Source organism: Actinomycetospora endophytica, from assembly GCF_021026375.1.
In the GTDB taxonomy this organism is placed as follows: Bacteria; Actinomycetota; Actinomycetes; order Mycobacteriales; family Pseudonocardiaceae; genus Actinomycetospora; species Actinomycetospora endophytica.
In genome coordinates, this window is record NZ_JAJNDB010000004.1 from 343,453 (window position 1) to 455,566 (window position 112,114).

General features: G+C 72.8%; 110 protein-coding genes and 1 pseudogene (2 of these 111 running past the window's edge). 55 read left to right on the forward strand and 56 right to left on the reverse strand.

What is annotated here, in order from left to right:
- The 5 genes from LQ327_RS19790 to LQ327_RS19810 all read left to right on the forward strand — a co-directional run.
- Positions 1-768, forward strand: the 3' portion of a protein-coding gene (locus tag LQ327_RS19790; protein ID WP_230736869.1) for a 2-keto-4-pentenoate hydratase. Its footprint begins 81 nt before the window's first position; the window shows 768 of its 849 coding nt (coding positions 82-849); the start codon falls outside the window, past its left edge; the stop codon is at positions 766-768.
- Entirely contained in the window at positions 765-1,532 is a 768-nt protein-coding gene (locus LQ327_RS19795) for a 2-keto-4-pentenoate hydratase (protein ID WP_230736871.1), read from the forward strand. Before LQ327_RS19790 ends, LQ327_RS19795 begins: the two co-directional genes overlap by 4 nt.
- A 70-nt stretch (positions 1,533-1,602) precedes the next feature.
- Complete coding sequence (gene thmT / locus LQ327_RS19800) at positions 1,603-1,806, forward strand: 2-hydroxymuconate tautomerase (protein WP_230736873.1); 204 nt, start codon at positions 1,603-1,605, stop codon at positions 1,804-1,806.
- Between the two features lie 4 nt (positions 1,807-1,810).
- On the forward strand, positions 1,811-2,167 hold the full coding sequence (locus LQ327_RS19805) for a Rieske (2Fe-2S) protein (protein ID WP_230736875.1): 357 nt from the start codon (positions 1,811-1,813) through the stop codon (positions 2,165-2,167).
- Between the two features lie 75 nt (positions 2,168-2,242).
- Positions 2,243-3,412: a cytochrome P450 gene (locus LQ327_RS19810; RefSeq protein WP_230736877.1), complete on the forward strand. Its 1,170-nt coding sequence runs from the start codon at positions 2,243-2,245 to the stop codon at positions 3,410-3,412.
- Here the strand turns inward: LQ327_RS19810 and LQ327_RS19815 are convergent.
- From LQ327_RS19815 to LQ327_RS19845, 7 genes are all read right to left on the reverse strand, one after another.
- Positions 3,375-3,818, reverse strand: coding sequence for a universal stress protein (locus LQ327_RS19815; RefSeq protein WP_230736879.1), 444 nt, complete (start codon positions 3,816-3,818; stop codon positions 3,375-3,377). The two genes, LQ327_RS19810 and LQ327_RS19815, sit on opposite strands and share 38 nt — an antisense overlap.
- Positions 3,819-3,869: 51 nt before the next feature.
- Complete coding sequence (locus LQ327_RS19820; protein WP_230736881.1) at positions 3,870-4,109, reverse strand: hypothetical protein; 240 nt, start codon at positions 4,107-4,109, stop codon at positions 3,870-3,872.
- Positions 4,106-5,452 carry a Rieske 2Fe-2S domain-containing protein gene (locus LQ327_RS19825; RefSeq protein ID WP_230736883.1) on the reverse strand — a complete coding sequence of 449 codons (1,347 nt, stop codon included), beginning with the start codon at positions 5,450-5,452 and terminating at the stop codon, positions 4,106-4,108. Before LQ327_RS19825 ends, LQ327_RS19820 begins: the two co-directional genes overlap by 4 nt.
- An 89-nt stretch (positions 5,453-5,541) precedes the next feature.
- Positions 5,542-6,498 (reverse strand): cytochrome c oxidase assembly protein, encoded by a 957-nt coding sequence (locus LQ327_RS19830; protein WP_230736885.1) that lies wholly within the window; start codon positions 6,496-6,498, stop codon positions 5,542-5,544.
- Between the two features lie 61 nt (positions 6,499-6,559).
- On the reverse strand, positions 6,560-7,762 hold the full coding sequence (locus tag LQ327_RS19835) for a L,D-transpeptidase (protein ID WP_230736887.1): 1,203 nt from the start codon (positions 7,760-7,762) through the stop codon (positions 6,560-6,562).
- 213 nt (positions 7,763-7,975) lie between these two features.
- Positions 7,976-9,109 carry a PEP/pyruvate-binding domain-containing protein gene (locus LQ327_RS19840; RefSeq protein ID WP_230736889.1) on the reverse strand — a complete coding sequence of 378 codons (1,134 nt, stop codon included), beginning with the start codon at positions 9,107-9,109 and terminating at the stop codon, positions 7,976-7,978.
- A complete protein-coding gene (locus LQ327_RS19845) occupies positions 9,106-10,890 on the reverse strand; it encodes a PEP-utilizing enzyme (protein WP_230736891.1) in 1,785 nt (594 codons plus the stop codon). Before LQ327_RS19845 ends, LQ327_RS19840 begins: the two co-directional genes overlap by 4 nt.
- A 143-nt stretch (positions 10,891-11,033) precedes the next feature.
- Between LQ327_RS19845 and LQ327_RS19850 the strand changes: the two genes are divergently transcribed.
- Positions 11,034-11,750, forward strand: coding sequence for an HAD-IA family hydrolase (locus LQ327_RS19850; protein WP_230736893.1), 717 nt, complete (start codon positions 11,034-11,036; stop codon positions 11,748-11,750).
- Positions 11,747-12,502: an SDR family NAD(P)-dependent oxidoreductase gene (locus LQ327_RS19855; protein ID WP_230736895.1), complete on the forward strand. Its 756-nt coding sequence runs from the start codon at positions 11,747-11,749 to the stop codon at positions 12,500-12,502. Before LQ327_RS19850 ends, LQ327_RS19855 begins: the two co-directional genes overlap by 4 nt.
- 37 nt (positions 12,503-12,539) lie before the next feature.
- Here the strand turns inward: LQ327_RS19855 and LQ327_RS19860 are convergent, their stop codons facing one another.
- From LQ327_RS19860 to LQ327_RS19870, 3 genes are all read right to left on the reverse strand, one after another.
- Positions 12,540-13,454: a serine protein kinase RIO gene (locus tag LQ327_RS19860; RefSeq protein WP_230736897.1), complete on the reverse strand. Its 915-nt coding sequence runs from the start codon at positions 13,452-13,454 to the stop codon at positions 12,540-12,542.
- A gap of 184 nt (positions 13,455-13,638) precedes the next feature.
- The gene (locus LQ327_RS19865; RefSeq protein WP_230736899.1) at positions 13,639-14,163 is read right to left on the reverse strand and encodes an SRPBCC family protein; all 525 of its coding nucleotides are present in this window, start codon (positions 14,161-14,163) and stop codon (positions 13,639-13,641) included.
- Positions 14,160-14,477, reverse strand: coding sequence for an ArsR/SmtB family transcription factor (locus tag LQ327_RS19870; protein WP_230736901.1), 318 nt, complete (start codon positions 14,475-14,477; stop codon positions 14,160-14,162). The genes LQ327_RS19865 and LQ327_RS19870 overlap by 4 nt, the downstream gene beginning before the upstream one ends.
- A 196-nt stretch (positions 14,478-14,673) precedes the next feature.
- Between LQ327_RS19870 and LQ327_RS19875 the strand changes: the two genes are divergently transcribed.
- Positions 14,674-15,552: a DUF1003 domain-containing protein gene (locus LQ327_RS19875; RefSeq protein ID WP_230736903.1), complete on the forward strand. Its 879-nt coding sequence runs from the start codon at positions 14,674-14,676 to the stop codon at positions 15,550-15,552.
- Between the two features lie 127 nt (positions 15,553-15,679).
- Entirely contained in the window at positions 15,680-16,453 is a 774-nt protein-coding gene (locus tag LQ327_RS19880; protein WP_230736906.1) for an SDR family oxidoreductase, read from the forward strand.
- Between the two features lie 9 nt (positions 16,454-16,462).
- On the opposite strand, the gene LQ327_RS19885 is transcribed toward LQ327_RS19880, so the two are convergent.
- Genes LQ327_RS19885 through LQ327_RS19900 form a run of 4 tightly spaced genes read right to left on the reverse strand, consistent with a single transcriptional unit; the run spans position 16,463 to position 20,288 of the window.
- Positions 16,463-16,879, reverse strand: coding sequence for a tautomerase family protein (locus LQ327_RS19885; RefSeq protein ID WP_230736908.1), 417 nt, complete (start codon positions 16,877-16,879; stop codon positions 16,463-16,465).
- Positions 16,880-18,325 carry an aldehyde dehydrogenase gene (locus LQ327_RS19890; RefSeq protein WP_230736910.1) on the reverse strand — a complete coding sequence of 482 codons (1,446 nt, stop codon included), beginning with the start codon at positions 18,323-18,325 and terminating at the stop codon, positions 16,880-16,882. It abuts the gene before it with no gap.
- Positions 18,325-19,359, reverse strand: coding sequence for a 4-hydroxy-2-oxovalerate aldolase (gene dmpG / locus LQ327_RS19895; RefSeq protein ID WP_230736912.1), 1,035 nt, complete (start codon positions 19,357-19,359; stop codon positions 18,325-18,327). Before dmpG ends, LQ327_RS19890 begins: the two co-directional genes overlap by 1 nt.
- The gene (locus tag LQ327_RS19900) at positions 19,356-20,288 is read right to left on the reverse strand and encodes an acetaldehyde dehydrogenase (acetylating) (RefSeq protein ID WP_230736914.1); all 933 of its coding nucleotides are present in this window, start codon (positions 20,286-20,288) and stop codon (positions 19,356-19,358) included. Before LQ327_RS19900 ends, dmpG begins: the two co-directional genes overlap by 4 nt.
- A 197-nt stretch (positions 20,289-20,485) precedes the next feature.
- Between LQ327_RS19900 and LQ327_RS19905 the strand changes: the two genes are divergently transcribed.
- From LQ327_RS19905 to LQ327_RS19920, 4 genes are all read left to right on the forward strand, one after another.
- Complete coding sequence (locus tag LQ327_RS19905) at positions 20,486-21,301, forward strand: enoyl-CoA hydratase (RefSeq protein ID WP_230736916.1); 816 nt, start codon at positions 20,486-20,488, stop codon at positions 21,299-21,301.
- Positions 21,302-21,345: 44 nt separating this feature from the next.
- Positions 21,346-21,747, forward strand: a complete 402-nt coding sequence (locus LQ327_RS19910) for a VOC family protein (protein ID WP_230736918.1) — start codon at positions 21,346-21,348, stop codon at positions 21,745-21,747.
- A gap of 246 nt (positions 21,748-21,993) precedes the next feature.
- Positions 21,994-22,671, forward strand: a complete 678-nt coding sequence (locus tag LQ327_RS19915; protein WP_230736920.1) for a winged helix-turn-helix transcriptional regulator — start codon at positions 21,994-21,996, stop codon at positions 22,669-22,671.
- A gap of 43 nt (positions 22,672-22,714) precedes the next feature.
- Positions 22,715-23,536, forward strand: a complete 822-nt coding sequence (locus LQ327_RS19920; protein WP_230736921.1) for an enoyl-CoA hydratase/isomerase family protein — start codon at positions 22,715-22,717, stop codon at positions 23,534-23,536.
- Here LQ327_RS19920 and LQ327_RS19925 read toward each other — a convergent pair whose 3' ends face one another.
- Positions 23,537-24,388 (reverse strand): helix-turn-helix transcriptional regulator, encoded by an 852-nt coding sequence (locus LQ327_RS19925; RefSeq protein WP_230736923.1) that lies wholly within the window; start codon positions 24,386-24,388, stop codon positions 23,537-23,539.
- A gap of 263 nt (positions 24,389-24,651) precedes the next feature.
- On the reverse strand, positions 24,652-26,307 hold the full coding sequence (locus LQ327_RS19930; protein ID WP_230736925.1) for a class I adenylate-forming enzyme family protein: 1,656 nt from the start codon (positions 26,305-26,307) through the stop codon (positions 24,652-24,654).
- 451 nt (positions 26,308-26,758) lie between these two features.
- Here LQ327_RS19930 and LQ327_RS19935 point away from each other — a divergent pair, with 451 nt between their 5' ends.
- Together LQ327_RS19935 and LQ327_RS19940 are read left to right on the forward strand one after the other, a co-directional pair.
- A complete protein-coding gene (locus LQ327_RS19935) occupies positions 26,759-27,256 on the forward strand; it encodes a L,D-transpeptidase (RefSeq protein ID WP_230736927.1) in 498 nt (165 codons plus the stop codon).
- Positions 27,257-27,277: 21 nt separating this feature from the next.
- Positions 27,278-28,342 (forward strand): PIN domain-containing protein, encoded by a 1,065-nt coding sequence (locus LQ327_RS19940; protein ID WP_230736929.1) that lies wholly within the window; start codon positions 27,278-27,280, stop codon positions 28,340-28,342.
- Positions 28,343-28,360: 18 nt separating this feature from the next.
- Here the strand turns inward: LQ327_RS19940 and LQ327_RS19945 are convergent, their stop codons facing one another.
- Together LQ327_RS19945 and LQ327_RS19950 are read right to left on the reverse strand one after the other, a co-directional pair.
- Positions 28,361-29,860: a DICT sensory domain-containing protein gene (locus tag LQ327_RS19945; RefSeq protein ID WP_230736931.1), complete on the reverse strand. Its 1,500-nt coding sequence runs from the start codon at positions 29,858-29,860 to the stop codon at positions 28,361-28,363.
- Between the two features lie 133 nt (positions 29,861-29,993).
- Positions 29,994-30,749, reverse strand: a complete 756-nt coding sequence (locus LQ327_RS19950; RefSeq protein WP_230736933.1) for a class I SAM-dependent methyltransferase — start codon at positions 30,747-30,749, stop codon at positions 29,994-29,996.
- Between the two features lie 65 nt (positions 30,750-30,814).
- Between LQ327_RS19950 and LQ327_RS19955 the strand changes: the two genes are divergently transcribed.
- Entirely contained in the window at positions 30,815-31,141 is a 327-nt protein-coding gene (locus LQ327_RS19955) for a GNAT family N-acetyltransferase (RefSeq protein ID WP_230736935.1), read from the forward strand.
- 85 nt (positions 31,142-31,226) lie between these two features.
- Positions 31,227-32,627: an MFS transporter gene (locus tag LQ327_RS19960; protein ID WP_230736937.1), complete on the forward strand. Its 1,401-nt coding sequence runs from the start codon at positions 31,227-31,229 to the stop codon at positions 32,625-32,627.
- Here LQ327_RS19960 and LQ327_RS19965 read toward each other — a convergent pair.
- Positions 32,620-34,251: an LCP family protein gene (locus LQ327_RS19965; protein WP_230736939.1), complete on the reverse strand. Its 1,632-nt coding sequence runs from the start codon at positions 34,249-34,251 to the stop codon at positions 32,620-32,622. The two genes, LQ327_RS19960 and LQ327_RS19965, sit on opposite strands and share 8 nt — an antisense overlap.
- The gene (locus tag LQ327_RS19970) at positions 34,251-34,865 is read right to left on the reverse strand and encodes a DUF6542 domain-containing protein (protein ID WP_230736942.1); all 615 of its coding nucleotides are present in this window, start codon (positions 34,863-34,865) and stop codon (positions 34,251-34,253) included. Before LQ327_RS19970 ends, LQ327_RS19965 begins: the two co-directional genes overlap by 1 nt.
- Positions 34,866-35,088: 223 nt before the next feature.
- Here LQ327_RS19970 and LQ327_RS19975 point away from each other — a divergent pair, with 223 nt between their 5' ends.
- Entirely contained in the window at positions 35,089-35,553 is a 465-nt protein-coding gene (locus LQ327_RS19975; protein ID WP_230736944.1) for a hypothetical protein, read from the forward strand.
- Positions 35,554-35,832: 279 nt separating this feature from the next.
- On the forward strand, positions 35,833-36,801 hold the full coding sequence (locus tag LQ327_RS19980; RefSeq protein ID WP_230736946.1) for a S1 family peptidase: 969 nt from the start codon (positions 35,833-35,835) through the stop codon (positions 36,799-36,801).
- Here the strand turns inward: LQ327_RS19980 and LQ327_RS19985 are convergent.
- From LQ327_RS19985 to LQ327_RS19995, 3 genes are read right to left on the reverse strand one after another with little or no spacing between them, the layout of a single operon-like run.
- Positions 36,788-37,546 carry a nucleoside phosphorylase gene (locus tag LQ327_RS19985; protein WP_230736948.1) on the reverse strand — a complete coding sequence of 253 codons (759 nt, stop codon included), beginning with the start codon at positions 37,544-37,546 and terminating at the stop codon, positions 36,788-36,790. The genes LQ327_RS19980 and LQ327_RS19985 overlap by 14 nt on opposite strands.
- Before the next feature lie 32 nt (positions 37,547-37,578).
- Complete coding sequence (gene xylB, locus LQ327_RS19990) at positions 37,579-38,976, reverse strand: xylulokinase (RefSeq protein ID WP_230736950.1); 1,398 nt, start codon at positions 38,974-38,976, stop codon at positions 37,579-37,581.
- Positions 38,977-39,036: 60 nt separating this feature from the next.
- Positions 39,037-40,044 (reverse strand): LacI family DNA-binding transcriptional regulator, encoded by a 1,008-nt coding sequence (locus LQ327_RS19995; RefSeq protein ID WP_230736951.1) that lies wholly within the window; start codon positions 40,042-40,044, stop codon positions 39,037-39,039.
- Between the two features lie 340 nt (positions 40,045-40,384).
- Here LQ327_RS19995 and LQ327_RS20000 point away from each other — a divergent pair, with 340 nt between their 5' ends.
- The 4 genes from LQ327_RS20000 to LQ327_RS20015 are packed head-to-tail and all read left to right on the forward strand — an operon-like array spanning position 40,385 to position 44,603.
- Positions 40,385-41,680: an ABC transporter substrate-binding protein gene (locus LQ327_RS20000; RefSeq protein WP_230737509.1), complete on the forward strand. Its 1,296-nt coding sequence runs from the start codon at positions 40,385-40,387 to the stop codon at positions 41,678-41,680.
- The gene (locus tag LQ327_RS20005) at positions 41,677-42,624 is read left to right on the forward strand and encodes a carbohydrate ABC transporter permease (RefSeq protein WP_230736954.1); all 948 of its coding nucleotides are present in this window, start codon (positions 41,677-41,679) and stop codon (positions 42,622-42,624) included. Before LQ327_RS20000 ends, LQ327_RS20005 begins: the two co-directional genes overlap by 4 nt.
- Entirely contained in the window at positions 42,624-43,502 is an 879-nt protein-coding gene (locus LQ327_RS20010) for a carbohydrate ABC transporter permease (RefSeq protein ID WP_230736956.1), read from the forward strand. Before LQ327_RS20005 ends, LQ327_RS20010 begins: the two co-directional genes overlap by 1 nt.
- Before the next feature lie 12 nt (positions 43,503-43,514).
- Positions 43,515-44,603 carry an ABC transporter ATP-binding protein gene (locus LQ327_RS20015; RefSeq protein ID WP_230736958.1) on the forward strand — a complete coding sequence of 363 codons (1,089 nt, stop codon included), beginning with the start codon at positions 43,515-43,517 and terminating at the stop codon, positions 44,601-44,603.
- 64 nt (positions 44,604-44,667) lie between these two features.
- On the opposite strand, the gene LQ327_RS20020 is transcribed toward LQ327_RS20015, so the two are convergent.
- From LQ327_RS20020 to LQ327_RS20040, 5 genes are all read right to left on the reverse strand, one after another.
- A complete protein-coding gene (locus tag LQ327_RS20020; protein ID WP_230736960.1) occupies positions 44,668-45,390 on the reverse strand; it encodes a hypothetical protein in 723 nt (240 codons plus the stop codon).
- Positions 45,391-45,395: 5 nt separating this feature from the next.
- A complete protein-coding gene (locus LQ327_RS20025) occupies positions 45,396-45,896 on the reverse strand; it encodes a helix-turn-helix domain-containing protein (protein WP_230736962.1) in 501 nt (166 codons plus the stop codon).
- A 201-nt stretch (positions 45,897-46,097) separates the two neighbouring features.
- A complete protein-coding gene (locus tag LQ327_RS20030) occupies positions 46,098-47,618 on the reverse strand; it encodes a mannitol dehydrogenase family protein (RefSeq protein ID WP_230736964.1) in 1,521 nt (506 codons plus the stop codon).
- Positions 47,619-47,660: 42 nt separating this feature from the next.
- On the reverse strand, positions 47,661-48,401 hold the full coding sequence (locus LQ327_RS20035) for an SDR family oxidoreductase (protein WP_230736966.1): 741 nt from the start codon (positions 48,399-48,401) through the stop codon (positions 47,661-47,663).
- Positions 48,402-48,437: 36 nt separating this feature from the next.
- Positions 48,438-49,379, reverse strand: coding sequence for an AraC family transcriptional regulator (locus tag LQ327_RS20040; protein WP_230736969.1), 942 nt, complete (start codon positions 49,377-49,379; stop codon positions 48,438-48,440).
- A gap of 82 nt (positions 49,380-49,461) precedes the next feature.
- Between LQ327_RS20040 and LQ327_RS20045 the strand changes: the two genes are divergently transcribed.
- The 3 genes from LQ327_RS20045 (at position 49,462) to LQ327_RS20055 (ending at position 52,189) form a co-directional block, all read left to right on the forward strand.
- Entirely contained in the window at positions 49,462-49,923 is a 462-nt protein-coding gene (locus LQ327_RS20045; RefSeq protein WP_230736971.1) for an anthrone oxygenase family protein, read from the forward strand.
- Between the two features lie 109 nt (positions 49,924-50,032).
- Positions 50,033-51,058: a bile acid:sodium symporter family protein gene (locus tag LQ327_RS20050; RefSeq protein ID WP_230736973.1), complete on the forward strand. Its 1,026-nt coding sequence runs from the start codon at positions 50,033-50,035 to the stop codon at positions 51,056-51,058.
- Between the two features lie 90 nt (positions 51,059-51,148).
- Positions 51,149-52,189: a CHAD domain-containing protein gene (locus tag LQ327_RS20055; RefSeq protein ID WP_230736975.1), complete on the forward strand. Its 1,041-nt coding sequence runs from the start codon at positions 51,149-51,151 to the stop codon at positions 52,187-52,189.
- Between the two features lie 70 nt (positions 52,190-52,259).
- Here LQ327_RS20055 and LQ327_RS20060 read toward each other — a convergent pair whose 3' ends face one another.
- The 3 genes and pseudogenes from LQ327_RS20060 to LQ327_RS20070 all read right to left on the reverse strand — a co-directional run.
- Positions 52,260-53,162 (reverse strand): heparin lyase I family protein, encoded by a 903-nt coding sequence (locus tag LQ327_RS20060; protein ID WP_230736977.1) that lies wholly within the window; start codon positions 53,160-53,162, stop codon positions 52,260-52,262.
- Between the two features lie 352 nt (positions 53,163-53,514).
- Positions 53,515-55,275 carry a pyruvate dehydrogenase gene (locus LQ327_RS20065; RefSeq protein WP_230736978.1) on the reverse strand — a complete coding sequence of 587 codons (1,761 nt, stop codon included), beginning with the start codon at positions 55,273-55,275 and terminating at the stop codon, positions 53,515-53,517.
- A 96-nt stretch (positions 55,276-55,371) separates the two neighbouring features.
- A pseudogene (locus LQ327_RS20070) lies at positions 55,372-55,956 on the reverse strand (polyphosphate kinase 2 family protein); the annotation flags it as partial.
- 146 nt (positions 55,957-56,102) lie between these two features.
- Here LQ327_RS20070 and LQ327_RS20075 point away from each other — a divergent pair.
- Positions 56,103-56,552 (forward strand): PaaI family thioesterase, encoded by a 450-nt coding sequence (locus LQ327_RS20075; RefSeq protein WP_230736980.1) that lies wholly within the window; start codon positions 56,103-56,105, stop codon positions 56,550-56,552.
- Here LQ327_RS20075 and LQ327_RS20080 read toward each other — a convergent pair.
- The 3 genes from LQ327_RS20080 to LQ327_RS20090 all read right to left on the reverse strand — a co-directional run bounded on the left by LQ327_RS20080 (position 56,527) and on the right by LQ327_RS20090 (position 59,758).
- Positions 56,527-57,174: a rhomboid-like protein gene (locus tag LQ327_RS20080; RefSeq protein WP_230736982.1), complete on the reverse strand. Its 648-nt coding sequence runs from the start codon at positions 57,172-57,174 to the stop codon at positions 56,527-56,529. The two genes, LQ327_RS20075 and LQ327_RS20080, sit on opposite strands and share 26 nt — an antisense overlap.
- Positions 57,175-57,208: 34 nt before the next feature.
- Positions 57,209-58,540, reverse strand: a complete 1,332-nt coding sequence (locus LQ327_RS20085; RefSeq protein ID WP_230736984.1) for a ferredoxin reductase family protein — start codon at positions 58,538-58,540, stop codon at positions 57,209-57,211.
- 171 nt (positions 58,541-58,711) lie between these two features.
- A complete protein-coding gene (locus LQ327_RS20090) occupies positions 58,712-59,758 on the reverse strand; it encodes an esterase-like activity of phytase family protein (RefSeq protein WP_230736986.1) in 1,047 nt (348 codons plus the stop codon).
- 145 nt (positions 59,759-59,903) lie between these two features.
- Here LQ327_RS20090 and LQ327_RS20095 point away from each other — a divergent pair, with 145 nt between their 5' ends.
- A complete protein-coding gene (locus tag LQ327_RS20095) occupies positions 59,904-60,128 on the forward strand; it encodes a hypothetical protein (RefSeq protein WP_230736988.1) in 225 nt (74 codons plus the stop codon).
- A 51-nt stretch (positions 60,129-60,179) separates the two neighbouring features.
- Here the strand turns inward: LQ327_RS20095 and LQ327_RS20100 are convergent, their stop codons facing one another.
- From LQ327_RS20100 to LQ327_RS20120, 5 genes are all read right to left on the reverse strand, one after another.
- Positions 60,180-61,079 (reverse strand): sigma-70 family RNA polymerase sigma factor, encoded by a 900-nt coding sequence (locus LQ327_RS20100; protein WP_230736990.1) that lies wholly within the window; start codon positions 61,077-61,079, stop codon positions 60,180-60,182.
- Complete coding sequence (locus tag LQ327_RS20105) at positions 61,076-62,221, reverse strand: NAD(P)/FAD-dependent oxidoreductase (protein ID WP_230736992.1); 1,146 nt, start codon at positions 62,219-62,221, stop codon at positions 61,076-61,078. Before LQ327_RS20105 ends, LQ327_RS20100 begins: the two co-directional genes overlap by 4 nt.
- An 89-nt stretch (positions 62,222-62,310) precedes the next feature.
- Positions 62,311-62,871, reverse strand: coding sequence for a TetR/AcrR family transcriptional regulator (locus tag LQ327_RS34875; RefSeq protein ID WP_308286348.1), 561 nt, complete (start codon positions 62,869-62,871; stop codon positions 62,311-62,313).
- Complete coding sequence (locus tag LQ327_RS20115) at positions 62,868-63,263, reverse strand: hypothetical protein (protein ID WP_230736994.1); 396 nt, start codon at positions 63,261-63,263, stop codon at positions 62,868-62,870. Before LQ327_RS20115 ends, LQ327_RS34875 begins: the two co-directional genes overlap by 4 nt.
- A gap of 168 nt (positions 63,264-63,431) precedes the next feature.
- Positions 63,432-64,244, reverse strand: a complete 813-nt coding sequence (locus tag LQ327_RS20120) for a hypothetical protein (protein ID WP_230736996.1) — start codon at positions 64,242-64,244, stop codon at positions 63,432-63,434.
- Positions 64,245-64,398: 154 nt separating this feature from the next.
- On the opposite strand from LQ327_RS20120, the gene ppsA reads away from it, so the two are divergent.
- Positions 64,399-66,795 carry a phosphoenolpyruvate synthase gene (ppsA, locus tag LQ327_RS20125; protein WP_230736999.1) on the forward strand — a complete coding sequence of 799 codons (2,397 nt, stop codon included), beginning with the start codon at positions 64,399-64,401 and terminating at the stop codon, positions 66,793-66,795.
- On the opposite strand, the gene LQ327_RS20130 is transcribed toward ppsA, so the two are convergent.
- Positions 66,737-67,276: a GNAT family N-acetyltransferase gene (locus tag LQ327_RS20130; RefSeq protein ID WP_230737001.1), complete on the reverse strand. Its 540-nt coding sequence runs from the start codon at positions 67,274-67,276 to the stop codon at positions 66,737-66,739. The genes ppsA and LQ327_RS20130 overlap by 59 nt on opposite strands.
- Before the next feature lie 199 nt (positions 67,277-67,475).
- Complete coding sequence (locus LQ327_RS20135; RefSeq protein ID WP_230737003.1) at positions 67,476-67,850, reverse strand: cupin domain-containing protein; 375 nt, start codon at positions 67,848-67,850, stop codon at positions 67,476-67,478.
- A 70-nt stretch (positions 67,851-67,920) separates the two neighbouring features.
- On the opposite strand from LQ327_RS20135, the gene LQ327_RS20140 reads away from it, so the two are divergent.
- From LQ327_RS20140 to LQ327_RS20150, 3 genes are all read left to right on the forward strand, one after another.
- Entirely contained in the window at positions 67,921-68,388 is a 468-nt protein-coding gene (locus tag LQ327_RS20140) for a MarR family winged helix-turn-helix transcriptional regulator (RefSeq protein ID WP_443611917.1), read from the forward strand.
- 120 nt (positions 68,389-68,508) lie between these two features.
- On the forward strand, positions 68,509-69,987 hold the full coding sequence (locus LQ327_RS20145; RefSeq protein ID WP_230737005.1) for an aldehyde dehydrogenase: 1,479 nt from the start codon (positions 68,509-68,511) through the stop codon (positions 69,985-69,987).
- A 66-nt stretch (positions 69,988-70,053) separates the two neighbouring features.
- Positions 70,054-70,299 carry a hypothetical protein gene (locus tag LQ327_RS20150; protein WP_230737007.1) on the forward strand — a complete coding sequence of 82 codons (246 nt, stop codon included), beginning with the start codon at positions 70,054-70,056 and terminating at the stop codon, positions 70,297-70,299.
- A gap of 3 nt (positions 70,300-70,302) precedes the next feature.
- Here LQ327_RS20150 and LQ327_RS20155 read toward each other — a convergent pair whose 3' ends face one another.
- On the reverse strand, positions 70,303-71,862 hold the full coding sequence (locus LQ327_RS20155) for an acyl-CoA synthetase (protein WP_230737009.1): 1,560 nt from the start codon (positions 71,860-71,862) through the stop codon (positions 70,303-70,305).
- A gap of 142 nt (positions 71,863-72,004) precedes the next feature.
- On the opposite strand from LQ327_RS20155, the gene LQ327_RS20160 reads away from it, so the two are divergent.
- Positions 72,005-72,724, forward strand: a complete 720-nt coding sequence (locus LQ327_RS20160; RefSeq protein ID WP_230737010.1) for a GntR family transcriptional regulator — start codon at positions 72,005-72,007, stop codon at positions 72,722-72,724.
- Here the strand turns inward: LQ327_RS20160 and LQ327_RS20165 are convergent.
- On the reverse strand, positions 72,705-73,775 hold the full coding sequence (locus LQ327_RS20165; RefSeq protein WP_230737012.1) for a hypothetical protein: 1,071 nt from the start codon (positions 73,773-73,775) through the stop codon (positions 72,705-72,707). The two genes, LQ327_RS20160 and LQ327_RS20165, sit on opposite strands and share 20 nt — an antisense overlap.
- Positions 73,776-73,920: 145 nt before the next feature.
- Between LQ327_RS20165 and LQ327_RS20170 the strand changes: the two genes are divergently transcribed.
- From LQ327_RS20170 to LQ327_RS20180, 3 genes are read left to right on the forward strand one after another with little or no spacing between them, the layout of a single operon-like run.
- Complete coding sequence (locus tag LQ327_RS20170) at positions 73,921-74,349, forward strand: hypothetical protein (RefSeq protein WP_230737014.1); 429 nt, start codon at positions 73,921-73,923, stop codon at positions 74,347-74,349.
- A 25-nt stretch (positions 74,350-74,374) separates the two neighbouring features.
- Complete coding sequence (locus LQ327_RS20175; RefSeq protein ID WP_230737016.1) at positions 74,375-74,926, forward strand: sigma-70 family RNA polymerase sigma factor; 552 nt, start codon at positions 74,375-74,377, stop codon at positions 74,924-74,926.
- Complete coding sequence (locus LQ327_RS20180) at positions 74,923-75,603, forward strand: anti-sigma factor family protein (RefSeq protein WP_230737018.1); 681 nt, start codon at positions 74,923-74,925, stop codon at positions 75,601-75,603. Before LQ327_RS20175 ends, LQ327_RS20180 begins: the two co-directional genes overlap by 4 nt.
- Before the next feature lie 172 nt (positions 75,604-75,775).
- On the opposite strand, the gene LQ327_RS20185 is transcribed toward LQ327_RS20180, so the two are convergent.
- Both LQ327_RS20185 and LQ327_RS20190 read right to left on the reverse strand, forming a co-directional pair.
- Positions 75,776-75,970, reverse strand: coding sequence for a hypothetical protein (locus tag LQ327_RS20185; protein WP_230737020.1), 195 nt, complete (start codon positions 75,968-75,970; stop codon positions 75,776-75,778).
- An 843-nt stretch (positions 75,971-76,813) separates the two neighbouring features.
- Complete coding sequence (locus LQ327_RS20190) at positions 76,814-77,035, reverse strand: hypothetical protein (protein WP_230737023.1); 222 nt, start codon at positions 77,033-77,035, stop codon at positions 76,814-76,816.
- Between the two features lie 374 nt (positions 77,036-77,409).
- Here LQ327_RS20190 and LQ327_RS20195 point away from each other — a divergent pair, with 374 nt between their 5' ends.
- On the forward strand, positions 77,410-78,390 hold the full coding sequence (locus LQ327_RS20195) for a PIN domain-containing protein (protein WP_230737025.1): 981 nt from the start codon (positions 77,410-77,412) through the stop codon (positions 78,388-78,390).
- A gap of 631 nt (positions 78,391-79,021) precedes the next feature.
- Here LQ327_RS20195 and LQ327_RS20200 read toward each other — a convergent pair.
- The 5 genes from LQ327_RS20200 to LQ327_RS20220 form a co-directional block, all read right to left on the reverse strand.
- On the reverse strand, positions 79,022-80,002 hold the full coding sequence (locus LQ327_RS20200; RefSeq protein WP_230737027.1) for a phage major capsid protein: 981 nt from the start codon (positions 80,000-80,002) through the stop codon (positions 79,022-79,024).
- A 961-nt stretch (positions 80,003-80,963) separates the two neighbouring features.
- Positions 80,964-82,274: an AAA family ATPase gene (locus LQ327_RS20205; protein WP_230737526.1), complete on the reverse strand. Its 1,311-nt coding sequence runs from the start codon at positions 82,272-82,274 to the stop codon at positions 80,964-80,966.
- A 609-nt stretch (positions 82,275-82,883) separates the two neighbouring features.
- Positions 82,884-83,213, reverse strand: a complete 330-nt coding sequence (locus LQ327_RS20210) for a helix-turn-helix domain-containing protein (RefSeq protein WP_230737028.1) — start codon at positions 83,211-83,213, stop codon at positions 82,884-82,886.
- 239 nt (positions 83,214-83,452) lie between these two features.
- On the reverse strand, positions 83,453-84,973 hold the full coding sequence (locus LQ327_RS20215) for a recombinase family protein (RefSeq protein ID WP_230737030.1): 1,521 nt from the start codon (positions 84,971-84,973) through the stop codon (positions 83,453-83,455).
- A gap of 63 nt (positions 84,974-85,036) precedes the next feature.
- Entirely contained in the window at positions 85,037-86,281 is a 1,245-nt protein-coding gene (locus tag LQ327_RS20220) for an LLM class flavin-dependent oxidoreductase (protein WP_230737033.1), read from the reverse strand.
- Between the two features lie 358 nt (positions 86,282-86,639).
- On the opposite strand from LQ327_RS20220, the gene LQ327_RS20225 reads away from it, so the two are divergent.
- The 4 genes from LQ327_RS20225 (at position 86,640) to LQ327_RS20240 (ending at position 91,724) form a co-directional block, all read left to right on the forward strand.
- Entirely contained in the window at positions 86,640-87,056 is a 417-nt protein-coding gene (locus tag LQ327_RS20225; RefSeq protein ID WP_230737035.1) for a PEP-utilizing enzyme, read from the forward strand.
- A 45-nt stretch (positions 87,057-87,101) separates the two neighbouring features.
- The gene (locus tag LQ327_RS20230) at positions 87,102-88,535 is read left to right on the forward strand and encodes a hypothetical protein (RefSeq protein ID WP_230737037.1); all 1,434 of its coding nucleotides are present in this window, start codon (positions 87,102-87,104) and stop codon (positions 88,533-88,535) included.
- A 79-nt stretch (positions 88,536-88,614) separates the two neighbouring features.
- Positions 88,615-89,235: a hypothetical protein gene (locus LQ327_RS20235; protein ID WP_230737038.1), complete on the forward strand. Its 621-nt coding sequence runs from the start codon at positions 88,615-88,617 to the stop codon at positions 89,233-89,235.
- Positions 89,232-91,724: a pyruvate, phosphate dikinase gene (locus LQ327_RS20240; protein ID WP_230737040.1), complete on the forward strand. Its 2,493-nt coding sequence runs from the start codon at positions 89,232-89,234 to the stop codon at positions 91,722-91,724. Before LQ327_RS20235 ends, LQ327_RS20240 begins: the two co-directional genes overlap by 4 nt.
- Positions 91,725-92,010: 286 nt before the next feature.
- Here the strand turns inward: LQ327_RS20240 and LQ327_RS20245 are convergent, their stop codons facing one another.
- Genes LQ327_RS20245 through LQ327_RS20255 form a run of 3 tightly spaced genes read right to left on the reverse strand, consistent with a single transcriptional unit; the run spans position 92,011 to position 94,716 of the window.
- Positions 92,011-92,739, reverse strand: a complete 729-nt coding sequence (locus tag LQ327_RS20245; RefSeq protein WP_230737043.1) for a tyrosine-protein phosphatase — start codon at positions 92,737-92,739, stop codon at positions 92,011-92,013.
- The gene (locus tag LQ327_RS20250; RefSeq protein ID WP_230737045.1) at positions 92,732-93,739 is read right to left on the reverse strand and encodes an HAD family hydrolase; all 1,008 of its coding nucleotides are present in this window, start codon (positions 93,737-93,739) and stop codon (positions 92,732-92,734) included. The genes LQ327_RS20245 and LQ327_RS20250 overlap by 8 nt, the downstream gene beginning before the upstream one ends.
- Positions 93,736-94,716 (reverse strand): DUF7064 domain-containing protein, encoded by a 981-nt coding sequence (locus LQ327_RS20255; RefSeq protein ID WP_230737046.1) that lies wholly within the window; start codon positions 94,714-94,716, stop codon positions 93,736-93,738. Before LQ327_RS20255 ends, LQ327_RS20250 begins: the two co-directional genes overlap by 4 nt.
- Before the next feature lie 185 nt (positions 94,717-94,901).
- Here LQ327_RS20255 and LQ327_RS20260 point away from each other — a divergent pair, with 185 nt between their 5' ends.
- The 8 genes from LQ327_RS20260 to LQ327_RS20295 are packed head-to-tail and all read left to right on the forward strand — an operon-like array spanning position 94,902 to position 102,917.
- Positions 94,902-95,189, forward strand: a complete 288-nt coding sequence (locus tag LQ327_RS20260) for a EutN/CcmL family microcompartment protein (RefSeq protein ID WP_230737048.1) — start codon at positions 94,902-94,904, stop codon at positions 95,187-95,189.
- Between the two features lie 28 nt (positions 95,190-95,217).
- Entirely contained in the window at positions 95,218-95,559 is a 342-nt protein-coding gene (locus LQ327_RS20265; RefSeq protein WP_443611918.1) for a BMC domain-containing protein, read from the forward strand.
- 3 nt (positions 95,560-95,562) lie between these two features.
- Entirely contained in the window at positions 95,563-96,975 is a 1,413-nt protein-coding gene (locus tag LQ327_RS20270; protein ID WP_230737050.1) for an aldehyde dehydrogenase family protein, read from the forward strand.
- Between the two features lie 5 nt (positions 96,976-96,980).
- Positions 96,981-97,823 carry an ethanolamine utilization protein EutJ gene (eutJ, locus tag LQ327_RS20275; RefSeq protein WP_230737053.1) on the forward strand — a complete coding sequence of 281 codons (843 nt, stop codon included), beginning with the start codon at positions 96,981-96,983 and terminating at the stop codon, positions 97,821-97,823.
- Entirely contained in the window at positions 97,820-98,446 is a 627-nt protein-coding gene (locus tag LQ327_RS20280) for a hypothetical protein (protein ID WP_230737055.1), read from the forward strand. The genes eutJ and LQ327_RS20280 overlap by 4 nt, the downstream gene beginning before the upstream one ends.
- Positions 98,443-99,762 (forward strand): malate dehydrogenase, encoded by a 1,320-nt coding sequence (locus LQ327_RS20285; protein ID WP_230737058.1) that lies wholly within the window; start codon positions 98,443-98,445, stop codon positions 99,760-99,762. The genes LQ327_RS20280 and LQ327_RS20285 overlap by 4 nt, the downstream gene beginning before the upstream one ends.
- Position 99,763: 1 nt before the next feature.
- Positions 99,764-100,795: an alcohol dehydrogenase catalytic domain-containing protein gene (locus tag LQ327_RS34880; RefSeq protein WP_230737060.1), complete on the forward strand. Its 1,032-nt coding sequence runs from the start codon at positions 99,764-99,766 to the stop codon at positions 100,793-100,795.
- 25 nt (positions 100,796-100,820) lie between these two features.
- Positions 100,821-102,917: a helix-turn-helix domain-containing protein gene (locus tag LQ327_RS20295; protein WP_230737062.1), complete on the forward strand. Its 2,097-nt coding sequence runs from the start codon at positions 100,821-100,823 to the stop codon at positions 102,915-102,917.
- Positions 102,918-102,987: 70 nt separating this feature from the next.
- On the opposite strand, the gene LQ327_RS20300 is transcribed toward LQ327_RS20295, so the two are convergent.
- Positions 102,988-103,287 (reverse strand): BMC domain-containing protein, encoded by a 300-nt coding sequence (locus LQ327_RS20300; RefSeq protein ID WP_230737064.1) that lies wholly within the window; start codon positions 103,285-103,287, stop codon positions 102,988-102,990.
- Between the two features lie 262 nt (positions 103,288-103,549).
- Here LQ327_RS20300 and folP point away from each other — a divergent pair, with 262 nt between their 5' ends.
- Together folP and LQ327_RS20310 are read left to right on the forward strand one after the other, a co-directional pair.
- Positions 103,550-104,407, forward strand: a complete 858-nt coding sequence (gene folP / locus LQ327_RS20305) for a dihydropteroate synthase (protein ID WP_230737530.1) — start codon at positions 103,550-103,552, stop codon at positions 104,405-104,407.
- Complete coding sequence (locus LQ327_RS20310; protein WP_230737066.1) at positions 104,407-105,159, forward strand: pyrimidine reductase family protein; 753 nt, start codon at positions 104,407-104,409, stop codon at positions 105,157-105,159. Before folP ends, LQ327_RS20310 begins: the two co-directional genes overlap by 1 nt.
- On the opposite strand, the gene LQ327_RS20315 is transcribed toward LQ327_RS20310, so the two are convergent.
- Positions 105,135-105,581, reverse strand: a complete 447-nt coding sequence (locus LQ327_RS20315) for a TIGR03618 family F420-dependent PPOX class oxidoreductase (RefSeq protein ID WP_230737069.1) — start codon at positions 105,579-105,581, stop codon at positions 105,135-105,137. The two genes, LQ327_RS20310 and LQ327_RS20315, sit on opposite strands and share 25 nt — an antisense overlap.
- A gap of 130 nt (positions 105,582-105,711) precedes the next feature.
- On the opposite strand from LQ327_RS20315, the gene LQ327_RS20320 reads away from it, so the two are divergent.
- From LQ327_RS20320 to LQ327_RS20335, 4 genes are all read left to right on the forward strand, one after another.
- Positions 105,712-107,193 carry an AAA-type ATPase lid domain-containing protein gene (locus tag LQ327_RS20320; RefSeq protein WP_230737071.1) on the forward strand — a complete coding sequence of 494 codons (1,482 nt, stop codon included), beginning with the start codon at positions 105,712-105,714 and terminating at the stop codon, positions 107,191-107,193.
- 93 nt (positions 107,194-107,286) lie between these two features.
- The gene (locus tag LQ327_RS20325) at positions 107,287-107,727 is read left to right on the forward strand and encodes a hypothetical protein (RefSeq protein ID WP_230737073.1); all 441 of its coding nucleotides are present in this window, start codon (positions 107,287-107,289) and stop codon (positions 107,725-107,727) included.
- Complete coding sequence (locus tag LQ327_RS20330; RefSeq protein WP_230737075.1) at positions 107,724-109,289, forward strand: GMC family oxidoreductase; 1,566 nt, start codon at positions 107,724-107,726, stop codon at positions 109,287-109,289. Before LQ327_RS20325 ends, LQ327_RS20330 begins: the two co-directional genes overlap by 4 nt.
- Positions 109,290-109,303: 14 nt before the next feature.
- Complete coding sequence (locus tag LQ327_RS20335; RefSeq protein ID WP_230737077.1) at positions 109,304-109,858, forward strand: YbhB/YbcL family Raf kinase inhibitor-like protein; 555 nt, start codon at positions 109,304-109,306, stop codon at positions 109,856-109,858.
- 15 nt (positions 109,859-109,873) lie between these two features.
- Here the strand turns inward: LQ327_RS20335 and LQ327_RS20340 are convergent, their stop codons facing one another.
- Positions 109,874-112,114, reverse strand: partial view of a helix-turn-helix transcriptional regulator gene (locus LQ327_RS20340; protein WP_230737080.1) — the 3' portion only. It continues 501 nt past the right edge of the window; 2,241 of the gene's 2,742 nt are visible here — the last part of the coding sequence; its start codon lies beyond the right edge, outside the window; it ends in the stop codon at positions 109,874-109,876.

The window sequence follows — 112,114 nt, forward strand, 5'->3', positions numbered from 1 at the left end:
CCCTTCACCGACGCCGACCCCTCGCTGGGCATGGCGGAGGGCTACGCGATCCAGCGCGAGCTGCTGCCGCTGCTGCTGGCGGACGGGGACCGCGTCGTCGGGTACAAGGTCGGGCTGACGTCGACCGCGATGCAGCGGATGGTCGGGGTCGACTCGCCCGATCACGGGCCGGTGCTCGCCTCGACGGTCTACCGCGACGGCGACTCGCTGCCCCTCGACCGCTTCATCGCGCCCAAGGTCGAGGCGGAGATCGTCTTCGTGATGGGGGAGCGGCTGCTCGGGCCCGGGATCGGACCGACGGACGCGGCACGCGCGGTCGCCGGGGCGGCCGCGTCGATGGAGATCGTCGACTCCCGGATCGCGGACTGGCGGATCAAGCTCGCGGACACGGTGGCCGACCTGGCGTCGAACGGCGCGGTGGCGGTCTCGTCGCGCGTGGTGCCGCTGGCGGGACTGGACACGCGGCTGGTCGGGATGACCCTGACGCGCAACGGCGAGCTGATCGACACCGGGGCGGGCGCGGCGGCGCTGGGCGATCCGCTCGCGGTCGTGGCGTGGCTCGCGAACGTGCTCGGCGAGCACGGGGTGGCGCTCGAACCGGGGCACCTGGTGATGACGGGCGCCCTGCACGCGGCGGTGCCGATGGCCGCGGGCGAGGTGTACCGGGCGGAGTTCGATCGGCTCGGGCCGGTGTCGATCCGCGTGACGGCGGGAGACGCAGCGAAGCGGAGCTCGACCACGACGACCGGTGCGGAGGTGGCGGCGTGAGTGCGGATGTCCAACAGTTGGCGGCGCGGCTGTCGAAGGCCGTGGCGGAACGGACGGCGATCGAGCCGCTGACCGACGAGGTCCCCGACCTGGATCTCGAGACCGGCTACGCCGTGCAGCGGGTGTTGCGCGAGCAGGCCGGCCCGATCGCGGGCTGGAAGCTCGGGGTCACCTCCCGGGCGAAACAGGCGCAGGTCGGGGTGTCCGCGCCGGTCTGCGGGTTCCTGCCGGCCGCCGGGGCGCTCGATCTCGGCGAGCCGCTGTCGGTGTCGTCGCTGATCCAGCCGCGGGCCGAGCCGGAGATCGTGTTCGTGCTCGGTCGCGACCTCTCGGGGGCGCACTGCACGGCGGTCGACGTGCTCTCGGCGACGTCGGGTCTGGCGGTCGGCATAGAGGTGCTCGACTCCCGGTTCCGCGACTACCGCTTCACGATGGCCGACGTCGTCGCGGACAACACCTCGGCGGCGCGCTACCTCGTCGGGAGCCCGGTACCGCCGGCCGGGATCGACGTCCGGCTGGTGGGCGTGGTGCTGGAGAAGAACGGCGAGGTGATCGCGACGGCTTCCGGGGCGGCCTCGCTCGGACACCCGGCGGCGGCGGTGGCGTGGCTGGTGCGCCGGTTGGCGGCGTCCGGGGAGGGGCTGCGTGCCGGGGAGGTCGTGCTCTCCGGCGGCCTGACCGCGGCGACCCCGGTGACGCCCGGTGATGTGGTGACCGTGTCGATCGACCGGCTCGGCACGGTGGAGATGGCTGTTTCGAGCTGACGCTCTCGTGCGTGCGTTTCCGTGTCAGAACACGGAAACGCACGCACGGGGCCCGACGGAGGAGGGCCGAATGCCCCTGGTCCAGATCACGCTCGCCCGCGGGCGGACCCCCGAGCAACTCGCCGCGCTCGGGGAGAAGGTGACCGCGGCGGTGTCCGAGGCGGTGGGTGCCCCGGCGGGCAACGTCCGCGTCGTCGTCACCGAGTGCGAGCCCGAGCACTGGTTCGTCGGCGGGGAGTCGTTGGCGGAGCTCCGGTCGTCCGGCCGGCGGTGAGGACGTGCTCGTCGACCTCGGCGACCCGGCCGGGCGGTCCGCCTGGACGGTGACCGCCGACGACGGCCGCGCGTTCGCCGTCTTCGTGCTCGACGACGGGTCGGTGCGGGTGAGCGACGCGGCCTGCCCGCACAACGGCGGCCCGCTGGTCGAGGGGCAGGTCCGCGGGGTCGACGTCCGCTGCCCGTGGCACTGGTACCGCTTCGACCTCGACTCCGGCGCCTGCCGGACCACGACGATGTTCGCGCTCACGGTGTACCCGGTGCTCGAGGTCGACGGGCGGCCGCACGCGGACGTCGGGGACGCGCCGCCCACGCTGTCGTGGTCCGAGCGGCTGCGGGCGCACGCGAGAGACGCGTAGGCCGCCCAGGGAAGTGGGAGCGGGCTTTCGTTTTCGGTGCTACGGTCGGTGACGCCGCCACCTTGAGGAGTCACCGTGACCGTCGACGCCAAGGACCTCCCGCTCCACGTGCAGCGGGACCACTTCGATCCGCCCGCGGCCGTCAGCGCCCTCCGCGACCAGCCCGGCCTCGAGCGGGTCACCGACGCCCTCGGGCAGCCCGCCTGGCTCGTGACCCGCTACGACGAGGCCCGCGAGGTCCTCGGCGACGCGACCCGCTTCTCCAACGAGCGGGTGCCCGCCGTCCGCATCCCCGGCACCGACCCTGCCGTCTTCCGCGCCGGCAACCTGCTCATGAACGACCCGCCCGAGCACACCCGACTGCGGCGCCTGCTCACCGGCGAGTTCACCGTCAAGCGGATCCGGCGCCTGCAGCCGCGGATCTCGGCGTTCGTCGACGCCCAGCTCGACGCCATGGCCCAGGCCGGCCCGCCCGCCGACCTCGTCACCGACTTCGCGCTGCCCGTCCCGAGCCTCGTCATCTGCGAGCTGCTCGGCGTGCCCTACGAGGACCGCGACGACTTCCAGACCCGCGCGGGCAAGCAGATCGACCTCACCCTGTCGCTGGAGGAGCGCGGCCGGGTCGCCGCCGAGTCCCGGGCCTACATGGGCGAGCTGGTCGACCGCGCGTTCGCCGCCCCAGGGGACGACATGCTCGGGATGCTGGTCCGCGAGCACGGCGACGACCTCACCCGCAACGAGCTCATCGGGATCGCCTCGCTGCTGCTCATCGCCGGGCACGAGACCACCGCGAACATGCTCGCCCTGGGCACGCTCGCGCTGCTGCGCCACCCCGAGCAGGCCGCCCTGGTGCGCGACGACCCGACCGCCACCGCGCCCGCCGTCGAAGAGCTCATGCGGTACCTGTCGATCGTGCACGCGAGCGTGCCGCGCGTCGCGATCGCCGACACCGAGGTCGCGGGGACGCCGATCGCGGCGGGGGAGATGGTGCTCGTCTCGCTGGCGGCCGCCGACCGGGACCGTGCGCTCGTCGAGGACCCCGACCAGCTCGACATCGGCCGCGCGGGCGCCCCGCACGTGGCGTTCGGGCACGGCGTGCACCACTGCCTCGGCGCGCCGCTCGCGCGCATGGAGATGGCGACGGCGTTCCCCGCGCTGCTCCAGCGGTTCCCGACGCTGGCCACCCCGGTCGACCTCGACAGCGCACCTAGGGGACGACCGTCACCGGCCACTTCCCCGCCTTGATCAACCGTCCCGCGAGCGACCCGACGAACCGGTGCCCGGCCTTCATCGAGGCCCCGACGACGACGGCGTCCGCGCGCAGGTCGTCCGCGGCGCGCACGATCTCCAGGTACGGGTCGCCGTGCACCATCATCAGCCGCGCCTCCATCTCGAGCAGGCGCAGGTACTCCTTGGCCTGCTCGTGGAGGTCGGCGGCGAGGTCGTGCGCGGACTCCGCGAGCACCGTGACCGCGTCGGCGGACAGCGAGGACATCGCGGGCGTGGTCGTCACGGTGATGACGACGAGCTCGGACCGCTGCCGCCGGGCCAGCCCGACGGCGTAGGCGCCGGCCCGCAACGACGTCGTCGACCCGTCGACCGCCGCCAGGATCAGCTTCGGGCCGTCGGTACCGAGCTCGAACCCCTCCACGGCGATGATTCTGCTCCCCGTGGCCCGGTTCCGTCGATCAAGGGAATCGCCTCAGTGCGGCGGCTCGTGTCCGACGACCGTCTCGCCGGTCGGGACGATCTCCCCGGTCCACCCGCAGGCCGCGCACCAGCAGTAGAAGCGCCGGTCGTCGCCCTCCCAGAACTCCGATGCGAGGTCGACCTCGCCCGCGCAGCCGGGGCAGAACCGCGGCGCGTCCCGACGGTGCGCCTCGGCGTCCGCCGCGAAGCGACGGTCCGGCGGCGCCGATCGCCGCTCCGGCGGCGAGGTCATCCGACCTGTCCCGAGTCCACCTGGGCCTCGGTGCCCGGCGCCAGCGTCGCGTCGCCGATCCCGCCCTCCGGAGTGAACGACGTCCGCCCGGCCGCCTTGTCCTTCCCGACCTGCTCCGCGGCGGAGAGATGCACCTTGCGGATCGTGTCGAGCATCGGCGAGAAGCGGGTGGAGCCCATGTCGCAGAAGTCGAGCGCGAACTGCGCCCCGCCCGCGTGGAACTTGTCCTTCTCGCAGGGCAGGTCGATCCGCTCGTGCTCTTCGCGGATCGTGCCCAGCGGGTCCTCACCGTTCTCGACGGCCGCCATCTGCTGCTTGAACATCTTGCGCAGCATCGAGACGCCGATGTCGGAGCGGCCCAGGTGCTCCGTCGTGCGGTCCGTGATCGGACCCTGGGTGCACCAGGCCATGATGTCCTGGCCCTCGACGTAGTTCACGACGTGGCGGCCGCGCTCGTCGAACACCGGGATCTCGTAGTCCGGGACCGCCGGCTGCGACAGCGGCTCGTAGCCCTCGGGGGCGTGGACCGTGTAGAGCATGAACCGGGTCGTCGTGCGGTTGATCGGGATCCGCAGCTGCATCTGGTGGATGCCGCCGCCCCCGACGCGCATGTTGTAGGGGAAGACGAGCGGGTGCCCGACCTTCCAGTCGTCGTTGTCCTCGCTCGCCCCGGCCAGGATGCGGCGCTTGATGATGCCCCACTCGAAGGCGTCGAACCCGATGCGCTGGTGCGCCTTGCCGAACGACGGGGGAGCCGTGAAGCCCTCGTGGCGGCCGATGAACTCGAAGTAGCGCCCGTGCAGGAACTCGACGTGGTGCGGGTCGACCGCGTTCTCCATGATCTGCACGTAGTTGCACGGCAGATCCGCCCAGCCGATGTCGCGGAAGCCGTCCATCACGTAGACGTCGAAACGGGGCAGCTCGGGCGCCGGGGCCGGCCCGACGTAGGCCCAGACCAGCCCGCCCATCTCCTCGACCCGACCCGCCGTCGCACGCACGCGGTTCTGGAAGTTGGTGTTCTCCTTCTCTGCCGGCTGGTCGGTGCACGCGCCGTCGGTGTCGAACTTCCAGCCGTGGTACGGGCAGCGCAGGCCGTCGTCCTCGACGACGCCGTAGGCCATCGACGCCTTCCGGTGCGGGCAGGGCTCGGGGATGATCCCGTACCGCCCCGACGGCGAGCGCCAGAGCGCGAAGAACTCCCCGAGCAGCTCGACCCGCTTGACGGGGAACTCGGCCAGCTCGCGGGTGAACGCGACGGGGTACCAGTAGCGCCGCAGGACCTCGCCCATGCGGGTCCCGGGCTCGACGGCGGTGAGCTCGTCGTTCTGCTCGGCGGTCAGCACGGCGGCATCCCCTCCAGTGGTGGTGGTCCACCTCACGCTAGGTGGGCCGACCCCGGCGGAGAAGCGGGCTGTGCCGGAGCGCGGGACGGCTACCCGTGATCGCGGTGCAGCCGGGCCAGCATCCGGTTGTAGGCGGCCAGGGCCTCGTCGTCGTCGTCGAGGTCGTCGCCGGTCCCGTCGTCGCCGGTCTGGTCGGAGATCGCCGAGCGCCGGGCCGATTCCAGCCACGGGCCGAAGTCCACCCGCCCGCTCGGGTCCGAGACCCACAGCCTGCCGAGCAGGACCATGATCACCATCATCAGCGCGTCGCCGCCGACCCACATGATCCCGCCCCCGAGGTGCACGCCCTCGAGGTCGTAGGCGGGGAACATCGTCGCCGGCGCGAGCATGAGCACGACGCCGACCAGCGTGTCGACGCCCATGGCGATCAGCATGAGCACGAACCGCACGAAGTAGGCCGGCCGGTTCGGGAGCAGGTCGACGCCGATGGCGGTGTGGAAGAACAGCAGGCCGGCGACGAGGTAGAGCGCCTGCTCGGTGTAGTGCAGGCCCATCGAGGAGGCCATGGCCTGCATGAACCCGGTGAGGTGGGTGAGGACGACGACGGCCGCGTAGACGAGCAGGACGGTGCCGGGGAACGTGATCGCCCGCGCGACCGGGCTCGCCAGAGTCGCGTCGAACGCCCGCCCAGCGCCACCGGGCAGGGTGTCGCGCAGCAGTTCCAGCGGGTGTCCCGCCACCCAGAACGCCGGGATCACCATGATCAGCATCAGGTGCATGACCATGTGCACCGCGAACGCGCCGTGGCCGAACACCGCGATCCCGGAGTTCCAGGTCACGACGGCGGCCGCGAGCGCGGCCAGGAACGAGGCGGTGCGCCGCACCGGCCAGGAGCCGTGCCGCGTCGCGCCGGTCAGGTAGAGCGCACCCAGCACGACGAGCACCGCGTCCACACCCCAGGCCGGCTCCCAGGTGGTGAGGACGTCCACCCACGCCGGCCCCGGGACCCGCCCCATCGGCCCCATCTGTCGAGCAACTCCAGCCACGGGCCCCATCGTGCTCCGACCCCCGTCGGACGGCAGCACACCGGGGGTCGGGGTCCCGAACCTAGACCGGCAGCGCCGAGAGCTTCTGCCACTCCGGCCAGGTGTACGACCAGTCGTAGATGTCGGTCTTGGGCATCGGCACCGGGCTGCCCGTGACCTCCACCGGGTCGCCGAAGATCGCGGTGTTGAAGTAGGCCTGGGCGTCCTGTGGCGAGAGGTTCACGCACCCGTGGGTGACGTTCTCGTTGCCCTGGGCCCCCTCGGAGAGCGGGTTGGCGTGGATGAACTCGCCGTTGTTGGAGATCCGGACGGCCCAGTGCTCCGGCACGTTGTTGTAGCCGTACGCCGGGTTGGACATGAGCACCGTCTGCTGCTTGCTCATCACGACGTGGACGCCGTTGGTGGTGTTGCGGTTCGGGTCGGAGCCCAGGCCGTAGCTCGCGGGCACGGTCATCACCGGCTTGCCGTCCCGGACGACGACCATCTGGAACGAGTTCACGTCGGCCTTGACGATCTGGGAGCGGCCGATCGTGAAGTGCGAGCTGACGTCGGCCTTGCCCCAGTTCCCGCCGCCGGTGTCCACCCCCTGCAGGTTCGCCGCGACGGTGACCTGCGTGCCGGGCTGCCAGTAGCCCTCGGGCCGCCAGTGCACCCGGGAGCCCTGCGCGGTGTCGGGGAGCCATCCCCAGGACCCCGTCGTCGGGACCGAGGTCTGCACCGACAGTGCGCGCTGCGCCGCGGCCTTGTCGGTGACCGGGCCGTTGAACTGGACGATGATCGGGGCCCCGATGCCGACGGTGTTCCCGTCGCCGATGTTCAGGTTCGCGGCGATCGTGTTCTGCGGGTCGACGGTCGTGAACGTGCCGGTGACCCGCTGCGCGGCGCCGTTCGCGTCGACCGCGGCGCCCTTCCACGTGTACGTGGTGTTGTAGGCCAGCGTCGCGGTGCTCGCCCAGCCGTCCGGCGTCGGACGTCCGGCGACGGCGGAGCCGTCCGGGCCGGTGAGGGCGACGTCGGTGAGCCGGCCGTTCGCCACGTGGACGGCCGCGGGCTGGGCCGGGGCGACCCCGGTGGCGCCGTTGGCGGGCGTGGTCGTGATCTGGACCTGGGGCGTGGACGGTGCGTCGGCCTGCGCCTCCGAGCTGCTCCCGCCGGCCGACCCCGGCCCGGCGTTCGCCCGCTCGATCGTGCCCCACACGGTGACCGCGGCGAGAGCCACCGCGAACGTCACCATCACCCCGAGCAGAAGACGCCCGAGCGCCATCGACCCACACCCCCTGTGTGTCGTCCTCACCAGCGTCCCCGGGCGTCCCGGGGCCTCATCGTCGGACGTGTCGGTTCCGACGCGGTTCCACCATGGTGCCCCCGGTGTCACACGGAGGTGGTGCGGCGCACCGGTCGCGGGCGGATTCGTGACCTGGCGGCCGCCGTCCCCACGGTAACGGGCCAGGTGGGTCTCGCGGACCGCCCGGGGTCGCTAGCGGCCGGGGATGGGCTTCCCCGAGAACAGGTACTTCTGGGCGAGGGCCACCGGGTCGTAGGCGGGTGCCGAGGACACGGCGGGCTCCGGATCCGCGGTCGTCACCGGCCGGGTCTGGACGATGCACACCGGGTCGCCCGCCCGACGGTGCCTGCTGATCACCCACTCGACGTCGACCGCGTGCCCGTAGTGCTCCTCGATGGCGGTGACGGCCGACGCGATCGCGCCGATCTGCTCGTCGTCGAGCACGCGGCGGTCGGCCAGCTTGGCGGGCATCTCGATCTCCGTGACGGCGCCGACCGCGAAGTCGAACGCGCTCACGATCTTCTTGTGTGCCACGTCGTAGCGCAGCACCCGCCCGTCCGCCTTCCCCACCTCGACGTGGTCGGGGTCGACCAGGCCCTGGACGATCGCCTCGCCCCAGCCCCAGCTGGTCTCGACGACGACGCGGTCCCGCTTTCCCGTGACGGGGTGCACCGAGAACGCCACCCCGGAGGCCCGGGCGTGGATGAGCTCGATGACCCCGACCGCGATCGGCATGTCGTGGTGGCTGATGCCGCGCCGCAGTCGGTAGGCCAGGGCCCGGGCCGTGAACAACGACCCCCAGCAGCGCCGCACCGAGTCCAGCACCCGCTCGATGCCCGAGACGCCGAGGTAGGTGTCGAAGATCCCGGCGAACGAGGCGTCGGCGGCGTCCTCCCCGGTGGCCGACGAGCGCACCGCGACGGGCACGTTGACGTCGACGCACCGCAGGCACAGCTCCTCGTAGGCCTCGGTGAGCCGGGCGGTGAGGTGCTCGCTGATCGGGGTGGCCACGAAGAGCTCGCGGATGGCGGCCGACGCCTGGTCGACCTCGAGCTCCGACGGGTCGGGGCCGAGGCTGGCGAGGACCGCGTCGATCCGCCCGTCGAGACCGGAGTCCCGGCAGTGGCGGAGGTAGGCGTCGACGGTGACCGCGAAGCCCTGGGGCACCTGCACCCCGGAGGCCAGCAGCTCGGCGAGGCGGCCCATCTTGGCGCCGCCGCAGGCCACCGCCGCCTCGGGCGCCACCTCGTCGAGCCACGCGACGGCGTCGCAGCTGTGCCGCTCGAGCCCCGCGCCGTCCCCGGTCTCCGTCGACGCCGTCGTCATGCGGGAACCTCCGAGGTCGCCCCGGCGGCCGGGGCGACGACGTCCGCGGCCTTGGTGAGGATCGTGACGGTGCCGTTGGTCCCGTCGATCTCGACCTCGTCGCCGTCGGAGATCGACAGCGTCGCGACGCCGGTGGCGGTGACCGTCGGGACGCCGTACTCGCGGCCGACGATGGCGGCGTGGGAGAGCATCCCGCCGCCGTCGCAGGCACAGCCGGCGATCTTGCCGAAGGCCGGCGTCCAGTTCGGCGAGGTCGACTCGCAGATCAGGATCGAGCCGGGCTCCAGGCGGTGCAGCTCGTCGGACGACTGGAGCACCCGCGCGATGCCCCGCACGGTGCCCTTGGCGGCGGCGACCCCGGAGATCGTCGTCTGCGCGGCGGCGTCGGGGTTCTGGACGGCCCTGATCGAGTGCGGGTTCAGCCCGAAGATCTCGATGAGGATCGGGTCCTCGACGGCCTCCGGGATCGTCCCGAGCACCTTCGGCATCTCGCTGCGGCGGCCGTGCCAGTGGTCGAAGTACTGACGGCGGGCGTCGACGAGGCCGCGCAGGCTCGCGTCGTAGGGCTTGTCGCCGGAGGCGACGTCGCGCAGCTCCGGCCAGAACAGGTAGAGCATGTCGTCGTGCCGGTCGGCCTTGACCCGGCTCGCGAGTTCCTGGCAGCCCCAGCGCAGCGGGAGCATGACCTTGAGGTCGATGTAGTAGTTGTGGTCGTCCTGCCACCACGGGAAGTTGGCCTGCTGGTTGGAGGTGAGGCCGGCGTCGAACACCGCCTGTTCCTCCCGGGTGAGGCCGGCGCGGGCGTTCTCGATCGCCTCCTCCCGCTCGGCCATCGCGTTGCGGGCGGCCTGGTCGAAGTCGTGCGAGTCCCGCCGCTGCAGGAACGTCTTCACCAGGTTCAGGGGGATCGTGTTGTCCTCGACCCAGCTCGGCACGCCGACGTCGCAGGTGGCCTCGGCGCGGTAGCCGTAGATCCGCAGGAACTCGTCGAACTCGGTCAGCCAGATCGACGCGGCGCCGCCGTGCCGGGCGAGCGCGTCGCGCAGCTGCCCGCCGTCGTGCGCCTCGAAGACCGGCTCGAGCCCCGCGGCGCGTGCCTTCAGCGCGAGGTCGTAGAGCTTGCGGTCGGTCTCCATGATCTTGGTGTCCTCGCCCTGGAGGAACTTGCCGATCTCGTTCGGGTTGATGCCCATGTCCGCGCAGGCCCCGTAGAAGCCCAGGAAGTTCGCGAGCATCGGGTACATGACGCCGAAGTGGATCTCCATCGCGCGCTTGTGGTAGCGGCGGCCCTGGGCGAGCAGGTTCGGGAGCTCGTCGCCGCGGACCTGGGAGAAGTCGATGCCCCGGAAGTACGACCAGGTGTTCTCCAGCTCGTCGCGGCCGGATTCCCAGATGCTGCGGTAGTTCGTCAGGAAGTACGGGAGGTTGGTCGCGATGCGCCCGGCGCGCGCCTCGATCTCGCGGGGGTCGGTCTCCGGCAGCGCCGAGCCGTAGAGGTGGGTGCCCGCGAAGCGCGCGGTCACGCCGCGGCCCGGCGGCAGCGGGAGCGACTCGGCGGCGTGCTGGGTGCCCCAGCAGTAGCCGTCGCCGCTCCACAGCGTGGCGCCCAGCGGGGTGAGGCCGCGCGACCAGTGGAAGTCGAGGAACCAGAACTGATTCTCGTCGCCGGGCTTGAAGGGACCGGCCGGGTCGACGATCCACGGCATGTCGAAGTACTCGGGCTTGTACCCGGGGTACCACTCGCCCGTGCTGTAGGCGTCGACCGGAACGACGTTGGCCATCTGACCCTCCTCGGCGGTGAGATCGAGCCGACCGTGATCCAAGCTCAAGAGTGACGCAAGCAACACGTTCGCGGGGACGGAACGTTGCTCCCGAGGGAACGGGCGGGTCCCCGCCGGACGAACGGGGGCCTAGCGTGCGGACGATGAGCACCCCCCGAGCGCTGCTGCTCGACATCGGCGGAGTCCTGCTCACCTCGGCGCACGAGCGGATGGGCGTGCTCGGCGATCGGCGGCCCGGGCTGGGGTCGTTCACCGAGATCCGCGGGCTGCTCGGGCCGCGCCCGGACGTCGCGTGGGACGAGGTCCTCGCCGGCCGGGCGAGCGAGCGCGGCTACTGGGCGGCGCGGGCGGCCGAGTACGCGGCGCTGGTCGACGACCGCTCCTCGCGGGGTGTGCCGGCCCTCATGGACGTGCTCTACCCGGAGGACGAGGACCCCGGGCTCTTCCGCCCGGAGGTCGTCGCGCTCATGGACGACGCGCACGCGGCCGGACTCGTCGTCGCGGCCCTGACCAACGACCTCGCGGCGTTCCACGGGGACGGCGACCTCACCGACCATCCCGTGCTCGGCCGCTTCGACACGATCGTCGACGGCTCCGTGACGGGAGTGCTCAAACCGGAACCCGGGGCGTACCGGATCGCCCTCGACGCGGTGGGCTGCGCGGCGGGGGAGGTCGTGTTCCTCGACGACATCCCGGGGAACTGCGCCGGTGGTCGGGCGGCCGGGCTCGTGACGGTCGAGGTGGACGTCCGTGACCCGGCGGCGTCGGTCGCGGACGCGCGGAATGCGCTGGGGTTGGGACCTCCGGAGACGTCAGGAAAGACCCGTTCCGGACGTCCGGTGTCGGGAAGTCGGCGTTGATCACCGGGTACGACGGCGGGGGCGGCGCGGCGGCCGTCGTCGTCGGCGCGTCCGGGGCGCTCGGCTCGGCGATCGCGTCCCGGCTGGCCGGCGCCGGGCTCGTCGTCGTGGGGGTGGCGCGGAAGCCGGTGGACGCGGCCGGCGTGATCGGGTGCGCCGCCGACATCGGGGACGACGCCGCGGTCGACGTGATCCGCGCGGCCGTCGACGACGTCGGGCTGCCGGTGCGGATGGTCGTCCAGGCGGCCGGGCTGCCGGCGGCCGGGCCGCTCCCGACGATCGACCCCACGGCGCTCGGCTCCGCGGTGTCGCTCAAGGTCGGCGGGATGCTCCGCCTGGTCCGGGCGGTCGCGGACCGGCTGGGGCCGGGTTCGCGGCTGGTCGCGCTCGGCGGGCACTACGGCACCGAGCCCTCGCCGCACACCTGCGCCGCCGGGGTCACGAACGCGGCGCTGGCCAACCTCGTGCGCCAGCTCGCCGACCATCACGGCCCCGACGGGGTCACCGCGCACCTCGTCGCTCCCGGTCCCGCCGACACCGACCGGCTGCGGCGGCTCTCGCAGGCCCGGGCCGACGAGCGCGGGGTGGACGTCGAGGAGATCCTCGCCGAGCGCCGGGCCGAGTCGCCGCTCTCGGTCCTGGTGACGCCGGAGCAGGTCGCGTGGGCGGTCGCGACGCTGCTCGACCCGGAGGCCGACGCGCTCACGGGCTCGACCCTCGCCCTCGATGTCGGGGCCCGGCGGGGCATATAGGCGCGCTGTCGCGCCTGCTCACGAGGCCGCAGGCCACCTACAGACCCGCCTCGGCGACGAGCCGGTGGAACAGCGCCTCGGCGTCGACCTCGAGGCCGCGGGCGGTGAACCACTCGGCGATCCGGCGAACGTCGCGGACGAGCATCTCGGACCCGTGCGGGTTCCCGACGAGGTCGACCACCTGCGGCAGGTCGATGAGGACCAGCCGGCCGTCGTCGACGAGGATGTTGTAGGCCGACAGGTCGCCGTGGGTCCAGCCGAGGCGGGCGAGCCCGACGAGGGCGTCCGTCAGTTGACCCCACCAGTCGTCCAGCTCGGCGCGGTCGGGCCGCTGCTGGGCGAGGCGGGGCGCCGCGACGCCGTCGGGTGAGCCGAGGAACTCGAGCAGCAGCTCGGTGCCGTCGAGCTGCACCGGATAGGGCACCGGGACCCCGGCCTCGTAGAGCGTGCCCAGGGCGGCGAACTCCGCGGTCGCCCACTGCCCGGCGAGCAGCTCGCGGCCGAACGAGGTGCGGTTCGCCATCGCGCGGGTCTCCCGGGACCGACGGACGCGACGTCCCTCCAGGTAGCCGGCGTCGCGGTGGAACATCCGGTGCTCGGCCGAGCGGTACCGCTTGGCGGCGAGCAGGCAGCCTGGCAGCGCCCTCGGGTCGAGCTCCGCTCCGCTGCGTCTCCCGCCCGGGACCGCCCGTTCGAGCAGGTGGACGTCGGCCTCCTTCCCGGTCTTGAGCACGCCGAGCTCGGAGTCGACGGCGCCGAGGTCGGTGACGACCCAGGCGGGTCTCGGGGTCGGGCCGTGGATCGCGTCGGCCCAGGTCGACCAGCGGCCTCCGGACGGTGGGCCGCCGGCCTCGTGATCGTCCTCGGGTTCCGGCTGGGGACGGGTGCGGAGAGGTTGTTCGTACTCGTCGTCGTCGAAGCGCCGACGACGGCGGGGGATGCGTTCGTGCACTGCAGGGGGCTCCTGACGTGGGGTGGTCACCCCACGCGAGGACGCCTCAGCGAGGGGTGCGGGTGCAGACGGACGCGACGTGTCGCGTCGCCGGCCGGGCGACGGTCTGCACGGGGCACCTCCTCGGTTCTCGCGGTCCGTTGCCGCGATCGTGGCGCACCACCGCGGATCCCGCGACGGATTTTCAGGCGCCGGGGATCGGGGCCCCGGCGGGCACGCCGGTGCTCTCGTAGTCGTCGTAGTGCCGCCGCCACGCGGGCGTCGGACCGGTCCCGGGACCGCCGACCGGGCTCCCGGCGAGTGCCGCGTCGAGGGCCTCGAGGCAGACCTCCCACCCGGCGGCGGTGCGCGCCGCGGTGTCGCGGTCCTCGAGCAGCGCGGTGAACGTCAGCCGGCACCCGCCGCCGGCCAGCGGCTCGAGCACCAGGCGCAGCTCGTCGCCGGCCCACGTGATCGTGAACCGGTGCGGCGGGTCGTGCTCGACGACGGTGCCCGTGCCGCCGTCGCCGTCCTCGGCGAAGGAGTAGCGCACCGTCGCGCCGGGCTCCGGCTCACCGATCCCGGGGAACGCGACCCGCGCCGGGAACCAGGCGACCAGTTCCGTCGGGTCGGTGACGGCGTCCCACACGCGTTCCCGCGAGTGCGGGTAGTCACGGACGAAGCGCAGGGCGGGCCTGCCGTCGATCTCGGCGTAGGTACCGGTCGTCATCGGGGTTCCTCCGGGGTGCGGTCGAGGTGCTCGCCGAGGGCGTCGAGGGCCGCACCCCACCGGCTGCGGTAGGGCGCCAGCCAGGCCTCGAGCTCGCCCATCGGGCGGGGGTCGACCTCGTAGACCCGGCGCTGGGCGTCGACGGTCGCGCGGACGAGCCCCGCGCGGCGGAGCACCGCGAGGTGCTTGGACGCGGTCGGTTGGGCGAGCTCGAGACGCGCGACGACCTCGCCGACGGCGTGCGGACGTTCCCGCAGCAGGTCGAGGATCGCGCGCCGGGTGGGATCGGCGAGAGCGGTCCAGGTGGTGGACACGACGACGAGCATGCCTGAGTCGGCATATGCCCGTCCAGGCATGTGGCTGGTGGGGTCTCATTCGGAGCACAGGGGGAACCTGCGACAGTGGGTCCGCGTCCGTTCTAGGACGGTGTCTTGATCGAGACAGCGCCGCGTGGGTGGGCCGGGCCCCCGCGGTGGACGGCGAGCCGGCCGAGGTGCGGGGGAGCTGTCCGTGGCGACGGTGGTGACGGATCCTGCGGCGACGGGCACGACCGGCGACCGGGTGGCCGCGTGGATGACACGGCGCCTCGGCTCGATGGTCACCGTCTACCTCACGGTCGGACTCTCCGCGGTATGGATGGTGCTCGGGGCGCGGGCGGTGTTCGGGTTCGACCCCTACCCGTATCCGGTACTGCTCTTCGTCGGGAACGTCGTCCAGCTGCTGCTGATCTTCGTGATCCTCGTCGGGCAGCGGACCCTCTCGGAGTCGGGCGAACGGCGCGCGCAGCAGACCTACGACGACGCCCAGGCGATCCTCGGGGAGTGCCACCGGCTGCAGTCGCTCATCGACGACCGGGCCCGCCTGCTCAACCGCGGCGCCGAGGCCGGCCGGGAGCTCGACCCCTGCGACACCGCGCCGATCATGATCAGCCCGCCCGCCGCCGTCGAGCCCGCGACCTCCACCGTGAACCGCCGGATCGCCGCCTGGCTGGTGCAACGGCTCGGGAGCACCGCGGCCGTCGTCGTCACCACGGTGATCATCATCGGCTGGATGGGCCTCGCGCTGGTCGGCGTGATCCCGGACCCCTACCCGTTCCCGTTCCTGCTGTTCTGCTCCAGCCTCGCCCAGCTGCTGTTCATGTTCGTGATCATGGTCGGGCAGGACGTGCTCGGCGAGGTGTCCGAGCGCCGCGTCGCGGAGACGGCCAACCACACCGCCGTCGTCCTGCAGCAGTGCCGCCACCTGCGTCAGCACCTCCTGGCCCAGGACAGCCTGCTCGACGCGGTGGTGGATCAGGCGGTCCGTGCCGGCGAGGTCGAGCGGGCCGGGGCGCCGGCTCCCCGTGCGCACGTCGAGCGGCCGGAGGACGTCGGTTCCGGGAGCCGCTGAACTGGGAGGCCCCTCCGACGAGAGGTACGTCAGGCAGGCTCGAGGGCGCTCGCGCATGCCCCCCGTGCTCCCGATCATGGCGGGGCGAACGGGTGGCGTCGTGAGCGCGCGGCCTTAGGGTCGCGGCATGGACCTGGGCCTCACCGGACGCACCGCCATCGTCTGCGCCTCCACGTCGGGTCTCGGGGAGGCCACGGCGCGGGCGCTCGCCGCCGAGGGTGCGCGGGTCGTCGTGAGCGGCCGTCGCGGCGACCGCGCCGCCGCGATCGCCGCCGAGCTGCCCGAGGCGATCGGGGTGGGGGTCGACCTCACCACCGACGACGGACCCGCGACCCTCGTCGCCGCGGCGACCGAGGCGTTCGGCGACGTCGACGTCGTCGTCCTCAACAGCGGCGGACCACCGCCGAGCACCGCGGCGACCATCGACACCGCGTCGATCACCGAGGCGATGGTGCCCCTGCTGCTCGCCCAGCAACGGCTGGTGGCGGCGGTGCTGCCCGGGATGCGCGAGCGTCGCTGGGGCCGGATCGTCGCCGTCGGCAGCGCCGGGACCGTCGAGCCCATCCCCGGGCTGGCGCTGTCGAACGCGGGGCGCGCCGCCCTGGCGGGCTACCTGAAGACGCTCGCCGGCGAGGTCGCCTCGGACGGCGTCACGGTGAACCTGCTGCTGCCCGGCCGGATCGCCACCGCCCGCACCACCGGGATCGACGCCTACATCGCCGAGCAGCGGGGGACCACGCCCGCGGACGTCGCGGCGCGCGCCGAGGCGGAGATCCCGGCCGGTCGGTACGGGACCGCGGACGAGTTCGGCGGGGTCGCGGCGTTCCTGTGCAGCGACGTGGCCTCCTACGTGACCGGAACCGCGACGCGGTGCGACGGTGGGCTGGTCGGCGGCCTGTAGCGGGCGGCGTCAGAGCATCGAGGAGCGCGCGACGATCTCCTCGCGGCGCTTCGACGACGCCGGGACACCGCCGATCGCCCAGTCCTCCGGCGGGACCTGGGCGACGCGGCCCCGCACCCGGGACCGCGTCACCCCGAGGACGTCGCAGAGGGCGTCGGTGAGCTCCCGGAGCAGCCGCTGCCGCTGCTCCATCGGCCGGCCCTCCAGGACGGCGGCGACGAAGTAGGGCGCCGGGTCGCCGTCGACGGCGGCCGTGATCCCACCGGTGGCCCACAGCTCGGGCGGGTGCATCGTCACGAAGGCGCGGACACGGCCGATCGGTGACTCGAGGACGGCGGCGTAGCGCTCGCTGACCCTCTGCAGGAGCTCCTCGATGCGGGCCGGCAGGTGCTGACCCTCCACGAGGTGGATCTCCACGACCGGCATCTAGTCCCCGTCCCGTATCGCCATGACGACCGCCTTCGGTTCGGTGAAGAACTCGCGGCTGAACGTACCTCCTTCCCGACCCACGCCGCTGTCCCCGACACCGCCGAACGGCGCCCGCAGGTCGCGCACGAAGAAGCAGTTGACCCAGACCGTGCCTGCTCGCAGCGCCGCGCCGACCCGGTGCGCGCGGGAGAGGTTCTCGGTGAAGAGCATCGCGTTGAGGCCGTACGGGGTGTCGTTCGCGAGCCGCACCGCCTCCGCCTCGTCGTCGAACGGAGTGATCGTCACCAGCGGGCCGAACACCTCCTGACGCTGCAGCGGCGCGTCCGGGCCGACGCCGACGACGACCGTCGGGCGGACCGTCCAGCCGTCGCCGGTGCCGCCGGTGAGGATCTTGCCGCCCTGCGCCTCGACGCCTTCGAGATGACGGACCACCTTCGCGTGGTGGGCCTCGGAGGCCAGCGGGCCGACCTGCGTGCGGGGCTGCTTGGGGTCCCCGACGACGAGGGCCTCGGCCGCCGCGACGAACCGCGCGGTGAACTCCTCGACGACCGGGCGCTGCACGTAGAGCCGCGAGCCGGCCAGGCAGACCTGACCGGCGTTGGTGTAGATCGCGCGGATCGACCAGGCGACCGCGTCGTCGAGGTCGGCGTCGGCGAACACCACGTTCGCGCCCTTGCCGCCGAGCTCGAGGCTGACCGGGACCAGGCGGCGGGCGGCGGCCTCGGAGATGACCCGCCCGGTCGCGGACTCGCCGGTGAACGTGATCCGGTCGACCCCGGGATGCGCGGTGAGAGCCTCGCCCGCCGAGTCCGGGCCGAACCCGTGCACGACGTTGAGCACCCCGGGCGGCATGCCCGCCTCGGTCGCGAGCCGGGCCAGGATCGACGCGGAGGCCGGGGTGTCCTCGGCCGGCTTGAGCACGACGGTGTTGCCCCAGGCCAGCGCCGGGGCGATCTTCCAGGACTCCAGCATCAGCGGGAAGTTCCACGGCGCGATGGCCGCGACCACGCCGGCCGCCTCGTAGCGGGAGTAGGCGTGGTGCCCGGAGTCCATCGGGTACTGCTCGGCCGGGGTCATCCGGGCGTGGTCGGCGAAGAAGCGCAGGTTCTGCGCGCAGCGGGGGACGTCCTTGCCGCGGGCGTCGTCGATCGGCTTGCCCATGTCGGTGGTGTCCGCCAGGGCGAGCTCGTCCGCGTGGGACTCGACGAGGTCGGCGAGCCGCTGGAGGATCGTCCCGCGCTCCGCGGTGCCCATCCGCGGCCAGGGACCCTCGTCGAACGCGCGCCGGGCCGAGGTGACCGCCCGGTCGACGTCGGCGGCCGACCCCAGCGCGACCTCGGCGTACGGCTCGCGGGTGGCGGGGTCGACCGATCCGAACACCGCGGCGTCGAGCGAGTCGGCCTCCGCGCCGTCGATGACGTGCCGGATCGGGACGGTCCCCATCAGCCCTGCTCCCGTCCGCGCGCCAGCTCGAGCGCCACGTCGATGATCATGTCCTCCTGGCCGCCGACGAGGCCCAGTTCGCCGCAACGTCGCAGGATCTCGTGCGTGGGGACCTTGTAGCGCTCCGCCGCGTGCTCGGCGTGGAGCAGGAAGCTCGAGTACACGCCCGCCCAGCCCTGGACGATGGCGTTGCGGTCCATCTTCGGCCAGCGGTGCAGGTAGGGGCGCACGACGTCCTCGGCGGCGTCGAGCAAGGCCATGACGTCGAGCCCGGTCGAGATGCCGAGGCGGTCGAACACGGCGGCGAGCACCTCGGTCGGGGAGTTGCCCGACCCCGCGCCGAGCGCGCACAGCGACCCGTCGATCTCCTTGACGCCGACCTCGGCGGCGATCACCGAGTTGGCCACGCCGAAGCTCAGGTTCTGGTGACCGTGATAGCCGACCCAGGCCTCGTCGCCGACCTCGGCCACGAGAGCCTCGAAGCGGGCGCGGGCCTCGTGCATGAGCAGGGCTCCGGCGGAGTCGGTCACGTAGGGGCACTGGCAGCCCGCGTCGACCATGATCCGGGCCTGCTTCGCCAGGTCCTCCGGCGGCGTGCGGTGGGCCATCATGAGGAACCCGACGGTCTCCATGCCCAGTTCCCGGGCGACCCCGAAGTGCTGCGGGCTGACGTCGGCCTCGGTGCAGTGGGTGGCGACGCGGACCACCTCGGCGCCCGCGTCGTGAGCACGGCGCAGGTCGTCCGCCGTCCCGATGCCGGGCACCAGCAGCACGGCGATCCGGGCGGTACGGGCCTCCTCCCGGGCGGCCGCGATCAGGCGGAGCTCGTCGGTGTGGGAGAACCCGTAGTTGAACGTCGAGCCGCCCAGACCGTCGCCGTGGGTGACCTCGATGACCTCGACGCCCGCCCGGTCCAGGGCGCGGACGGTGTCCCGGACCTGCTCCTCGGTGAACTGGTGGGCCTGTGCGTGCGAGCCGTCGCGCAGCGTCGTGTCGGTGATGCGGACGTCGTTCCTGATCTCCGGTCTCGTCATGCCGGCACCCCCGCGGTGAGCAGCTCGGTCGCGATCAGCTCGCCGACCCGGGTGGCCGCCGCCGTCATGATGTCGAGGTTCCCGGCGTATTCGGGCAGGTAGTCACCCGCGCCGCGGACCTCGAGGAACACCGCCACCCGGCCTCGACCGCCCCACTCCGGGCGAGGCGGGTCGAACTGCGGATCGGCCCGTAGCGAGTAGCCGGGCACGTACTCCTGCACCCGGGCGACCATGGCGTGAACGGAGGCCGAGATCGCCGTCGTCGTCGCGTCGTCCCAGCGCTCGCCGGGGATCGCGCAGAAGATCGTGTCCCGCATGATCATCGGGGGCTCGACGGGGTTGAGGATGATGATCGCCTTGCCCCGCGCGGCGCCGCCGACCTCCTCGACCGCGCGCGCCGTGGTCTGGGTGAACTCGTCGATGTTGGCGCGGGTGCCGGGCCCCGCCGAGCGGGAGGCGGCCGAGGCGACGATCTCGGCGTACGGCACGTCGACCACCCGCGACACCGCGGCCACGATCGGGATCGTGGCCTGCCCACCGCAGGTGATCATGTTGACGTTCGGGGCGTCGAGGTGGTCCGGCATGTTCACCGCCGGGCAGACCATCGGCCCGAGGTGGGCCGGCGTGAGATCGACGGCCCGGATGCCCGCGGCCTCGTAGCGCGGGGCGTTCGCGGCGTGGGCCCGCGCGGAGGTGGCCTCGAAGACGATGCGCGGCAGCGGATCCTGCGCGAGCAGCCAGTCGACGCCCTCGGCCGAGGCGGCGATCCCGGCCGCGCGCGCCCGGTCGAGGCCGGGAGACTCGACCACCCCGACCATCGCCGTGACCTCGACGGTCGAGCTCCGGGCGAGCTTGGCCAGCAGATCGGTGCCGATGTTGCCGGGGCCGACGACGGCCGCCGGAACCCTCGTGCCGGGCGGAGCGCTCATGGCCGAGACGGTGACACGGGTCACCGACGGTCTGGAACCGCAGCGTTCGCGAGAGGGCAAAGCCGCGACGTCGCTCACGGCCGTTCGGCGCCGCCCCTGCGTCCGCAGGGGTGAGGCCCCGTCGGACTCGTCGTCAGGCGTCGGTGGGCCGCCGCGCGCACTGTCGTCGCGGACGGATGGCTGCTAGACCATGGGTCATGGCGACCCCGGTCACGACCCAGCCCGCCACGTCACCGGCAGCCGCCGACACGGTGCGCACCGAGGTCGACGGCGCCGTCGCGCGCGTCGTGCTGACCGCCGCCCGCCGTCGCAACCCGCTCTCGGTCGCGACGATGCGTGCCCTCACCGCCGGGCTGCGCGACGTCGCCGCGCACGAGGGCGTGCGGGTGATCGTGATCGCCGCCGAGGGTCCCGCGTTCTCCGCGGGCCACGACCTCTCCGAGATGGTCGACCGGACCCTGGCCGAGGAGCGCGAGGTGTTCGCGGTCTGCACCGAGATGATGCGCGCGGTCCACGACGTGCCGCAGCCGGTGATCGCGGCGGTGCAGGGCATGGCCGTCGCCGCCGGGTGCCAGCTGGTCGCGACCTGCGACCTCGCGATCGCCGCCGACCACGCCGTCTTCGGCACCCCCGGCGTCAAGATCGGCCTGTTCTGCTCGACGCCGATGGTGGCCGTCAGCCGGGCCATCGGGCGCAAGCGGGCGATGCAGCTGCTGCTCACCGGCGAGACGATCGACGCCGCGACCGCCGTCGAATGGGGCCTGGTCAACGCCGCCGTCCCGGCCGACGAGCTCGACTCGGCGGTCCGGTCGATGGCCGAGAAGGTCGCCGACGCCAGCAGCGTGACGCTGCGGATCGGCAAGGAGGCGTTCTATCGGCAGGTCGACCTCTCCGAGGACGACGCCTACGCCGAGATGAGCGAGGTCATGGCGGCGAACGCCATGACCTGTGACGCGCAGGAGGGTATGTCGGCCTTCCTGGCGAAGCGGTCGCCGGTCTGGCAGCACCGCTGAACGACACCGACGACACGGACGACAGAGGCAAAGGAGCCCGCCCGATGGCCTTCCCCGGACTGCAGCACGTCGCGATCACCGTCTCCGACCTGAAGCGCTCGACCGACTGGTATACCCGTCTCTTCGGCGCCGAGCCGGTACTCGACGAGGACGAGGAGGGCGGCGAGTTCCACCACACCGTCTACGCGCTCGACGGCGGGATGCTGTTCGGCCTCCACACGCACATGGGCCGCGAGGCGAAGGACGGATTCGACGCGCGCCGCACCGGGCTCGACCACGTCGGGTTCGCGCTGCCGGACTCCGCGTCGCTCGAGGCCTGGGGCAAGCGGCTCGACGAGCTGGGCATCAAGCACGGCGGCGTCAAGAAGGCGCACTACGGCTCGGGGATCTCGTTCGCGGACCCGGACGGGATCGCGCTCGAGTTCTTCATCGCGCCGGGGACGTGATCAGGCCGTTCTGAGCGAGGGGCACCTTCGGTCGATCTAGTCGATCGAAGGTGCCCTTCGTTCGTTCGGGGCGGCGGGCGGTGATTCCGGCGGTCGGCGCCCCTCGCCCGTCTATTCGAGCGAAGGTGCCCTTCGCTCGGAACGGCGGGAGACGGGAACCCGACCGGGCCCGGACGACGCGTCCTGATGAGTCAGCTCACGGTCCTACAAAGTGACTCGACGGTCGATCCGGGGTACCGTCCGCTCATGGCTCCTCGGCGCGACTACTTCGACGGATGCGCGGCGGCCCACGCTCTCGACCTCGTGGGCGAGCGGTGGGCGCTGCTCGTGGTGCGGGAGCTGCTGCTCGGCCCCAAGCGGTTCACCGACCTGCGGACCGGCCTGCCGCACGCCAGCCCGAACGTCCTCTCGCAGCGCCTGCGGGAGCTCGAGGACGCGGGCGTGCTCCGGCGGCGCCGGTTGCCCCCGCCCGCCGCGTCCGCGGTGTACGAGCTCACCGAGTGGGGCGCCGAGCTCGAGCCGGTGCTGCAGACCCTCGGGCGCTGGGCGTCGCGCTCGCTCCCGGAGGCCGAGCACATCGGCGTCGACTCCCTGGTGCTCTCGATGCGCACGATGTTCTCCGCGGAGAAGGCCGAGGGGGTCGACGAGGTCGTGCAGTTCGTCCTGGCCGACCAGCCCTTCGTCGCGAGCATCGGGGACGGCACGTTCTCGATGGAACGCGGCGAGACCACGACGGCCGACGCCACGGTGACCGCCGAGGCCCCGGAGGCGTGGGCGGCGGTCCTCTACACCGGCCACCCGGTCGACTCCGCGATCGCCGACGGCGTCCTCACCCTCGCCGGGGACCGGGCGGCCGTCGACCGGCTGCTCGACCTGTTCCCGATGCCCGAGCCGCTCTCGAGTCCCGAACCCGTCGGCGCCTGAGCGGGGCCCGGCCGCTATCGGTGGGGCATGCCACGATCACCCCATGGCCAGCGCTGACCCCACCGACCTGCCCGTCCTCGTCGAGCGTGACGACGTCGAGGCCGTGACCACCGTCCGGCTCAACCGGCCGGACTCCCGCAACGCGCTCACCGTGGAGCTGAAGGTCGCCCTGCGCGACGCGCTGCAGGAGGTCGCCGAGGACGACTCGGTGCGGGCGGTGATCCTCGCGTCCAGTGGTCCGGCCTTCTGCGTGGGTCAGGACCTCCGCGAGCACGCCGAGTCGCTGCGCAGCGAGAGCACGCCCGGCGGGTCGCTGGACACCGTCACCGAGCACTACAACCCGATCGCCGCGGCGCTCGCCGGGATGCCGAAGCCGGTCGTCGCGTCGATCACCGGCACCACCGTCGGGGCGGGCCTGGGCTTCGTCCTGGCCTGTGACCTGCGGGTGGCCGCCGCCGGGACGAAGTTCGCGACGGCGTTCTCCGGCATCGGCTTCGGTGGCGACTCCGGGCTCTCGGCCACCCTCGCGCACTGCGTGGGCGCTTCGCGGGCCACCGACCTGCTGATGCTCGGCGACACCTTCACCGCCGAGGAGGCGCGCGACTGGGGCATCGTCCGGGAGGTCGCCGCCGACGCCGAGGCCACCGAGGCCGCCGCGCTGGCGCTCGGCCGGCGCCTGGCAGCCGGCCCGACCGTGGCCTACGCCGAGATCAAGAAGGCCGTCGCGCTCGGCACCGTGTCACAGCTCGGCGAGGTCCTCGCGCACGAGGCCCAGGCGCAGGTCAAGCTGGGCGCCACGCAGGACCACCGCGACGCCGTCGAGGCCTTCCTCGCCAAGGAGAAGCCGACCTTCCACGGGCGCTGATCACACGGTCTGCAGGCCGACCACGCGCAGCAGGTCGAGCTTCTCCGCGTCGGGGCTGCCCGGCGCGGCGGAGTAGACGATGAGCAGCTGGTCGTCGTCGGGGACGGCCAGCTGGTCGCAGTCGAGGGTGATCCGCCCGATGCCGGGCACGTCGTGGGACTTGCGGTCCACCCGGCGGTCCTCGACCGGGCGCTCCGCCCACAGCGCGGCGAACCGCTCGCTCGACGCCAGGAGCTCGTCGACCATGCCGCGCAGCACCGCGTCGTCGGGGTAGCGGCCGAGGGCGGCGCGGGCGTCGGCCACCGCCGAGCGGTCCAGCCGCTCGCGGTCGCCGTTCTCGTCGAGGACCAGCGCGTGGCCCTCGAGCGGCGGGCCGAACCGCATCCACAGCAGGTTGCGGCGCTCGCGCGGGATCGTCGACACGTCGCCCATCAGCGCGTCGGCGAGCGGGTTCCAGGCGAGAAGGCTCCGGCGGGCGTCGACGAGCATCGCCGGGAGGTCCTGCATCCGGTCGAGCAGCCGCAGCACGCTCGGGCGCACGACGTCGTTGACCCGCCCGGGGCCGGGCAGCGCGACGCCTGCCAGGTCGAACAGGTGCCCGGTCTCCGGTGGCGAGAGGCGCAGCGCCCGGGCCAGCGCTCCCAGCACCGACGACGACGGGTGCGGCCCCCGGTCCTGCTCGAGACGCACGACGTAGTCGACCGACACCCCCGCCAGTCGTGCCACTTCCTCACGGCGCAGCCCCGGCGTCCGGCGCCGCGGACCGGCGGGGAGCCCGACGTCGGCGGGGGTCAGCCGCTCGCGCCACTGCCGCAGCACCGCCGCGAGCTCGGTCGTGTCACCCCGGGTCATGGATCCAGAGTGCCCGCTCGCGCGCGGGTGAGCCTGGTACCGCGCGTCCCCCGCTCGACCTCGAGGCTGAGGCGGGCGACGGGTTGATCAGGGGTACGTCAGGCAGGCGTTCACGCCCGGCGGAGTGCCTGGAGTGCCCCTGGCGGGCGAGCCGAGCGCCGGGACGTTGATCAGGGGTACGTCACGCACGTCCGCGCGCCTCGAGACCTGCCCAGCGTGCTGGTGATCAACGATGGGGTCGCGCAGGGCGGTCCCGCGACCGATCACCCGAACCCGTCCCGGAGATCCCGCTTGAGGACCTTCCCGACGGCGTTGCGGGGCAGCGCCTCGGTGGTGGTCGTGATCCGGGTCGGGGCCGCGAACGCCGCGATCCGGGTCGCGACCCGCTCCCGCAGCGCCGCCTCGTCCGGCACGACCCCGGGCGCGTGCACCACGACGGCCGCCACCTCCTCCCCGAGGGTGGGGTTCGGGATGCCGACGACCGCGGCGTCGAGCACCCCGTCCACCTCGAGCAGCTCGGCCTCGACCGCGGCGCAGTAGACGTTCTCCCCGCCGCGGATGACCACGTCCTTGAGCCGGTCCACCACCCGGATCACCCCGCCGTCTACCCGTCCCAGGTCGCCGGTGCGGAACCACCCGTCGACGAAGGCCGCGGCGGTCGCCTCCGGGGCGTTCCAGTACCCGCGGACGACGTTCGGGCCGCGGAACCACAGCTCGCCCACGGCGCCCTCGCCCAGGTCGGCGCCGGTGTCCGGGTCGACGGCGCGCACGTCCGCGCTGGGCACCGGCCGGCCGACGGCGTCGGGCGCGTCGACGTAGTCGTCCCCGACGTTGAACGCGATGGCCGCGGTGGTCTCGGTGAGACCGTAGCCGTTCGAGGGGGAGCCCAGCCCCGCGACCCGGCGCACCAGCTCCGGCGGGATCGGAGCGCCGCCCATCCCGATCCCGGTCAGCGAGGACACGTCCGCCTCCGGGTGCGCCGCGATCGCGCGGACGAGATCGCGCGCGATCGTCGGGACGCCCGAGACCGTGGTCAGCCGGTGCGTCGTGATCAGGCGCAACGCGTCGTCGGCGTCCCAGCGGTACTGCGTGGCCAGGGTGGACCCGCCCGCCGTCGCGGTGACCATCCCGGACAGCCCCGCGACGTGGAAGATCGGGAAGGTGAGCAGCAACCCCGGCGCCGACGGCGGGACGGCTCCGGTCAGCCGGGCGGTCGCGGCGACGCCGATGCGGCGGTTGTGGACGTCGGTGCAGAGGTTCCGGTGGGTCCCGACGGCGCCCTTGGGTCGCCCCGTGGTGCCCGAGGTGTAGAGGATGAAGGCGTCGTCGTCGGGGTGGAGCGCGACGTCCGGCAGCGACTCGTCGATGACCTCGCCGAGGAACCGCTCGAAGGGCACGCACCCGTCGGCCGCGCCACGCACCACGACCACATCGACGTCGTCGGGCGTGACCGACCGCAGCGCCGCGGCGCGCTCACCGTCGGCGACGACGAGGCGCGGGGCCGCGTCGCCGACCGCGTGAGCGAGCTCCGCCGGCTGCCACCACGCGTTGAGCGGCACCACGACGAGACCCGAGACCCATGCGGCCCAGCACAGCGGCGCCCACTCGGGGTAGTTGCGCAGGCAGATCGCGACCCGGTCACCGTGGCGCAGGCCGGCTTCGGCGTAGCGGCGGGCGAGCGCCGCGACCCGGGCGCGGTGCTCGGCGAAGGTGACCCGCTCGCCGTCGTACACGGTGAAGGGGCGGTCGCCGTACGCGGCGGTCGCGTCGTGCACGTCCCGCAGGACCTGCGGGCCGGTGACGTGGACCCGCAACCCGACGCCGCGCACCACCGCCTCGCCCAACTCCGACGGACCGCCGGGGGCGGTCAGCTCCTCGATCACCTCGGTACGGGTGGGACCTGCCTCGACGCCGGCCATGCCCGCAGTCTGGTCCCGATCAGCCGACGGCGCCCGACGTCCGGGAGGCGGCCGGGTTGCCGTGCGCGTGGTGTGCCGATCCCGACACCGCCACTCGATCGGGTGACAGCACGTCGTGACCAGATCGTGACCATGCCGAGATTCATGAGAACTCCTCAGAAATCCTCGGCGTGTCGGGTGTGTCATCATCGTATGACCGTTTGATCCGGTTCGGGCAGTGTGTCGTCTCTGTGTCGGTTCGGCGGCATAATGCCAGCTCAGGAGCGTGACCCCGCCCGAGTGACGCCCCGATCCGATGTGCACACTCCTCGTCGTCGTACCGAAACGAAACCGGTCCGTGAGCGTTGAGAGACCGGAACGTCACGCATCACCGACCGCGAAGGGGCACACCATGGGTCGTCACCACGCGAGCTCTCGTTCCCGGAACGGGGGACGTGGCCTGCGACTCGGCGTGGGCGCCGCCGGCGCCGCCGGGATCGGGCTCATCCAGCTCGCCGTCCCCGCGCTGGCCGCTCCGGCCGCCGCGCCCGCTCCGGCTCCGGCGGCCGCACCGGCCCCCGCCGCCGCGCCCGCCCCCGCGACCGGGGGCAAGAGCGCCACGCCGTGCGCGATCACGGCCAAGGCCTGCGTCTCGATCTCGCAGAAGAAGGCGTGGCTGACCGACGGCAAGGGCCACGTCATCGACGGTCCCGTCACCGTGACCACCGGCGCCAAGGGGTACGAGACCCCGACCGGCACCTTCTCGGTGATGTGGAAGGACAAGAACCACAAGAGCGACGAGTACGACCACGCGCCGATGAACAACTCGGTGTTCTTCGCGCCCGGGGACGCCTTCCACGAGGGCAGCCTCCAGCGTGACTCGGCCGGCTGCGTGCACCTCTCGCACGCCGACTCCGAGAAGTTCTTCGACAACCTCAACGTGTACGACCAGGTCCAGATCCTGAAGTGATCGCCTGACAGGCTGGTCGGCATGGCCGGGAACCCCGACGAGCGCGACGAGCGCATCGCGCTGCTGCTCGATTACGACAACCTCGCGATCGGGGCTCGGGAGGGCCTCGGGGTGAGCCCGTTCGACCTCACGCCCGTGGCCGACGCGCTCGCGGTCCGGGGCCGGGTGGTCGCGCGGCGCGCGTACGCCGACTGGTCCTCCTTCGACGAGGACCGTCGGCTGCTCGCGCGGGCGCAGGTCGAGCTGATCGACATCCCGCAGCGACTCGGGGGCTCCCGCAAGAACGCCGCCGACATCAAGATGGCCGTGGACGCCGTCGAGATCGCCTACGAGCGGTCCTGGGTGACGACCTTCGCGATCGGCACCGGCGACTCGGACTTCACCCCGCTGGTGCACAAGCTGCGGGAGCTGGACAAGCGCGTGATCGGCATCGGGGTCGCCTCGTCGACCTCACGGCTCCTCCCGCCGGCCTGCGACGAGTTCCTCTACTACGACCGGCTGCTCGAGGCCGCCGCACCGCCGCCGGAGCCCGTTCCCGAGACCGGCGCGCCGGCACCCGTCGCCGGCACCGAGGCGGAGACGGCCGCGGCCACGCCCGACGACGACGAGGCCGTGGGCCGGCTGGTGACCCGGACGCTGTCCGGGCTCGCCCGGCAGGGCGACGGCGCGGTCCTCGCCTCCCGGCTCAAGCGCGCGATCCTGCGTCAGGACCCGACCTTCGACGAGGCCGAGCACGGGTTCCGCGGGTTCGGCGAGCTGCTGCGCCACCTGCGCGACCAGCGGATCGTCGAGCTCTCCACGGGTTCGGCGGCCGGGGACCCGGAGGTGTCGTTCCCGGAGAACGAGCCGGCCGAGGACGACGCGTTCCGGCTGCTCGCCGAGGTCGTCGCCGAGGAGTCCCGGTCCGGGAACGGGGTCCCGCTGTCCGGGCTCAAGGACCGCGTCCGCAAGCGCCGCCCCGGGTTCTCCGAGAAGACCTACGGCTTCGCCTCGTTCCTCAGTTTCGCCAAGGCCGCGCGGGCGCGCGGTGTGGTCCGCATGGCGTGGGACGAGACGGCGGGGGACTGGCGCCTGCAGCCCGCCTGACCTCGGGGCCGCGTGGGGTCAGTGCCCCTCGAACAGGTCGCCGTCGGGCGGCGCGGACAGCCGCCCGAGCGTCTCCTGGGCGATCCGGCGGGGGAGCGGGAGCGTGGCGGGGCCGTTCGACACGCCCCCGTGCCCGTTCGCACCCTCGTGGCCGTCGTCGGGTGGGCGCACGTGCCGGCCTACGAACTCGTCGTCGTGGGTGTGGGCGTGGGTGTCGAACCACTCGTTCCCGTCCGGCGCACCGTGCTCGTCGAGGGCCCCCGACGAGGCCACGACGATGCGGCCCCCGGACGGCGTCGGACCGGCGTCGACCGGTCCGGTCGCGGAGTCGGCGTGGGCGAGGGCCTCGCGGAGCTCCCCGATCGGGAGCGGCCGCGTCCGGGCCGTCGTGGTGGCGACGCGGGCGTCGAGCGGGACGCCCGGGTGCCCCTCGGACGCCAGCTCCAGGCCCTCGCCGATCCGGTCGGCCAGCTCGGCGAGGTGGCGCGACGACGCCCCGGGCACGACGACGGCGAACGTGCGCCGGTCCAGCCGGACCGCGACGTCGACCGGCCCGAGGGGCTCGCTCAACGCGGCCGCCACCCGGTGCCCGACGTGGTAGGCCGCGCGGGCGTCGTCGAGCGCCGGGTCGTCGAACCCCGCGATCTCGAAGAGCGCCAGCCCGACCTGCAGCGCACCCGGCCCGCCGCGCGGGGCCCAGCGGTCGAGGAACTCCGCCGTGGGCAGGCCGCTGGTGGGGTCGGTCGCGACGGCGGCGCGCGTCCCGGCCGCGTCGTGCGCGTCCGCGAGCTGGTCCCGGAGCTCCCGGGTGCCCGCGTGCGCGTCCCGCATCCGGTCGATCATGTGATAGAGCGAGGTCGTCGCCCACATCTCGCCGGGCGACCCGGCGGACCCGGCCTGCTCGCCGCCGGTCGGCATCGTGCGCGCCAGCAGGTCGTCGACGGTGCGGGCGAGCGCGGGATCGAGGCGGGTGCCGAGGGCGAACCGGAGCCGGGCGAGCTCGGTGGCGGCCTGGGTGCGGGAGAACCCCCACCGGCCGTCGAACACCCGGCCCATCTCGACCGCCCGCTCGGCCGGGTCGTGGGCGTGCTGGTCGGTCGCGACGAGGAACGCTCCGGCGTGCGGCCCGAGGGCCACGACCGTCCACTCGTCGGCCATGGGCTCGTCCGGCGCCAGCCCGACGACGTCCACGCCGCGGGGCGGCGCGGGCTCCTCGCCGGAGACGAAGCCGACGACCACGGTGACCCCGGCCTCGGCCATCCGCTCGTAGACCGCCCGCTCGCGGTCGAAGTGCACCAGCCGCTGGAAGAGCGCGACGACCACGGTGGGCTGCTCGACCCGGCCGGACATCACGGCCTTCTCCACGGCGTGCGAGATGTCCACGAGCAGCCGCTTGGACAGGCGCTCGGGCCGTGAGCCCGTGGCCCGGTCCCGGGCCACCCGGGTGGCGGCCCCCAGGTTGTCCACGAACGCGCGCTCGGCACGCGTCCGGGCGGCGTGAGCCAGCGGACCTTCCACGACGGACCTCCTGAGGCACGGGCGGCACAGCAGATCGGGACCTGCCGTGGCTCGTATACCGCCGGGAGGTGCCCTCCACGCCGCCGGACCGCGACGCCCGGGCGAACGGTCGGGGCTCGTCGGTCAGTGGATGTCAGGTGCGCTTTCCGGCCAATTCGCGGTAGAGCAGCGTCAGGCAGCGGTAGGGGTAGTCGAGCGTCGCCCGGCCTGCGGTGACGGGGCTGCGGGCCAGGTGGTCCCGGAGCCGCTCGAGCACCGACTGCCGATCCGCCGGCTCCCGGGTGCTCACGCGGCTGAACGTGGAGAACAGCAGCACCAGCTCGTCCGGGGTGAGCTCCTGGGACCAGCGGGTGTCGATCACCTCGGGCGGCCCGAAGCCGGGCAGGACGGGCGCCTCGGGATGCTCCCGGGGCTCCGGCTGGCCCGAGATCCGGTTCAGCTCGGCGACCCAGTCCACGGCGAGGTCCGGCAGGTTCCACAGCAGGGCGAGCAGCCCGTCCGGCCCCAGCACCCGCCGGGCCTCGGCGGACGCCGCGTCCGGGTCCACCCAGTGCCAGGCCTGCCCGTAGACGACCGAGGCGGCCGCACCGTCGGGCACCGGCAGCCGCTCGCCGACGCCGTCGTAGACCTCGACCCCGGGCAGGTCGTGCCCGACCAGCACGGCCCGCATGCCCGGGTCGGGCTCGACCGCGACGACGCGGTGCCCGGCCGCCACCAGCGCCCTCGTCAACTTGCCGGTCCCCGCGCCCACGTCGACGACCGGACCTCCGGGCAACGCCGCGATCGCGGCGGCGGGATAGCCGGGGCGGATCCGGTCGTAGTCGGCGGCCAGCCGTCCGAACGAGCGGGCCCGGTGCGCGCGGGTCTCGTCGTCGCTCGCGGCGTTCATCGGTGATCAGTGTGCCGGTCCGCCCGGCATGATGGAGCCGGATCCGGCGCGACGAGGAGGACACGATGGCGGACGAGCGCGTGACGGGGGCCCCCGACGTCGTCGACGCCGAGGCCCGGCACCGGTACGAGATCCGGGTCGACGGCACGACGGCGGGTTTCGCCGAGTACCACCGCCGCGGTGCGTCGATCTCGTTCACGCACACGCTCGTCGAGGACGCCTACGCCGGGAAGGGCCTCGCCGGCCGGCTCGCCCGCGCGGCCCTCGACGACGCCCGCGGCCGGGGCCTGGCCGTGCTGCCGTACTGCCCGTTCGTCCGCGGCTGGATCGCGAAGCACCCGGACTACGTGGACCTCGTGCCCGAGGAGCGCCGCGCCGAGTTCGACCTCTGAGATGTCCACCTGACGAAGACCACACGACCGGGGTAGTTTCCCGTGCTCACGACATCGGTGTCGGGACGAGGCGGGGAGGCCGACGATGGCGACCGAGGCGGGCGCATCCACGACCGGGGGCGCGAGCGCGGTCCTCGAGACCCTCCCGCTGTCCCGCTGGCACAAGTTGATCGTCGTGCTCGTGGGCATCGGGTCGTTCTTCGACCTGTACGAGGTGTTCCTCGGCGGCGTGCTCGCCCCGATCCTCGCCAAGGAGTTCGCGCTCGGTTCGGTGGGCAAGGCCGCGGTGGTGGCGAGCGGGTTCCTCGGCATGTTCGTCGGCGCCAACGTGCTGTCGGTGGCGGCCGACCGGCTCGGGCGGCGTCGGGTGTTCCTGCTGAACCTGCTGACCTACTCGTTCTTCAGCTTGCTCTGTGCCTTCTCGCCGAACATCGAGACGTTCCTGGTCCTGCGGTTCCTGGCCGGGATCGGGCTGGGCTGCGAGCTGGTCCTCGTCGACACCTACCTCGCCGAGTTCCTGCCCGGGAAGGTCCGGGGCCGCTACATCGCGTGGGCCTACACGGTCGGTTTCCTCGGCGTCCCGGTCGCCGCGCTGCTCGGTGGCAAGCTCGTCGCCGCCCAGCAGATCGCGGGGATCGAGGGCTGGCGGTGGCTGCTGGTGGCGGGGGCGCTCGGCGCGTTCTTCGTCATCTGGATGCGCCGGGTCCTCCCGGAGTCGCCGCGGTGGCTGGAGTCGCGCGGTCGTCGGGACGAGGCCGAGGCGGTGGTCCGCGACATCGCCGCGCGGGCCGGGGCGCCGGAGGCCGCCGACGTCATCCCGGCGCGGGCCGCCGAACCGCCGCCCGGCGCCGGGCCGCGCGCCCGGTCGACCCGCGAGGTCCTGAAGATCGCGTTCACGGGCGTCTACCGGACCCGCACGATCATGCTGTTCGTCTTCCAGATCCTGCAGACGGTGGCCTACTACGGCTTCGGCACGCTCGCCCCGCTGGTCCTGGTCGCGAAGGGCTTCGAGATCACCGACTCCCTCGGCTACGCCGCGCTGAGCTTCGCCGGCTACCCGATCGGTTCGCTGATCTCCGTGCCGCTGGTCGAGCGGTTCGAGCGCAAGTACCTGATCATCGCCTCGGCGCTGGCGATCGCGGTCTTCGGGATCGTGTTCGCCGCGGCCTCGACGCCGTGGCTGATCGTGCTGGCCGGCTTCCTGCTCACCTCGGCGAGCAACGTCTTCTCGAACTCGTTCCACATCTACCAGGCCGAGATCTTCCCGACGTCGATCCGTTCGACGGCGAGCGGCGTCGCCTACTCGCTCTCGCGCGCCACGTCCGTCGTGCTGCCGTTCATCGCCGTCCCGCTGCTGGCGAGCGCCGGTCCGGTCGCCGTGTTCGGCGGGTCGGCGGTCCTGATCGTGGTGCTCTGCCTCGACGTCGGACTGCTCGGGCCGTTGACCACCGGGCGGGCCCTGGAGGAGGTCGACGGCGTCAGTTGACGCAGGGCACCGTCGGGGCGGCCGTGCCCGCGTCCGAGGCCGGGACGGCCGGCGCACCGCTCGCCTTCGGCGCCGCCGCCGGGGCGGCCGAGGTCTTGGACGCCGAGTTCGACGAGGCGCCCGAGGCCTGCGACGAGCCGGCGGACCCGGACGAGGTGCCCGGGGACGACGACCCGGAGATGGTGTCGGAGATGTACTTCTGCACTGCGGACGGGTCGACCTGCACCGCCTCGCCGTCGTCGCCGGTGTCGTAGCTCGCGTTCACGATCGGGATGGTGTGGAACCCGAGCGAGCCGGAGCTCACGCCCTGCAGCTGGCTGGCGAGGGACAGGACGTCGAGCGAGCGGTCCACGGTGATCGCCTTGTCGAGCGCGGCGATGAGCGCGTTGCGCTTGGTCGAGTCGGTGATCGTGTTCGACGAGAGCACGGTGCGGGCCATGCTCGAGAGGAAGACCTGCTGGCGGCGGGCGCGGTCGAGGTCGCCGCCGGGCAGGCCGTGGCGCTGGCGGACGAACGCGAGAGCCTGCGCCCCGGAGACCGTCTGCTGGCCCGCCGGGAAGTTCGCGCCGGAGAAGGTGTCGTTGACCTTCGAGTTGAGGCACACCGGCACGCCGCCGATCGCCGAGCTGATGTCGGCGAACCCGGCGAGGTTGACCGCGCCGTAGTGGGTGATCGTCAGCCCGGTGAGGGACTCGACGGCGCCGATGGAGGTCTTCGCGCCCGCCGCGCCGGCCTGGACCGCGAGGTTGTTCCCGGTCACGCCGTCCTTGGCGAGCTCCGGGCGGGCGGCGTTCGACCCGTAGGCGTAGGCCGAATTGATCTTGTGCTTGCCGAAACCGTCCGGCAGGTCGACGTAGGAGTCGCGGGGGATGGAGAACCCGGTCGCGGGTCCCCCGCCGCCGGGGATGTGCAGCACGATGATCGTGTCGGTCGAGTCCCCACCGGAGTCGCTGGCACCGGCGTGCAGGGCGGCGAGCTGGTCCTTCGGGAGCGGGTTGCCGAAGCTGTCGGTCCGGCTGTCCAGGCCGACGAGCAGGATGTTCTGGTCGGTGCCCAGCACCGAGCCGAACGAGGTCCCGATGACGTCGACGCGGCTCAGACCGGAGTCGATCGAGCGCGCGGCCAGCACGACCCCGCCGCTGACGATCAGCAGCAGGATCGACGCGGCCGCCAGGACCAGCAGCAGCACCCGCTTCGACGCGGTGGCGCGTAGACGCTCGAGGAACGCGCGGGCACCGTCGCCGGTACCGCCCCCGCCCGGACCGGACGGGGCGGCGGCGGCCTCCTCGGGCTCGACGGCGGGTGCGACGCGGGTCGGGTTCGGCGTGGGCCGACCGCCGGCATCGGGTCGCCCGGGACCCGGAGGCGGGGGCTGGGGAGGAGGCGGAGGGTTCCGCGGCGGGCCGCCGGGGTGTCCCGCGCCGGGTGGCGGACCGGCCGGAGGGCGCCCCGCGGGTGGCGGCGGCCCGGGCCGTCGGCCGGGGGAGGGAGCCGGTGGCCCGGGTCGCGGTCCGCCGGGCGGCGGCGAGGGCCGGCCGCCCTTGCTCCCGTCGGGCCGGGTGTCGCCGCGGCGGGGCATCCGGAAGCCCCCGGCCTGGTCCTTGCCGTCGGGCGGGCCGGCCATCAGGCGGCTCCCGACCCGCGCACGGCGGCGGCCGGGGACCACCCCGGACGGACCTGGCGGAAACGCAGGAATCCGACGACGAGGCAGGCCGCCGTCGCCACGAGCATCCACCAGAACAATTCCGCGAGCGGCGCGAAGACGCCGAGCAGGAACAATGTGCTGCTGGCCGTGTCACCGGTCACGATCGCCGCGATCACCAGCCCGAGGAACGCGACGACCGGGGCCCCGAGCGCGGGCACGGCCACCGACTCGGCCCGCACCATCGCCACTCCGAGCATGCAGACCACGAGGTAGCCGATCGGGAACATCAGCCCGAGCAGGCCGCCACGGTGCAGGAGCAGCCACGCGAGCAGGCCGGTCAGCACGACCGCGCCGAGGACGACCAGCGGCCACGGATAGCCGGGGCCGACCGCGAACGTCCCGCTCTGTCCGGGTCGGGACCCGCCCGCGGGGGCGGGGCGAGGGGTGCCCTGGCCTCCGGAACGGGTCGACCACCGCGATGGTCCGCGCCCGGACCCACCCGGTGCCGACGGCGGGCGCGGCGCCGGGGGCGGGGGCGCGGCGGACCGCGACGGACCTCGCCCGCGCGGGCGCGGGTCCCATCGATCGGACACGGCGTCACGATAGCCGAGCGCTCCGGAGCCACTCCGGGTGCGTCGGAGGAACTATTTCCCCCCTTCCTGACGATTCCCTGAACGCGTGACGCCGGGGCCCGGCGGATTCACCGCGTCCTCAGTTTCTTTTCCTAACGTCCTGCGACGTCGGACGGGTCGTCCGGGGGCTGTCGATCCTCGGGCACGTCCGGCCTCGTCGATCACTTGAGAACCGGAGCTCTCCATGCGCATCTCGTGGGCCCGCCCCGCGCTCGTCGCGGCCGTCGTCGTCGCCCTCGCCGGCGGCGGGACGGCCGTCGCCCTCGCGGACACCAGCACTCCGCCGACCACGTCCAGTCCCTCGGCCGCCCCGACCACCAAGGCCCCCGCGAAGAAGGCCCGCCACCCCCTCGCCCGCCGGGTCGAGCACGGCGAGGTGACGCTGCACGGCAAGGCGGGCGACCGCACCGTCGACCTCCAGCGCGGGGTCGTCACGGCCTCGTCGCCGACGTCGGTCACGGTCCGCAGCACCGACGGCTTCACCCAGACCTACGCGTTCACCCCGACCTCGAAGGTCCGCAAGCAGAAGGCGGCGAGCCAGGCGTCGGCGGTGGCGGTGAACGACCGCGTCGGGGTCGTCGCGGCCAAGGGGGCGCAGGGGCTGACCGTCACGCGGCTGCGCGACGCCGGGCCGGCGCCGGCGAAGTAGGTCCGCCCCGGCCCCGCATCGGCCCGGCCCCGCGGCCGTGATCGCGAATCGGGCGGCGAAGTGTTCGCTGGGCGAGCACTTCGCCGCCCGAATGTCGATCACCGGCGTGGCGGTGGGGGGAACGGTGGATTCGTCATCCGACCGGGTCATCGGAGAGGTCGTGACGGGCGGCAGATTCTAGTCTGATCGGGCTGATCGACGACGCCGCACGCCCTAGCGGACGTGCCCGTCGGGCCGGCCCGGTGCGGGTGGCGGCCCGGCTCGACCACGGAGGCCCGCGTGCGTTCCCCCCGCCCTCCCCGTCGCCGGATCCGCGCCCTCGTCCCCGGGCTCGCCGCGCTGGTCGCCGCCGTCGCGCTCGCCTCGCCGGCGCTCGCTGCCCCGACGCCCCCGCCGCTGCCGTCCGGGCCCGGGACGACGAGCCGGTCGACCCCCGTCGCGCCCCGCGCGGGGCAGGCGGCCAAGGCCCGGCTCGACGCCCGGCGGGCGACCGCCCCCGCGAACGTCACCGCCTGGTGGGTCGACCCCGGCACCCACCAGACCGTGGTCGCCGTCGTCGGGCCGACCACCCGCTCGGCCGGTGCGTTCGCCGCCGACGACGACCCGTCCGCGGTCCGCGTCCAGCCGATGTCCGCGCCGATCCGCCCGCTCGACGCCCCGGCACCACCCGGCCCGCTGATCGGCGGGACCACGATCACGACATCCGGGACGCGCTGCTCCGACGGGTTCTCCGCCCGCCGCGGCACGACCACCTACCTGCTCACCGCCGGGCACTGCACCGCCGAGGGCCGAACCTGGAACGGGCCCGACCGGCGGCCCGTCGGCACCGCGGTCCGCACCGACTACCCCGGCCACGATTTCGGGATCGTCCAGGTCACCAACACCGCCGTCTGGCAGGGGAGCGGGCGGATCCAGGGCGGGCCGACGATCACCGGCACGACCCCGGCGTCCACCGGCACCCAGGTCTGCCGCTCCGGGTCGACGTCGGGCTACCACTGCGGCGTCGTGCAGGCCACGGACGTCACCGTGAACTACGGCAGCGGCACCGTCATCACCGGTCTCACCCAGACCACCGTCTGCGCCGACCCCGGCGACTCGGGCGGGCCGTACCTCACCCCCGACTCCGCCCAGGCCCAGGGGACGCTCTCCGGCGGGACGGGCGACTGCGTGGCCGGCGGCACCACCTACTTCCAGCCGATCGCACCGGTGCTGGACTCGATGGGGCTGACGCTGGTCACGGGACCGTGACGTCCGCGACAACCTCCACGAGCGCCCGCCGCGCCTCCCGCGCGGTGGTCCACCGGCGGTGGTCCCACTGCTCGCCGGCGAGCGAGTCACCCGCGAACAGCACCTGCGAGAACGCGACGCCGCGGAAGCGGGCCACCGCGATGAGGGCCGCGGCCTCCATCTCGACGGTGAGGCAGCCCTCGGCGCGGCGGCGGTCGGTGCGGGCACGGGTCTCGCGGTAGACCGCGTCGGTCGTCCAGGTCCGGCCGACGGTGTGGGCGACGTCCGCGGCGTGGAGTCGGGCGACGAGCGCCTCGACGCCGGCCGGGTCCGCGTCGACGGTGCGCCCGGCGGGCAGGTAGTGGAACGACGTGCCCTCGTCACGCAGCGCCGAGTCGACGACGACCGCGTGGCCCAGCACCAGGTCGGGGACCAGCACGCCCGCCCCACCGACCGCGGTGAACCGCCGTCCTCCCAGGACGACGAGCTCCTCGAGCGACGCCGCCGCCATCGGGGCCCCGACCCCCGGGTGCACGACGCCGACCGTGGATCCGTCCGGGCGGGTCGGCGCCAGCACCGGCGACCGGCCGTTCTCGGAGTGCAGCACGGCCGCCTCCGGGGCGTGCGCGGCGAGGGCCGTCACGACCTCGGGGAAGAAGCAGAGCACGACGTCGGGCGGGGCGGAGCCGCGGGTGCGCATCGCGCCGGGCGCGATGATCCCGGGCTCGTCGAGGTCGTCCTCGGCGAGGGGGAGCGGTTCGGTCACGCGGACATCCCACCGTGCGGCGCACCGGCGCGTCACACCGCGTTCGCGACGGCTCCGTACGCCGCGCGGACCGCCCGGGCCGCCTCGCGGTCGTCGTCCCGGGCCTCGACGACGACGTCGCGGCGGATCCGCCAGTCGGGCTCCTCGCCGTGCAGCGCCCAGGCGGCCTGCCGGGCCGCTCCCAGCGCGACGTACTCGGCGGGCGCCAGCACCTCGACATCCGTCCCGAACACCGCGGGCGCGATCGCGGCGACCGCCCGCGACCGGCTGCCGCCCCCGATGAGCAGCACCCGCTCACCGTGCACGCCGACGTCCGCGAGCGCGTCGACCCCGGCGGCGAGCCCGCAGAGCATGCCCTCGACGGTGGCGCGCGCCAGGTTCTCGCGGGTGCCGTTGGCGCCGGTCAGGCCGGCGACGTGCCCCGTCGCGTCGGGACGGTCCGGGGTGCGCTCACCCTCGAGGTACGGGACCAGCACGAGCCCGCCCGCGCCCGGTCCGGCGGCCAGCGCGAGCTCGTCGAACCCGTCCGGCTCGACCCCGAGGAGGCCGGCCCCGACGCCCAGCACCCGGGCGGCGTTGAGCGTGCACACCAGCGGCAGGTAGCGGCCGCGGGCGTCGGCGAACCCCGCGACCAGCCCCGTCGGGTCGGCGGTCGGCTTCGCGGCCGAGGCGAACACCGTGCCGGAGGTGCCGAGCGAGACGATGAGCTCGCCCGGGGCGGCCCCGATCGCGAGCGCGGCGCCCATGTTGTCGCCGGTCCCCGCGGCGACGACGAGGCCGCCGGCGACGCCCGTGCCCCGGCCCACCGCCTCACCGGGTCCGGCCACCCGGGGGAGGTCCGGCGTGCGCCCGAAGGCGAGTTCGAGCAGGTCGGGGCGGTAGCGCTCCTCGTGGGGCGACCAGTACCCGGTGCCCGACGCGTCGCCCCGGTCGGTCACCGGGCCCGCGCCGTCGCCCCGGAGCTTGCGGGTCAGCCAGTCGTGGGGGAGCAGGACCGAACGGGCCCGGTCGGCGACGTCGGGCTCGTGCTCCGCGACCCAGCGCAGCTTGGTGGCGGTGATGCTCGCGACCGGGACGGTGCCCACCGCGTCCGCCCAGGCCTGCGACCCGCCGAGCTCGGTGATCAGGTCGGCCGCGGCGCCGGCGGAACGGGTGTCGTTCCAGAGCAGGGCGTCGCGGACCGGCTCGCCGTCCTCGCCGCAGAGCACCATCCCGTGCTGCTGGCCGGCGACGGCGATCGCCGCGACGTCGTCGGTGCCGACCTCGCCGAGCGCCTCCTGCAACGCCGTCCACCAGGCGCGGGGATCGACCTCCGTGCCCTCGGGATGCGACCGCCGGGCCTCGCGGACGACTCGGCCGTCCGCCGGATCGACGACGACGACCTTGGTGGCCTGGGTGGAGGAGTCGACTCCGGCGACGTGGGCGGGCATCCGCCCATGTGAGCACTTTCGGGGGCTGGAGCACCATCCAGGGGAGCACGCCGATAGGGCTCACGAGCCCGCAGGGCACCCGCAGGACTCCCGGACCATGAACGACGGCGGCAGGCGCAGCACCTCGACCGGGGCGTCCGGCTGGGCCTGCCGGCGCAGCAGCAGGCGCACCGCCTCGGAGGCGATCCGGGCGAAGGGTTGTGCCATCGCGGTCAGCCGGGGCTCGAACAGATCCGCCCAGGCGAAGTCGTCGAAGGCGACCACCGCGACGTCGTCCGGGACCCGGGCCCCGGCGTCGCGCAGCGCCCCGATCACCCCGATCGTCATGCTGTTGTTCCCGGCGACGACGGCGGTGGGCGGCTCCGGGCTCGCCAGCAGGGCGGCCATCGCGGCGCGCGCGGGCTCGGTGGCCGACTCGCCGGACACCTCGAGGGCCGGGTCGCGCTCGATCCCGGCGTCCGCCAGCGCCCGGGCGAAGCCGTCGCGGCGTTCGTCGGTGGTGGAGAGCCCGGCCAGTCCCTCGATCAGCGCGATCCGGCGGTGCCCGTGCTCCACCAGGTGCCGCGTCAGGGTCGCGGTGGCCTCCCGGTTCTCGCTGCCGACCTGGTCGAGCCCGGCCGCCAGTCCGCCGGTGAGGAGCCGGTCGAGCAGGACCGCGGGCACCGCGTGGCGCGCGAGGTACTCGAGCGCCGAGTCCGGCTGCGCCGACGGGGCGAGGACCACGCCGTCGACGCGGTGGTGGTGCAGCCGGGCCACGACGGTGCGCTCGTACTCCGGGTCCTCGTGCGGATCGACCAGCAGCAGCGTGTACCCGGCCGCGGCCGCGGCGCTCTCCGCGGCGGAGAGCAGCTCGCCGAAGTAGGGGTTGGAGATCGCCGACAGGACGAGGCCGATCGTCGTCGTGCGGGAGGTCGCGAGCGAGCGCGCGACGGTGTTCGGGGTGTACGCCGTCTCCTCGACGGCGGCGAGGACGGCGGCCTTGGTGTCGTCACTCACCGCTCTCGTGTTGTTGAGGACGTGCGACACGGTCGCGGTCGAGACGCCGGCCCGACGAGCGACATCGGCCATCGTGACCACCGCTGGACCTCCCGTCTCCGCCCCCGTGGGCGCGCCGCTGGGCATCATGCCCCTGTCGATTGTCAGGGTTCCGATCATCTCGGGGCGACACATCGTGTCGCACGCCGGAATCCTGCCTCCAAGTTCGGTCAAGCGCTTGCGCGGACACGGTTCGCGGTCCTACCGTCGCCCGACGTGACGACGACGTGAAGCACGTCACTCATCGGCGGGGTTCGACTCCAGCGGCTCGGGAGGCGGCGTGCGACGCAGGGCACCGGACGAGGCAGTGACGCCGAGGCGGCTCGGACGGGCGCGGTTCCTCCTCGCGCTGCTCGGGGTGGCGCTGCTCGGGATGGTCGCGGGGTGCTCCGGCGCCGGGGCGCTGGGCGGTGAGGCCGGTGCACAGACGGTGACCGTCGCGATCGTGTCCAATCCTCAGATGGAGGATGCGATCAAGCTCGCGCCCCAGTTCGAGGCGGAGAACCCGGGCATCCGGCTGCGGTTCGTCTCGCTCTCGGAGAACGAGGCGCGCGCCAAGATCACCGCCAGCGTCGCGACCGGCGGCGGCGAGTTCGACGCCGTCATGATCTCGAACTACGAGACCCCGCAGTGGGCGCAGAACGGCTGGCTCACCGACCTGCAGCCGATGGTCGACGCGACGCCGGGCTACGACGCGGCCGACTTCGTGCCCTCGGTCCGCAACTCGCTCTCCTACCAGGGCCACATGTACGCGGTGCCGTTCTACGGCGAGTCGTCGTTCCTCATGTACCGCACCGACCTCTTCGCGCAGGCCGGCCTCACGATGCCCGCCAACCCGACCTGGCAGCAGGTCGCGGACATGGCCGCCAGACTCACCGACAAGTCGAAGGGGAAGGCCGGCATCTGCCTGCGCGGCAAGCCGGGCTGGGGCGAGATGATGGCCCCGTTCAACACCGTCGTGAACACCTTCGGCGGCCGCTGGTACGACCCGCAGTGGAACGCCCAGCTCACCAGCCCGCAGTTCGAGCAGGCGTCGCAGTTCTACGTCGACCTGGTGCGCAACTACGGCGAGCCCGGCGCCGCGCAGGCCGGCTTCTCGGAGTGCGGCACCCAGTTCGGCCAGGGCAACGCGGCGATGTGGTACGACGCGACGTCCGCGGCGGGCACCGTCGAGAACCCCGACGAGTCCACCGTCGTCGGGAGGGTCGGCTTCGCGCCGGCACCCGTCGTCGCCACCCCCAGCTCCGGCTGGCTCTACACCTGGTCGCTGGCGATCCCGAAGACGTCCCCGCGCAAGGACGCGACCTGGAAGTTCATGAGCTGGATGACCTCGAAGCAGTACATGCAGCGGGTCGGCACCCAGCTCGGCTGGACCTCGCTCCCGCCGGGGTCGCGGCTCTCGACCTACCAGATCCCGCAGTACCAGCAGGCCGCCGCGGCGTTCGGCCCGACCGTGCTGAACGCGATCCAGTCGGCGAACCCGCAGCAGCCGACCGTGCAGCCGGTGCCGTACCAGGGCGTGCAGTTCCTGCGCATCCCCGAGTTCCAGGACCTCGGCACCCGCGTCAGCCAGCAGCTCAGTGCCGCCATCGCCGGGCAGAAGACGGTGCGGCAGGCGCTCGAGCAGTCCCAGGAGTACGCGTCGACGGTGGGGGAGAGCTACCAGTGACCACAACTCTGGAACGGCCTGCCACCCCGTCGGGTCCGCCACCGGCACCCGGCGCCCCACGGACCCGGTCCGCCCGGTCCGAGGGATGGGTGCGGCGCGCGCCGCTGCTCCCGGCCCTCGTGTTCACGATCGTCGTCACGCAGATCCCGTTCCTGCTGACGATCTACTACTCGCTGCAGTCCTGGAACCTGGTGCGGCCGGGCTCGCAGCACTTCGTGTGGTTCGAGAACTACGTGAGCGTGTTCGCGGACTCGCAGTTCCGCGGCGTCGCGCTCAACACGATCATCATGACGCTCGGCTCCGTGATCATCGCGGTGATCCTGGGGCTGCTGCTGGCGCTGCTGCTGAATCGGCACTTCATCGGCCGGGGCGTCGTCCGGACGCTGCTGGTGACGCCGTTCCTCATCACGCCCGTCGCGGCCGCGCTGCTGTGGAAGACGACGCTGCTCGACCCCACCTACGGGCTGATCAACTTCGTGCTCGGCGGGCAGACCATCGACTGGGTCTCCGAGTACCCGCTGGCCTCGGTGATGGCGGCGCTGGTCTGGCAGTGGACACCGTTCATGATGCTGCTGCTGCTCGCGGGCCTGCAGTCGATGCCCGGCGACCAGGTCGAGGCGGCCCGCGTCGACGGCGCCGGCGCCTGGGCGATCTTCACCGAGCTGACGCTGCCGCACCTGCGGCGCTTCCTGGAGCTGGGGATCGTGCTCGGCGCGATCTACCTGGTGAACACCTTCGACGCCGTCTACATGATCACCCAGGGCGGGCCGGGCACGGCGTCGGCGAACCTGCCCTTCTACATCTACCAGCGCGCGTTCCTCGGCTTCGACATCGGGCAGTCGGCCGCGATGGGCGTCGTCGTGGTCGTGCTGACGATCATCGTCGCGACGTTCGCGTTGCGTCTCGTCTTCCGTTCCTTCGGTGCTGCCGGGAGTGAGAGCTGATGGCCGCGACGATCGAGGACGCCCCGACGACGAGCGCGCCCGCGCGGACCGAGGGTCCGCGCCGGCCGTCCCGGGTCGGCCCGGTGCTGCTGACGACGCTGACGTGGATCGTCGCGATCGGGTTCTTCTTCCCGGTGCTGTGGATGGTCCTCACGGCGTTCAAGTCGGAGAACGCCGCTTACACCGACCCGCCGACGCTGATCTTCTCGCCGACCCTCGAGCAGTTCCGGGCGGTCTTCGACGCGGGGATCGGGCCGTACCTCGCGAACTCGCTCGGCGCGACGGCGATCTCCACCGCGCTCGTGCTCGTGCTCGCCACCCCGGCCGCCTTCGCCCTCTCGCTGCGGCCGGTGGAGAAGACGCAGGACGTCCTGTTCTTCTTCATCTCCACGAAGATGCTGCCGGTCGTCGCGGCGATCGTCCCGATCTACGTCGTCGTCAACGAGATCCGGGCGCTGGACAACATCTGGACCCTGGTCGTCCTCTACACCGCGATGAACCTGCCCATCGCGGTGTGGATGATGCGCTCGTTCTTCCTCGAGGTCCCGACGGAGCTGCTCGAGGCGGCCTCGATCGACGGGGCGTCGCTGGGGCGCACGCTGCGCGAGGTGGTGCTGCCGATCATCTCGCCCGGCATCTTCGCCACCGCGCTGATCTGCGTGATCTTCGCGTGGAACGAGTTCTTCTTCGCGGTGAACCTGACCGCCGCGAACGCCGGCACCGTGCCGGTGTTCCTCGTCGGGTTCATCACCTCCGAGGGCCTGTACTGGGCCCGGCTCTCCGCGGCGGCGACGCTCGCGGCGCTGCCGGTGGTCCTCGCGGGCTGGTTCGCCCAGAACAAGCTGGTGCAGGGCCTGTCGTTCGGCGCCGTGAAGTAAGGGGATACCGACATGGCGGAAGTGGTGTTCGACCAGGCCTCGCGGATCTACACGCCCGGGGCGAAGCCTGCCGTCGACAAGCTCGACCTGACGGTCACCGACGGCGAGCTCGTCGTCCTGGTCGGTCCGTCCGGGTCCGGGAAGTCGACGGCGCTGCGGATGCTCGCCGGCCTCGAGCCGATCGACGCGGGCAGCGTGCGCATCGACGGCCGTGACGTGGTGGACGTGCCGTCGAAGGACCGGGACATCGCGATGGTGTTCCAGAGCTACGCGCTCTACCCGGCGAAGACGGTGCGCGACAACATGGCGTTCCCGCTGAAGATGCGCGGGATGGGCAAGGCGGAGCAGTCGAAGCGGGTGGCCGACGCCGCCGAGCTGCTCGGGCTCACCGAGTACCTCGACCGCAAACCCAAGGCGCTCTCCGGCGGGCAGCGGCAGCGGGTGGCGATGGGGCGCGCGATCGTCCGGGAACCGCGGGTGTTCCTCATGGACGAGCCGCTGTCCAACCTCGACGCGAAGATGCGCGTGCAGACCCGCTCGCAGATCGCGTCGCTGCAGAACCGGCTCGAGGTCTCGACCGTGTACGTCACCCACGACCAGGTCGAGGCCATGACCATGGGCGACCGGGTGGCGGTGCTGCGCGACGGACAACTGCAGCAGTACGCGACGCCGTCCGAGCTCTACGACCACCCGGTCAACGCGTTCGTCGCCGGGTTCATCGGCTCACCGGCGATGAACCTGCTCGACCTGCGTCGCTCCGGGGACGGCGTCACGCTCGGCGGGACCGAGGTGCCGCTGTCCCGGGCGGTCCGTGACGCGGCCGGCTCCGCGGAGACCGTGACGGTGGGCGTGCGGCCGGAGGACCTCTCGCTCGACGCCGAGGGGGTGGGCTCCGGAATCAAGGCGGTCGTCGACGTCGTCGAGGAGCTCGGCAGCGAGTCCTACCTCTACGCGCACATGGCCGAGGACGAGTCGACCACGCTCGTCGTCCGCGGACCGGGCCGGACCACCGTGCGGTACGGCGACACGATCGCGCTGCGGGTGAACCCGGACGCGGTGCACTCCTTCGACGCGTCCTCCGGGGAGCGCCTGCCGGGCTGAGCACGACGACGGCCCCGTCACCACCTCGGAGGTGGCGACGGGGCCGGTGCCGGAGCGGGGAGCGTCAGCTCTTCGGGGCGCGCTTGTCGGCCTCGGTGGTCGCGGCGGACTTCGGCGCGTTCTTCGGGCCCTGCTTCTTCGGGGCGGTCTTGGCCGCGGTCTTGCGGGCGGCGCTGCGGGTCTCGGACGCGAGCTCGTCGCCGGCCTCCTTGACCTCGGCGGCGACCTCGGTGCTGGTCTCGGTCAGCACCTCGGCGGCCTGCCCGGTGACCTGCTGGGTGTAGCGCGCGGCCCGCTCACCGACCGAGCGGGTCTGCTTGGTGACCCCGGCCAGCACGCTCTCGCCGCGCACCCGGACCTCCTCGACGGTGTCCTCGAGGCGCCCCTCGATCTCGGTGGAGACCGAGTCGACGGTGCTGATGGCCTGCTTGACCTGCGGCTGCGCCTTGATCTTCGAGTAGGCGCCGGTGCCGCGCTTGACGAGGTCGTCGTAGACGCCGCGGACGGCCTTGACGTAGCTGTCGGCCAGCTTGCGGAAGTCCTCGGCGGTCAGCTTGTGGCGCAGCTCCTGCAGCTCCGAGGGCAGGTCCTCGACGCGGGCCTGGACCTCGGTGGCGCCGGACTGGACCTTGGAGAAGGCCTCCTGGGCGCTCGCCACGGCGTAGTCACCGAGGCCGAGCAGCGCCAGCGACGGCGTGCGGAACGGGTCCCACGCCTCGGAGGCGAGCTTGTTGGCCTGGTCGCGGGCCTCGCGGACGTCGAACTTGGTGGGGAAGGTGACGGCCATGATGATCACTCCTGGTCGGTCGTGAGACGAGTGAGGTCGGGCGCGACGGCGAGCGCTGCCGTCCCGTCCGTGGCACCGGAGCCGGAGCCGGCGGGCGACGTCGTCGTCGACCCTGGAGATGTCTCGCCGGAGGTCCCGGCGGCTCGGTTCTCGCGCCGGAACGACTCGTAGATGTCGTGCAGGACCTGCTTCTGGCGATCCGTGAGGTCGGGGTCGCAGGCGAGCGAGTCGAGCACCGCCGATCCTTGACGCTGCTCGAGGAACCCGGCCCTCACGTACAGCACCTCGGCGGAGATCCGCAGACCGGTCGCGATCTGGGAGAGGATCTCGGCGGAGGGCTTGCGCAGTCCGCGCTCGATCTGACTCAGGTACGGGTTCGAGATTCCGGCGACCTTCGCGAGCTGGCGCATGGATACCTGCGCGGACTCACGCTGGCGACGGATGTAGCCCCCGATGTCCTCGACGGCCTGCCCGAGCGCCTTGTCGACGCCCTCGACCCCCGACATCTGATCGACCTCCTGCGGAACGGCTACGAACGACGCTAGCACGAGTGCTAACTCGTGCAAGCACTCTGCTTGCGCAGTTGGGGTGGCCTGCCGCACACCTCGTCGGCCGGTAGGACGGCGGGCGAGGGGCACATCTCGCAGGCTGCGGCGCCTCGTTGGCTGCGCCGTGTGCTGATGATCAACGCAACCCCGGCAGCGGCGTCAGGCCCCGGCGAGCACCGCCTGCAGTGCCGCCCGGGCGCCGTCGGTGTGGAGCCGGTCGAGGTGGCGCCGGTACGCCGCGGTGAAGCGCTCGTCGTCGACGAGATCGCCGAACAGCGAGCGGTCCTCGAGGAACGCCAGCGGCTCGTCCGGGTAGCGGCGGGCCGCGGCGATGCGGTCCTCGGCGCGGCCGGTGTCGACGACCTCGATGGGCGCGCCGTCCTCGTCGACGCCCTCCGCGTAGCGGGCCCATGCGGCGACGATCAGGGCGGAGCGCTCGACCTCGCCGCCGTTCTCGAGGTTCTTGCGGATCACCGGGACCAGCCACGGCGGGATGCGGTCCGACGACTCGGCCGCGAGCCGCGCCAGGGTGTCGCGGATCTCCGGGTTCGCGAAGCGGGAGATCAGGGTCGACTTGTACTCGTCGAGGTCGACACCGGGCACCGGGAGCAGCGTCGGGGTGGCCTCGTCGTCCATGTAGCCGCGGACGAAGCGCACGAACTCGTCGTCGGCGCACACCTCGTGGGCGTAGCGGAACCCGGCGAGGTAGCCGAGGTAGGCGATCGCCTGGTGCGAGGCGTTGAGCAGGCGCAGCTTCATCAGCTCGTAGGGCTCGACGTCGGCGACGACCTGCACCCCGGCCTCGTCGAACGCGGGACGACCGGAGACGAACGTGTCCTCGAGGACCCACTGGCAGAACGGCTCGCACACCACGGGCCAGCCGTCGTCGACGCCGAAGCGCTCCGCGAGCTCGGCGCGGTCGGCGTCGGTGGTTCGCGGCGTGATCCGGTCGACCATCGAGTTCGGGAACGGCACCTCGCGCTCGATCCAGGCGGCGAGGTCGGTCCCCAGTGCGTCGTCGCGCAGCCGGGCGAACGCGGTGATCATCCGGTGCGCGACGTCGCCGTTGCCGGCGATGTTGTCGCAGCTCATCACGGTGAACGGCGGATTGCCGTCCGCGCGACGACGGCGCAGCGCCTCGACCAGGTAGCCGAAGGCGCTCGTCGGGGCGTCGTCGACCGGGCTCGCGATGTCGTGGGCGACCGCGGCCTCGGACGGGTCGAACTCGCCGGTGGCGGTGTTGACGTGGTAGCCGCCCTCGGTGACGGTCAGGCTCACGATGCGCACGGCCGGGTCGGTCATGCGGGCGAGCACGGCCTCGGGGTCGTCCGGGCCGACCAGGAACTCGACCATCGAGCCGATCACCCGCGGCGCGCGCGACCCGTCGGCGTGCTTCTCGACGAGCGTGTAGAGCTCGTCCTGGCGGTGGAGGACCTCGCCCATCGCGCGGTCGGCGTCGAGGACGCCCACCCCGCACAGCGCCCAGTCCTGGTCCCGCCCGGCGGCGAAGAGGCGGTCGAGGTACATGGCCTGATGGGCGCGGTGGAAGCCGCCGACGCCGATGTGCACGATCCCGACGCGCAGGGTGTCGCGGTCGTAGGACGGCACCGGGATCTCCAGCTCCGACAGGGTGGCCCGGTTCAGGGCCGTGGCGGACTGGGCGGCGGCGTCGGCGCTCATGGGTCCAGGGTAGGCGCGTAAGCGCTTGCCTGACCAGATCCGTCATCGACCGCCTGCAACGTCCAGAATGCTCCCCGTGACGTAGGAGGCCTCGTCGGAGGCGAGCCAGACGATCGCCGCCGCGACCTCGTCCGCCGTCCCGGCCCGTCCCATCGGCAGATCGGGGCCGAGCCGGGCGACGCGGTCCGGCTGCCCTCCGGACGCGTGGATCTCGGTGTCGATGATCCCCGGCCGCACGACGCCGACCCGCACGCCCTCGTCGGCGACCTCCTTCGCCAGCCCGATCCCGAGGGTGTCCACGGCGGCCTTCGACGCGGCGTAGTCCACGTACTCGTCCGGCGACCCGAGCCGGGAGGCGGCCGAGGAGACGAGCACGATCGCGCCGCCCCGGCCGCCGTGCGCGGTCGAGAGCCGGCGGACGGCCTCCCGGCAGGTGACGATCGTGCCGGTCACGTTGGCGGTGAGCATCCGTTCGACCCGCTCGACGGTCAGCTCGTCCACCCGCGTCTTCTCGCCGACGATCCCGGCGTTGGCGACGACCGCCCCGAGCGGCGCCAGCGTCGCCGCCGCCTCGACGGCCGCGACGACGTCCGCCTCCACCGCGACGTCCGCGCGCACCGCCGCGGCACGCCCGCCGTGGCGCTCGATCGCGGCGACGACGGACGACGCGGCGGCCTGGTCGCTGCGGTAGGTCAGGCACACCGCCCACCCCGCGGCCGCCGCGCGCCGAGCCGTGGCGGCGCCGATGCCGCGGGACCCACCGGTGATCAGGATGCTGCGCATGTGAACGATTGTGGTCGTTCGGACGACCGGATTCGTTCACATGGCGCGGAGCGCCGTCGGTCTCACCCCGCGCTCGCGCAGGAACGCGGTCGAGAGGGCGAACGGGCTCGCGTACCCGACCCGGTCGGCGATCGTCGCGACCGTCAGGTCGGTGCCCCGCAGCAGGTCCGCGGCGAGGGAGAGCCGGAGGTCGGTCAGCCAGGCCATCGGCGGTTCGCCCACCCGGTCGGCGAACCGGCGCGCGAAGGCCGCCCGGGAGAGCCCGGCGCCGCGGGCGAGGCCGGCCACCGTCCAGCCCCGACCCGGCTCGGCCTCCATCGCCCGCAGCGCGGCCCCGATCGCCGGGTCCTGGCGCGCCCGCGCCGCCGACGGTGCCGCCGGACCCGCGAACCAGGCCCGCAGCACCGTCGCCAGCAGCAGATCGAGCGCCCGGTCGAGGACGACGTCCTGGCCCGCGCCGTCCCGGTCGAGCTCGGCGTCGAGCAGCCCGACCAGCGGGCCGGTCGACGCGCCGCCCAGGTCGTCCGGGGACAGCACCGTCACCTCCGGCAGCGAGCGGACCAGCCGCGCCCCCACCTCGCCGCCGACCGGGTAGGTCCCGACGAGCATCGAGGTCGCGGCGTCCGGCGCGTGCCCCCAGCTGCGCACCCCGAGCTCGTGGGGCGGGCGGGCCGTTCCGGGCGGTGACCAGCAGCCCTGGTCCGGGCCGATCACCGCCTGGACCGGGGCGTCGCGACCCGCGTCGGTGACGGTGTAGGGCTCCGGGCCCCGGACGACGATCACGTCGCCCGGGCCGGCCGGGTACGTCGCGCCCGGTTGCCCGGCCGGGCAGAGCGCCGTCGCCCCGCGGGTCACGACGACGACGGTCAGCGGCGCCTCGTCCTCGATCCGGACCGCGAACGGCGGCTCGAGGACGCAGCGCAGCAGGAAGGCGCCGTGGGCCCGCGGACCGTCGAGCAGCCCCGCGATCTCGTCCACGACCGCCAGGGTAGACGCACGCGTATCGAGAAGGCACCGGAAATCATGGAGAGTCCAGGGGATCGGGCGTGGAATCGGACCCATGACGATCCTGATGGTGGCCGCACCCACGGCCGGCGCCGCGCTCGCCGGCGTGTACCTCGCCTTCGACCTGGCCGTCCTCCCCGCGCTGCGTCGGGTCCGCGTCCCGGTCGGGGCCGGAGATCGGTCGTCCGACGAGGTGGCCGCGGACGTGATGCGGCGGATCAACGTCGCGATCGTGCGGCCGTCGTTCCTCGCCCTGCTGTTCGGCGCGCCGGCGCTGGCCGTCGCGGCCGGGGTCACGAACCCGGGCCCGTTCACCGTCGCGGCGGCGATCGCGCAGGTCGCGGGCCTCGTCGTCACCCTCGCCGTGAACGTGCCCCGCAACGAGGCGCTCGCCCGCGACGAGGACCCCGGCGCCTGGGCACGGTTCGTCGGGCCGTGGACGCGGGCCCACCGGGTGCGCTCGGCGGCGGCGCTCCTCGGCGCCGTCGTCGGGGTGGTCGGTCTCGGACTGCAGTGATCGGGAAGACGACGGCGGATGCCGGTCGTCACGTCCGGCCCGCCCGTCCGAGATCGTTACGTACGCTTCGGACCTCGGTCGACGACGACCACCGGGGGAGGACGACGGCATGCGACAGGCCGCGCGAGCGGTGCTCGGGTTCGTGTCGCGGCAGTCGTTCGTCGTGTCGCTGCTGGTGACGGTGGCGATCGCGAGCCTGCTGCCCGCGCGCGGCGGGTTCACCGTCGTCGTCGACCACGCCACGACGGTCGCGATCGGGCTGCTCTTCTTCCTCTACGGCGCCCGGCTCTCCCCACGCGACGCCTGGGAGGGGCTGCGGCACTGGCGGTTGCACCTCACCGTTGTCGTGGCGACCTTCGTCGTGTTCCCGCTGCTCGGGCTCGCCGGGCACCTGCTCGCGCCGACGGTGCTCACCCCGGAGCTGGCGGCGGGGCTGACGTTCCTGTGCTGCCTACCCTCGACCGTGCAGAGCTCGATCGCGTTCACCTCGGTCGCCCGCGGCAACGTCGCGGCGGCGATCTGCGCGGCGTCGTTCTCGAACCTGCTCGGCATCATCGCCTCGCCGCTCCTGGTGGCGCTGCTGCTGGCGACGCGGGGCGGGTTCAGCGGGCAGGCGGTGCTCGACGTCGCCCTGCAGCTGCTGCTGCCGTTCCTGCTCGGTCAGCTCGCCCGGCCCTGGATCGCCGACTTCGTGGCCCGCCACCGGACAGTGCTCGGGTTCGTGGACCGCGGGTCGATCCTGCTGGTCGTCTACTCGGCGTTCGGCGAGGGCGTCGTCGACGGCGTCTGGCACCGCGTCTCGGCGACGTCGCTGCTGGCGCTGGTCGGCGTCGAGATCGTGCTGCTCGGCCTCGTCCTGGTGCTCACCTGGTACGCGGGCCGGGCCGTCGGGCTCCCGCGCGAGGACCAGATCACGATCATGTTCTGCGGGTCGAAGAAGTCGCTCGCGTCGGGGCTGCCGATGGCGGGCGTGCTGTTCGCGGGACCCGTCGTCGGGCTGATCGTGCTGCCGCTGATGCTCTACCACCAGCTGCAGCTGATGGTCTGCGCCGCGCTCGCGCAGCGCCTCGGCCGCGGGGCGACGACGCCGGACTCCCGGCCCGCGCGAGGAGAACCCGCGCCGGCCGCGACCTGACGAGCGGCAGGACGTGGCGAGATCGTGAACGTTGTCGGATCGGTGCCCGCTGTCCCGGTGCGCCGGGCGCCGTTCGGGTAGACCTGCGTCGTGCCGAAGACAGTCACCGCCTCCACCCTGGTCCTCGCCGCGATCCGTGATCGGGTCGCGGCCCTCCACGCCGCCGTCGAGCCCGACACCGAACCCGCGTCCGTTCTGGAGGAACCTCCCGCCGGCACCCCCGAGGACGCGTCCGACGAGGACGAAGGCACGTCGGTGACGGTCCCCGCGGCCGCCGACGAGACCCCGGACGACGACGTCCCGGTCGTCACCGGGCCGGACGGGCTCGACGTCGAGCGCCTCGCGGACGCTCTCGCCGACCTCGACGCCGTCGTCACCGGGTTCGCGTCCCTGATCGAGGGCGGCCAGGTGGGGGCGCTGCGCGCCGAGCTCGCCTGGGCACGGTCCACCGTGGAGGAGACCCGGGCGCTCGACGGCACCGTCGACGTGCTCGAGGAGCTCGTCGAGGACCTCGACCCCACGCTGCGCCAGGGCCCGGTCGACGCCCGGGTCGGGATCGTCGTCGCCGCCCGGACCTCGGAGCGCGCCGACGCCGTCGCCTCGATGCTGGCCCAGCCCGAGTGGACCAGCCTGCTCGCCCACGCCGACCAGCTCGTCCTCACGGCGCCGATCGCCGGCGGCAAGCCCAAGCACGCGACCAAGGTGCTCGCCCGCGCCCTGTCCGACGCGGACGCCGCGGCCCGCGAGGCGGCGGACGCGGCGGTCGCCGAGGCCCAGGGCTCGGACCGCGCGGCCGAGCCGGCCCTCGGATCGGTGGCCGCGGCCGCGGCGACCGTGGCGACGACGGCCCGGGTCACGCGGGGCGTCCTCGGCAAGCAGGCCCGCAAGCTCGGCGACGCCGCCGACGCGCTCGCCGGGGCGCTCGACGAGCGCCGCACGAGCGAGGCCGTCGCGCACTGGCTGGTCGACCTGGCCGACCTCGCCCACCGCGCGGGCGAGCCGAGCTTCAGCTACGGCGTGCTGCACGCCGAGGCCCGCGCGTGGCGCGCGGCCGCCGACGAGGCGCTCGCGGGCGCGGTGACCGCCTACACGAAGCCGAAGCTGCACAAGTGGCTGAAGGAGATCTCATAGGTGGCCTACGGCCCCGTGAGCACTCATTGACGCCATAGCGTCCCTGAGTGCTCACGGGCGCGAAGCGCACCTACCCGGCGGCCGCCGCGTAGGTCGTGCCCAACCGGGCGCTCTCGATGTCGTAGACCGTGTTCGAGGTGAGGGTGTTGTCCCGGTACATCCCCATCTTCCAGTAGTCGTACTGCGACGAGGTCTTGGACGCGGTCACGACGGTGTCGGTCGAGGCGGCCGGCTCCTTCGGGGTGTCCTTCGGCTGCGGCGTCTTCGCCAGCGCGGCCTTCTGCGCCGCCGCCTGCGCGGTGCTGGCCCTGGTCTTCTTCGCCGTCGGGTACAGCGTGCCCGCGACGGGGTGGTAGCCGGTGAGGACCTGGGTCCCGTTGACCCACGCGTCGATGCTGCCCAGCGTCGGGTTCGACGAGAAGTGGATGTGCAGCACCACCGTGGTCTGGTGGGCGGTCGCGGCGGGCGCGAGCGTCTGGGTCCAGTACTTGCTGCCCGCGGGCCCGGTCGGGTAGCCGTACCCGCCGTCGAGGATCACGTTCCCGTGGCCGATCTTCAGTTCCTCCGGCGGGGAGCCGTCGTCGGAGTTCTTCCACTGGGTGATGACCTGCCAGCTGGTCTCGTTCACCGGGAACGTCGTGGGCAGGGTGAAGGAGTCACCGAAGTAGTAGTCCGCGCCCTCGGTGAAGTTGACGACGTTCGGTTCGATCTCCGAGCGCGTCCCGCCGCCCGGGACGGTGAACCTCGCGGCCTTCGCCGGGGCATTGACGGTACTGGTGACGAGAACCGGGGCGGCGGCCCCGACGTCGTTCCACGGTGTCGACTTGTAGTTGTTGAACCCGGCATTGGTGAAGTCCGACTGCCACACCAGCGCGGACGCGGCCTGCGCCGCTCCGGTCCAGGAGATCAGGGCCGCCAGTGCGGCCAGCAGGATCGCCACCGCGTATCGGGGTCGCACGCGCGTGCTCGTCATCTGTTCCTCCCTGGGACAGAAACGCAACCGCCGGCTCTCGCTGGGTCGCGCATTCCGTCCGCGTCGAGTCGCGGATCCGCCCCGCCGGATCCGGTGGAATTCGTCCGTACTGCGCGGACTTTCTCTCGCGGAGGTATCCGCGACGGTTCACAGATCGCGGCCGTCGCGCCGATCGTTACGAGCCCCGAGTGCACCATTCCGGTAGCGCCGGAGCTGATTCGCCGGGCGCAGGGAAGGCATTGAGCACCAGGATGAAAACTCTTTGCCGAGGCATTACGGAGGTGCGCTGACGCGCCTGTGAGCACTAATCGTCGTTATAGCGTCAATTAGTGCTCACGAGCGCGAAGCGCACCTACCGGAGCGGATGCCGCGGGACCGAGCGCAGGTTCGAGCGGGCCAGGGTGATCATCTTCCCGACCCCGCCCGCGAGCACCGTCCGCATCCCCGCCAGCGCGAACCCGCGCACCTGCTCGGCGGTGATGTGCGGCGGGATGGAGAGCGCGTCCGGGTCGGTGCGCACGTCCACCAGCGACGGGCCCCGGTGGGCCAGCGCCTCGCGCAGCGCATCCCGGAGCGCGCCCGGCTCGGAGACGGTGACCGCGTGCAGCCCGGCGGCCGACGCGATCGCCCCGAGGTCGGCCGGCCCGTGGTCGGTCTGGAACGACGGATAGCCCGCGACCATCATCTCGAGCCGGATCATCCCGAGCGCACCGTTGTTGAACGCCACCACGGACAGGTCCAGCGAGTGCTCGGCCGCGGTGAGCAGCTCCCCGAGCAGCATCGTCAGCCCGCCGTCGCCGGACATCGACACCACCTGGCGCCCCGGGAACGCGGTCGCCGCGCCGATCGCGTGGGGGAGCGCGTTGGCCATCGTCCCGTGGCGGAACGAGCCGAGGATGCGGCGCCGCCCGGTGGGGCTGATGTACCGCGCGGCCCAGACGTTGCACATGCCGGTGTCGACGGTGACCACGGCGTCGTCGGCGAGCTCGTCGTCGAGCACGTCCGCGACGTACTCCGGGTGGATCGGCGTCCGCTCGGAGACCTTCGTCGTGTACGCGTCGACCACGTGCTCGAGCGCGTCCGCGTGGTGGCGCAGCATCTCGTCGAGGAAGGCGCGGTCGGTCTTCTCGGTCAGCAGCGGCAGGACGGCGCGCAGGGTCTCGCCGACGTCGCCCTCCACCCCGAGATCGAGCACCGAGCGCCGCCCGAGGTGGCGGCCGTCGCGGTCGACCTGCACGGTGTGGGCCTGCGGGAGGAACCCGTCGTAGGGGAAGTCGGTCCCCAGCAGCACGAGCAGCTCGGCCTCGTGGGACGCCTCGTAGCAGGCGCCGTACCCGAGCAGCCCGCTCATCCCGACGTCGTACGGGTTGTCGTACTGGATCCACTCCTTGCCGCCCAGCGAGTGCCCGACCGGCGCCTTCACCCTCTCCGCCAGCGCGAGCACCTCGTCGCGGGCGTCCCGCGCGCCGGCGCCGACGAACAGCGTCACGGTGCGCGCCCGGTTGAGGTGCTCGGCGAGGGCCTCGACCCGGTCTCGGGCGGGCACGACGACGGACGACGGCGCGACGAGGTCCCCGGTGCCGGTCGGGTGCGCGGCCGGCTCGGCGGACACGTCACCGGGCACGACCATCACCGACACCCCGCCGTCGGCCAGCGCGGTCTGCATCGCGATCCGCTGCAGGCGCGGCAGCTGCGCCGCCGAGGAGATCAGCTCGACCCACGACGAGCACTCGGTGAACAGCGCCGTCGGGTGGGTCTCCTGGAAGTAGGTCGTGCCGATCTGGGTCGACGGGATGTGCGAGGCGATCGCGAGCACCGGGGCGCCGGAGCGGTGCGCGTCGTAGAGCCCGTTGACGAGGTGGGTGTTGCCGGGGCCGCAGCTGCCCGCGCACACCGCGAGCTGCCCGGTCAGCTGGGCCTCGGCCGAGGCGGCCAGCGCGCCGGCCTCCTCGTTGTGCACGTGGATCCAGTCGATCCCGCCGTCCGCCGCCCCGCCCGAGCGCCGGACCGCGTCGACGATCGGGTTGAGGCTGTCGCCCACGAGCCCGTAGATGCGACGGACCCCGGCCTGGATCAGGACCTCGACCAGCTGGTCGGCCACCGTGGATGCCATGGCTCAAGCCTCCGGCATGGATGCCGATTCGTCGTGTCGGCGACCTGATGGGCTCACATCCGCAGCGGCGGCGCCTGCCGGGCGCCTGCGCTCTCGCCGTGCTCGAAGAGCACCGACGCGGGCCGAGAACCAGAACTTCATCAGGTGGATGCCGCTGCGGACGAGCATCCGCTCGAGATCCGGGGTCTCGCGCATGAACTCCATGTACTCGCGGCCCTCGGCGTAGCCCATCACCCGCTCGACGCCGGCGCGGTTGTACCAGCTGCGGTCGAACAGGACGATCTCGCCGGCCGAGGGCAGGTGGACGATGTAGCGCTGGAAGTACCACTGGGTGCGCTCGCGGTCGGTGGGCTTCTCCAGCGCCACGACGCGGGTGCCGCGCGGGTTCAGGTGCTCGGTGAACCGCTTGATCGTCCCGCCCTTGCCCGCGGCGTCGCGGCCCTCGAAGAGCAGCACGATCTTCTGGCCGGTCTCCTTGACCCAGGCCTGCAGCTTGAGCAGCTCGATCTGCAACAGCCGCTTCTGGCGCTCGTACTCCTCACGCGAGAGGCGCTCGTCGTACGGGTAGCCCTCGCGCCAGGTGTCGACCGGCCTGCCGTCGGGGCCGAGCAGCGTCGGGTCGTCGTCCTCGGTGCCGTCCGAGTCCACCGAGAGCTGCTCGAGCGGGGTGCCGGAGAGCAGGTCGGCCGGGTCCGGGCGGGAGGCGGGGAGGTCGTCGGAGGAGGTCACGCCCGCGATCCTGACCGTTCCAGGTGGCGCCGAGGTGAACGAAATCCGTTCCCCGCCACGGCACCGGGCGTTCACCCGACCGGGTCATGCTTGCCGCCATGGCCGAGTTGCTCGCCGGGGACGACCTGCTGTCCCGCGCCGAGGCCGCGCTCGCGGTCGCGCTGCCGGACGCGATCGGGGTCGAGTTCCTCGATCCGACCGATCCGCTCGAGGGCGTGGGCTTCGAGGTGGCCGGGATCGCGGTGACCCCGGCCGCCACCGTCCATGCCTCGGCTCTCGCCGCCGCGATGGAGCTCGCGGGCTATCTCGCGGTGCTGCCGACCCTGACCGACGCCGAGCACGCCGTCACCCACCAGATCTCCACCCAGTACCTGGCGGCGGCGCGGGTGGGGGAACGGGTGCGGGTGTACGCGTCGCTGCTGCGCCGGAGCCGCTCGCTGGCCTTCGTCGCCGTGACGGCCCACCGGGAGGGCATCGACCCCCGCAGCGGCGAGCGCGACCCGGAGATCGCCCACGGCCAGATCACGAAGTCGATCGTCGGGATCTGAGCAGCACCACACCCAGCACCGCCCCGATCGCGGCCGCGAGCAGGTGACCCACCGTCGTGAAGTCCGGGAGCAGCCCGGACCACTCGGCATCGAGCAGCGGCCAGCCCAGGACGAAGATCGCGCCGGGCGCCCACGCCCACCACGGGAGGGTCACGACGACGGCGGCGAGCGCCGCCTGGGCGCCGTAGCTGATCCCGACGTCGACCGCGGTCCGGGTGTCCTCGGCGTACCGGCCCGCCCGCACGGCCGCGAGGATCACCGGCACGGTCAGCAGCGTCGCCCCGACGTGCCCGCCCAGGTAGACGGCGGCCGCCCGCAGCGCCCCGTACCGCGCCTCCAGCCACCACAGCGCGCCCACCACGCCGAGCCAGAATGTGATCACCGTGCCGGGGTCGAGGAGGTCGCCGTTGACGATCAGCGCGCTCGCGGCGAGCGCCCCGACCGGGTGGGTGCCGAGGTTGACGAGGTTGGTGCTGGCCCAGGCCACGAACGCGTCCGCCCGGTCCGAGTCGACCATCCACGCGTGGATCCCGAGCAGGACGACGACGTAGCCGATCGTCCACCGGCCCCGCGCGGCCCAGAACGCGACCGTCGCGCCCACGCGCCGGGGGGATCCGATCACCCCACCAGCGTGCCGTGCCGGTGTGGCGCGGGTGTCAGCGCACCGCGCCGTCGTCGTGCCGTCTGGTCCTCGTGCCGCCGATCGGCAGCGGGCCGGACCAGCCGAACTGCTCGGTGTTGACCCGCTCGGCCGGGATGCCGAGCTGCTCGATCGCCGCGAGCGAGCCGGCGAGCAGCGAGGGCGAGCCGCAGACGAAGTAGTCGAGCCGGTCGCGCAGCGGCTCGGGCGGGAGGACGCCGTCGAGCAGCGCCGCGTCGACCCGCCGACCCGCGGTCCGGGTGACGCGCAGGTCGAGGCGGCGGGCCAGGGAGGTCAGCTCGGGCTCGAACAGCGGTTCGTCCGGGCGCTGCGCGACGACGAGGTGGTGGGTGCGGCGGTCGTCGTGGTCGGCGAGGGTGCGCAGCATCGACATCATCGGCGTGATCCCGACCCCGCCCGCGACCAGCACCAGCCCGGGCGCCTCCTGCTCCGAGGTGAACGCGCCGTGCGGCCCGTCGAGCCACACCCGCTCGCCGGTCGGGAGCGCCGCGAGCGTCGTCGAGAAGTCGCCGCTGCCCCGGATCGTCAGCTCCAGGCGGCCGGTCACCCGCGCCGAGGAGGCGATCGTGAAGGGGTGTTCCTCGGCGCCGAGCACCGAGCGGCGCAGCCGCAGCCACACGAACTGGCCGGGGTGGAAGCGCAGCCCGCGGTGCATGTGGACCGGGGCGAGCACGAGGGTCGCCGTCGACGGTCCCTCGTGGCGCACGCCGTAGACCACGTACGCGCCGTGCGGGGAGAACAGCGGCCGCCACACCCAGCGCAGGAACAGCACCGCGAGGAAGGCCAGCGTCAGCGCGGAGAGCACGACGCGCAGCACCGGATCCGAGATCAGGTGCCCGAGCCAGAGGACGTGCAGCGCCGCGAGCACGATCGCCGCGGCGGCGAGCAGCACGTGGATGCGCGCCCACACCTCGTAGCGGCGCCCCGAGCGGCGACCCCACGCCGCGACCAGCCCGACCCCGACCATCGCCGTCGTCGCCAGCCAGCCCCACTGGATCGACAGCGACGCGGCGAGCGGGTTCAGCAGTGTCGGGGAGCGGACGACGGCGAGGGCCAGGTGGGTCAGCGCCGCGCCGATCGCGAGCATCCCCAGCCAGCGGTGGGCGCCGATGATGCGGTCGATCCCGAACGCGGCGGTCAGCCCACGCAGTCGCGACGGCGCGACCACCGACACCGCCATCGCGACGAGGGCCACCACGCCGACGGCGACGAGGATCGTCGAGAGCGCCTTCCCCTCGCCGGTCCGCCAGACGGTGAGGGCCACCGGCCCCGCGAGGACGAGCGCCGTGAGCGCGGTCCAGATGGTCCGTCGTGTCGCCTGCTGCACGCCTCGGGACGCTAGGGATCCGAAACCGGATGATCGCCCGAATCTGAGAGCGCAGTGGATCACCGCACGACCAGCGGGCGATCACGCGCGGTGGCTCGCGGGCGGTTGCGCCGTTCGGCCGGGTCGGTGGGTCCGGCTGCCGGGGCGACCGCTCACGTCCGCGACGAGCGGTCAGCCGAGCGTGGTCCGGAGCCGGTAGGTGCGGGTGACCTGCTTGGCGCTGTCGTTGTCGTCGCTGACGAGCAGCAGGTCGAGCGCCCCGCCGGGCTCGCGGCCGGTGATCGTCATGCCCTCGATGTTGTCGAGCAGCGGATTGCGCTGGGTCTGCTTCGCGGTCGCGCCGAGGGTGGGGCAGGCGCCGAGGTCGGCGAGGACCGTGGACCGGACCTGGCCGGTGGTGGTCGCCGTGAGCGTGGGGACCGCGGACACGTCGGTGGCGCCGGCCGGGTCGAGCAGCACCAGGTGCACGGTGTTGCCGACCGCCTTGTCGTAGCCCCGCTCCAGCGCCAGCAGGCGTCCGTCGCCGGTGGCGGTGAGCTCGGAGATCCCGAGGCCCGCAGGCAGCGGCACGGCGTACTGCGCGGCCGGGGCGAACGCCGGCGACGTCGGGTCGGGGCGGGTCCAGGTGACGAGGCGGGTGAGGCCCGGGTCGTCGCCGGTCAGCGGCTCCTCCAGCGAGGCGACGAGCGTGCGGCCGTCGGGGGAGAGGGCCAGCCCCTCGAAGCTCGCGTTGTCCTTCGCGCGGCTCGCGACGTCGGGCGGGATCGGCAGCGAGCCCAGGAGGTGCCCGTCGCGGTCGATCCGCAGGACCTGCGGTCCGGTCTCGTCGCCGACGAGCACCGTGCCGTCGCGGTCGAGCGCCAGGGACTCGGAGTCCAACTCCTTTCCGGTCGGGTCGGCGAGGGCGACGGCGTCGGTGGCTCCGGTGGCCGCCGCGTCGAGGGTGAACAGGACCGAGCGGTCGGACAGGGCGAGCACCGCGCCGTCGGGCAGGGCGGCGAGCGCCGACAGGTTCCCGACGACCTGTGGGGTCGGGGTCCGGCCCGCGAACCGCTGCCCCTCCAGGGCGTCCGACCAGCCGGAGATCGCGGTGCTCGGCGAGCACGGCTGCGGGCTCGGCGCGGTGGCGTCGGTCGGTCCGGACGGCGGGGCCGGGGTGTCGCCGCAGCCGGCGGTCAGCGCGAGGAGCAGCAGGGCCGCGAGGGCGGATCGGCGCACGGGCGGGGATGGTGCCCGGAGTCGGTGGACGGACGGTGAACGCCGACCGGCGCGCCGCCCGGGATGTCCGGAATCGTGTCCCCGATACCGGTGCCATCGTGCTCCCGGATGCGTGAGCGGCGGCGTGCGCGGGCACGGACGGACCATGCTGATCGACTCGATGCACCAGCTCGCCGGCACCGACCCGGTCCTCGCCGCGGGCATCCTGGCCAAGATCGGAAAGGCGATCTTCGCGGTGTTCGCCGGGGTGTTCATCATCGGCGCGCTCGTCGGGGTGCTCATCGGCTTCTTCGTGGGCCGCACCGTGGGGCGCAAGCAGAGCCAGCACCACGAGGGTGCGGGTAGCGACGCCGAGCAGCTCACCGGGTAGGTGCGCTGCGCGCTCGTGAGCACAAATTGACGCTGGGACGTCAATTTGTGCTCACGTGGCCGCAGGCCACCTCGCGATCTTCGCCGGGTTCAGCACCGACGAGAGCAGCGTCAGCTCGCCGGTGTCCGCGTCGAACTCCGGCGCCATGACGACGATCACCCGCTCCGCGTCGCGCACCACGACCCCGACGCCCCCGTTGACCTCCTCGATCCCGACCGTCACCGCGGTCGCCCCGCGCGCCAGCCCCGCCGAGAACCGCGCCACGCGGGTCCGGCCCTCCACCGGCCGTCGGGCCGCACTGGCCACGCCCCCGCCGTCGGACAGCGCGACCGCGTCGTCGGCCAGCAACTGCTCGAGCGCCGCGAGATCCTCACCGCCCGCCGCCCGGAGGAACCCGGCGGTGAGCTGGGCGGCCCGCTCCGGGTCGGCCTCGAAGCGGCGCCGGCCCGTGCCCACCCGCTCGCGTGCCCGGTGCAGGTGCTGGCGCACGGTCGCCTCCGGGAGATCGAGCAGCCCGGCCACGTCCGCGTGCGGATACCCGAAGCCCTCGTGGAGGACGAAGACCGCGCGCTCGGCGGGGGAGAGGCGCTCGAGCAGCCGCAGCATGCCGATCGAGAGCGTCTCCCGTTCCGTCGCGGTGTCCGACGGGCCGAGGTCCACTCCGCCCGGCCCGGTCGGTACCGGCTCGGGCAGCCACGGCCCGACGTAGTCGGTGCGGCCGTCCCGCAGCGTCGTCAGCCGGGTCCGGCACAGGTTCACGACGACGCGGGTCAGCCAGGCCTCCGGGTCGAGCACCTCCTGGTCGTGGCGCGACCACCGCAGCCACGCGTCCTGCACCGCGTCCTGCGCCTCGTGGAGCTCGCCGAGCATCCGGTAGGCGAGCCCGGTCAGCCGGGGTCGGTTGGCCTCGAAGCGTTCGGTCGCGGCGTCGAGGGCGCGCGGGTGGGTCACGCGCTCGTCGGGATCCGTGGGTGGGTCTGCACCCGCAGCGCGTTCACGCAGATCGCCTCCTTCACCCTGGCCGCGACGCGTCCCGTGAGCACCAGGTCGCGCGGACGGTCGTCGGCGTGCACGAGCTGGACCAGCCCGTCCCGACGACCCAGGCTGACGCACCGGATCGCGTAGCGGAACCGCCACGGCCGCGGCTCGCGCCCGGCCAGCAGCGCGGCGACGGTGCGGGCCCCGTGCTGCGCGGCGGGCATGGCGGTCGCGCAGGCCATCCGCACGACGTCCCCGCTCGTCGCGACGGCGGCCGCGCCATCCCCGATCGCGACGACGTCCGGGTGCGACGCCGAGCGCAGCGTCTCCTCGACGAGGATCCGGCCCCGCGGATCGACGGCCAGCCCGGCGCGGGCAGCGAGGTCGGTGACGGCGAAGCCCGCCGTCCACACGACGACGTCCGCCCGCTCCTCCGTCCCGTCCGCGAGGGTGAGCCCGTCCGGGTGGACCGCGGTGACGGAGGCGTGCTCGAGCAGCCGCAGCCCGAGCCGCGCGCAGACCCGCCGCACGTGCGCGGCGCCCCGGCCCGAGAGATCCGCACCGAGGGCACCGTCGGTGACCAGCGTCGTCGTGAGCCGCGGGAAGGTCTCGGCGATCTCGGTCGCGGTCTCCAGTCCGGTCAGCCCGCCCCCGACGACGGCGACCCGGCGGCACGTCCCGTCGTGCAGCCGCTCGGCCAGCCGGGTCGCTCCGGCCGGCGTCGAGACGTCGTGCGCGTGCTCCGGGACCGCGGTGTGGCTGCCGAGGGCGTAGACGAGGACGTCGTAGTCGAGCGCCTCACCGTCGCGCAGCGTGACGCGGTGGGCGGCGAGGTCGAGGCCGGTGACCCGGTCGTCGACGAAGCGCACCCCGGTGCCGTCGAGCAGGTCGGTGAAGCGCGGGGTGTCGACCGGCTGACCGCTCGCGAGCTGGTGCAGGCGCACCCGCTGGACGAAGCGGTCGCCGTCGTTGACGAGCGTGACCGTCGCGTCCGTGCGCCGGGCGAGGGACTGCGCGGCGAGCTGCCCGCCGTAGCCCCCGCCGAGCACCACCACGCGGGCCCGTTCGCGCCCGCCGTTCTCGCGTGTCGTGCCCGCAACCTCCGTCGCCGTCATGGCCCTGCCTCCTCCTCGCGCGGTTCGTCACGGGAGAAGACCGGCGCGCGACGCCCGGCGTGACAGTCCCGGGGGTGACGTGCGGCACATCACCGGAGGGCCTCGATGACGGGGGCCGCCGCGGTGCGCACGTACTCGTCCGCGTCGACGGGGTGGACGCGGTCCATGCCGAGACGGCGTTGGAGGAGCACGAAAGCCACCAGGCTGCCCATGTAGGAGCGGGCGAGCAGGTAGCCGCGATCCGGGTGGGCGGGGTCGAGTCGCCCGCCGAGCCCGATCGCGGCGCGGTCGACGAACTCGACGAAGCGGGTGTCGTCGCCGAGGACGTGCTGCTGGCTGATCAGCAGGGTGAGCAGGTCCAGCTGCTCCTCGCACGCGGCGACGAACGCGCGGCCGATGCGGAGCACCAGGTCCTCGGGGCCGCTGGGCGCGCCGGGGTCGAGCTCGGAGAACCGGGCGACGCCGTCGTCGACGATCGCCCGCAGCAGTGCCTCCTTGCCGGGGAAGTGCCGGTAGATCAGCGCATCGCTGACTCCGGCCGCCGCGGCGATCTCGCGGGTGGTCGTGGCGTCGTAGCCGCGCTGCGCGAACAGCCGGCGGGCGGCGGCGACGATCTGCGGGCGTCGTTGCTGTGCGGGGAGTCGGGTCATCGCCGCCCGAAGACCACCGATCTCGTCCAGAGGCCGCCGCCGGCGTTCGCCAGACCGAGGGGGACCCACTGCAGTGCGTCGTGCGGGCCGAAGCCCGTCGGGTGGGTCACCGCCCAGACGACCGCGACCACCGTCATGACCTTGATGCCGACCGCGAGCACGGTGAGCGTCCGGCGCCCGGCCGTGTCGTGGCTCGAGCCCAGCGCTGCGACCGCGCCGAGGACCACGGCCACCAGCGCGAGGTGGACGGCCGTGACGAGGACCTGGCCCGTGGCGCCGGAGCCGGTCCACTCGAAGGTGCCGCCGATCCAGCCCAGGCCGGCCGCCATGAGCACGGCAGGGACGAGCGAGCGGGGCGGCGCGGTCGGTCGTGCCTGGATCGCGGCGGTCACCGGGCCAGTATGTGAGCGGGCGCCCACAAAGCCCAGTCCTTTCTGAGCGAAGGGCCCCTTCGGTCGAATAGATCGGCGAGGGGCGCCCGCCGCCAGAACAGGGACCGGCCGGAGCTGATGAGCGAAGGGCGCCGTCGTGCGGCTACATCGAGCGAAGGTGCCCTTCGGTCAGGACGGGCCGACGACGGCGTCGCGATGCAGGTAGCGGTCCGCGATGATCGTGAGCAGGCGGCGGGCCGAGGACGGCGACTCGACGACGCCGGGCGGCACCGCGCCGTGGGTCTGCCGGTAGGCGCGCCCGGCGAGGTCCTCGAGGAGCTCCCCGACCGGCCCCTCGCCGCGCAGGGCCAGCCCGGTCGTCCGCTGCAGCCGCGCCGTCCCCGTCGCCCCGTACGCCCGCTCGGCGTACTCCGGGTAGACCCCCGCGAGGAACAGCGCACCGTCCCCGATCCGCCGCCAGATCCCGGCGCGCTCCTCCGGGGGCACGTCCGCGACGAGCTCGGCGAGGCGGGGCAGGTCGAGCTCGTCCCAGCGGCGCCGGTGCCAGCCGCGGTCGTCGCGCCGCCACACCACGCCGGAAGCGAGCCGGGCGTAGGAGGCCAGGAGCTCGGCGAGGAAGAGCCGGTGGGCCGGGTCGGCGGCGAACGCGGCGATGACCGGGCCGTCGAGGATCGGGATGCGTGACCGCGGGGCGGTCCGGTCGAGGACCGAGGTGTGCCCGACCAGCGACGCGCTCGCCCGGTGTGCCGCCGCGGCGAACACCAGGAAGGGCGAGACGTACCGGAAGCGCTCGCCCTCGTCGCGCGTGGCGGTGAGCACCGCGTCGGCGACGGCGGGCCGGTCGAGGAGGTCGAGGATGAGCTCCGGGCGGCGTCGCAGGGCGTCGACCTGGTCGGGGCGGTCGCCGGTCAGGGCCAGGAGGTCGCGGTCGGTGAGGTGCTCGCCGTAGCGGCGGGCCACCGCGTCGCGCGAGGTGTCCATCGCCCCATGCTGCCCGCCGACGGCCGTCGTCGGGAGCGCCGCGACATCGGTTGCGGGCCACGTGATGGTTTCCGATGCGAACACCCGAGGGAATGACTCCTCGCCCGAGCGGAGGGTCGCACGACGCCGTGCGGCCGAGGAGGGAGAGGCCGGGATGGACCACGTGCGCTGGCTGGAGACGCTCTCGTCGCAGGACACGGACGCCGTCGGGGGAAAGAACTCCTCCCTCGGCGAGATGATCCAGAACCTGGACCGGGCGGGGGTACGCGTGCCGGGCGGGTTCGCGACGACGTCGGAGGCCTACCGCGAGTTCCTGGCGGCCAACGGGCTCGACGACCGCATCCGCGAGCTGCTCGACGGCCTCGACGCGAACGGCGACGAACTCGCCCGGGTCGGTGCCGCGATCCGCGACGAGTTCGCGAAGGCGGAGTTCCCGGAGGACACCGCGGAAGCGATCCGCCAGGCCTACGCCGAGCTCTCGCGGCGCTACGACACGGACGAGGTCGACGTCGCCGTCCGCTCCAGCGCCACCGCCGAGGACCTGCCGGACGCGAGCTTCGCCGGTCAGCAGGACACCTACCTCAACATCACCGGCGCCGACGACCTGCTCCGGGCCTGCAAGGACTGCTACGCCTCGGTGTTCACCGACCGCGCGATCAGCTACCGCACCGAGCAGGGCTTCGACCACCTGGAACTGGCGCTCTCGGTGGGCGTGCAGAAGATGGTCCGGTCCGACTCGGGCAGCGCCGGCGTCATGTTCACCCTCGACTCCGACACCGGCTTCCCCGACACGATCGTCATCAACGCCGCGTGGGGGCTCGGGGAGAACGTCGTCGGCGGCGAGGTGACGCCCGACCAGTACACGGTCTACAAGCCGTTCCTCGAGAACTCCGCGCTCGTGCCGATCCTCGAGAAGACGGTCGGGGCGAAGGAGAAGAAGCTGCGGTACGCCGCTGATCCGGACGCGGCGGGCGACACGACGGAGAACGCCGACACCACCGCCGACGAGCGGGCGGCCCTCGTCCTCGGCGACGACGAGATCCTGCAGCTGGCCCGCTGGGGCGCGACGATCGAGGCGCACTACGACCGCCCGATGGACGTCGAGTGGGCGCGCGACGGCCGCACCGGCGAGCTCTTCGTGGTGCAGGCGCGACCCGAGACGGTGCAGTCGAACGCGGGGGCCGGGACGCTGCAGACCTACACGCTCGAGCAGAGCGGCGAGGTCGTGGTCGAGGGCCTCGCGATCGGGCAGGCCGTCGCGGCGGGCGCGGTGCAGCGGATCGCGTCGGCCGACGACATCGAGGAGTTCGTCGAGGGCCGCGTCCTCGTCACGGAGATGACCGACCCGGACTGGGTGCCGATCATGCGCAAGGCCGCGGCGATCGTCACCGACCGCGGCGGGCGGACCTCGCACGCGGCGATCGTGTCCCGCGAGCTCGGCGTGCCGGCCATCGTCGGGACCCAGGACGCGACGTCCGTGCTCGACGACGGGCGCGAGGTCACCATCTCCTGCGTCGAGGGCGACGAGGGCTACGTCTACGACGGGATCCTGGAGTACTCGGTCGAGGACCTGGACCTCGACGGCGTCCCCGAGACGCGGACCCGGGTGATGATGAACATCGGGAACCCGGCGTCGGCGATGCAGTGGTGGCGGTTGCCCGCGCACGGGATCGGGCTGGCCCGCGTCGAGTACCTCGTCAACAACGTGATCAAGGCGCATCCGCTCGCGCTCCTGCACCCGGAGCAGGTCCCCGACGACGACCGCGCGCAGATCGAGGAGCTCACCGCCGGGTACGACGACGGCGCCGAGTACTTCGTCGACCACCTCGCCCGCGGGATCGGGGTGATCGCGGCCTCGCAGTACCCGGACCCGGTCGTCGTACGGCTCTCGGACTTCAAGACGAACGAGTACGCGGGCCTCGTCGGCGGGACGACGTTCGAGCCCGACGAGGAGAACCCGATGCTCGGGTGGCGCGGGGCGTCGCGGTACTACAGCGAGGACTACGCCGAGGCCTTCGCGCTCGAGTGCCGGGCGCTCTCGCGGGTGCGGACGACGATGGGGTTCGGCAACGTCGTCGTCATGGTCCCGTTCTGCCGCACCCCCGAGGAGGCCGACCGGGTCCTCGAGGTGATGGCCGCGAACGGGCTGGAGCGGGGCCGGGACGAGCTGCAGGTGTACGTGATGGCCGAGATCCCGTCGAACATCCTGCAGGCCGACGAGTTCTGCGACCGCTTCGACGGCTTCTCGATCGGGTCGAACGACCTCACCCAGCTGACGCTCGGGATCGGGCGCGACGACGACCGGCTGACGCACCTGTTCGACGAGCGGAACCCGTCGGTCAAGAAGATGATCTCGATGCTCATCGAGGCCGCGCACGCCCGGGACCGCTACGTCGGCATCTGCGGGCAGGGTCCGAGCGATCATCCCGAACTGGCGGAGTTCCTGGTCGAGCAGGGGATCGACTCGATCTCGCTGAACCCGGACAGCGTGCTCACGGTGATCGAGCGGGTCGCGGAGGCGGAGAAGCGGACCGGCGGAAGTAGCGGGTGACCGGGAGCGCGGCGAACCCGGCGCGCTCGTAGACCCGCCGGGCCGGCGCGTGACCGGGATCGCCGCCGGTCTCGACCATGGCCACCGCCACGCCCTGTTCGGCGATCCAGGCGAGCGCGGTCGTCGTCAGGGCCCCGCCGATGCCACGGCGCTGCGCGGACGGGTCGACGGCGAGCATGACGATCTCGCCGTACGCCTCGCGCACCGTCGCGGCCGCGAACCCGATCACCATCCCGTCGAGCACCGCGCTCCACACCGTCGTGGCGGGATCGTCGAGCACGCCCTCGACCGCGCGGCGCTGGGAGTCCCGCCAGTCGGGGTGCAGCACGTCGAACACCCCGGACGGGCCGAGGACCCCGCGCAGCGACTCGAACACCGGCTCCCACGCCCGGAGCGACAGCTCGAGCACCGCCTGACGGTCGGCCTCGTCGTACCGGCGCAGCTCCACGTGCCCACGCTCGCCGTCGGGACCCGTCGTCACCACCGAATTCCGATGGCCGCCCCGGCCCCGCCGCGCCGTTGATCATCAGCAAACTCGCCTCGGCGGACCATGCCGTCATGATCACCGGGACCGCATGGTCCTCCCGTCGGCCGGGCGAGAACCATGGAGTCCTGTTGATCATGACGAGGGCGGGCTCCCCGGGTCGCCGAGGCCGTTTGGTGCGGGCTGCCGGTGATCGTCAGGCGATCCACGGCGGCACGGTCGGCTCCCGTCCGGGTCCGCCGGCGACGTCCGCGCCCCGGCCGGTGACGATCGCGGTGAGTCCGCTCGCCGGATCGGCCGCGATCTGACGGGTGCGCCCGGCCGCGAGCACGAGGGTGTCCCCGACGGCGAGTTCGATCCGCTCGCCGTCGACGGTGACGGCGGCCGACCCGGTGAGCACCGTCCAGATCTGCTCGGCGTCCATCACGTGGACCGGCCCGGTGGCGCCGGGCGCCATCTCCACCTGCCAGAGCGCCTGGATGCTGCCGCCGAGGGCGGGTGAGGCGTAGGTCGTCATCGTCGCGTTCGGGGTCTCGACCCGACGGGCGTGATGGCGGCGGACCAGGGTCATGGCATCTCCTGCCGTTGGTCGTCAACGTGGTTGTCCAATAACATAAACCAGGTTGTCTATCGTGGCCAGGGTGAGCACACCGATGTCCGGGGCCGAGCTGGCGTTCCGTCTGTTCGGGGCCTTCCGGTCCCTGGTCGACGACCTCCACGACGAGCTCGCGCGACGTGGCCACCCCGCGGTCCGCCCGGCCCACGGATTCGCACTCCAGGCGATCGGGGCGCGGGGTGCGACCGCCACTGAGCTCGGGGTCCGGCTCGGGGTGTCGAAGCAGGCGGCGGGCAAGACGGTCGACGGGCTCGCAGCGCTGGGATACGTCGAGCGCACCGCCGACCCCACGGATGCACGCCGCAAGATCGTCGTCGTGACGCCGGCGGGCCGTGAGGTGCTCCGGCTGTCGGTGGAGATCTTCGAACGACTCCGGGCCGAGCGCGAGCGCGACGTCGGCGTCACGCGCATGCGCGAGATGGAGGCGGCGCTGCGCGGGCTCGACTCCGCAGGAGCCCCGCGGGTGGACGCCTCGGCGTGGCTGTCCAGCTGAGACCCGTTGCCCACGCGAAGCACCACAACTCCGCGAACGCGGCGTAGAGACTTGTCAAACTCCGTACTTGCGGTGAGAGTGGACCGTGACCGCCATCACGACCCGCAGGGGAGCGACCACGTGACCGCCATTGCCGACGCTCGCACCGAGCTCGACCGCACCAGGTTCTTCATCAACGGCGAGTGGGTCGAGCCGCGCGGCACGGAGACCCACCGGGCCGTTGAGGCCGCGACCGGGGAGCTCCTCGGCGAGGCGGCGCTCGGCACCGACGCCGACATCGACGCCGCCGTCCGCGCCGCCCGCTCCGCCCTGGACGAGGGCCCCTGGGGCCGGACCGCGGTCGCCGAGCGCGTGGACTTCATGCTCCGCTTCGCCGACGCGCTCGACGCCCGCGCCGAGAGCACCAGCCGCCTGGTCAGCCAGGAGAACGGCATGCCGATCACGCTGTCGTCGGCCTTCAACGGTGCCGCGCCCGCCGGGCTGCTGCGCATGTACGCCCAGGTCATCCAGAACACCGAGCTCGAGTCCGTGCGGCCCAGCACCGGCGTCGACGGCGCGACGATCGTCCGTCGGGAGCCCGTGGGTGTCGTCGGCGCCATCACGCCGTGGAACTACCCGCAGGCCCTGGCGATGTTCAAGCTCGCCCCGGCCCTCGCGGCCGGCTGCACCGTGGTGCTCAAGCCCTCGCCCGAGACCGCGCTCGACACCTACATCTTCGCCGACGTGGCCCGCGAGATCGGCCTGCCGCCCGGCGTCCTGAACATCGTCCTCGCCGGCCGCGAGGCGGGCGCGTCGCTCGTGTCCCACCCCGGCGTCGACAAGATCGCCTTCACCGGCTCCACCGCCGCCGGGCGCATCATCGGCGCCGAGTGCGGCCGCCTGATCCGCCGCTGCACCCTCGAGCTCGGCGGCAAGTCCGCGTCGATCTTCCTCGAGGACGGTGACCTCAACACGTTCCTCGCCGCGATGCCGACGTCGTCGTTCATGAACAACGCGCAGACCTGCACCACGGCCTCGCGCATCCTCGCGCCGCGCTCGCGCTACGACGAGGTCGTCGAGGCCGTCGCGCAGTTCTCCCGCGAGCAGGTCGTCGGCAACCCGCTCGACCCGGCCACCACCGTCGGGCCGATGGCGTCGCAGACCCACCTCAACCGGGTCCTCGGCTACATCGACGTGGGCCGCAACTCCTCGGCCCGCCTGGTCACCGGCGGCGGCCGCGGCGAGCACGACCGCGGCTGGTTCGTCGAGCCCACCGTCTTCGCCGACGTGGACAACAACGACCAGCTCGCCCGCGAGGAGGTGTTCGGACCGGTCTTCGCCGTCATCCCGTTCGACTCCGACGACGAGGCCGTGCGCATCGCCAACGACTCGAACTACGGACTGGGCGGCTCGGTGTACTCGGCCGACGAGGAGCGCGGGCTGAACGTGGCCCGTCGCATCCGCACCGGCACGATCGGCGTGAACCGCTACGACATCGACCTCGGGGCTCCCTTCGGCGGAATGAAGGACTCCGGGATCGGCCGTGAGCTCGGGCCCGAGGGGATCAACAACTACCTCGAGTACAAGTCGATCTACGCGCCGGCCAGCAAGCTCGGCTGACGCGCACATGCTGCACGCCGGGTCCGGATCTTGTGGCCGGGCCCGGCGAGCGGTGTGATCCAGGTCATGAACGAGTGGATCGCCGAGGTCGGCGCCGAGAACGCGGAACTGCTGGCCACGCGCAGCCGCACGGCCGTGCTCGCCTCCGAGTACCGCCCGAAGGACCTCGGCGACGGTCGCGTCTCCTACTCGAAGCGCGCGCTGGGCGCCGCCCGCGAGCTCTCCGAGGAGGAGGAGGGCGCGATCACCGAGGACGGTGACGGGCTGCGGGTCTGGGTCGGCGACGACGCGTTCGACCTCGACGAGGTCTGACCCTCAGGGCACCGCGACGGCCTCGTGCCGGGCGCGGAGCTCGCGCTTGAGCACCTTCCCGGCGCCGGAGATCGGGAGGGCCTCGACGAACTCCACGGTGCGCGGCGCCTTGTACCCGGCGATCCGGGCCTTCACGTGCGCCCGCAGCGTGTCGGCGTCGACCGAGGCGCCGACGGCGGGCACGACCACCGCGTGCACCCGCTCGCCCCACTCGTCGTCGGGAACCCCGATGACCGCGCACGACGCGACGGCGGGGTGCCCGGCCAAGGCGTTCTCGACCTCGGCCGAGTACACGTTCTCCCCGCCGCTGACGATCATGTCCTTGATGCGGTCGACGACGAACACGTAGCCCGCGTCGTCCATGTAGCCGCCGTCGCCGGTGTGCATCCAGCCGTCGCGCACCGCCGCCGCGGTCTCCTCGGGGCGGTTCCAGTAGCCGGCCATCACGTGCCCGCCCCGCGAGACGATCTCGCCGACCGTCCCGCGCGGCACCTCGCGGTCCTCCTCGTCGACGATCCGCACCTCCGCGTGAGGCGCGGACCGGCCGGCGGAGCGGCGCAGGCGCTCGACGTCGTGGTCGGCCGGCAGGAGCAGCGTGGTCACGGGGGAGAGCTCGGTCATCCCGTAGGCCTGGGTGAACGCGACGCCGGGCAGTCGCGCTGCCGCCCGGGCGAGCACGGCCTGCGAGATGGGCGAGGCGCCGTACACGAGGTTGCGCAGGCTGGAGACGTCCGCGTCGCGCGTGGTCGGGTCGTCGACCAGTATCTGGATCATCGTCGGGACGAGCACCGCGTCGGTCACCCGGTGCGCCTCGATCGCCCGGACCACCCCGAGGGGCGTGAACGACGGGACGATCACGTGGCTCCCGCCGAGCGCGTTGCGGGCGACCCACGGGGAGCAGCCGGCTATGTGGAACATCGGTGCGGCGTGCAGAGAGCGCCCGCCGGGGACCACGAAGGACCCGGCTGCAGCTGAGCCGACCGCCGAGGTCGTCAGGTTGGTGTGGGTGAGCACGACGCCCTTCGGCACCCCCGTGGTCCCGCCGGTGTAGAAGATGCCGAAGGGGTCGTCGCCGCCGCGCCCGGCGTCGGGGGCCGGGCGGCTCGCGGCGATCATCGCCTCGGCCGGGATCAGGCCCTCCACGGTCGGCCCCTCGCCCCAGTGCAGGACGTGGCGGAGTCCGGGCGCGTCGTCGCGGATCTCCGGCACCATCCCGACGAACGCGTCGTCGACGACCAGGATCTCCACCCCGGCGTCGGCCAGCGAGAACGCGATCTCGGCGGGGCTCCACCGCACGTTCACGGGCGTCACGACCCCGCCCGCCCACGGGACCGCGAGCAGGTACTCGTGATACCGGTCGGAGTTCAGCGCCAGCATCGCGACCCGCCCGCCCGCGGGCAGCCCGAGGTCCAGCAGGACCGCGGCGAGGCGCGCGACCCGGTCGTGGCTCTCCGCCCAGGTACGCACCCGGTCGCCGAAGATCGTGGCGGGCAGGTCGGGCGTCTCGCGGGCGGCGCGGTGGAGGCCCTGGGTGAGGTACATCGACGGCTCCTCGAACGACATGACGGCCGTCACATCGTCACCACCCGTCGTCCGGTTCGGGAGCCCCCGTCACCCGGTCGGCCCAGTGACCGCTCGGTGATCGACCCGTCGCGCATCGTTCAACGATCCGGCATGGGGACGTCAGGTCGGTAGGCTGATTCGCGTGACCGTCGCCGCCGACCCGGACCAGGCCGCCCGCGCCGCGCTGGAGGCGCTGTCGACCGCGCGGGTCGCGCAGACCTCGTCGACGGCCGAGCGGGTCGCCGACGCGTTGCGCGAGCAGGTCGTCGAGGGTCGGCTGCTGCCCGGGGTACGGCTGGGCGAGCAGTCGTTCTGCGACGCGATGCGGGTCTCGCGCAACACGCTGCGCGAGGCGTTCAGCCAGCTGGTCGCGGAGCGGATCCTGGTGCGCGAGGCCCACCGCGGGGTCTTCGTGACGACGCCGGGTGTCGCGGACGTGCACGACGTCTACCGGTCCCGACGCATCGTCGAACCCGCCGCGGTGCGCCACGGGGAGAACGCCCGCGACGAGGCCGCGGTCTCCCGGGTACGGGACGCCGTCGAGGAGGGCCGGGCCGCCGCCGGCCGCGAGGACTGGGCCGGCGTCGCCGACGCCAACCAGCACTTCCACCGTGCGCTGGTCGGGCTCGCCGGCAGCACCCGGCTCGACCAGCAGATGGACCTGCTGCTCGCCGAGATGCGGCTGACGTTCCACCGCATGGGCACCCACCGCGACTTCCACGAGCCCTACCTGGAGCGCAACGACGCCGTCGCGACCCTCGTCGAGCGCGGGGAGCTCGAGGAGGCCGCCCGGGAGGTCGCCGACTACCTCGCCGACGCCGAGACGCGGATCATCGCGTCGCTCAGTGGAGCACGGACCTGACCACCGCCGCGTGCTCGCGCAGCGTCTCCGCCGGGTCCTCGCCGGGCTGACGACCGAACCCGCAGTACATCGCGACCCCGAAGTCGTGGAGGTAGCGCGATGCGGTGACGTGCCGGCGGCGCAGCCCCTGCTCGCCGTCGAGCGGGAGCACGATCCCGAGGAAGACGCGGGTCCCGGGCACGTGCAGGCCGTCGAGCGGCGCGAAGAACGCCTCGTCCTCGCTGCGCAGGTAGCGGGGCCCGGCGAGGTGCAGCCAGTCCAACGGGCGGCCGGCGTGGGCACGGGCGTGGTTGGCCATCCGTACGAGCAGCCCCATGTCGCGCGCCTCGAACATCGGCCACTCCGGGAAGGTGCCGTAGCAGAGGTGCAGGCCGAGCAGGACCTCCTCGGGGATGTGCGGCGCCAGGCGCGACCACGGCCCGCCGAACCGGTCCCACGCGCCCGCGACGCCGCCCTCGGTCCAGCCGAGCACCTGCTCGAGGTCGAGCACCTCGTAGGCCATGTCGATCTGGATCGCGAGGTCGTTCGCCGGGACCGCCGCGAGCACCTGGTCGATCGAGCGCCGCGTCAGGTCCTCCAGCGCGGGCCCGACGATCTCCCAGTCCCGGGCGTAGTGGTCCTTGAAGGCGCCGCTGAACACGCTCGACGGGGCGGGGAAGTTCACCTGGAACCGCTGGTCGGCCGGGATCACCCCCTCGGAGCGCAGCCGGCGGAAGATCTCGTAGGACTCCAGCATCGGAGGGACGCGCGGCCAGGCGTCGAACCGCAGCGCGTCGACGCCGTCGTGCACGGTCAGCCGTGCGGTCTCGTAGGCGTGGCGCGCGCGGCCGGTGGGTGACGCCGTCGGCTCGAGCATCCGGATGTCGGGGTGCGGCTCGAGCAGCCGGGTCCGGTCGAAGCCGACCCACGCACCCAACGGGCCCGCCTCGCCGTCGGGAAGGGCCGGGACGAGGTCGGCGACGAGCCCGGCGCCGGCGCGCAGCCCCTCCTCGGCCGACGACGTCGGCAGGCTGCCGACCAGCAGCAGTTCGCTCGTCACCCGTCCGGTCACGCCGGCTCCCTCCGCTCGTGGGACCAGTTCTCGTCGAAACCGTTGCAGTGTGCTCCCCACGGCGATCTCCTGGCGCCGCGGTTGAACCGTTCGGCCGCGTGCTTCGTGTCCTCGGGCAGGAACCCGCCGACCAGAGGACGTGGCCATGACCCGCAGCACGCAGACGATCGAGCCCGGTGCCCGGAGCGGGAGCGCGGCCACCACCGCCCTGCGCGCGGTCCAGGTCCTCGCCGTGCTCTCGGTGCTCAACCTGGTGTGCCAGTACGTGACCGCGGGCCAGCTCCTGCCCCGGCCCGGTCACTCGGCGCTGAACCTGCACTCGACCGGCGCGATCGTGCTCCACGTCGTCACCGGACTGCTGACCCTCGCCGCGATCGCGTACGGCCGGGCGCACGGCGGCCCCTGGTGGCCGGCGGTCCTGGCCGCCGTCGTGTTCGTGCTGAGCTTCGTCCAGGCCTACTACGGCGACCACGGGGTCCTGGCCGTCCACGTGCCGGGAGCGCTCGTGCTGACCCTCGGGATCGTCTGGATCACCGCCTGGTCCTTCACGCGCGCCGTGGCACGCTCCCGGTGACGACGGCGGCCGGGGGCCACCGGGGATGAGGGACACCGTGGGGCGGGAGTCCGGCGACGCGGAGCTGATCCGCGTGCTGCACGAGCAGCACGGGGCGGCGCTGTGGGCCGTCGCGCTGCGCACCACCGCCGACCGCGGGCGCGCGCAGGACGCCGTCCAGGAGACCCTCCTGCGCGCCTGGCGCCACCCGGCCGCGCTCGACCCGAGCCGCGGCGACCCCCGTCCCTGGCTGCTGCGCACGCTGCGCAACGTGCTCATCGACGAGTGGCGGGCGCGCTCGGCCCGACCGGAACTGCTCTCCGACGACCCGGCGGGCGTCGGGTCCGGCACGACGTGGGGCGATCACACCGTCGGCGACCACGCGGACGCCGCGGTGCAGTCGTGGACGGTCGCCGCCGCCCTCGACCGGCTCTCGACGGAGCACCGCACGGTGCTGGTGGAGTGCTACTACCGGGGCCGTAGCGTCGGTGAGGCGGCCTCGGTGCTGAACATCCCGCCGGGCACGGTGAAGTCACGGGTGCACTACGCGCTGCGGGCCCTGCGCCTCGCGCTGGAGGAGATGGGGGTCGCGCCGTGAGCTGTCCCCACCGCTTCGACGTCGGCGTCTACGTCCTCGGCGCGCTCGACCCGGCCGAGCGGGACACCTTCGAGAACCACCTCGGCGACTGCTCGCCGTGCAGCCGGGAGCTGGCCGGGGTCGCGGGGCTGCCGGGCCTGCTCTCGCGCACCGACGCCCCGTACCACGGCGTCGACCCGGCGCCGCCGCCCGATCTCCTCGCCGGGACGGTGCGCCGCGTGCGTCGCCGCCGCCGGGTCGCCCTGCTCGCGGCCGCGGCCGCCGTCGTGGTCGCCCTCGCGACGGGTGCGGGGGTGACGGCGTGGACGACGGCGGGCGCGGCCGCGGGCCAGGACACGGTCGCCGCCGCCGCGCCGGCCCGGGAGATCGCGCTGCCCGCCGTCGCCGGCTCGGAATCGTCCGGCCTGGCCGGGCTCACGGCCCGCCCGTGGGGGACCCAGGTCGCGCTGACCTGCGTCTACGACGGCGCGCCACACCCGCCGGCGGACCCGGACGCGCCCCGCACCACCTACGTGCTGGTCGTGCGGGGCTCGGACGGGCGCGACGAGCAGATCGCCAGCTGGAGCCCGCCGCCCGGTCAGGACGTCAAGGTCGCCGCCTCGACCGACCTGCCGAGCGACCGGGTCTCGGGCCTCGAGGTCCGCACCGCCTCGGGCACCGTCGTCATGCGCTCGTAGGTGCCTGCGGCTCGTGAGCACTTTCGGTGGCTATGACACCAGCGCACTACGCACTCACAGGGCGATGGTGCCGTGACCAGCGAGGATGGCTAGGACCAGCCTCGCGCCACACCGAGGACGGACAGCCCTCGCCCTTCGGCTCGGAACCTGCGCCACGTCCGCAGTAGCCGTGTCATGGGGTGAGGGTCCCACCGGGGTCCGGATCGTGCTGCCACATGGCCGCGTCGACCTCCGTGGCGGTTGGCACCGGGACGCCTACGTGGCGGGCCAGTCGCTCGACGTTGGCGGCGACTCTCGCGAGGGAGCGGTCCAGCGCCCGCGTCTGCTCGCTCGGCGACATCTCGCGCCAATACGCCGGGATGGTCATGCCTGAGACGTTAGCGCCCGCGACGCGGTACCACATAATGCGTCAAGGGACACTGCGCCTTCCTCGCAGCTTCGCGCCGACCCACCGCGCGCCTCTGACCGCCCGCCGGGATAGCCGTTCCAGCGCAAAGGCGAGAGGCTTCTCGTACCACCGGAACGACATCCCGAAGATCGGCCGTAGAGTCCACTCCCACCATCGCCAAAGCACGTATCCCCGTACATCACGGCGAGCCGCCCGGCTTTGGGTGCTCGTGAGCTTCGCCGTCGTCGTGTCGCGAATCCACGATCTACCCGCGTAGTCAGCGAAGGCCACCCAGTGTCGTTCAAAGTCGACGTTCGGGTGTTCTGATAGATCGAATGCTAGAAACGCCTGTGTATCGGCTGGCATCGCGAGATCGACCAGCACGGGGAAGTCGTTTGGCGTGTCGTAGCTCATCGCCGAGCGGGTGTATGCGAGCTTCCCTGCCTTTTCACCCTCGCGTCCAGTGGCGCGAGTGTACGTGCGGCGCTCACGCCTCGTCATCGGACGACTCACGACTCGAAGCCCAAAGATCGGATATTCCGATCGGTTATGGACCCTGATAGTGGCCTTGCTCAGCACTCGCGGTCCTTCGGACCAGAGTGAGGAACCAGGAGTAACAGTGGAAGCCACCGTGGCATCAAGCCATGCGATCACTTTCTCAGCTTCGCTCCGCTGACTTTGACGTCGGTCACGAAGAATGATGTAGAACGCCATCGCCGTCGAGAAGCCCAGAAGAACGGCTGAAATGAACGGTGGGAGGACGGACTCCCAGCCTGGAGCTGAATTCATCTCATTGCTCCTTCGTCAGGCCCAGACCGATTCCTACCGCCCGGGGTCGCGGCGCCCCGTATCGCCAACGACGCGCGCGACCGTGTTCCGGTGGACCCCTGCGCGCCGCGCGATCTCGACATGGGACACGCCGACGGCGTCCGCGTCGCGCATCGCCTGCCGCAGGTCCTCGTCGGCGGCGTCGTAAGCGCCCCTCGCTTCATCACGTTTCCGGGCGGCAGCCTCTAGCGCCGTCCGGGCGTCGTCGCGGTCCACCACAGGACCATCGCACCTGCACTGTGCGTGGTCACTCTGGTGCTGTCTATGCATAGTGCACTGCGGTAGTGCACTGTCGCGGAGTGAGCCTCTTCCACCTCCACGCTCGCCTCTTCGAGGGCACGCTCGACGCACCCACGCGCAACGAACTCCAGAGCGCAGAGTCAGACGACCGCGATCACCTCGCTCGCCTCGCAGATGACCTGTCCACACGAGGCTTCTCCGTGTGGCTGTACGAACATGGGGCTCCCAAGACCGGGAACCGAGCCGGGGCATATCGAGTCGTCGCCGAGTGGAGGCCGGGCGGGGAGCGCGTCCGGTAGATCGACAAAATCCGCTCGCAGCCTGGCGCAAGCGAGATCTACGATCCGGCGGTGCTCCGACTGCTCATCGACACGTGCATATGGCTCGACATCGCGAAAAACCGCGAAGGACGGAAGGTGATCCACCCTCTCGCCTCGCTGGTCCTAAACGACATGATCGACCTGATCGTGCCGGGCGTTGTCCGCGAAGAGTTCCAACGCAACCGGCCTAGAGCAGAAGACGCCGTCAGCAAGCAGGTCCAAGACCGAGTCCGCGCGATTCGTCAAGACATCCGCGAACACGGCGGGGTAGCGGCGGGCGACTGGATCGACGAGCTCAACCATCAGGTCCCATTCCTTAGCGCTTCCGCCGTTCAGAATTTCGCCGAGATTGACGATCTATTATCAAAAGGGCGCCCCGTCGAGTTCTCGGAAGACGTCCGGAAGCAAGTCATCCACAGAGGGCTCGCTAAGCAAGCCCCGTTTCTGGAGAAGAACTCCACTGCCGACGCCCTCCTAATCGAATGCTTCGGAGAGGTGACCCGGCGAGAAGGGGGTGCGCAGGATGAGTTTCTTTTCGTAACAAGCAACTCGCGGGACTTCTCTGCGAGGGGTGGCGATCAACGAGTGCCTCACCCTGACATCGCTGAGTTTTTCAAGGAACCGAACGCCCACTACATCTACGGTGCAGAGACGCTGGCTACGACTCTTCGAGAGTTGATACCGGAGTACGAGGAGCTAGAGGCCGAGGCGGAGGCATTCGACGAGGAACCCCGAACTCTCGCGGACATCGTCGCCGCGGAAAACGAGCGATTCGACAAGATTTGGTACGTACGCTCGCTAATCGGTATCGAGAAGGAGGAGAGAGGCGAGGAGTCGCCGCCGCCGCCCGATATCGTAACCGGCAGGGACACCAACATGCGTCGCGTGATCGCGAAGTACGGCGCTGAGAACGTCGGTCCCTGGGATCATTGGCACTGGGGCTATATCCACGGCGAGCTATCAGCGCTTCGCTGGGTCCTCGGCGAAGACTGGGGATTCCTCGACACGTGAGGCGAGGAAGGCCACCGTTGGGTGTCTCCGTCTAGATGGCACAGTCGGCAGGATCTAAGCAAACGCCGCGCGACCCGGCCGCCGGTCTAGAAGGTCCCTCAGTCTGAGCGACCTTCTAGAACAGTCGCCCGAGAGCGCTACTGTAGAAGGTCGCGCCGACGGCGCGGACTTCTAAAAACCGCAGGTCACGGCACGCTCGGGACTCAGCTCCGCTACTCACAGTGCGCCGGCTCAACCGGCGGGTCCGTTGTCGTGGTCCGAGGTCAAACGTCTGTTGTCCAAGGTCCGCGCTAGAAGGTCCGTCCAACGGACGGACCTTCTACCTCGCCCCGCCCGACCGTCCCCAGACCCGTAGACCGCCATGAACACCCGCGACCTTCACGCCCGTGTACGCAACGAGGCACAGGACGCGCCGAGGGCCGAATGGGCGGGGCAGGGGGTCGGGTACCCGGAATTGCCATGGCGCGATCGGAATGGGGCCGGAGTGCCTTCCGACCTTCCGGAAGAATCGGGGTGAAGTCGATAGCGGGTGCCTCGTGAACGTGGCCGCGTAAAGCGAGGCACTCGCTATCGACGGAGCAGTCGAATGCGTATGTCTGCTTACGCGACGATTGCTGCTCGGGAATGCTACTTACTTGCTCGTCTTCGATGCCTTCGCATTCGACAGATGCGTTCCCGACGCAGGTGCGAGCACACCGACCGGGGTGGCGATAACGCCGCGATTGGTGATTGGCTTAGCCGTCGCGACGCCTAGACGCATGACTGCACGCATGACACGGCTGTCCTGCTGCCACGCTGAGAATGTGACTTGGCCGGTGCTCGGGTCGACAATGGTCGCGCTGTCCGACGAATCCACCGAAATGTCTTGGCGGACGCCGATGATGATTTTCGAGAAGTCACCGGCAACGCATTCCGCTTGCGTGTCGTCCCATCCGTTCGGGCAGTCAACCAGCGGCAGCCCGGCCACCGACATTCCGACCGGCTTACCATCGGCGATGGGGTTGACCTGGGCGAGAGTCGCGGAGGTATTCGCGGCCAGAGCGTCGAGCGTGAATCCCGGCCGGGTGACAATCTGCGTCGGCGACAGGCCGGTACGGGCGACAGTGGACGCCGTTTGAATGGCCTCCGAGAAGTACGACGCGGGGTCGCCGGACGCCGTAATCACCTGACCGGCATTCGTCGCCTCGGCGACAAGTCCGGGGGTAGACCACACCGACGGCCGGTCAATTCCGAAGAACACGGCTGCGTCGATTTTCTGCGCGAACGCCGCTGCGATCTGATCCTTAATCGAGCTGTAGATATCCCAGTCGGTATCCGCGACGATAGCGTCCGGAATGACGCAGAGCGTTGCCAGCTCGGCCATGACGATGTGTTCCGGCGTCCAGTCAGGCTTACTGACCGGCTTATACGCGGTGTCGCTATTCGCTAGCCAACCGGCGGTGACGGCGCTCGACAGGATCGGGACGACTTGATCCTGAGTGGTGACCGGGATTTTGGTTGCGTATTGCATTGCTACCGATTGCTCGGCGATGAGCCCGGTGATTTCTTGCGCAATCGGCTGGGGAAGATCGGCGCCGGTGTGTGCGCGCTGGGTGACGTCGGTAGGTGCCATTTAGAATGTCCCTTTAGGCGGGCACGCGGAACTAGGCCGCGTGCGTTACGCGGATTGATCTCACGTCGAATGCCGCCGCCGGGGCGCATTACCGTGCGCGGTCGAGCACTCCGATTCGGGCCGGAGCGGGCCCACCCGTGCAGTGGGTGTCGTCGACACCCACTGCTAGACGGCCGCCGCCAGGGGCGGCCTAGAAGCCCTCGTCGATGGTCGGCGGGGTCTTCTACTGGCCTGCCTCCGGGGCGGGCCGGTGTGCGGTCCACGGCCGCGTTCCCGAAGGTGACCCGAACGTCGGGAGGAGGTCCGGGTCATCTAGTCGCGGCCGTGAACCGACGGAAATGCTACTCGGCATTCTCGCCGGAATCGCTGATTCCCTGCCGATAGGTCCGGCGCTGGATTCCGACTGGCTCACCATCGGGCCCTGTGAGCGTCTCTGTCGTGCTGAATGCGCCGTCGAGCACTACCGGCGCCATCTCGAGCGCTGGGCTGTCTGCGTCGCTCTCAGGGCCGGGAACAATGTCACGGGGGACCCGGTTCGCTCTCGCCCATTGAATCGCGTCGATGGGATTCGGAAACTCTGGACTGCTCGCCATGAATCCAACTTTCTGCGTTGCGGACCCAATTACCTCGGAGCTGCTCCCGAGCCCATTTCTCGACCAGGTACCGGCGCACCCGACCCGAACCGCATTCCAGCTCGGTCAATTGGCCCGGCCGCCGACGCGGTAGTGAATAGCTCACACCCGTAAGCATGCCCAACCGGAACGACACTTCCGGGCGAGCCGTCCCTAACGGAACGACACTTCCGATTGGGTATCGCCCGGCCGCTGATATATTCGGTCACGGCATCCCGCTCGATTACGCAGGGTGTGCCCGGCTCCGGTTCCCGGGTTGGCAATCAGGTGCGCCGGGCCCGATCGGTTTCCCTGTGCGCACCGCCCGAAGGGAGCGAAGGGGGCGGGCCTCATGAATCCGCTCCCTTCGCTCCCTTCGCGCTCCCTTCGGGGGTCGAAAGTGCGGGGTCGGTCCAGTGCCAGCCACCGGACATGCCGACTTTTTCGGCGACGAGTCCGAGCCGCTTCTTCGCGCGTTTGACCTGATCGCGGCTGTATCCGAGTTGTCCAGCGGCGCCAAAAGCGTCCTTTGCTGCCACTGTCCCGGCCCGGTCGGCGATCACCCCAGACAGCCACATCTCCACTTCCCGGCGTTCGTCGTATTCGTCATCGGAACGGTTCAGGAGATCAGCGGCGCGATGCGGTGACGCCTCGCCCCACACAACGCGGGCGGCGTCGGTGCCGGTGTCTCCGTCGAGTCGGTATTTCAGGCTGTCCGGTTCCGATCCTCCAATATTGAGTTTTACGCACGCGAGGACGCGGCCGGTGTCGTCGTCGGGATCGGCGCCGACGACGTATCCGGCGCGTGCGGCGCCGACGATTCCGATAGAGCCGCCGCCCCGATACATCGGCGAGGACCCCGAACCGCCTTTGTTCAGGTGACGGAGGAGAAGAACCGTGGCGCCGGTATCGTCGGCGATTTCTGCGACTCCATGGAGAACGGAGCGGACGTCCTGGTCGCTATTTGCGTCCCGCCCAGCCGGTAGATAGGCCATGAGTACGTCGACGACGAGAAGTCGCGCGCCAGTGTCCTCGATAGCGCTTCGAATGATTCCAGTATCGGCGAGAGTGACGGGTCGGGTGACGGTTCCGTGGTCGGCGCTCGTTTTTACGGCGGTGAGTGCGTGAATGCGGGACGGGTCGGCGCCCGCTGCGTCCAGCCGGGGCCGCATCGTGTCGGCCAATCCGTCCTCTGCGCTGAGAATCAGCGTGTCGCCTTCCGGGCACTGTGCGCCGTCGGGCCAAGGCCGTCCCCTAGATAGGTGCGCGGCAATCGTGAGCGCGATGGTGGATTTCCCGAGTCCGGGGTCTCCGTCGAGAGTGACGAGTTTCCCGGCGGGAATGCGGCCGTTCCAGAGCCACGTGACCGGTTCGGCGATGACGCTGTCGAGTCGGACGATCAGCGGCAGCGGGCCTCTCGCGGTGACTTCTTCCCGCTCCGAAGGGAGCGCCGAAGGGAGCGAAGGGAGCGCGTTTTGCGGGCCTGCTCCCTTCGCTCCCTTCGGGCGGCCGGATCGTCCACTGGTCGCCTGTCGGGAGGCTGCCTCGGCCGGTTCGTCGGGGACCGTCTCGGCCTGCTCCGCGCGCCGCTGCGCGTACTGGCGGGTCAGCCGCTCGCTGACTTCCCGGCCGCGCTGCGTGTCGGGCCGCCGGGCCGTCATGCGCGCCACCGCCGTAGTGCCCTCTGGCGGGCGGTCTCGCGGCCCGTGGCGCCATTCTGGGGTGAGGACACCGGCGAGGGTGTGCGCGGCCCGGAGGGGATCTCCCAGGGGCCGGGGGTGAACGGGACGGGGGCGCCGCTGTGGTCGCGCAGCACCGACGCGGCGTCGCGGTATGTGAACCGGGGCCCTTCGGTGAGTCGCCACGACTGTCGGGGCGGGTCGAGAGGCTCACGGCGCCCGTCGGCGAGCGGAGAGCATCGCCACGACGCGGTCCGACGCGTCCGAAGCGGATTCGGGTTCCCGGTAATCTCGCGGTCGATCGGAGCGGCGTGGTGGCGGCATTCGGTCGGAGGGGCGACCCGAGTAGCGGCGGGCCGCCCCTCTGCATTTCTCGGGTTCATTCGGGGTTCTCCAGTCGCGTCCGGACCCGGTCCATGACGCCGCGAATGACGCGGACTTGCTGCTCGGTCAAAGGCGGGGCGTTATCGAGCAGCTCACGAAATCGGGGATTCGCCCGCACCATCTCGACCCCTCGTCGGAGACGGTCCAATTCAGGGTCGACGGGCGTGGGCTGGTTTTCGTCGCCGACGGGATCGTGGTCGCCGCGACTCACCGGACGTGGCTCGTCGCGTCGTATGAACCGATGATTTCGCGGGCCGCGTCGTCCAACTCGTCGTCAGACATCGGACGCGAATGGCGCATCACTCCGGCGCCGTACTCGCGGAATCGGTCGACGAATTCCCGATCGAATTCGCTCGGGTGCACGGCGAGAGCGGCGGCCAGGTAGTAGATGAATCGGTCGGACGGAATCGAGATGCCGTTCTCCCATGACTTGACGGCGTGGGTGGTGCAGCCGATTCGCGCGGCCAATTCGGCGCGGGTGAAGTTTTGTCCGTCGCGCAGCCCGCGGACCCATTCCCCCGAAAAGCGTTTCTCCATTGGTGTTATCTCCATCGGCAAATCGATATCGCGGGAATTGGCTTCCCGGTGACCGATAGGAGATTACAAGAATGCCCGTCGAGTCACGCAGGCTCGAAATCGGCAGTGGCTGTGTACTTGAGAGGGTCCTAGGGCGCGATTCTGGTGCAACAAGGAAACGGCCGGGGTGACACGTGAAGTGCCACCCCGGCCGTGATGTCTCGTCGGCGAGCGGAGAGCGGTATCCGGCGAGCGGTAGCTCAGTCCTCGGCGGTCCGCCACTCCACACGCACTCGGTCCGCCGGGTCCGCCCCGCCGGGCCGTCCCTGTCCAGGGCCCACTGGCAGGATCGTCACTCTCGCCGCCGCGTCCAATACGGTGCGCCGTTCCGTCGTGTCGGCGCCCGCCCACCACACCTCGAATCCGGGTCCCGCGTTTTCGGTGAGAAGCGTCGGAAGGTGTCGGGGGCGGGCCGCTGCCTGCGCGTCGGCCATTCGCTTCTCCCAGCCTTCGCGGAATGCCGCGAAGTCAGCGAACGTGACTGCGCCCGCACTGGCACCGGCCCGCCATTGCGCTAGCTCCGCGTCGAGATCGGCCACCTTCGCAGCCGCATCCGTTTGAGCGTCGGTGCGGTCGTTGCGCGAAAGACGAATGACTGCGTCCGGCGACGACAGCCGCGCGATAAGCAGGCTTTCGACAATGGTGTCCGCCTGCTCCTGACCGATGCTCGCCTTATGGCACGCCCGGCACGAATAGCGCGGCGAACGGTCGGGGCGCGGAGTCGATTTCATCCGGCCGTCGCAACCGTCACGGCCGCACCGGTAAATGCCCGATCCCAGGTGAGCTGTCCGGGTGCCGTTGCGGTGCTTATCGCGCTCGGGGTCGCCGTATAGCGCGACGATCCGGTCGTGGTCCTCGGCGGAAATGATCGGGTCCCAGGTTGCCCGGACATCGGTGGCCTCGCCGCGAAACAGGCGCAGCCCGGCGATGGCGGGATTCCTCGCGGCACGCGACACCCCGACGCCGTTCCATTGCGCGCCTTTAGCGGTCGGCACCCCGCGTCGGTTCAAGTCATCGGCGATTGCCTTCGCGGCGTCACCGGCGAGCAGTCGGGCGACGATCTCGCGGACGATCGGCGCCGTTTCCGGGTCTTCCACCCGGTCCACCGTGCGGCCCCGGTCATCGCGCACAATCCGATACCCGTAGGGCACTGCGCCGTGAGGGGCGCCCTGATTCGCGCGGGAACTCACCGAACGCTGCACCTTCTCGGAAATGTCGGCGGAGAGTTTCGCGGCGAGCAGGCCGTCGAGGCCGATATAGAACGAGCCGTCCGCAGTGGCGGGGTCCCGCAATTGACCGCCATAACCGATCTTCACTCCCTGCGCGGTACAGGCTGCCTTCAGAGCGGCGGTGACCTTATCGTCGCGACCGGCGCGCGAGTAGTCCCAAACGAGCAGGGCACGGACCCCGCCGCGCTCGATATGCGCAGTGGCTTCCTTCCACCCCGGGCGTTCCTTGCCCTTCGCGTACTTGGACGCGCTGATCCCGTCGTCGCGGCATTCGGCGACGACGGGCCACCCCTCTCGGTCTGCCCACGCGCGCAGATCACGGAGCTGGTCGTCAACGCTCTTGGACTGCTCGCCGCTGCGCTCCGACGACACCCGGCCGTAGATGACGACCGGGTGCCGTGGCGGGGTGGCGCTGCCCCGTCCTCGCGGGGCCGGGACGGCCGTGGACAGGGCGGTGGTGGGGTGGGTGGTGGCCTCGCGGGTGATCGTCACCCCGTGAGTCTAGAGAGAGCAGATGCCATAGCCACCGAAAGTGCTCACGAGCGCGGAGCGCACCTATCGGGCGGAACCGGTGACCGCGAACGGCACCGACGATGCGGGGGCGCTCGCCGCCCGGGCCGCCTCGGATCCCGCGGCCGGGGTCCACAGTCCGCGCCGCCCGAGCTCGGCCAGCGGGCCCTCGCCGACCCAGTAGGCCTCCTCGAGGTGCGGGTGGCCGGACAGCACGAACTCGGAGATGCCGAGGGCGTGGTACTCCGCGATGCGGTCGGCGACCTCGGCGTGGCTCCCGACGAGCGCCGTGCCCGCCCCGCCGCGCACCAGCCCGACGCCCGCCCAGAGGTTGGGGGAGACCTCGAGATCGGCGGCGGTCTTCGTGCCGCCGGAGTGCAGCGAGCGCATCCGCTGCTGCCCGACCGACTCGCTCTTCGACAGCCCGGCCTGCACCTGCTCGATCATCTCGCTCGGGACGCCGCGCAGCAGCTCCTCGGCCTGGGCCCAGGCGGCGTCGGCGGTGTCGCGGGTGATCACGTGCAGCCGGATGCCGAAGCGGACCTCGCGGCCCCGGGCCGTGGCCAGCTTCTGGATCCACTCGATCTTCTCCGCGACCTGCGCCGGCGGCTCGCCCCAGGTGAGGTAGACGTCGACGTGCTTGGACGCCACGTCGCCCGCGGCCGGGGAGGACCCGCCGAAGTAGATCGGCGGCACCGGGTCCGGCACCCGCTGCAGCTGTGCGCCCTCGACGTGGACCTGCTCGCCGTCGAGCGTGACCTGCTCGCCCGCCCACAGCCGACGGACGACGTCGAGGAACTCCCCGGTGCGGGTGTAGCGCTGGTCCTTGTCGAGGAAGTCGCCGTAGGCGCGCTGCTCGGTGGGCTCGCCGCCGGTGACGACGTTGACGAGCAGCCGTCCGCCGGAGTGCCGCTGGAACGTGGCGCCCATCTGCGCGGCCAGGGTGGGGGAGACCCCGCCGGGGCGGAACGCGACGAGGAACTTCAGCCGTTCGCTCTCGGCGGCCAGCATCGCCGTCGTCAACCAGGCGTCCTCGCACCAGGCGCCGGTCGGCGTGAGGGCGCCCTCGAACCCGACCGTCTCGGCGGCCCGGGCGATCTGGGCGAGGTAGCCGATCGAGGCCTCGCGCGGGGTCCCGGCGGCCCGGGCGTCCATGCCGTGCCCGCCGCCGACGAGTCCGCGGGAGTCGCCGTAGGTGGGCAGGAACCAGTGTGCGGTGAGCGGCGGGGTGCCACCGCCTCCCGGAGTTCCGGTCGCGTCGTGGGCAGGCGTGATCGTGGGCGTGGCCATGGTGGCGGGGTCCTTCGGACGGCGTCGGGCAGGGACGGGTCAGGGCCGACAGCCGATCGAGGTGACGCGCAGCAGGTCGACGTGGCGGCGGCGCGTGAGCAGGCGGCCGACGTCGACGGGGGTCATCGTGCCGATCCTCCGTCGCCCCGGCGCGATCGACAACCGGGCGGGAGCCGGGTCACGTCGCGCTGCCGGGGCCTATCTGGTCTGGACAAGCCCGCCGGAGTCTTTTATCCGCGCTCGCCATCGGCGGAGAAAGTGATCCAGGGCACTGTGACGTGGGCAACGCGGAGGCAGCGGGGGCGGCGCGACGACGGGCCCGTGCTCCGCGCACCGGGAACGTTCGAGGAGGAACTCCATGGCCGACGTCCTCGCCGAGGGCTACAACGTCTTCGACACGAAGAAGTCCCCGTCGGGGACCGTGAAGTACCTGGCCTCGCCGGCCGACGTGATCGGGCTGATCCAGTCGGGCAAGCTCGGCGAGCACATCCTGCTGGTCCGCGGCGGGACGACGACCTTCCTCGCGCCGGCGCTCTCGATGGGCGCGATCGGCGTGATCACGATGTCCGGGGCGCCGGAATCCCACCTCGGCATCCTCTCCCGCGAGTTCCAGACGCCGTGCGTGATGACCGCGCACCTGACCGGCAGCGACTCCCGCTACGTCGTCGGCTCCACCGACGAGTCGCACTTCGAGGAGATCGCGCGCGAGCTCGACGGCAAGAAGGTCCGCCTGGACTGCACCGACGACGAGGTCGGCCGTGTGGTCGCGCTCTGACGAGACCCGACAGCCGACCACCCCGAGCCAGGAGGAACGCACAGCATGACGACCACCGAGGGCAAGCGCGCGAATTTCCGGCAGCGCTACGAGCAGTCCGACGACGGCCTGCGGTTCCAGGACCTCACCTACACCGGCAACTTCATCGGCATGGACCCCGTCACCGACGGAATCCTCGGCGACAAGATGATGAAGTCGCGCGCCAAGAGCGGGGTGCTGGAGCGGGTCACGAAGGAGGACGTCCTCCGCGACCACTTCACGATCGACGAGCTGAACGACCTCAACAACTATCTCGCCTGGAACATCTGGGACGTGCTCGTCATGCGGGCCACCGAGGGCGTCTCGGGCATGATCCCCCGCCAGGAGTACGAGATCCTGGCGTTCATGCACGAGTTCTACCGGTGGCCGGAGCTCATGGCGATGACCACCGAGGCCGTCGGCGGCGCCCAGGGGATCATGGACATCGGCGCGTCGGCCCGCCGCGAGATCGGCACCAAGGTCAACGCGGTGCACGACTGGTGCATCGGCGCGGTCGGCTTCGGCATGGGCCGGTGCGGCCTGCTCGCCCTCGAGGTGATCAAGCCCGACGAGTACGTCGAGGAGTCCAACGAGATCCTCAAGTTCATGCAGCGCGTGCTGTGGGGCAAGCGCCAGGACGGCTACATCCTCAACTCCCAGGACCGCTACCGCTGCCGCATCCACGACCAGGACTTCCTCGACTCGATCGTCAACCAGGTCGAGCCGCTGGAGCCGGACAGCCCGCAGCACGGCGCGTTCACGCAGTTCAACGCGGCCGCCGAGCTCCTCGCGTTCCTCGACCACTACGACTGCCGGCTCGGCCTCGGCGACACCGGCCCCTACGAGCTGCCCGACGGCAAGCTGCTGATCCTGCGGGACCTCTTCGTCAACGAGGAGGTCTTCCACTGGAGCGACGTCTGCGAGGACGCCAAGCTGCCGCACGTCTACACGCTCGCGCTCACCCTCGACCCGGAACTCATGAGCCTGGAGGAGATTCGGGTCAACGACATCTCCACGACGTTCACCCGGCCGAAGAACTACCTGCAGGCCGTCGTCGGCGGGGCGGTGTTCGCGCGCGAGAAGTGGGACACGCCGATGGGCGAGGTCTACAACATCCCGATCAAGGACCTGGGTGACCACCTCGGGCGGGTGCAGCAGGCGACGCTGAAGCTGTACACGAAGACGTCGAAGATGTGCCGCCGCGACCTCATCTGGAACGGCCAGTACGTCTACTACATCGACATGATCCTTCCGCACATGCGCAAGGCCGGGACGTACGAGAAGGCGTGCCGGGACTACGACCTGTGGGAGATCGACCAGCGGGTCGCGAACTACTACTACGACATCACCAAGCGGGGATTCGCCCAGGAGACGGTGCCGTCGAAGATCTTCTCGGGTGCGGGCTACCTGCCCTTCCCGGACGGGATCAGCGCGACCCGCTCGAAGTACCGCTGGCTGTAGGTGCGCTGCGCGCTCGTGAGCAGTGATCCGTGTCCTGGCACGGATCACTGCTCACGAGCCGACCGGAGGGAGGCACATCTTGACCGTCACGACCCTGGCCAAGCCCGACTACGACGTGCTGAACGTGCTGGCCCTCAAGAAGATGGCGGGTGCCCCGGCGATCGCGGCGGTCGTCGACCTGTCGGCCGAGGACGTCTCGGCGCGGTTGGACGCCCTCGCGGCGGGCGGCTTCGCCGTCGTCGCCGGCGGGGCCGCCCTGCCCACCGACTCCGCCGAGCCGGCCCTCGCGGCCACCGCGTCCGAGATCTACGCCCCGGTGCGGACCGACGCGGACCTGCTCGGGCTCGTCGAGCAGTTCGAGAAGACCAACGCCCAGCTCCTGACGACGATGTCCGCCTGGCAGCAGGTCGACGTCGGCGGGCGCAAGGTCGCGAACGACCACACCGACGCCGAGTACGACGAGAAGATCATCAGCCGGCTGGAGCGTCTCGTGGGCCGGCTCGACGGGCTCATCGACGCGCTGGCCCGGCACGACCCGCGGTTCGCCACCTACGCGACGCGCTTCGGCGCCGCCCTCGAGGGCATCGACGGCGGTGACCACGACCTCGTCTCCTCGCCGACCGGGGACTCGATCCACACGGTCTGGTTCGAGTTCCACGAGGATCTGCTGCGCACCCTGGGCCGGGAGCGGGCCGAGTGAGCGCACCCGGCTGGACCCGGGCGTTCACCGACGACGGGGCCGTCGACGTCGAGGTCCTCGGCGGCAAGGGCGCGGGCCTGGTTCGCATGACCCGCGACGGGCTGCGGGTCCCTCCTGGCTGCGTCATCACGACCGCCGCGTGCCACGTCTACCTCTCCGCGCGGGCGCTGCCCGACGGCCTGCTCGACGAGGTGCGGGGCCGGCTCTCCGACGTCGAGGCGGCGACCGGCAAGACCTTCGGGGCCGGCCCGGAACCGCTGCTGCTCTCGGTGCGCTCCGGTGCCCCGGTCTCGATGCCCGGGATGATGGACACCGTCCTGAACCTCGGACTCTCCCGCGACGCCGCGATCGCGCTGGCGGTCCGGGCGGGTGACACCCGCTTCATGGCCGACCTCGTCGCGCGCTTCCACGCGATGTACTCCGAGATCGTGCTCGGGGCGCTCGACGACCGGGACACCGTCGATGCGCTCGTGAACGGTGTCAATCGCGACGACGACCCCGCGGCCGTCTACGACCGGGTGTGGGCCGCCGCCGAGGCCGCGCTCGACGAGGAGCTCTCCGAGAGCGTCCCGGCCGACCCCGACGACCAGCTCCGCCACGCCGTCGAGGCCGTGTTCCGGTCCTGGAACACCCGCCGGGCGCGCACCTACCGGGAGCACCACGGCATCCCGCACGACATGGGCACCGCGGTCGTCGTGCAGTCCATGGTCTTCGGCAACCTCGACGACGCGTCCGGCTCCGGCGTCGTCTTCACGCGCAACCCGGTCACCGGCGAGCCGGGCCTCTACGGGGAGTACCTCGCGCACAGTCAGGGCGAGGACGTCGTCGCCGGGATCCGGACCCCGGACCCGGTGGCCCGCGCCCTGCCGGCGCCGCTGCTCGCCGAGCTGGAGGGCTCGTGCGCCGAGCTCGAGGCGCGGCACGGCGACGTGCTCGACGTCGAGTTCACCGTCGAGCACGGCGTCCTCTACTTCCTGCAGGTCCGCAGCGCCAAGCGCACCCCCGAGGCCGCGGTGCGCATCGCCGCCGACCTGCTCGCCGACGGCACCGCGACCCCCGCCCGCGCCCTCTCGCTCGTCACCGGGGATCAGCTCCGGGCGGCGCAGCGTCCCGGGTTCGACGACGAGGCCCTGTCGGCGGCCCGTGCCGCGGGCCGCGTCCTGCTGACCGGGATCGGGGCCTGCCCCGGCCAGGTGTGCGGCGAGCTGGTCCTCGACCCCGACCGCGCCAAGGAACGCGCCGAGGCCGGAGCCGCCGTGATCCTCGCCCGTGCGGTGACCAGCCCCGCGGACCTGCACGGGATGATCGCCGCCGAGGGGATCGTGACCTCCACCGGCGGGTCGACCAGTCATGCGGCGGTCGTCGCGCGCGCCCTCGGGACGGCCTGCGTGGTCGGCGCGGGGGCGCTGGAGATCGACGCGGCGGCGCGGGTGGTGCGGGTGGGCGAGCGGGTGCTGTCCGAGGGCGACCCCGTCTCGCTCGACGGCGCCTCGGGCGAGCTGGTCGCCGGGACGCTGCCCACGACGACGCCGGCCGCCGCCAACGAGGCGATGGACGCCCTGTTGGCCGCTGCTGCCGACGCCGCGGGCTGCGAGGTGCTCGCGCGCGTCACCGTCCCGCCGGACGTGGTCGCCGCCCGGGCCGCGGGCGCCACCGGCGTCGTCACCGCCGTCGACGACGTCCTCGCCGCGTCCGGCGACCTCAACCACCTCGTCGAGACCCTGCTCGAGAAGGGCTGGGACGGAGTCGGGGCCGGGACCGCGCTCGACGAGGTCCGCCGGGCGATCGCCCGGCAGGTGTCCGGCCTGCTCGCGGCGGCCGGTGATCACGACGTCGACGTGCGCGCCATCGACCTGCTCGCCGACGAGGCCCGCGAGCTGCTGCAACAGACCGCCGTGACGACCCGGCACCCCGAGCTCGCGCTGCCGCTCGGCGTCCCCGCCCTGATCGCAGCCCAGCGCGAAGGGCTCGCACTCGCTGCGTCCGAGGCCGGGTACGGCGGCCGGATGCGGCTCGCGGTCCGGCACGTGTCGGACCCGGCGGAGGTCCGGGCGCTGCAGTCGCTCGACGGCGACGGGCCGGGGATGGGCACCTACCTGACCAGCCCGCGGGCGGTGCTGGGCGCCGAGGCGCTGGTCGAGCTCAGCGAGGTGGTGTGGCTCGAGGTCCGGGCGCTGCAGGCGGCGATGTTCGGCATCCCGGCCCGGCAGTTCCTCACCGCTGCGCCCCTCGACGACTACGTCGCCCGCGGACTGCTCGGCATCGACCCCCGGCACGCGATCGACCCGACCGTGGAGCCGCTGCTCGCGGTGCTCAGCGAGGCCGGCCGGGCGCATCCGGAGGTCCCGGTGGGGGTGCGGCTGTCCGGCACGGTCTCGGATCGCGTTGCGTCGCGGTTGTACGAGCTCGGGTTCCGGCGGTTCGCGGTCGATCTTCCCGAGGTGCGGCCGTTGATCCTCGGTCTGGGGCGCGCGGCTCTGGCGGGATGAGGTACGCCGGAGCGGCCCTGATCATGAGCACAACAGGCGACGGCGAAGACTGGTGATCATGCGCCCTGCGCCCCTCGCGCGGTCATGGGTCTCCGCGGCACGAACCGCTGCGGCGCAACCGAGTCACGGTGGCTCGGTTGCAGCACCAGCGACCGCCTCGCTCGCCCGGTGAACGCCCCGACCAGCGCGGCACTCGCGGCGTCCTCACCGTCCGCTCCCCGACCTCCCCCGGGGACGAACGACTCGTTCGTGGCCATAGAAGCCACGAACGAGTCGTTCGTCCCGATCAGTGAGGCGCCAGCTCGGTGAGCAGCGCGGGGAAGCGGTCGAGCAGCCCGGCGTCGAGTCCGCGGGCGAGCGCCCAACCGCGCGCCCCGCCGTAGCGTTCGTCCAGGGCCTCGAGCACGCCGCGGACCGTGCCCTCGTGCGCCTGGTAGAGCTCGGGCGCCACCGCGGCCATGTGCGCGGCGTAGCGCGGCCAGGTCCCGAACCGCGCCATCACCGCGGCCATGTTCGGGCCGCTGGCCAGATAGTCGGCCACGATCGCCTCGCGGTCCACACCGGCCAGAGCCAGGAGCAGGGTGACGACGAGCCCGGTGCGGTCCTTGCCCGCGGCGCAATGCACCACCGTGGGTCGGCCCGCGAACGCCGCGGCGGCCCGCACGACCGACCCGAGCACGGAGGTCGGCGCCTCGAGGTGCATCAGCGAGAACAGCAGCGCCTGGCGGTCGGCGGGCTCGTCGTTCGGCGCCGCTTCACGCAGCGGCGCGTTGAGGTAGGTGACGTCGCGCCCGACCAGCGGACCGCGACCCTGCTCGACCGCCTCCGCCCCGACCCGCAGGTCGATGACGATCTCGAGCCCGAGCCGGTCGACGAGCACCGCGACGTCGTCGTCGGTGAGCGCCTGGAGGGTGTCGCTGCGGAAGAGCACCCCGTGGCACATCCGGCGGCCCTGGCTGGCGGGCAGGCCACCGAGGTCGCGGAAGTTCAGCGCGCCGACGACGGTGTCAGGCACGGCAGATCCGGCGCATCGCCTCGAGGAGCTCGTCGGACGCGGCGGAGCGGTGCCCGTTCGAGGACGGCGGCACGGTGACGTTCGAGGACGCTCCCGCCAGTCCGGCCACTGCCTCGCGCCGCCGTCGTCGCCGTCGTTCGCCCGGACCCTCCGGAGCGAGTGGCGCCGTCCGCTCACCTGACGTCAGCGATGTGCCATCGCTGACACCGGGGCTGGAGCACCCGCACGAGCACGGGCCCGCTTCGACCTCGACCGCGGACGCCACCCCGGGGATCGCGCACGCCCCCGTCGGCTCACGCGCCGCCTCGTCGCCCAGCAGGTGCGAGAGGACCTCCTGCGGCCACAGCGCGACGAACTCGGCGCCCGCCTCGGTCAGTTCCGCGGCCGAGTGCATCCCCCAAGCCACGCCGACGACGCGCACCCCGACCTCCGTCGCGTCGCGGACGTCTCCCGCGGTGTCGGTGACGAGCACGGTGGTGCCCGCGTCGGGACGCGTCGCCTCGCCGGCCTCGTCGTAGTCGGCGGAGCACCGCCGGCCGTACCCGCTGCCGGGCTCGGCGAGGTAGGTCCGCAGCGCCGTCCGCTTGTCCGGCGCGACGTCGCCGCCGAAGACGTGCGCGAAGCAGTACGCCAGCCCGTTGTCGACGAGCACGCGGCGCAGCACCTCCATCGCGTTCGACGACATCACCGCGAGCGTGCACTCCGAGGCCAGCCGCCGGACCACGGCCTGCATCCCCGGGACCAGGGGCGGGGAGTACGACGAGCGCAGCGCCGCCAGGAAGTCGTCGGTCGCCGCCCGGGCCTGCGCCTCGTCCGAGCACAGCCCGCGGATCGAGGTGAAGACGTTGCCGCGGAACAGGTCGAAGTACTGCCCCGGGGTGTCGACCCCGAGCCCGTGCCGGCGGCTGATCGGCTCGAAGACCTCCCACGACGCGACGCGGGTCTGCACCAGCGTGCCGTCGAGGTCGAACACGACCGCGCGAACCGGGGCGGGGCTCATGCGCGCGAGAAGACCTCACCGAGCTCGCCGAGCCCGATGAAGTCCATGCACTCGCCGAACCCGACCCGGCCGCCGTCGCCCTCCGTCCACCGCAGCAGCACGTTGTGCCCGACGACGCCGGGCTGCGACTGCCACGGGAACGTCGTCAGGGCCTCCCCGCTCACCGCGACGGTCCGTGACCCGGCGCTGACCTCGATCGAGATCCGCTGCGGGTAGAGCCCGGAGCGCTGCGTCACCCCCTGCCCGCCCGAGAGCCCCTGGACCGTGCCGTTCTCCACCAGGTACCCGTGCGTGAGCCGCAGCGGGGACTCGCCGTCGGGACCGTTCGACGTGTCGAAGTCGAACAGGCCGTGCACGACGAGGTCCTCCCTGAAGTGCGCGTGCATCCACGACAGCCGCGAGGTCTGCCGCTCGGCGCGCACACCCCAGCTGTGGTCCATCGTCGCGACGCAGTCGATCGGGAGGGTGCGCCCGCGGACCGACACCTCACCCTCGTAGTGCCCGGACTGGTCGAAGTGCCCGGCGTAGGCGTGGCCCCAGGTCTTGGCCATGTCGCGGTCGGCGGCGAGGGGGTCCTGGTCGGGGTCGTTGATGTCGTAGGCGGGCATGATCGCCGTGTAGCGGAAGTGGATCCCGACGCCGGCCGCCGGGTCGGAGTAGTCGACGTCCCAGACCTGGTTCGGCTTCGAGCACACGACCTTCAGCCCGTTGGGCAGCTCGTAGTCGACGAGGCTCGCAGGGGCGGGCATGTTCTGCGCGTCCCAGTACTCCGCCGCCCACGGCTCCCGCACCCGCCGGGAGTTGATCGAGACCGTCGAGCCGACCATCCCGATCGGCTTGCGGAAGAGCCCGTAGAGCCCGATGTTGACCGGCCGCTCGGTGTCCTGGCCGGCGTAGAGGCCGAAGTAGTTGGTCTCGGCCCAGAGCGGGTCGTCGGTGGTCGGCGGGTGGAACTGCGCGTCCTCGTCGCGGATCACCGTGATCTCCTCCAACGGCGGGTGTGGCTCGGATCACCATGAGGGTCCGGGACCCCGACGGACCGAGCCAGTGCACCTGCGGACAGCGGAACCGGGCGACGTTGTCCGTCCGGGATAGCGCCTCGCTGCTCCTCACCGCCCTACCGTCCGCTGCGACGGCGAGACCTGGATCACAGGAGGCAGCGATGCAGCTCGGTCGGGTGCTGGGCCAGGTGGTGGCGACCGTCCGCTCGCCCGGCTTCGACAACGTCTCGCTGCTGCTCGTCCAGGACACCACCGACGACGACGACGGAGACGGGGCGACCTGCGTCGCGGTCGACCTCGTCGGGGCGGGCGACGGCGACGTCGTGCTGATGACGACCGGGAGCGCGGCGCGCGTGGCTGCCGGCGCCGCCACGCCGACCGACCGGGCCGTCGTCGCCATCGCCGACTCGGTCATCCGCCACGGAACCGTCACCTACCGCACGGCGTGAGGCCGGGCGCGACCACGGGAGGACTCTCATGACAACCACGGCGACGGCGACGACCGGCGCGTCGACCAACGGCGCGGTCCCGATGCGGGGAGCGCTGGGCCTCATCGAGACGAGGGGCCTGGTCGGGGCCATCGAGGCGGCCGACGCGATGGTCAAGGCCGCGAACGTGCAGGTCCTCGGGCACCGCGAGATCGGCGGCGGCCTGGTGACCGTCATGGTCCGCGGCGACGTCGGCGCGGTGAAGGCCGCGACGGACGCCGGCGCGGTCGCGGCGGGCAAGGCCGGCGAGGTGGTCTCCGTCCACGTCATCCCGCGCCCGCACGACGAGACCGAGGGCATCCTCGCGATCCTCGCCCGCCCGAAGGCGTAACCGATGACCACGACCCTGGACCGGGGGTCGCCGGGGACGTGGGACGACGATCTCGCGGGCCTCGCCGACGTCCGGCGCAAGGCCCGTGCGGCGCGGGAGGCCGTCCGCGCCCTCGAGGGGGCCGACCAGGAGACCCTGGACGGCTACGTGCGGGCGATGGCGCGCGCCGGGACGAAGGCCGCGGAGGAGCTCGCGCGCCTCGCCGTCGACGAGACCGGCTACGGCGTCTACGAGCACAAGATCTACAAGAACCGCTACAACACCGGGTTCGTCGCGCGCTGGATGCTCGAGCGCCGGGCGGTCGGGGTGCTCTGGACCGACGAGGCCGCCCGGGTCACCGCGATCGGCAGCCCGATGGGGGTGATCGCCGGGATCATCCCGGTCACCAACCCGACCTCGACGGCGCTGTTCAAGAGCCTCGCCGCGGTGAAGTCCGGCAACGCGGTGGTCCACGCGCCGCACCCGCGGGCGGCCCGCTGCACGGCGCGGGCCGCGGAGGTCATGGCCGAGGCCGCGGCCGCGGCGGGCGCGCCGGAGGGCCTGATCTCCTGCCTGGACTCGCCGACCCTCGCGGCCACCGCCGAGCTGATGAGCCGCGAGGAGATCGCGCTGGTCCTCGCCACCGGCGGACCCGGCATGGTCCGCGCGGCCTACTCCAGCGGCAAGCCGACCATCGCCGTCGGCGCCGGCAACGTCCCGGCCTACGTCGGCGCCAGCGTGGCGGACCCGGCCGAGGCCGCCGAAATGATCATCACGTCGAAGGCCTTCGACAACGGAACGGCCTGTGTCGCCGAGCAGTCGGTGGTCGTCGCCGACGCCGTCGCGGACGATTTCCTGCGCGCGTTCGCCGAGCGTGGCGCGCACTGGATGGACGCGGCCCAGCAGCAGGCCCTCACTACGGTGCTCTTCGACGAGCGCGGCGCGCTGCGGCCGGCGTCGGTCGGGCAGAGCGCCCGGCGGCTGGCCGAGCTGGCCGGGTTCACCGTCCCCGACGCCACCCGGGTCCTCGCCGCCGAGCTCGACACCGTCAGCCCCGGCGTCCCGCTGTCCCGGGAGATCCTCGGCCCGGTCCTGTCGGTCTACCGGGCCCGCGACCCGAAGGCCGGCCTCGCCCGCTGCCGGGAGATCCTGGCGCTCGGCGGCGAGGGCCACACGGTCGCCGTCCACGCGGCCGACCCCGACGAACTGGCGCCGTTCGCGGCGCTGCCGGCCGGACGCATCGTCGTGAACACGCCCGCGCTGTTCGGCGGGATGGGCTACTCGACCGAGGTCGACCCGTCCTTCCAGCTGGGCACCGGCACCTGGAGCGGCTCGATCTGCTCGGACAACGTCACGCCCCTGCACCTGATCAACATCAAACGAGTCGCCCACGAGGTCCGGCCATGGCGCAGCGTCTACGACAGCGTCGAGGTCTAGCGCCCGTGGCGGCCCCCGACGACGGGTGGGCCGCGGCCCACGCGCTGCTCGCCGAGGCCGCCTCCCGCCGCGACGACCCGATCCTGACGCCGCCGTCCCGCCCCCGGGTGGGCGTCGATCTCGGAACCGCGAGCTGCGTGCTGGTCGTGCTGGATGACGACCGCCCGGTGTGGGTCGAGTCGGCGGGCTCCGGGGCCCTGCACGACGGCGTCGTCGTCGACTTCGCCCGCGCCGTCGCGACCGTGCGGTCACTGCGGTCCCGCGCCGAGGACGCGCTGGGGGTGCCGCTGACCCGGGCGGCCACGGCGTACCCGCCGTGCATCCCGGTCGCCGACGCCCGGGCCTGCACCTATGTCTGCGAGGCCGCCGGGTTCGACGAGGTCGCCCTCGTCGACGAGGTCAGCGCGGCGCAGCGGACGCTCGAGATCTCCGACGGCGTCGTCGTCGACGTCGGGGGCGGGTCCACCGGGATCGGGGTGTTCCGCGGCGGCGAGCTGGTGCGCCTCGACGACCGCCCCGGCGGCGGGCACCACCTCGACCTGGTGCTGGCCGGCGCGCTGGGGATCACCGTCGAAGAGGCGGAGCGGACCAAGCGCGAACGGCCCGCCGACGCGCTGCCCATCCTCGTGCCCGGCCTGCACCGCATCGCGGAGTCGGTCCGCGCCATGACCGCCGGCACCGACGACGAGCTCCCGCTGCACCTGGCGGGTGGCGCCCTGATGATCCCGCGCGCCGGCGACGTGCTGGCGTCCTACCTGCAGAGGACCGTCGTGACCCATCCGCACGCCCTGCTCGTCACCCCGGTCGGGATCGCGAGGTCGTGCCCCGAAGAAGGGACGACACAGTGAGCACCCCCAGCCTCCGCACCTACGCCTTCATCGACCGGATGCAGCCGCAGTGCGCCGCCCACATCGCCGCGACCAGCCCGGGCGACGTCCCGCTGGCCGGGATGGCCGAGCTCTACATCGAGATGGCCCCCGGCAACGAGGTGTTCCGCGCGGCCGACATCGCGCTCAAGGCCGCCGGGGTCCGTCCCGCGCTGCAGATCATCGAGCGCGAGTACGGGCTCCTCGAGATCCACTCCGAGCAGCAGGCCGAGGTCCTCGCCTCCGGGCAGGCCGTGCTCGACGAGCTGGGCCTGCTCGAGACCGACCGGATCCGCCCGACGATCGCGTCGACGCAGTTCATCACCAACGTCCACCCGTACCAGGCGCAGCTGCTCAACAAGTGGCGCAAGGGCAGCATGCTGCTGCCGGGCCAGAGCCTGTTCGTCATGGAGGTCGCGCCGGCCGCGTACATCTCGATCGCCGCGAACGAGGCCGAGAAGGCCGCGTCGATCACCGTCATCGAGCTGCGCGCCGTCGGCCGGTTCGGCCGGATGTTCCTGTCCGGCACCGAGAGCGAGGTCGCCTCCGCGCGGGACGCGGCCGTCGCCGCTCTCGAGGAGCTCAAGGGGCAGGAGGCGCGATGAGCGTCTGGGGCACGGAGGACGTCGAGGCGGCGGCGCAGCGGGGCGCGACGCTGCGCGTGGGCCCCGGCGACGTCGTCACCCCGCTCGCCCGGGAGCGCGCCGCCGAGCTCGGCGTGACGATCGGCGAGGCCGACGCGGCCGACCGGCCCCACCCGCCGTCGTCGGGGACCACCGACCGACCCACCCCGACCCGGACCTCCGCGACGACGGCGGGTGCGCGGCGGAACGGGCACGGGGCACCGCCCCCGTCGCCGACGAGCCCGGTGCCGCCGCTCCCCAGCGGCACCGGCGGGCCCGTCCGCAGCATGCACCCGCCGTCGGGGGCGCTCTTCCGGCGCGGCGCTCCGTTGCCCGCGGACCTGACCCGGCACGACGACGGCCCGACCGGCCGCGTGGTGGTCGTCGGCGCCGGGCAGGTCGGGATGATCGCGGCGATGCGGCTGGCCGACGCCGACGCGTTCGACGAGGTCGTGCTGGTCGACATCGACGAGGGCCGCGCCGCCGGGATCGCGCTCGACCTGACCCACACCGCCGCGCTGTCGGACTTCGCCACCCGGATCCGCGGGGTCGGCACCGTCGAGGAGGCGGGCGCCGCGGACTACGTCGTGATCACCGCGGGCCGGCCGCGCACGCCCGGGATGAGCCGCGCCGACCTGGTCGGCACGAACGCCGCGATCGTCGGCGACGTGGCCCGGCGCGTGGCCGCGACCTCGCCGCAGGCGGTCCTCGTCGTCGTCACCAACCCGCTCGACGAGATGACCCAGCACGCGTGGGTCTCCGCGGGTTTCCCGTCGGACCGGGTGATCGGCATGGCCGGGGTGCTCGACACCGTGCGCTTCCGGGCACTGATCGCGCTGGAATCCACCGGCCGGGCCGGTGCCGTCGACGCGATCGCCCTCGGCAGCCACGGCGAGGAGATGGTCATCCCGCTCTCGCGTGTGCGCGTCGGGGGCCGGCCCGTCGCCGAGGTGGTGCCGCCGGCGCGGGTGAACGCCGTCGTCGACCGGGCCCGCGGGTCGGGCGCGGAGGTCGTGGGGCTGCTGCGCAGCGGCAGCGCGTTCCTGGCGCCGGGCATGTCCGCGGCGCGGATGGTGCTGGCGATGGCCCGCGAGACCGGCGAGGTGATGTCCGCGGCGGTGCTCGCCGACGGCAGCTACGGCATCCGGGACGTCTACCTGGGCCTGCCGGTCCGGCTCGCGAAGCACGGTCTGCGCGAGATCGTCCGCCTCGACCTGGCGCCCGAGGAGCTCGCCGCGCTGCGCGAGGCGGGGGAGCGGATCCGGGAGCGGCTCGGCTCGATGGCGCGGGCGTCCTGACGTGCGGGCCGTCGTGCACGCCGGGAACGGACGCGTCCGGGTGGAGGACGTCGCCGATCCCCGCCTCTGCGCGGCCACCGACGCGATCGTGCGGGTGCGCCGCGCGGCGGTCTGCGGCACCGACCTGCACGTCCTCGCCCATTCCGACGCCGTGCCCCGCGGGTTCGTGCTCGGCCACGAGTTCGTCGGCGAGGTGGTCGAGCGCGGTGACCAGGTGCGGGCGCACCAGCTCGGCGACGTCGTGATCGGCGCCGACTACACCGCCTGCGGGCACTGCTGGTGGTGCCGGCAGGGCGATCACTGGCAGTGCGCCGAGCGTCGGTTCTTCGGCACCGGGTCGCTGTTCGGGGAACCGCTGGCCGGCGCGCAGGCGGAGCTGGTCCGCGTGCCGCACGCCGACACCGTGCTGGTCGGGCTGCCGGCGGGGATCGGGCTCGACAGCGCGGTGCTGCTCGGGGACACCGTCGCGACCGGCTACGCGGCGCTCCGGCGCGCGACGCTGGCCCCGGGGGAGACCGTCGCCGTGCTCGGCGGTGGACCGGTCGGGCAGGTCACCAGCCTCGTCGCGCAGGCGTGCGGCGCCGGAGTGGTCGTCGTGGTGGAGCCGGTCGCCGGCCGCCGGGAGGTGGCGGCCCGGGAGGGCGCGCTCACCGCTGCCCCCGAGGAGGCTCGATCCGTCGTCGACGGCGTGACCGACGGACGCGGTGCGGACGTCGTCGTCGACGCGGTCGGGGGCAGCCGGGGGCTCGCGCTGGCGCTGGATCTGGTGCGACGACGGGGCCGGGTCGCCTCGGTCGGGGTGCCGGAGGAGACGGTCGAGCTGCCCGCCGCGCGGGTGTTCACCGAGGAGCTGGGGTTCTCGTTCGCGGTCGGGGACGTCATGCGTGACGCGGGCGCGCTGCTGGCACTCGTCCGGGCCGGGACGCTCGATCCGAGCGCGATCGCGACCGACGAGATCGGGATCGAGGAGGCCGCGGAGGCGTATCGACGCATGACCGAACGCCTTACGCTCAAGACGCTGATCCGGCTCTAGGGGATCGGTAGGTGGAGGTGGGCCCATGGAGCCGGTCGGCGTCGACGCGGCACCGGCGCTGGTGCCTGCCCCGCGGGTGGGGTGTCCCGTGCAGGATCTGCTGACGACGGTCCCGGACGACCCGTCGGGTGCCGCCACCGCCGTCGAGCGGGCCGCCTCGGAGATCGTCGGCGGGCCGGTGTCGGTGCGGACCGACGGGCTGGCCGACGGGCCGCGGTGCGTGCGCTCCGGGCCGGTCGGGCTGACGTGGACGCTCGAGTGCCCGCGGGTCCCGGCGGAGCGGCGGCTGCTCCTCGAGCAGGCGTGCGTCTGGCTGCGGCTGGTGCTCGAGCGCGACCGCGCCGCCACCGCGATCGACGACGCCGCCGAGGAGACGACGATCGTCACCGACGTCGTCGAGGCGCTGCTCTCGGTGCACGACGTCGACCAGCTGCTGCTGTCCATCGCCGACCGCACGCTCGGCCTGCTCGACGCCGACATCTGCGGGGTGCTGCTGCGCGAGGGCGAGGAGGTCCGGATGCGCTCCTGCGTCGGGCACCGCGTCATCGACACCGCGCGCCTGCGGATGCGCCGCGGGCAGGGCGTGGCCGGGCTGGTGTTCGAGACCGGGAAGCCCGCGAAGGTCGACCGCTACGTCGAGGACCGCACGATCAGCCGGGACTTCGTCGGGCTCGCCGAGCGCGAGCAGACCGAGTCGGCCCTCGCCGTGCCGCTCGAGCTGCCCGGCGAGTTCCTCGGGGTCCTCGAGGTCTGGCGCCGGCGCCCCTCGGTGTTCTCCGAGCAGGACGTGCGCCGCATGGTCACGCTCGCGAACTTCGCGACGATCGCGCTGCGCAGCGCCCGGCTGCACGACGAACAGGTCCGCGCCAACGCGGGTCTGGAGAAGGCCCACGCCGCGCTCAAGCACCAGGTCGGCGTCCTCGGGCGGACCGCCGAGCTGCAGCAGGCCCTGCTCACGACGGTGCTGGAAGGGGGCGGGCTCCCCGCGGTGGCGCGCCAGGTGGCCGCGCACCTGCAGTGCCGGGTGGGCATCTACGACGCCGCCGGGACCCGGCTCGCCGTGCACGGCGGCGACGGCCTGCCGGACACCCTGTCCACGCGGTCGCGATCCGGGCGCTCGCTGCGCCGGGTGACCGGACTGCCGACGGCCGCCCGGCTGCAGCCGGTGTACGCCGACGGCGACGAGATCGGCTGCGTCTGCCTGCTGCCCGGCAGCGGCGGCGAGAGCTCGGGCGAGGAGATGCTCGACGCGGTGGCCGCGCAGGTCGCGATGGCGTGCTCGCTGACGCTGCTGCGCGAGCGCGTGGCGAGCCGGGCGCGTCGCGAGGCGCTGAACGAGGTGCTCTGGGACCTCCTCCAGGGGCCGCCCGAGCACCGGGTCGCGGCGCGGGCGCGGGCGCAGCAGATGGGGGTCACGCTCGGGTCCCGGCTCCGGGTGCTGCACGGGCACCTCGAGAACGTCGAGGAGCTGGCGTCGGCGCACGGGTGGGACACCTCGCGCACCGACCGCCTGCGCCGCGACGTCGTCCGGGCGTTGCGGGACCGGGAGGACGGGCCGCGTCTCGCCCTCGTCGGGCGCCGGGGCGACCTCGTCGTCGCCGTCGCCGAGTCGCTCGACGCGGCCGGCGCGCGGTCGCTCGTCCACGACATCGTGGCGTCGTGTCGCGCGGAGGCGCCGGGGCTGCGGTCGTCGTGGGGAGTCAGCCGCCCGCACGACGACGCCGAGGCCCTGCCGAACGCGTTCAACGAGGCCAAGACGGCGCTGTCCGCGTCGCACCGGCTCGGCGGCGACAACGTCTTCCTCTACGAGGAGCTCGGCGTCGTGCGGCTGTTGCTCGGGTCCGGCTCCGACCCGGACCTGCAGACCTTCATCGAGGACGTCACCGGCCCGCTGGTGGCCTACGACCGCGACAACGACGGCTCGCTCGTCCGGACCCTGCGCGCGTTCTTCGACGCCGACTGCTCGCAGCGCGCGGCGGCCGAGAAGCTCTTCGTGCACCACAAGACGCTGCGCTACCGGCTCGAGCGCATCAAGCAGCTCACCGGGCTGGACCTGTCCCGCCACGACGACCGGATGCGGGCGGACGTGGCGCTGCGGCTGCTGCAGCTCAACGGGGAGTAGGTGCGCTGCGCGCTGGTGAGCAGTAATTGACGCCTGGGCATCAATTGCTGCTCACAAGGCCGAAGGCCACCTACCGGATGTGCGAGACCGCGGCGTCGACGATGCCCTCGGTGTCGGCGTGCGGCCGCGGGATGACGTGCGAGGCGTAGAGCTCCCCGACGGCGGCCGCGGCCACCTTGCCGGCGTCGACGGCGGCCGTCACCGCGCCCACATCGCCGCGGACGAGCACCGACACCTGGCCGTTGCGCAGCGTCCGGTAGCCCTCGACCTCGACCGCCGCGGACTTGACCATCGCGTCGGCCGCCTCGATCGCGCCGACCAGCCCCCGGGTCTCGACCATCCCGAGCGCGCTCCGTCCCGGCTGGGTCATCGGGGCCTCCCTGCGGCGTGTCGTCCTCGCCGAGCGTGTCAGGAGACCCCGCGCGGTGACCACGACCCGCACGGACAATCCGGGCCCGCCTCCGTTGTCCCGGCGGTCACCCCGGCGGTCCGGACGCGGATCACCGGATGGGGCCCGGAGCATCGTTGTCGCGGCAACAACATGGCGTGTATCAAGGCGGAATGGCGAGCCTGATCGACAGCGGCCGTGCGACGGTGCCCCGGTGAGCGTCTCGGTCGAGCGGGGGACCGGGATGGTCGTCCACGGTCGGGAGCTGCGGCGCGACCGCGCCCTGATCATGGCGATCGTCAACCGGACCCCGGACTCGTTCTACGACAACGGCGCCACGTGGGAGCTCGGGGCGGCGCACGCCGCGATCGAGCACGCCGTGGCGGCGGGCGCGGACGTCGTGGACCTCGGGGGAGTCCCCGCGAGCCCGGGACCGGTCGTGACGGTCGCCGAGGAGATCGATCGCGTCCGACCGACCGTGGTGTGGGCCCGGGAGCGGTTCCCCGACCTCACGCTCTCGATCGACACCTACCGGGCGGAGGCCGCCGAGGCGCTCCTCGCCGTCGGCGCCGATCTGGTCAACGACAGCTGGGCCGGCTGGGACGAGGAGATCCTCCCCGTCACGGCGCGCTACGGCGCCGGGTACGTGGCCGCCCACACCGGTGGGCTCACCCCGCGGACCGACCCGGTCCGTCCCCGCTACACGGACGTGATGGCCGACGTCATCGCGGACACCACGGCGCTCGCCGACCGGGCGGTGGCCGCCGGCGTCCCGGCCGAGGGCATCCTGCTGGACCCGACGATCGACTTCGGGAAGAACACCCTGCACAGCCTCGAGGTGCTGCGGAACCTGCCGCGCCTCGTCGCGACGGGGTGGCCGGTGCTGCTGGCGATGTCGAACAAGGGCGTGGTGGGCGAGACCCTCGACGTCCCGCTCGACGGCCGGCTGACCGGGACGCTCGCCGCGACGGCGCTGGCGGTCTCGCAGGGCGTCGCGATGGTCCGGGCGCACCAGGTCGAGGAGACCCGTCAGACGGTGGAGATGGTCGCGAGCGTCGCCGGGCATCGCCCGCCCGCGGCCGCGCGACGGTGGATGGACTGATGGACCAGGTCTGGCCGCTCCCGGCCCGGCCGATCGACGAGGACGCGCTCGAGGAGCTCTACCGCTACCCGGCCGAGGACGACGGCAGGTGGGTGGCGGTCAACTTCGTCAGCTCGCTCGACGGCGGGATCGAGATCGAGGGCCGCAGCCGCGGGCTCTCGACCCCGGCCGACCGTCGGGTCTTCGCGCTCGCCCACGACCTCGCCGATGTCGTCCTGCTGGGCTCGGGGACCGCGCTCGCCGAGGACTACCCCGGGCTGCGTCCGGACGAGCGGACCGCCGACCGGCGCCGCCGCCACGGGCTCGGTGAGGTGGCCCCGCTCGCCGTCGTGACCTCCGGGACGTTCCCCGCGGACGCGACGAGCATCGTCGACGCCCTCGTCCCGACGATCGTCATCACCAGCGCCGCCGCCCCCGCGGAACAGCAGAAGGCCTGGCAGGAGGCGGGCGCGCGGGTGCTGATCGCCGGTGAGGAGTCCGTCGACCTGCCGCGCGCGGTCGCCCGGCTCGCCGACGACGGGTACCGCCGGATCGACTGCGAGGGCGGACCCGGCCTCGTCGGGACCCTGCTGGCCGACGACCTCGTCGACGAGGTGCGGCTGTCCGTCGCGCCGATGGCCGTCGCGGGCCGGGCCGGGCGCGTGGCGTCCAGCGCCGATCCGCTCGACGAGCCGCGCGGGTTCGCCGTCGCCTCGCTGCTGGTCGACGACGGCACCCTGCTCGTGCGCTACGTGCGCGAACGGTTCGCGTAGAGCCGGGTCGGGGTCACGAAGACGGCCGCGCGACGCTCCCGCGCCATGACGGCGTCGTACTCGTCCCAGTTGTCGTGCGATCCGCCGGCCGCGACGAAGATGTCCCGGAGCAGCTGCGGGATCGACGCGGGGTCGACGCCGGGCAGTGGATCGTCGGGCCCGGCGATCTCGACCGTCCCCTCGAGGGTGGCCCAGCGCCAGCCGGAGCGGGCGGTGATCGTCGTCCAGGGCCGGCGGCGCAGGTTCGCCAGCTTCGCGCGGCCGTAGGTGACGTAGGCGAACACCTCCTCCCCGGTCACGGGGTGGCGGATCGGGCCCCCGTTGACGAGCGAGGACTGGATCGACCCGTCGGCGCGGGAGGTGGCGACGACGACGAGGCCCTGCTCCGGCGCGCTGAGCGCGGTCAGGTCGGACAGCTGCATGACACCAGTCTGCGCGCCCCGGCCCCCGCCGGCCGCGTCTCAGGTTGACACTCGCGCCCACTCCCGACCGATGTCGTATCTGTCACAGTCGAGGAATCCGGACGCGACGTCGCGTGGAGGAGGGGCCGACATGGGCGAGGCGCAGCTGACGCCGCGTGAGGAGCTGGCCCGCTCGCGCGAGGTCCGCCCCGACCACCTGCCGCGGCGCCTCCTCGCGTCCTGGCACCGCAGCGCCGGGTACGGGGTCTCCCTCGACGCCGTCAGCCCGGCGTACGCGGGCGGGGTGGACGACGAGTCGCTGTTCTACGAGTCCGGCCAGCAGGTCCTGCGCGACCTCCACCAGACTCTCGCGGACGAGCCGGTGAGCCTGATGCTGACCGACGTCGACGGGCTGGTGCTGAACCGGGTGTGCGGGGACCGGTTCCTGCTCGACGCCCTCGACTCGGTCTACCTCGCGCCCGGTTTCGACTACTCGGAACGCGAGACCGGCACGACGGGCCTGGGGCTGGCACTGGCCGACCGGGTCCCGACCCTGGTCCGCGCCGAGGAGCACTACTGCACCCGCCTCTGGGGCTACACCTGCGCGGCCGTGCCGGTCGAGGACCCGATCACCGGCGAGCTGGTCGGTAGCGTCAACCTCACGACCTGGTCGCAGCAGTCCTACAACCTGCTCCTCGCCCTGGCCCAGACCGCGGCGCGCGGCACCGAGGCGCTGATGCTCGCGCGCTCGCAGGGTCGGACGCCGCGCCCGGCGAACCGGGGCCGGGTGTTCCGGGTGCAGACGGCGCTGCGCGGGGACGGGGCGCACGGTGTCTCGACCCTCGGCCCCGAGTGGCGCTCGGCGTTCGAGGCGGCGCGGGCGGCGGTGGCCGAGGGGCAGGGCGTGGCGGTCATCGGGGAGGCCGGTACGGGGAAGAGCGCCCTGCTCTCCGGGGTGTACGCCGACACCCATCCCGGCCGGCGGGTGCTCGACGCGCGGGCGCCGGAGCCCCAGGACGTCGGGTCCTGGCTCTCGCTGTGGTCCCCGGAGCTCGGCAAGGCGGACACCAGCGTGATCATCGGCCGGGTCGACGCGCTGCCGGCCTACGCCGCGGGTGAGCTGGTGGACCAGTGGAGCGCGCAGGGCAGCCCCGGCTCGTCGGTCTCACTGACCGCGCGCGGGCTCGAGGCGGTGCCGCCGGCGATGACCGGACTCGTCGGTCGCGTCGTCGAGCTCCCGCCGCTGCGCCACCGCTCCGACGACGTCATGCCGCTGGCGCGCCGGTTCGCCCGCGAGGTCCGCGGCCGCGAGGTGCGCTTCACCGCCGCCGCGGAGCACACGCTGGTGACCTACCACTGGCCGGGCAACGTGACCCAGCTGCGCGACGTGGTCCGGCACGCGACGACCCGCGCCGACGTCGTCGCCGAACGGGATCTCCCGCCCGAGGTCTTCACCGGCAGCCTGCACAAGCTGACGCGGATGGAGAGCCTGGAGCGCGACGAGATCGTCCGCTGCCTGTCCGAACCCGGCGCCACCGCCGCGGACGCCGCCGCCGAGCTCGGGATGAGCCGGTCGACCATCTACCGGAGAATTGCGCGGTACGGGATCCGGCTGCCGGCCGGCGCCGACTGACCCGTTCCTCTCGATATCGAATCCGCATTTCCGGCAGGGAATGCGGACGCAGGTGACGTGTGCCCGGAACCGGGCCGAAAGGAGAATGTCCCGATGGCCAGTGCCCTGATATCGGCGCGGGATCGCCAGACCCTGGTCGAGGTGGTCTGCACGGCATTTCCGCATTCCAGTTTCCCGCGTGGTCCCTATGAACGCGCCGCCGACGTCGTTCTCGACCAGGCCGGTCAGGACCCGCGATTCCTGGCGCAGTTGATCCAGGGACTCGGCGAGCTCGACGCCCAGCGCGACGTCCCGTTCACCGAGCTCGACACCGACACCGCCGCGGCGGTGCTGCGGGGCGCCGACGGGACCCCGTTCCTGACCGCCGTCGTCGACAGCGCGGTGGTGACGCTCTACAGCGACCCCGAGGTGTGGGAGCTGCTCGGCTACGAGGGGCCGTCCTACGACAAGGGCGGCTACGTCGACCGCGGGTTCAACGACCTGGACTGGCTGCCCGAGCCCCGCATCACCCACGACGAGGAGGCCTCGGCATGACCCGCTTCGACTACGACGACGGCGACGTGGTGGTCGTCGTCGGTTCCGGGGCCGGCGGCGGCACCGTCGCCAACGAGCTCTGCCAGCGCGGATTCAAGACCGTGGTGCTCGAGGCCGGCCCGCACCTGACCGGCGAGGACTACGTCCAGGACGAGTGGGAGGCGTTCGGGCAGATGGCCTGGACCGACCCGCGCACGACCTCCGGGAGCTGGCAGGTCGCGACGGACTTCCCCGAGCTGCCCGCCTGGATCGTCAAGGCGGTCGGCGGCACCACGACCCACTGGGCCGGCGCGTGCCCCCGGTTCAAGGCCCACGAGCTCGCGGCCCGCAGCACCTACGGCGACATCGACGGCGCGAACCTGCTCGACTGGCCGATCGCCCTCTCCGAGCTCGAGCCGTACTACGACAAGGCCGAGATCAAGATGGGGGTCACCCATCGCCACGGCCGCCCGCCGCTGCCGGCGAACAACAACTACAAGGTCTTCGCGAACGGGGCCGAGAAGGTCGGCTACCGCTACTACTCGACCGGCCCGTACGCCACGAACGCCGAGCCGTACGACGGCAGGCCCGCGACCGTCCAGGACGGGTTCAACTTCCAGGGCGACAAGCACGGCTCGAAGTGGTCGACGCTGGTCGCCGAACTGCCCAAGGCCGAGCGGACCGGCAACCTCGACCTGCGGCCCGACAGCCACGCCGCGCAGATCCTGCACGACGCGACCGGCCGCGCGACCGGGGTGCTCTACGTCGACCGCAACGGAACCCTGCGCCGGCAACGGGCCGCGGTGGTGTGCGTCGCGGGCAATTCCATCGAGACGCCGCGCCTGCTGCTGCTCTCCGGGTCCGCGCAGCACCCGGACGGTCTGGCCAACTCGTCCGGGCAGGTGGGGCGGAACTACATGCGTCACACCACCGGCACGGTCTGGGGCCAGTTCGACCGGCCGGTGCACATGTACCGCGGCGAGACGATGGCCGGGGTGATCGCCGACGAGTCCCGCCTCGACACCGACCGCGGCTTCGTCGGCGGCTACTACATGGAGACGATCGCGCTGGGCCCGGCTTTCCTGGCGAAGTTCGTCGCGCCGGGGAAGTGGGGCTCGCAGCTCACCGAACTGCTCGACGGCTACCGCAACACCGCCGGGATGTGGATCGTCGGCGAGGACATGCCGCAGGCCGACAACCGGATCACGCTGAACAGCGACGTCACCGACGCCCACCAGCTCCCGGTCGCCGACGTCCACTTCGACGACCACGCCAACGACGTCGCGATGCGCCGCCACGGCCAGCGTCAGGGCGCGGCGGTGTACCAGGCGGTCGGGTCCCGGCGCACGATCGAGACCCCGCCGTACCCGTCGACGCACAACCTCGGCACCTGCCGGATGAGCCAGCGGCCGCGCGACGGCGTCGTCGACCGCTTCGGGCGCGCCCACGACGTCCCGAACCTGTTCATCTCCGACGGCAGCGTCTTCACGACCGGCGCGGCGGCGAACCCGACGCTGACGATCGTGGCGCTGGCGACGCGACAGGCCGAGTACATCGCCACCGAGCTCACCAAGACCCTCTGATCACGGAGACCCCGATGACCGCCTCCACCGCGCCGCCCGTGGCGCCCCCCGATCCCTACGGCTTCCTCCCCGAGGTCGCCTCGTTCACCCTCACCAGCCGCGATGTCGGCGACGGCGTGCCGCTCGGCCGCCCGCAGGTCAGCGGCATCATGGGGGCGGGCGGCGACGACCGCTCGCCGCAGCTGAGCTGGCGGGACCATCCCAGCGCCACCCGCAGCTTCGCCGTCACCTGCCACGACCCGGACGCCCCGACCGGCAGCGGGTTCTGGCACTGGGCGGTCGCCGACCTCCCGGCGGGGACGACGGAGCTGGCCGCGGGCGCCGGCAACGTCGACGGCTCGCTGCTCCCGCAGGGGGCGCTGGCGCTGCCGAACGACGCCGGGATGCACGGCTACCTCGGCGCAGCGCCGCCCGAGGGCCACGGCGTGCACCGCTACTTCTTCGTGGTGCACGCGGTCGACGTGCCCATGATCGGCGTCGGGCGGGGCGCCTCGCCCGCGTTCCTCGGGTTCCTGCTCTTCACGCACACCCTGGCCCGGGCGACGCTCGTGGCGACCTACGAGCGCTGAGCGTCAGGCACCGTCTCACGCACCGTCGAGCCCGAGCACGAACCGCGCGAGCTCGACGCGGGAGCTGATGCCCAGCTTCGGGAACATCCGGTAGAGGTGACTGCCCACGGTGCGGTGGGACAGGAACAGCCGGCCCCCGATCTCCCGGTTGGTGAGCCCGTCGGCCACCAGCCGGGCGATCTGGGCCTCCTGGGTCGTCAGGCGCTGCCAGGCGGGATGACGGGGCCCGACGCCGGGCTCGCCGAGACGGGCCAGCTCGGCGGCCGCGACCGTCGCGAGCGGCCCGTTGCCCAGCGCCTCGAACCCGGCGTGGGCGCGGCGCAGCGCCGACCGGGCCCGGCCGGTGCGGCCGTCGCGCAGCAGGCGGCGGGCGTGCGCGAGCTCCAGCCGGGCGCGGTCGAAGGGCCGCAGATCGGCGCGCCCGAGCGCGGTGACGAACCGGCCGTCGGCCCCGTCCTCCGGTCCGAGGACCGCCTCGGCGTGGTCGGCGGCGGCGAGCAGGCCGGGCGGGGCGTCGGGGCCGGCCCGCGCGACGAGGTCGCGGATCCGGGCGAGGGCCCACCAGGCGGTCCCGGGGTCGCCGGTGTGGGCGGCGGCGTCGGCGAGCGGGATCGCGCCGCAGAACGCGTTGCGGGGGTTGACCCCGGGCACGTCCAGGTCGAACAGCGGCCCGAGCAGCGTGGTGGCCTCCTGCGCGTGACCGCGGTGCGCCGCGCGGATCCCCCGCGAGCAGCGCAACATGCCCCGGGTCGTGTCGTGCCCGTCGCGCACGAGCTCCTCGGCCTCGGCGTCGAGGGACGCGGCCCGGTCGGTGTCCCCGTACAGGTCGGCGAGCAGCGCAGCGGCGATCAGGGCGTCGCCCAGCCAGTCCTCGCGCCCCGACTCCCGGACCAGGCGCAGCGCCTCGGCGGCCGACTCGGCGGCGGTGTCCCAGGCGCCCCGGTCCACCTCGGTGAACGCCCGCAGCGTCTGGAGCGCTCCCACCGAGGCGAGCCGGCCCTGCGCCCGGAGCCCGGCGTCGGCCTGGGCGAGCACGGCCGAGGCGGCCGCGTAGTCGGCGACGACGTAGTCGACCAGGCCGAGCAGTGCCCCGGACTCGGGATCCGGCGCGGCCCCGGGGCGGCGCCCGAGCCGCCGTCGGATCTCGGCGTTGCACTCCAGCGGGGCCGCCTGCGCGAGCATCGCCAGCATCCGGGGGTCGAGCGGATCCAGGGGCAGCCGGTGGGCCGCCGCGACCAGCGCGGCCCGGGTGGCCTCGTCCGGGTAGGACCACCAGCAGCGTTGGGCGGCGACGGCGAGCACCGCCACCGCGAGCGCGTCGTCGCCGAGCTCCCGGGCCTCGTCGGCCAGCCCGATGAGCTCGGCCGTCCCGGTCCGTGGATCGGGGCGGGACCCGTCGAGCCGGGCCCGCAGCCGCAGACCGCGGATCTCGGTGAGCCGGTCGGGCGCCGGCTCGGCGACGTCGTCGAGCACGCGTCCGGCGAGTGCGGGCCGCCCGCCGTCGAGGGCGATCTCCGCCGCCTCGAGCAGCCGGTCGGCGCGGCGGGCCGGATCGGCGCACAGGCGGGCGCTGCGCAGGAGCGGCATGACGGCGGCGTCGGGCACGCCCAGCCCGCGGGACCGGCGCGCCTGCTCGGCCAGCCGGTCGGCGAGGTCGTCGTCGGGCCCGACCGCCGCGGCGGACAGGTGGGCGAGACGCACGTGGGGATCGCCGACGACCTCGGCGAGCGCCCGATGCACCTCCCGACGGCGGGTCGGGCCGGCCTGCGAGCGCAGCGCGGAGGCGGCGAGGGGGTGGGAGAACCGGACGTGCCCGTCCGCGTCGAGGTCGATCACCCCCGCCGCGACGGCCGTGGCCAGGGCGTCGTCGCCGACGGCGACCCCGGTCAGCCGCGCGGTCGCCAGGAGGACCTCCCCGGTGTCCGCCCGGGTGTCGCTCGCCGCCGCCAGGAGCGCGGCCCGGGTGAGGGGGTCGAGGCCGTCGAGGCGCCGGGCGGAGGCCCGCTCGAGGCGGACGTCGAGGGGGAGGGCGCCGGGGTCCGGGGGCCAGCGGTCGTCGCCGAGCACCGTCGGCAGCTCGCGCAGCGCGAGCGGGTTCCCGGCGGCGTCGTGCAGGACCGCCTCGCGCGCGGCCGGGTGGAGGCCGGGATGGTGGGCGTCGAGCAGGGCCGCGGCGTCGGCGGGGCGCAGCGGCGGGACGGTCAGCGTCGGGAGGCCGGCCAGCGCGAACGGCTCGCCGGGGCTGCGACCGGCCAG

Bases quoted from the DNA above. Each gene is read 5' to 3' on its own strand.
- LQ327_RS34875 (WP_308286348.1), bottom strand. From the start codon at position 62,871: ATGACCCGACTCCCCGCACAGCAACGACGCCCGCAGATCGTCGCCGCC.
- LQ327_RS20250 (WP_230737045.1), bottom strand. From the start codon at position 93,739: ATGAGCCCCGCCCCGGTTCGCGCGGTCGTGTTCGACCTCGACGGCACG.
- folP (WP_230737530.1), top strand. From the start codon at position 103,550: ATGGTCGTCCACGGTCGGGAGCTGCGGCGCGACCGCGCCCTGATCATG.
- LQ327_RS19950 (WP_230736933.1), bottom strand. From the start codon at position 30,749: ATGAACGCCGCGAGCGACGACGAGACCCGCGCGCACCGGGCCCGCTCG.
- LQ327_RS19925 (WP_230736923.1), bottom strand. From the start codon at position 24,388: ATGACCCGGGGTGACACGACCGAGCTCGCGGCGGTGCTGCGGCAGTGG.
- LQ327_RS20150 (WP_230737007.1), top strand. From the start codon at position 70,054: ATGAACGAGTGGATCGCCGAGGTCGGCGCCGAGAACGCGGAACTGCTG.
- LQ327_RS20015 (WP_230736958.1), top strand. From the start codon at position 43,515: ATGGCGGAAGTGGTGTTCGACCAGGCCTCGCGGATCTACACGCCCGGG.
- LQ327_RS20200 (WP_230737027.1), bottom strand. From the start codon at position 80,002: ATGGCACCTACCGACGTCACCCAGCGCGCACACACCGGCGCCGATCTT.
- LQ327_RS20135 (WP_230737003.1), bottom strand. From the start codon at position 67,850: ATGACCCTGGTCCGCCGCCATCACGCCCGTCGGGTCGAGACCCCGAAC.
- LQ327_RS19865 (WP_230736899.1), bottom strand. From the start codon at position 14,163: ATGACGACCGGTACCTACGCCGAGATCGACGGCAGGCCCGCCCTGCGC.
- LQ327_RS20295 (WP_230737062.1), top strand. From the start codon at position 100,821: ATGGAGCCGGTCGGCGTCGACGCGGCACCGGCGCTGGTGCCTGCCCCG.
- LQ327_RS20075 (WP_230736980.1), top strand. From the start codon at position 56,103: ATGGCCGAGTTGCTCGCCGGGGACGACCTGCTGTCCCGCGCCGAGGCC.
- LQ327_RS20105 (WP_230736992.1), bottom strand. From the start codon at position 62,221: ATGACGGCGACGGAGGTTGCGGGCACGACACGCGAGAACGGCGGGCGC.
- LQ327_RS20175 (WP_230737016.1), top strand. From the start codon at position 74,375: ATGAGGGACACCGTGGGGCGGGAGTCCGGCGACGCGGAGCTGATCCGC.
- LQ327_RS19850 (WP_230736893.1), top strand. From the start codon at position 11,034: ATGAGCACCCCCCGAGCGCTGCTGCTCGACATCGGCGGAGTCCTGCTC.
- thmT (WP_230736873.1), top strand. From the start codon at position 1,603: ATGCCCCTGGTCCAGATCACGCTCGCCCGCGGGCGGACCCCCGAGCAA.
- LQ327_RS19955 (WP_230736935.1), top strand. From the start codon at position 30,815: ATGGCGGACGAGCGCGTGACGGGGGCCCCCGACGTCGTCGACGCCGAG.
- LQ327_RS19885 (WP_230736908.1), bottom strand. From the start codon at position 16,879: ATGCCGGTCGTGGAGATCCACCTCGTGGAGGGTCAGCACCTGCCGGCC.
- LQ327_RS20225 (WP_230737035.1), top strand. From the start codon at position 86,640: ATGGCCGACGTCCTCGCCGAGGGCTACAACGTCTTCGACACGAAGAAG.
- LQ327_RS19910 (WP_230736918.1), top strand. From the start codon at position 21,346: ATGGCCTTCCCCGGACTGCAGCACGTCGCGATCACCGTCTCCGACCTG.
- LQ327_RS19930 (WP_230736925.1), bottom strand. From the start codon at position 26,307: ATGGCCGGCGTCGAGGCAGGTCCCACCCGTACCGAGGTGATCGAGGAG.
- LQ327_RS20270 (WP_230737050.1), top strand. From the start codon at position 95,563: ATGACCACGACCCTGGACCGGGGGTCGCCGGGGACGTGGGACGACGAT.
- LQ327_RS19975 (WP_230736944.1), top strand. From the start codon at position 35,089: ATGCGCATCTCGTGGGCCCGCCCCGCGCTCGTCGCGGCCGTCGTCGTC.
- LQ327_RS19845 (WP_230736891.1), bottom strand. From the start codon at position 10,890: ATGGCCAACGTCGTTCCGGTCGACGCCTACAGCACGGGCGAGTGGTAC.
- LQ327_RS20320 (WP_230737071.1), top strand. From the start codon at position 105,712: ATGGGCGAGGCGCAGCTGACGCCGCGTGAGGAGCTGGCCCGCTCGCGC.
- LQ327_RS20285 (WP_230737058.1), top strand. From the start codon at position 98,443: ATGAGCGTCTGGGGCACGGAGGACGTCGAGGCGGCGGCGCAGCGGGGC.
- LQ327_RS20185 (WP_230737020.1), bottom strand. From the start codon at position 75,970: ATGACCATCCCGGCGTATTGGCGCGAGATGTCGCCGAGCGAGCAGACG.
- LQ327_RS20060 (WP_230736977.1), bottom strand. From the start codon at position 53,162: ATGACGAGCACGCGCGTGCGACCCCGATACGCGGTGGCGATCCTGCTG.
- LQ327_RS19835 (WP_230736887.1), bottom strand. From the start codon at position 7,762: ATGGCGCTCGGGCGTCTTCTGCTCGGGGTGATGGTGACGTTCGCGGTG.
- LQ327_RS20025 (WP_230736962.1), bottom strand. From the start codon at position 45,896: ATGTCGGGGGTCGAGGGCGTCGACAAGGCGCTCGGGCAGGCCGTCGAG.
- LQ327_RS19820 (WP_230736881.1), bottom strand. From the start codon at position 4,109: ATGACCTCGCCGCCGGAGCGGCGATCGGCGCCGCCGGACCGTCGCTTC.
- LQ327_RS20020 (WP_230736960.1), bottom strand. From the start codon at position 45,390: ATGGCCGTCACCTTCCCCACCAAGTTCGACGTCCGCGAGGCCCGCGAC.
- LQ327_RS20155 (WP_230737009.1), bottom strand. From the start codon at position 71,862: ATGTCGTTCGAGGAGCCGTCGATGTACCTCACCCAGGGCCTCCACCGC.
- LQ327_RS19995 (WP_230736951.1), bottom strand. From the start codon at position 40,044: ATGGCCGATGTCGCTCGTCGGGCCGGCGTCTCGACCGCGACCGTGTCG.
- dmpG (WP_230736912.1), bottom strand. From the start codon at position 19,359: ATGACGAGACCGGAGATCAGGAACGACGTCCGCATCACCGACACGACG.
- LQ327_RS19920 (WP_230736921.1), top strand. From the start codon at position 22,715: ATGGCCAGCGCTGACCCCACCGACCTGCCCGTCCTCGTCGAGCGTGAC.
- LQ327_RS20120 (WP_230736996.1), bottom strand. From the start codon at position 64,244: ATGGACACCTCGCGCGACGCGGTGGCCCGCCGCTACGGCGAGCACCTC.
- ppsA (WP_230736999.1), top strand. From the start codon at position 64,399: ATGGACCACGTGCGCTGGCTGGAGACGCTCTCGTCGCAGGACACGGAC.
- LQ327_RS19960 (WP_230736937.1), top strand. From the start codon at position 31,227: ATGGCGACCGAGGCGGGCGCATCCACGACCGGGGGCGCGAGCGCGGTC.
- LQ327_RS20030 (WP_230736964.1), bottom strand. From the start codon at position 47,618: ATGAGCGCCGACGCCGCCGCCCAGTCCGCCACGGCCCTGAACCGGGCC.
- LQ327_RS20300 (WP_230737064.1), bottom strand. From the start codon at position 103,287: ATGACCCAGCCGGGACGGAGCGCGCTCGGGATGGTCGAGACCCGGGGG.
- LQ327_RS19965 (WP_230736939.1), bottom strand. From the start codon at position 34,251: ATGGCCGGCCCGCCCGACGGCAAGGACCAGGCCGGGGGCTTCCGGATG.
- LQ327_RS20170 (WP_230737014.1), top strand. From the start codon at position 73,921: ATGACCCGCAGCACGCAGACGATCGAGCCCGGTGCCCGGAGCGGGAGC.
- LQ327_RS20260 (WP_230737048.1), top strand. From the start codon at position 94,902: ATGCAGCTCGGTCGGGTGCTGGGCCAGGTGGTGGCGACCGTCCGCTCG.
- LQ327_RS19905 (WP_230736916.1), top strand. From the start codon at position 20,486: ATGGCGACCCCGGTCACGACCCAGCCCGCCACGTCACCGGCAGCCGCC.
- LQ327_RS20000 (WP_230737509.1), top strand. From the start codon at position 40,385: ATGGTCGCGGGGTGCTCCGGCGCCGGGGCGCTGGGCGGTGAGGCCGGT.
- LQ327_RS19890 (WP_230736910.1), bottom strand. From the start codon at position 18,325: ATGGGGACCGTCCCGATCCGGCACGTCATCGACGGCGCGGAGGCCGAC.
- LQ327_RS20310 (WP_230737066.1), top strand. From the start codon at position 104,407: ATGGACCAGGTCTGGCCGCTCCCGGCCCGGCCGATCGACGAGGACGCG.
- LQ327_RS20065 (WP_230736978.1), bottom strand. From the start codon at position 55,275: ATGGCATCCACGGTGGCCGACCAGCTGGTCGAGGTCCTGATCCAGGCC.
- LQ327_RS20050 (WP_230736973.1), top strand. From the start codon at position 50,033: ATGCGACAGGCCGCGCGAGCGGTGCTCGGGTTCGTGTCGCGGCAGTCG.
- LQ327_RS20035 (WP_230736966.1), bottom strand. From the start codon at position 48,401: ATGCGCAGCATCCTGATCACCGGTGGGTCCCGCGGCATCGGCGCCGCC.
- LQ327_RS20265 (WP_443611918.1), top strand. From the start codon at position 95,218: ATGACAACCACGGCGACGGCGACGACCGGCGCGTCGACCAACGGCGCG.
- LQ327_RS19840 (WP_230736889.1), bottom strand. From the start codon at position 9,109: ATGACGACGGCGTCGACGGAGACCGGGGACGGCGCGGGGCTCGAGCGG.
- LQ327_RS20325 (WP_230737073.1), top strand. From the start codon at position 107,287: ATGGCCAGTGCCCTGATATCGGCGCGGGATCGCCAGACCCTGGTCGAG.
- LQ327_RS20330 (WP_230737075.1), top strand. From the start codon at position 107,724: ATGACCCGCTTCGACTACGACGACGGCGACGTGGTGGTCGTCGTCGGT.
- LQ327_RS20205 (WP_230737526.1), bottom strand. From the start codon at position 82,274: ATGACGGCCCGGCGGCCCGACACGCAGCGCGGCCGGGAAGTCAGCGAG.
- LQ327_RS20230 (WP_230737037.1), top strand. From the start codon at position 87,102: ATGACGACCACCGAGGGCAAGCGCGCGAATTTCCGGCAGCGCTACGAG.
- LQ327_RS19915 (WP_230736920.1), top strand. From the start codon at position 21,994: ATGGCTCCTCGGCGCGACTACTTCGACGGATGCGCGGCGGCCCACGCT.
- LQ327_RS20210 (WP_230737028.1), bottom strand. From the start codon at position 83,213: ATGGAGAAACGCTTTTCGGGGGAATGGGTCCGCGGGCTGCGCGACGGA.
- LQ327_RS20220 (WP_230737033.1), bottom strand. From the start codon at position 86,281: ATGGCCACGCCCACGATCACGCCTGCCCACGACGCGACCGGAACTCCG.
- xylB (WP_230736950.1), bottom strand. From the start codon at position 38,976: ATGCCCGCCCACGTCGCCGGAGTCGACTCCTCCACCCAGGCCACCAAG.
- LQ327_RS20045 (WP_230736971.1), top strand. From the start codon at position 49,462: ATGACGATCCTGATGGTGGCCGCACCCACGGCCGGCGCCGCGCTCGCC.
- LQ327_RS20335 (WP_230737077.1), top strand. From the start codon at position 109,304: ATGACCGCCTCCACCGCGCCGCCCGTGGCGCCCCCCGATCCCTACGGC.
- LQ327_RS20315 (WP_230737069.1), bottom strand. From the start codon at position 105,581: ATGCAGCTGTCCGACCTGACCGCGCTCAGCGCGCCGGAGCAGGGCCTC.
- LQ327_RS19880 (WP_230736906.1), top strand. From the start codon at position 15,680: ATGGACCTGGGCCTCACCGGACGCACCGCCATCGTCTGCGCCTCCACG.
- LQ327_RS20095 (WP_230736988.1), top strand. From the start codon at position 59,904: ATGCTGATCGACTCGATGCACCAGCTCGCCGGCACCGACCCGGTCCTC.
- LQ327_RS20010 (WP_230736956.1), top strand. From the start codon at position 42,624: ATGGCCGCGACGATCGAGGACGCCCCGACGACGAGCGCGCCCGCGCGG.
- LQ327_RS19940 (WP_230736929.1), top strand. From the start codon at position 27,278: ATGGCCGGGAACCCCGACGAGCGCGACGAGCGCATCGCGCTGCTGCTC.
- LQ327_RS19900 (WP_230736914.1), bottom strand. From the start codon at position 20,288: ATGAGCGCTCCGCCCGGCACGAGGGTTCCGGCGGCCGTCGTCGGCCCC.